Genomic DNA, 106,152 nt, shown 5'->3' on the forward strand with positions numbered 1-106,152 from the left:
CAGCCGGGAGGCCCGTCCCGCCCCCGCCCCGCCACCCCCTTGTCAGTGGGCGGTGTCGAGCCGCAACTCCCCCGGCTCCGCGAGCCTGGTGTGCCGGAGCACCGTCCGCCCGGGTCCGACCGCCGCGGCCACGATCGAGAGCGTCGCGAAGTGCCCCTCCGGCTCGACCGTGTCCCGGAGGATCGCGTCCCGGTCGTCCGGTGCCAGCGCGGTGGACCTGGCGAGCACCCCGAACCACGGCGCCCACCCGTCGTCCGGCGTGGTGCGCAGTTCGTCGGCCGGTTCGGCGGCCGGCGGCCCGGTCGGAGCGGGCACCGCACGGAAGGCGTCGAGCCACCGCCCGATCCGGGGTGCGGCCGGATCGTCCGGCTCCCCGTGCGTGACCATGTGCACGCCCGGTCCGAGCGCCGTCGTCCGGACGGCGGTGCCGTCCCAGGTGACGACCTCGGCGCCGTCGGCGGTGGCGCGGACCAGGTTGAACGCGCGGCTCGTCGGCAGGACACCGTCCGCGGCCGGGACGACCTCGTCGACGACCGCGTCCAGCGGCAGGGTCCCCCGGGTGGTCCAGGTGCCGTCGACGCCCGGGGTCGACTCCCACCGGTTGAGCACCACGGCCAGGCCGTTGCGGTCCGACGCGGCCAGCCACGCGCCTCCCGCCTGTTGGTCCCGGACGCCGACGACGCCGGTGTCACGGTCCGGCCACCACGCGGCCGGCGGGTCCCACGGCCGGTCCGGGGACTCGTCCCGGAGCGCCAGGACGGTCACGGGCCACGCCGCGCCGGGATCGACACGGACGACGACGGTGCACATGGGGCCGATCCTGCCACCCGCACTCCGGGAACCGACCCGGCGGCCTGCGGAGCCGCCCGGGTAGCGTGAGCGCTGTGAACGACGCAGCCACGCAGCCCGCCCGTCCCCGCACCGTCGTCGTCGGCATCACCGGCGGGATCGCCGCCTACAAGGCCGTCGGCGTCGTCCGGGACCTGGTCAAGCGCGGCCACGACGTGCACGTCGTCCCCACCGAGGGCGCGCTGCGGTTCGTCGGCCTGCCCACCCTGGAGGCCCTCAGCCGCAACCCCGTCTCGACCAGCGTCTGGGACGACGTCGCCGAGGTCCGACACGTCGCGCTCGGCCGTCGCGCCGACCTCGTCGTGATCGCGCCCGCCACCGCCGACAGCCTGGCCAAGATGGCCGCCGGGCTCGCCGGCGACCTGCTCGGCACCACCCTGCTGGCCACCGAAGCCCCTGTCGTCGTCGCCCCCGCCATGCACCCGCAGATGTGGGAGCACCCCGCGACCCGGGCGAACCTCGCCACCCTCCGGGCCCGCGGCGTGCACGTCGTCGGGCCGGTCGTCGGCGCGCTCACCGGGGACGACGCCGGCATCGGTCGGATGTCCGAGCCGGAGGACATCGTCGTCGCGGCACTCGCGATGCTCGAGGCCGCCGAAGCGCCGGACCGCACCGGCTCGCTCGACGCCGTGCCGAGCCTCCACACCGACGCCCGGGGCGAGCAGGGCGACCTGGCCGGCGTCCGTGTCGTGGTCAGCGCCGGTGGCACCCGCGAGCCCCTCGACCCGGTCCGCTTCGTCGGCAACCGGTCGAGCGGCCGGCAAGGGGTGGCGCTCGCCGCCGAGGCCGCCCGCCGAGGTGCCGACGTCACCCTCGTCGCCGCGAACACCGATCCCGGCCTCACCGAGGGGTTGCCGGTCCGCATCGTCCGGGTCGGGTCCGCGCAGGAGCTCGCCGCCGCCATGCACGCCGAAGCACCGGATGCGGACGTCCTGGTGATGACCGCGGCGGTCGCCGATTACCGACCGGCCGAGGTGCTCGAGTCGAAGCTCAAGAAGGAGCAGCAGGGCGACCGGATGACCCTCGAGCTTGTGAAGAACCCCGACGTCCTCGCCGAACTCGTCGCCGCACGCCGGGTCGGGCAGGTGATCGTGGGCTTCGCGGCGGAGACCGAACCCGACCGCGAGGCGCGCCTCGAACTCGGCCGTGCCAAGATCGCCCGGAAGCCGGCCGACCTGCTCGTCGTGAACCACGTCGGGTGGTCGCACGGGTTCGAGCGCGAGGAGAACGCCATCGAGGTGCTCGTCCCCGGCGGCGCGGTCGTCCGCGAGACCTCGGGCACGAAGGCCGAGGTGGCCACGGCGGTGCTCGACCTGGTCGCGACCGCGCTGACCTGAGCGCACCCGCGCTCCCCTGGACCGGACCTGGGCGTGGACGGTGTGCGGTCGGGCACGATGGGGCGATGCGACGCCGGACCGAACGCGCACGACGTGCCAGGAGGACCGCCGGTGTCCTCGCCCTCCTCCTGGGCGGCGCCGGGGTGACCCACTTCCTCCGTCCCCGAGGCTACGACCGGATCGTCCCGGAGGCCCTGCCGCCCCGGACCACGACGCTCGTCTCGGGTCTCGCCGAGCTCGGCATCGCCGCCGGTCTCCTCGTCCCCGCGACCCGGCGACGCGCGGGCTGGGCGGCGGCCGCCCTCTTCCTCGCGGTGTTCCCCGCCAACCTGAAGATGGCGAGCGACCTGCTCGAGCACCCACGGGCCTCCCGGGCGGCACGCCTGATCGCGGTCCTCCGGCTACCGCTGCAGGCGCCGCTCGTCGCGTCGGCGGTCCGCGTCGCCCGGCACGCCCCACGCCGATGACCGACGACGGCCAGGAGCCGCCGGCCGGCCTCGGGGCCGGCGACGCAGATCCGCGCACCCGTGCCGCGGTCGCGCTCCGACACCGGGCGGTGACGGTGCACGCCTGGGACGACATCGTCTTCGCGCACTGGCGGTGCGAGCCGGAGACACTGGCCCGCCTCGTCCCCCGGGGCACGCGGCCGGACATCGTGGACGGCAGCGCCTGGGTGGGCCTCGTCTCGTACGTCTTCCGCGAGACGCAGGTGCCGCCGTTCCCGCCGTCGACCCGCCTGGGCTCGATGACGGAGGTCACGGTCGAGGTCCTCACCGTCGACGACGTCGGCCGACGCGGCATCGCCTACCTGACCGTGGACACCCCGAACGTGCCCGCGATCGTCGCCGCGCACGCACTGCTCGGCGTCCCCTACACGTTCGCCTGGGCGCGCTCCCGTCGCCGTGGCGAGACCCTCGGCCACCGGTCGGTCCGCCACCCGGACCGGGTCCGGCACCCGATCCGCGCGGTCCGCCAGGCCCGTCGGACGGGAGGCACGACCGGCCCAGGCCACGCCGCCTCGGTCCGCGTCGTGGCCGGCGAGGTCGACCGCTCGGCGCTGGCGGCGGACCTCACGACCCGCGCCGGCATCCACGCGCGGCTGCTCGCTCAGACGCTGTACTGGCAGCGGCAGCACGCGCCCCTCACGGTGCGGTCGGCCCGACTGGAGCGCCTGGAGGGTGACCTCCCCGATGCGGTGGGGCTGCCCGGACTGTTCGACCGCGAGCCCGACTCGCTCCTCGTGGTGGACGGCACCACGGTCCGGTACGCGTGGGGGGACGTGGTCCGGTGAACGACGCAGCACGTGACCCGTACGGTCTCGACCGGTTCGTGGCCGCGCAGCAGGGAGTCCACGACACCGCCCTGGCCGAACTCGCGGCCGGGCGGAAGCGCTCCCACTGGATGTGGTTCGTCATGCCGCAGGTCGCCGGGCTCGGACGGAGTGCGACCGCGCAGCGGTACGCGGTGTCCGGACTGGCCGAGGCGCGCGCGTACCTGGCGCACCCGGTGCTCGGACCGCGACTGCGCACGGTCGCGGCGACCGTGCTCGACGCGCCCGCGACCTCGGCCGAGGAGCTGTTCGGCGGGATCGACGCGCTGAAGGCCCGCTCGTCGATGACGCTCTTCGCCCGGGCGGCCGACGACCCGACGCTGTTCACCGCCGTGCTCGACCGGTGGTTCGACGGGGCCGAGGACCCGGAGACGCTCCGCCTGCTCGGGCTCTGACCCCACGGGGCGTCGGAGCGCACGGGCCGCTGGGCCCACCGGCTCCGAGCGCGCTCGGCCCGGCAACCGTCCGGTACCACATCAGGTACGGTGAGCGGGCACCCGTCCTGAACCCGGAAGGCCTCCCATGCCGGTCCCCAGCAGCGCCCCGACCGAGCACAAGCTGCTCCGCGACACCGTCCGCCAGAAGATCCACGAGGCGATCATGGACGGCACGCTCGAGCCCGGGGAACGCCTGAACGACGACGAGCTCATCGCCTGGCTCGGGGTCTCGCGGACACCCATCCGCGAGGCACTCAGCCAACTCGCTCGTGCCGGACTCATCGAGATGGCACCGAACCGGTACACGCGGGTGACGACCCCGGACCCGGCCGAGGTGATCGAGGCCATGCAGACCCTCGGCGTGCTCTTCGGGGGCGTCGTCCGTCTGGCGGTCCCCCGACTCGGCACCGCGACACGCAAGCGGATCCTCGGCGCGCTCGACAAGACCATCTCCGAGCTCGAGGCGCACGACGTCCCGGCCGTGAACCGCGACGCGCTCGGGGTGTTCGCCCTGTACGTCGCCGAGTGCGGCAACGAGAACCTGCGGCGGGTCTGCCAGGACACGATGGACGGCCTGGCGTTCCGACTGCGCCTGCCGAACCTGGACGAGCTCCTCGACTGGGACCAGATGACCGCGGACTTCCGACGCCTGCGGGCGGCAACCGCGGACGGCGACAACGTCGCGGCGGAACTGGCGACGGAGGCGATCCACCTGCTCCCGGGAGCGAAGCGATGACCCGGACCCGCGGGATGTCCTGAGCGTCCGTACAGGATCTGATCGCCGTCGGTCGGTCGCGGCGGGCGGGCGGCGTGCCGGGCATCGGGCGCCGTCGGCCGAGACCACAGCCGTGTCCCCCGTTCGACGCGTGTTCCCCGACCGCTACGATCGTGCTCACCACCCGAACGACACCCGCGGAGCGACCATGACCGACCTCGACCCGGACCGCACCGAGGTCGCCGCACGCCTCGCCGCGGCCGTCGGCCGGATCAACCGGCGGGCACGCACCGACTCGGCCTCGCTCGGCTACGGCATCGTCTCGGCCCTGGCGTCGATCGTGCAGCACGGCCCCCTGCGCCCCGGCGACCTGTCGCGGATCGAGGTCGTCACCAAGCCCACGATGACCCGGATCCTCACCGAGCTCGAACAGCGCGGGTTCATCGTCCGGGACCCGGACCCCCGTGACGGTCGGGCCTTCATGGTGAGCGCGACCCGGGCGGGCATGGACGCCGTGGACGCGGCCCGGTCGCAGCGCACCGGCATCGTCGCCGGGCTCATCGCCGAGCTGTCCCCCGATGACGTCGGCTCCATCGCGAAGGCACTCGACGCCCTCGAGCGGGTCGCGCAGAGCCCGACGAGCCAGGCCAGCCCCGCACGCTGATCGCCACCGGCCCGTTACTGAACCGTTACCGGACGGTGGACCGACCGTTCGGGGAGTGGACACGGACCGGGCGCCCAGGATCGCGGGTCATCGTTGCCGCTTCGCCCCCGCGAGTGACGTGATCGTCACCGCCCGGAGGCGGAACGGACGGGCCCCACATCACCGTCCGGTCCTCCCCCGGCTCGCGGGTCCAAGCGACGACGCGCTGACAGCAGGTCCCCCACCCTCCTGCCCTTCCGGAGCCCTCATCGTCCCGCCGACGGTCGACGGGCACCGGTGACCGGCGTGCGCACCGCCCGTGCGCACGCCACGCCTCGACGCCCGCACGGACCCGCACCACGAGCCGGCCGACACCCGGAAACGATGACGAGAACCACTCCCCGCACGAGCACCCCGGCTCCCGGCACCCGCCGCGCAGCCCTCGACACCCCGTCCCGCCGGATGCGCCGGACCCTCCGTCGGCACGGCGTCCTGATCGCCGGCAGCGCGGCGGTCGTCGCGATCGCCGGCGGCGCCCTCACCATCACGCAGCCCGCACTCGGCGAGGCGCTCGGTGTCCCGAGCGCCACCGCGACGCCCCACCTGTCCGGCACCGACCTCGACCGGGCCCAGGCCGCCGCCACGATCTCGACGGCACGCACGGTCGTCCGGGACGCGAACGACGGAACCGACACCTCCCGGCTCGAACGCCGGATCGCCTCGCTGTCCGACTACACCTCGCTCTCCGGCTCGGCGCTGACCGAACGGATCGCGTCGACCGTCGACACCACGCAGGACGTCGCCCAGGCGAGCGCCGACCAGGACCACGCCGACGCACAGGCCGCCGCCGCACGAGAGGCGGCCGCGAAGCGTGCCGCGGACGCGGCAGCAGCGGCGGAGGCCGCTGCCGAGCGGGCCGCGGCGGAGCGAGCAGCCGCCGAGGCCCAGGCTCGGGTGAACACCCCCGCCGGCGCCCGGGCCGCAGCCGCCGCGCTGGCGTCGTCGCAGTACGGCTGGGGATCCGACCAGTTCCAGTGCCTCGACAGCCTGTGGACCAAGGAGTCCGGTTGGGACTACCGCGCGGTCAACGCGAACGGTGGCGCGACCGGCATCCCGCAGGCACTCCCCGGCTCGAAGATGGCCTCGATCGCGGCGGACTGGCAGACGAACGCCGCCACCCAGGTCGCGTGGGGCCTGCAGTACATCGAGGGCTCCTACGGCACCCCGTGCAGTGCGTGGTCGCACTCGCAGGCGGTCAACTGGTACTGAGCCGGACCGGGTGCCGATGGGTCCGAGCGTCGACGAGATCCGTCCGGTGTCGCTGCGGCTGCACGGTCCCCTCCTCCTGCTGACGGCGCAGATCGGCCTGCGTGTCGAGCTGCCAGGTGCAGAGTGGGGCCGCCGTACGGCAGGGTGGACCCATGCCCGTCGTCACCGCCGTCTGCCGCGTCGAACAGCTGCACCGCGACTCCGGCACGATCGGCATCACCGCCATCGACAAACGCCCGGTCGACGGGCCGGTCCGCGTCCGCCCGCTCGGGCTGTACGCGGACGTGCAGGCGGACCGCAAGCACCACGGTGGCGAGGACCAGGCCGTCTACGTGTACGCCGACGAGGACGCCGCGTACTTCGCCGAACAGCTGGACCGGCCGATCCCGCCCGGGCTGTTCGGCGAGAACCTCCGGACGACGGGTATCGACGTCACCGGCCTGGTCATCGGGGAGCGCCTGCGCATCGGCGACACCCTGGAACTCGAGGTCACGATCCCGCGGACCCCCTGCGGCACCTTCGCGCGCCGGATGCAGGTCGACAGGTGGGTCAAGCGCTTCGCCGAAGAGGGCCGTCCCGGCGCGTACTTCCGGGTCCGGCGCTCCGGTGTGGTCGCCGCGGGCAACGCGGTGACGGTGCTGGACCGCCCCGAGCACGGGGTCACGATCGGGCAGATGTCCGCCGGACTCACGGCGGAGCAGGCCACGGCGGTGCTCGCCTCGGGCGGCGGACTGGCGCCGAAGGTCGTCCGGGAGGCCCAGCTCGCCCTCCGGCGCGCAGCCGTCTGACCGCGGGCTCCGCGCTGACCCGGCGGGTTCCGCGCCGGCCCGGCAGTCCGGCGCTGGCCCCACGGGTTCCGCGCCGGCCCGCGGGTTCCGCGCTGGCCCGGCAGTCCGGCGCGCGTCAGGCCTGTCCGGCGCCACGGCCCGGGTCGTACGGGCGACGGGCACGCGGCAGGCCGGCGACGACGAGGTCCCAGGCGTTCGCGACGAGGTCCTCGACCATCTGCTCGTCGATCCCCTCCCCCGGCGACAGCGTGATCCAGTGCCGCTTGTCCATGTGCCACCCAGGAGTGATCTCCGGGTGGTCCCGCACCAGCGCGGCGCCGTGGGGTGGGGCGCACTTGAGGTTCACGATCGCCACACCGCGGAGCTCCGCGTTCATCGCGAACATCTTGTCCACGACCTTGTAGACGTCGGTCCCCTCGCCGAACGGCTGCGTCTCGGTCACGGCCGGCAGCGCCATCGCGGTCCGCGCGACGATCGTGTGCAGGGTGGTCCCGTCCATCGCACCAGGATGCCCGTTCCTGCCTCGTTGTGGGGGTGAAGTTCCCTCAATGATCGGCAGTACCCTCGTCGTGCCGCACGTACCCGACGGTCGGCGAACGCACCTCCAGGAGGAACCCGTGACGACCATTCGAACCCTCGGCATCGCTGCCGTCGCCCTCGCCCTCACCGTCGGCGGCGTCGCCGGCACCGCGACGAGCGCCTCCGCCGCGCCGAAGGCCTACGCCAACTGCACCGCCGTCAACAAGGTGTACTCGGGCGGGATCGCCAAGAAGTCCGTCACCCAGAACAAGGTGACCTCCGGCGGCAAGACCTCGTACCGCGCACTCAAGGGCACCGTGAAGAAGGACGACGCCCTCTACAACGCGAACAAGAAGATGGACCGCGACGCCGACGGGATCGCCTGCGAGAAGAGCTGACCCGGCAGTCCCCGGACGCCCGGGAGCTCGGCCTCAGAGCTCCGGTACGCCCTCGTGCCCGGACCGCGGACGTGCGGTGCCGGCGATCCCGGTCACGACCGAGTTCGCCGGCACGTCCTTCGTGACGACGGTCCCCGCGCCGATGACGGCGTCGTCACCGACCGTGATCCCGCCGATCAGCGCGGAGCCGGCACCCAGGACGACCCGATCGCCCACCGTCGGGTGCCGCTTGGAGTCCGGCCCCGGGCCTCCACCCCGACCGCCCAGGGTCACACCGTGGAACACGAGGACGTCGTCGCCGACCACCGCCGTCTCGCCGATGACGACACCGAAGCCGTGGTCGATGAAGAACCGGCGACCGATGCGGGCCCCGGGGTGGATCTCGATGCCCGTGAGGGTCCGCGCGACCTGCGCGAGGATCCGCGCCGCCGTCCGCGACCCGGGCAGGCCCTGCGCGATCCAGAGCCGGTGCGTGACCCGGTACGCCCAGATCGCGTGCAGCCCCGAGTAGACGATCGCGTTCTCGAGGTCCCCGCGCGCGGCGGGGTCACCGCGGCGTGCGGCGGCGAGGTCCTCCCGGACCGTCCGCAGCACGCCGCGGCGTGGAGCCGTCGTCACGCAGAGAGCCCCTCGAAGAGCACCGTCGAGAGGTAGCGCTCCCCCGTGTCGCAGACGATCGCGACGATGCGCTTGCCGGCGTTCTCCGGCCGCGCCGCGACCTGCAGGGCTGCGTGGATGATGGCACCCGAGGAGATGCCGGAGAGGATGCCCTCCTCCGTGGCCAGCGCGCGGGCGACCCGCAGGGCGTCGTCGAGCTCGACGTCGATGACCTCGTCGATCACGGAACGGTCGAGGACCTCGGGGATGAAGTTCGCCCCGATGCCGGCGATCTTGTGCGGACCGGCCGTGCCCTTGGTCAGGAGGGGCGAGTCGGCCGGTTCGACGGCGATGACCTGCACACCGGGGACGCGCTCCTTGAGGACCTGCCCGACGCCGGTGATGGTGCCACCGGTCCCGACACCCGCGACGAACACGTCGACGTGCTCCTCGGTGTCGCGGAGGATCTCCTGCGCCGTGGTCCGACGGTGGATCGCCGCGTTCGCGGTCGTCTCGAACTGGTGGGCGAGGATCGCGCCCGGGGTCTCGTCGACGATCTGACCGGCGCGTTCCACGGCGCCCTTCATGCCCTCGGAGCCCGGGGTCAGGACGATCTCCGCTCCGTACGCACGCATGACGGCCCGGCGCTCGACGCTCATGGTCTCGGGCATCGTGATGACGACCTTGTACCCGCGGGCTGCACCCACGAGGGCGAGGGCGATGCCGGTGTTGCCCGACGAACCCTCGACGATCGTGCCGCCGGGCTCCAGGTCACCGGACTCCTCGGCCGCGTCGATGATCGCGACGCCGAGACGGTCCTTGACGCTGGCGCCCGGGTTGTAGAACTCGAGCTTGGCGAGGACCTCGGCCCCGCCCTCCTGGGGCAGTCGGTTCAGCCGCACGAGCGGGGTGTTGCCGAAGGCCTGGGAGATGTTGTCGTAGATGGTGCCGGTCATGCGTTGCGTCCTCACGTCGGTCCCAGGGCCTCCATCCCAGGAGGCTCGGTGTGCGGCCTGATCTTAGCGAGCCGGCCCGGGGCACATCCCTGGTGTGACGTGCTGCGCGCGCGACGACGGGGCACCAGTTCGGGGGTGCGCCGGGAACCGCCGGTCAGCGGACGTGGGCGGTGCGTGCGAACCGGTCGTCGGTGGCCTCGAGCACGCGGAGCACGTTGCCGCCCGCCAGCGCCCGCAGATCACCGTCGCCCCAGCCGCGGCGGCGGAGCTCCTCGGCGAGCACCGGGTACCGCGAGACGTCGCGCAGGTCCGACGGCAGCACCGGCGTGCCGTCGTAGTCCCCGCCGAGGCCGATGTGTGCCGCACCCGCGACGCTGCGGGCGTGCTCGACGTGGTCCGCGACGTCGGAGACCGTGACGAGGGGCGGCTCGCCGGCGGCGCCGGACTCTTCCCAGTCGGCCCAGGCCCGGGAGACGAACTTCGGCACGAAGGTGAGCATCACCACGCCGCCGTTGTCGGCCAAGCGCGCGAGCACGTCGTCCGGCACGTTCCGGGGGTGGTCGTCGATCGCCACCGTCGACGAGTGGCTGAACACGACCGGCCGGGTGGCCACGTCGAGGGTGTCCCGCATCGTGGTGGGTGCGGTGTGGGACAGGTCGACGAGCATGCCGATCCGTTCCATCTCGGCGACGACCTCGCGCCCGCGGTCGGTCAGGCCTCCGTGCGCCCGGGCACCGGTGGCCGAATCGGCCCACGGGGTGTCGTCATTGTGCGTCAGCGTCATGTACCGGACGCCGAGCCGTGCGAAGTCGCGGAGGACGGCCAGGTCGTCACCGATCGAGTGCCCGCCCTCGGCGCCGAGCAGCGAGGCGATCCGGCCCGAGGCGATCGCCGCCCGCACCTCGGCGGCGGTCCGCGCGAGCGCCAGGTCGTCCGGGTAGCGCTCGATCATGCGATGGGCGAGGTCGATCTGCTGCAGCGTCGTCCGGACCGGGTCGGGCTCCTCGACCGGGACGAACACCGACCAGAACTGGCCGACGACCCCACCGGCACGGAGCTTCGGCAGGTCGGTGTGCAGCGATTCGGTCTCGGAGTCGATGCCCTCGACGCCGGACCCGTGCGTCTCGCGACGCTCCCACGGCAGGTCGTTGTGGCCGTCGATGACGGGGAAGGGGAGGGCGTCGAGGTCCATCCCCCGACCGTACCGGGCGAGGTCTGCCGGACGCGGTCTGCCGGACGGGGTCTGCCGGACGGGGCCTGCCGGGCGGGGTCTGCTCGGCTGCCGGCGTCAGATGCTGCCGGTGAGGGCCTGCAGGCCGAGGCTCGACAGCGACACCACGATCCAGAGCGACCCACCGAGGACCAGCGGCCGGAACCCGGCGCGGCGGAACCCGGCGATGTCGGTGGACAGGCCGATCGCGCTCAGGGCGACGGTGATGAGGAACGCGGCGACCATGGCGATCGCCGGGTGCGCAGGCCCCGGGATCACCCCGGTGGAGTTCACGGCGGCCACCAGCACGAAGCCGATGAGGAACCACGGCACGAGACGGAACACGCGGCGCGGTGACCACCTCGGTCGAGCGGGTGCGACGGCGGGGTCGATCCCGGTCCCGTCCAGCGCCACGTCCCCCGCTGTCGTCGCCGACCGCTCGGCCCGGCGCCCGACGAGCCACGCGAGGCCGAGGACCACCGGGATGATCATGAGCGTCCGGACCAGTTTCACGACGACCGCGAAGTCCGCCGCCCCCGAGCCGTAGGTGCTCGCTGCGGCGACGACCGAGGAGGTGTCGTTCACCGCCGTCCCCGCGAACAGCCCGAACGCGTGCTGGCTCATGCCCAGGGCGTGCCCGACCACGGGGAAGACGACGACCGCGGCCACGTTGAACAGGAAGATCGTCGACACGGCGTACGCGACCTCGATCGACACCGCCCCGATCACCGGGGTGACGGCAGCGATCGCCGACGCCCCGCAGATGCCCGTCCCGACGCCGATCAGGGTCCGGAGGTTGCCGACCACACCGAGCGCCCGACCGATCCCCCACGCTGCGACCAGGCAGATGACGAGGGTGCCGAGCATCACCGGCAGCGACTGCACCCCGACCCGGGCGACCTGCACGAGCGACAGCTGCGCGCCGAGCAGGACGACCGCGGACTGCAGCACGGTCTTGCTCGCGGTCGTGATCCCCGGCCGGAACACCTGACCCGGACGTCGCACCGTCCCGAGGACCGCGCCGATCACCACCCCGCTGACCGGCGCTCCGACGACCGGCAGGAACCGCCCGATCACGGTCGCGACCACGGCGATGCCGGTGGCGAGCGCGAGGCCGGGGACGAGCCTCCCGGCACGGTCGAGCGGAGTCGGGGCGGCATCGGTCACGTGACCATCCTGCCGCCCGTGCGCCAGGATCGAGGGGTGAGCGCTGCTTTCCGGATCGTGACCGACCTGCCTGTGCCACCCGAGCAGGCGTTCGCGCTGTCCCTGGACATCGGCGCGCACCTGCGGTCGATGGCCGCGTCCGGTGAGCAGGCCGTCGCCGGACGCACCGACGGGCTGATCGGGATCGGCGAGAGCGTGACCTGGCGTGCCCGCCACTTCGGGGTCGTCTGGCGGATGACGAACGAGATCACCGCCCTGGAGGCTCCCCACACGTTCGTCGACGAACAGGTGCGCGGACCGTTCGCCCGGTTCCGGCACCGGCACCGGTTCGAGGCGACGCCCACCGGGACCCGCATGGTGGACGAGATCACCTTCCGGGCACCGTTCGGTGCGCTCGGGCGGATCGCCGAGGGGCTGGTGTTGCGGCGGTACCTGGTGCGGTTGATCCGGGAGCGGAACCGGTCGCTCGCCGCCGAGCTCCGCGCCGCCGGCACCGTCGGAGGTCCGGGTGACGTCGATCAGGAGCCGGCGAGTTCGCCGAGCGTGTCGTAGGCGTTCGCCACCGCTTCCACCCGGGTGCGACCGGAGGGGCCGGAGGCCTCGTACACGTCGTTCGTGATCGCCGCGACGACCGCGAACAGCGCCGCCAGCGAGTCGAACGCCGAGGGCGAGTCGACGGGGCAGAGCACCGCGGTGGTCGCGGGCGCCGCGATGACGGCGGCGGTCGGGTCCCCGATGACGACGACGTCCGCCCCGGTCCCGACGCAGTGTCGGACGAGACGGTCGACCCCCGCGGCGTGCCGCCGGACCGTGACGATGACCACGAGGTCGCGGCGGTCGAGGTCGGCCACCTCCTCCCCCAGGCGCTGTCCCGGCGACGGCCCGACGCGGACGTCGGGACGGACCTGCGCGAGCTGCGCACGGAGCTGCAGCGCGATCGGGTACGCGCCGCGCTCGCCGAAGACCAGGACCCGCCGTGCGCGGACGATCCGTCGGGAGAGGCGCGGACGGTCGGCACGGGCGAGGGAGGCGAATGCCGCGTCGAGGTTCCGCGCCTCCACCGCACGCTGGTCGACGTGGGCGGCGTCCTCCGCCGCCCAGGGCAGGCCGGTCCCCCGCGCCGACATGAGGTTCTGGCGGACCTCGGCGGCGTCCTGGAACCCCAGCGACCGCACGAGCCGCGAGACCGTCGCCTTCGAGGTGCCGGACTCGGCGGCCAACTGCGCCGAGGTGCCGACCAGCAGGAGCTCGGGGTCGTGGCGGATCATCGCGGCGACCCGGCGTTCGGCCGGTGAGAGGCGCTCCCAGACCGTATCGATGCGTCCGCGGACGTCGGGGACGCTCATGCCTCCACCGCCGTCGTCGCAGGCGGGCGGGTGTCGCTCGACCGGGCGAGGTGCTCGATCGCTCCGACGAGCGCGTCGAGTCCGAGCGCGACGTCGGCGGCGGAGACGAACTCGTCCGGGTGGTGACTGATGCCGTCCGGGTTGCGCAGGAACAGCATCGCAACGTCGGTGACCCGGCCGAGGGACATCGCGTCGTGCCCCGCGCGTGAGAACAGCTCGAGCGGTTCCGGCTCACCGGTGCTGACGATGCCCGCACGGACGGCGTCCATCAGGTGCGGGGCGCAGAAGACCGCCGGTGCCCGGTGCACCTCGGTCGGCGTGACGTCCACGCCGCGCCGCGCCCCGATCTCACGGAACGCCTCGGCGATCTCGTCCCAGACACGGTCACGTCCGTCGTCGAACTCGCCGCGGAGGTCGACCGCGAACGTCGCGAGGCCGGGCACGACGTTGACCGCCCCGGGTTCGACGGCCATCGTGCCGACGGTGCCGATGTGCTGCTCCGTGCGACAGATCCGCTCGACCGCCAGGGCCGCCTCGGCAGCGGCGAGCAGGGCGTCGTGGCGGCGCTCGTACGGGGTGCCGCCGGCGTGACGCGCTTCGCCGACCGCCCGCACGGTGAACCGGCGAGCGCTCGCGATGCTGGTGACGACGCCGAGTGCCTGTTCGGCGTGCTCGAGGTACGGCCCCTGCTCGATGTGCGCTTCGAGGTACCCGACGAGCGAGGCGGGGTCGACCGCAGCCTGCCCGACCTGGGCCGGGTCCAGCCCGAACGACTCGAAGGCGGCACGGAGGGTGGTGCCGTCCCCGTCACGGAGGTCCCACCACGAGTCGTCCCACACGCCGGCGACCGCGGAGGACCCGAGCAGGGCCTTGCCGAACCGGGTGCCCTCCTCGTCGGAGAACGCGATGACCTCGAGCGCGAACGGCAGCTCGGCACGAGCCTGCTGCAGGCGCGCGGCGACCTCGATCGCCATGAGGACACCGACGACCCCGTCGTACCGGCCGGCGTCGACCACCGTGTCCAGGTGCGACCCGAGCAGCAGGACGGGTACGTCCGGCCCGGCTCGACCGGTCCGCCCGTGGAGGTTGCCCGCGGCGTCCTGCCAGGTGTCGAGCCCGGCGTCTTGCATCCAGTTGTCGACGACGGCGTTCGCGCGGGCGTGTTCGGGCGACAGGTACACCCGGGTGATGTGCCCCGCGGTCTCGCTGATCGCGGCGAGTTCGTCGCAGCGGGTGACGATCCGGTCGGCGGCAGCGCGAGCCGGAGCGCTGGCGACGGGGACCTGGACGGCCGCGCTCACGCGCGTACCCCGTCGCCGAGCTCGTCGTCGAGTTCAGCGTCGAGCTCGGCGTCGGGTTCCGCACCGTGACCGGCGTAGACGTCGAGCGCCGCGTCGACGCCACCGCCCTGCGGCACGGATTTCCCGCCGCGACGGAGGGACTGCTCGAGGGCGGCCAGGGTCGTCACGACGGCGTCCTTCCGTGCGTTGTAGCCCATCGTCCCGATGCGCCACACCCGTCCGTGCAGCGGGCCGAACGACGTGCCGATCTCGATGCCGTGGTCCTCGAGCATCGCGGAGCGGACCGCGTCCCCCTGGACCTCGTCGGGGATCTCCACCGCGACGACGTTGTGCATCTTGTGGCCGACGTCCCCGAACACCGTGAGACCGAGGCCTCGGACACCCTCGAGCATCGCGCGGCCGGCGCGGGCGTGCCGTTCGACCACGGCGTCGCGGCCTTCCTCGAGCAGGATCCGGGCGCACTCGTTCGCCGCGTAGAGCATCGAGGCCGCTTCGGTGTGGTGGTTGAGGCGCCGGGGCCCCCAGTAGTCGATGATCATCGCGAGGTCGAGGTAGTTCGACTGGATCGGGTGGTCGGACACCTCGTCGCCGGGCTCGCGGATGCCGGCCTCGACGCTCCGACGCCCGTCGAGCACCGCGACCGCTCGCGGTGAGAGCGACAGCGGTGCGCTACCGGAGGGGCCGCCGAGGCACTTCTGCAGTCCGGCGCTGACGGCGTCGATGCCCCAGGCGTCCACCTCGAGCGGGTTCCCACCGACGGAGGCGGTGACGTCCGTGTAGAACAGCACGCCGTGCCGTTCGCAGATCGCGCCGAGTTCGTCGAGCGGCTGGTTCATCGTCGTCGAGGTGTCGCCCTGCACGACGGCCAGGAGCTTCGGTCGGACCCGGATGATCGCGTCCTCGATCACCGAGGCCGGGAACACCTGGCCCCACTCGGTCTCGATCGTGTGCACCGTCGCTCCGGCGCGTCCGGCGATCTCGGCGAGGAGGTGCCCGAACCGGCCGAACACCGGGACCAGGACGCTGTCGCCGGGGGCGAGCAGTGAGACGAGGGCGGCTTCGATGCCGGCACGGGAGGTGCCGTCGACGAGGACGGTGGCCTCGTTCGCGGTGCCGAACACCCGGCGGTAGAGCTCCTGCGTCTGGTTCATCGTCTCGGTCATCCACGGGTCGTACTGCCCGACCAGCGGGGTCGAGAGTGCGCGGAGGACGCGGGGGTCGGCGTCGATCGGGCCGGGGCCCATCAGGAGACGTGCGGGCGGGTTCACGGGGTGCATGGTTGATCCTTCCGTTCCACGGTTGAGAGTAGTGGAACGCGCGTTACGAACGTGTTGCGGATGAAGAGGACAGGTCGATCGCGAGGTCGACCAGCGCGAGGTCGGCACCGGTCGGTCCGACGAGGCAGACCCCGACGGGAGCGTCCGCGAGGTGCAGCGCCGGCATGCTGACCGCGGGCAGGCCGCCGACCCCGGCGACGGACGTCATGCGGAGTGTGGCCCGACGGGTGACGAGCACGGCTGCGGTGTCGGCCGTGCGGCTCGGCGCGGGTCCGGGCACCGTGGGGAGGGCCAGGACACCGTCGTCGATCACCCGTCGGACCGCGGTCCGGAGTTCGACGAGGCGGACTCGCGCTGCCGATTCCTGCTCCGCCGTGACGGCCGCCGCGGCCGCGAACCGCTCGGCGACGTCGGCTCCGAGTGCCCCCGGGTGCGCAGCGACCCAGTCACCGTGGTTCCGGTGTGCCTCGGCGGCCTGGACGATCCGCAGCGTCTCGGCGAGGTCGTCCAGGTCGGGCAGCTCGACCGACCGCACCGGGCGACCGGTCCGCTCGACCCACGCCAGGAACGCGCTCCGGGTGCCGGGTTCGGCGGCGTCGAGCAACGCGTCGCTCAGGAGCAGCGGAGCCGTCCGGATCGCGCCGGCGTCGGCACCGCGCAGCTGCGCAGCGGTGTCACCGAGTGCGATGCCGACGACCTGCCGGAGCAGCTCGGGGTCACGTGTCAGCCAGCCCACCGTGTCGAAGGTCTGCGCGAGGGGCAGCACGCCGCTCCGCGATACGGTGCCGTGGGTCGTCCGGAGCCCCCAGAGCCCCTGGTACGACGCGGGCACGCGGATGCTGCCTGCCGTGTCCGTGCCCAGACCGAGGTCCGCCTGCCCGAGCGCGACCGCCGAAGCCGAACCGGAGGTCGACCCGCCACCGATCCGCTGTGGTGCCGCACCGTTCGGCGTCGTCCCGGAGTGGGCGTTCCGGCCGGCGAGCGCGTAGGCGAACTCGTCGCTCCGGGCGATGCCGGTCAGCTCGGCTCCGGCGTCGAGGAGCATCGCGACCGCGGGGGCGTGCTCGTGCTCGACGGCGGCTGCGGCCTGCCACGTCGGGTTGCCCGCGCCGATGACCTGCCCGCGGACGGCGAAGAGGTCCTTCACCGCCACCCGGACTCCGGCGAGGGGACCGGGGCGAGCACCAGGACCGGGACCAGCACCAGGACCGAGGTCAGCACCAGGACCGAGGCCGGCGTCGGCACCACCGCCGGGGACGAGCGGGTCGCCGAGCACGCGCCAGACGGACCGGTCGAACGCCGGCGCGCGTCCGGTGACGTGCGCCGTGCGGATCAGCCAAGCGCCGTCGGTCCGGCACCAGAGCTGGGTCTGCAGGCCGCGCCCGCCGTCGACGAACTGCGATTCGCCCACGACCAGCACGGCGTCCGGGCCGAGGACCTGCACGTCCACGCCGACCAGTTCCCGGCGGGCGACACCGCCGCGGGACGAGCGGAACGCGCTGATCTGCCCGTGCCCGCGCAGCAGGCCGGCGCCGTCGCCGCGCAGGGTGCCCGGGCCGGGTTCGAACAGCGCGTCGAGCACGGCGGTGTCGTCCCGCATCAGGGCCGACTCGTACTCGTGGAACGCCGACTCGAGGCCGGCGGGCCACGTCCCCGTCAGCCGCACGGCACCACCGCGTCGAAGTCCGCCTTGCGGATGGTCGCGTGTGCTCCGCAGACGAGGTCGACGACCTGCGAGATGCGGAAGTCGGTCGCGGCGCTGAGGTACGCGTACGCCAGGTGCTCGTCGACGCCCCACCGTGCCCGGAGCAGGGTGATCGCCGCCCGGACGCATCGGCGTACGGCTTCGTCCAGTTCGGCGTCCATGCCCGTCGGCACGAGGAACTCGGTCGTCTCGGCGATCGGACCGACCAGGGCACCGAAGCGCCGGAGCGCAGTGGCACGCGGGACCACGTCGAGGCGCAGGGTCAGGCGGAGCGAGGCCTCCATCGCGGTGAGGGCGACCTCGCCGTCGCCCTGGGCGAAGTGCGGATCGCCGACGTACACACCGGCTCCCGGCACCTGCACGGGCAGGTGCAGCGTCGCGCCGGCGGTCAGCAGGGCGATGTCGATGTTCCCGCCGTGGGCCCCCGGCGGGACGGAGTGCGGCCGGACGTCGCTGTCGACGGTGATCCCGACGATGCCGGGGAACGGTCGGAGCGGGAAGGTCACCACGCGGGGGCCGCCCGCCACCACCGGCAACCGGCCGTGGTCGACGCCGTCGCGGGTGACGACGTCGGCGAACACCGAGACGGGGCCGTCACCGCGCGGGAGCTCCCCGGGGAGCGCACCGCGTCCGTGCCGGTTCGAGATCACCCCGTACGGCACCCGAGGCACCGCCGCGAGGATCGCCACCGACACCACGTCGCCGGGTTCGGCTCCGGTGACGGCGATCGGTCGGGACACCACGTGCGGACCGTCGGCGGCGTTCCGGTCGAGATCCCGCACGATGTCGATCGCGTCCTGGAGCACGGCATCCGGTTCGACGCCGTGCCCACCGAAGAACGCCACCGGGTCGGACCCCTGGTCGGACAACAGCCCTTCGTGGCTGACGGTGTCGATCGTCACGACCGTGCCCGGGGCGACCGCGCGGACGGGGGCGTCGTCGCGGCTCGGCAGCTGCCCCCACAGGACATCGTCGGGTGTCGACCCGACGTGCACGTCGGCGGCGGTGCGTGTCTCAGCCACGGTCCACCAGCTCCCCGGCGACCACGTCCACCGTCGTGACGCCGTCGGTGGTGCCGGTGACACGCCGCCCGCGGAGCCACGTCTGGGTGACCCGGCCGCGGACCTGGAGCCCGTCGAACGCGGACACCGGGTTCCGGTGTGCCAGGGCGTCGACGTCGATCGTGGACTCGGCGTCCGGGTCGAACACGGCGAAGTGTGCAAGCGCACCCGGCACGATCCGGCCACGGTCGGTGAACCCGGCGAGCGCCGCCGGTCCGGTGGTCACGGCGGGCAGGACCGCCTCGAGGGGCAGCCCCCGGCGGGCGGCCTCGGTCCACAGCGCTCGGAAGCCCACCTGCAGGCCGGCGATGCCGCCCCAGGCGAGGCCCCAGTCGTCGACCTTGAGGTCGGCGGTCGAGGGCGAGTGGTCCGAGACCACCATGTCGATGGTGCCGTCGAGGAGGCCGGCCCACAGTGCGTCCCGGTTGGCGTCGTCGCGGATCGGCGGGCAGCACTTGTAGGCCGTGGCACCGTCCGGGATCGAGCCGGACTCGAAGGCCAGGTAGTGCGGGCAGGTCTCGACGGTGATCCGCACGCCGTCGTCCTTCGCCGCGCGGATCATCGGGAGCGCGCCGGCGTCGGAGAGGTGGAGGACGTGCACCCGGGCACCGGTCTCCCGCGCACCGTCGATCACGCGGGCGATCGCGGACCGTTCCGCCTGGACGGGTCGGGTGTCGAGGAAGTCCTGGTAGCGCGGGCCGAGGGCGTCGTGCTCGACGAGGTGGTCCGGGTCCTCGGCGTGGACGATGAGGAGCGCGTCGAGGGCGGCGACCTCGGCGATCGCGGCCCGGAGCTGCCTCGGGTCGAGGTGCGGGAACTCGTCGACCCCGGACGGGGCGGTGAAGCACTTGAAGCCGAAGACCCCGGCGTCGTGCAGGCCGGCGAGGGTGCCGGCGTTGTCCGGGACCGCTCCGCCCCAGAACCCGACGTCGACCGCGACGCGTCCGGCGGCGCTGGCCCGCTTGACCTGCAGCGCGGGGACGTCCACGGTGGCCGGGATCGAGTTGAGCGGCATGTCGATGACGGTGGTCACCCCGCCGAGGGCGGCTGCGCGGGTGGCGGACGCGAAGCCCTCCCACTCGGTGCGCCCGGGCTCGTTCACGTGGACGTGGGTGTCGACGAGCCCGGGCAACAGGACGTGGGCGTCGGGGACGGTCTCGTCGTGGTGCCCGACGACGTCGGTGTCGAGCGGCTCGACGGACGCCACACGCCCGTCGCGGACGACGATGGCGGCGGGTCGGAAAGCGCCGTCGACCCACGTTCGGCGGGCACGGAGCACGAGGTCGGCGGGCGTGACGGCGTCCGCCACCGCGGCGGTCTGGAGGCTCGTCATGCGTCCGCTCCGACCATCGCGCGGGCGCCGTCGAGCTCGAAGGACGCGAGCGCCCCGGTGAACCGTTTGGGCGGCGGCGGCGCGTACTCGCCGTGCTTGCCGGTGGTCAGCCCGAGTCGGACGAGCGTCTCGGCGAGGAGGGTCGTGGCGCTGACGCCGTCGACGACCGGGGCCCCGATCTCCTCGGACACCGACGCGCAGAACTCCGCCATCCCCGCACAGCCGAGCACCACGGCGTCGGCGCCGTTCGCGATCACCCGACGGCATTCGTCGACCACGAGCTGCCGGGCGCCGGAGGACGGGTCGTCGAGCTGCAGCACGGGCACCTCGCACGCCCGGACCTCGGTCAGCAGGGACGCACAGCCGTAGCGGTCGGCGAGCTCGCGTGCACGGCCGGTCGTCCGCTCGAGCGTGGTCACGACGCCGAAGCGCCGACCGAGCATCGCGGCGGTCCGGAACGCCCCTTCGGCGATGCCGATCACCGGGCCGCGGGCGATCTCGCGCGCCGCGTCGATGCCCGGGTCCCCGAAGCACGCGACGACGGTGGCGTCCACCCCGTCGCGCTCCCCGGCGAGCACCTGTTCGAGGAGCCCCGGCACGGCCAGCGCTTCCTCGTAGTGGCTCTCGATCGAGGCCGGACCCATGCTGGGCTGGACGGCTTCGATGACCGTTCCCGGTCCGGCGACAGCGGCTGCGGCACGGCCGATGGCCGCCGTCATCGAGACGGTGGTGTTGGGGTTGACGACGCGGATGCGCATCGTGGGTCCTTCCGGTGGAGCGGGTGGAGCGTGGGTGGTGACGATCCTCGCGGGCTGGTGGCGGGCCTCCCGGCTGTCCACAGGGGCACCTGCCGGAGTCGGTGCGGCGGTGCCCCTGTGCAGGGAGGGTCCCCCGGTCAGGCGCGACCGAGGGCGGTCAGGCGCGGCCGAGGGCGGCGCCGTCGTCGACCGTCGGGTCGTCGGCGTCGAGGAGCGGCATGGCGGGCGACCGACGCTCGAGCGCCCAGAAGACGACGAGGCCGAGGCCGCAGCCGATGAACCAGCTGTAGCTGCTCAACCACGGGACGACCCCGAGGGCCGGCGGGAGCACAGCGCTGGCGACGGACACCGCACCGGTCGTGACGAGCGTCCAGATGGCGTTCGGGTTGAACCCCTTCCGGTACCAGTACCGGCCGGCCGGGTCCTTGGAGTACATGTCGTCCACGGCGACCCGCTGCTTGCCGACGATGTAGTAGCCCGCGATCAGGATGCCGAAGAGCGGGCCGATCAGCGCCCCGAGGACGCCGAGCGTGTAGAGGATCGCCTGGTCGTTGCCGTACCAGTTCCACGGGGTGAGCAGCACGGACCCGACCGCGGCGATCATGCCGCCCATCCGCCAGCTGATCCGGCGGGGTGCGACGTTGGAGAAGTCGAACGCGGGGCTGATGAAGTTCGCGACGATGTTGATGCCGACCGTCGCGGTCACGAAGGTGAGTCCGCCGAGCAGGATCGCGAACGGGGCGCCGATGGCCTGCACGGTCTCGATCGGGTCGGTGATGAGCTTGCCGAACACCGGGACGGTCGCACTGGCGCACAGCACGGTGAGGATCGAGAAGAACAGGAAGTTGACCGGCAGGCCGAGCATGTTGCCGCGCTTGACGGCCGCGAAGGACCTGCCGTACCGCGAGAAGTCGCCGAAGTTGAGCATCGGGCCGGAGAAGTAGCTGACGACCAGGGCGATCGCGGACAGCATCACCGGGATGCTCGCACCGAAGGACATCGGCGCACCGACCGAGAGCGTCAGTGAGATGTTGCCGATGCCGGCGGTCGCGACGAGGTACACGGCGAGCGCGATCATCACGACGTACACCGCGGGACCCGCCCAGTCGATGAACTTCCGGATCGCGTCCATGCCCATCCAGAACAGGGCGCCCTGGGCGACCCAGAGGACTGCGTAGGAGATCCAGCCGAGCGCGTTCAACCCGAGGAACGACGGCTCCAGGAGGGCGGCTGCGCCGGGGATGAACTTGAGGAACACGATGTTGAGCGACTGGGCGGCCAGGAAGGTCTGCACGCCGTACCAGGCCATCGCGATGAGTCCGCGGATGATCGCGGGGACGTTCGCACCGAGGACCCCGAAGACCGCGCGGTTGATCACCGGGTACGGCACGCCGGTGCGCTGCGACGGCTTCGCGACGAGGTTCGCGAAGACCTGCACGATCAGGATGCCGACGACCAGGGCGACGAGCACCTGCCAGCTGGCGATCCCGAGCGCGAAGAGCGAGCCGGCGGTGACGTACCCGCCGACGGAGTGCACGTCCGACATCCAGAACGCGAAGACGTTGTAGCTGGTCCAGGTCTGCTTCCGCAGCGGCGCGAGGTCCTCGTTCGTGAGGGCCGGGTCGTACCCGGGCTTGATCAGGCCGGCGCCCGCAGGGGCGGTCGGCGTGAGGGGGGCGTGGGGCGCTGCGACGGGTGTCGCGACTTCTGTTGCCATGACGTCCTCCGGAGTGGGAGAGGGTGAGGTCGGCGTCTGCCTGGGCACGAAGCTACGGACCTCGGTCGCGCCGCCCGTTTCCCCTGTGTGACGACCGTGTGACATCACACCCGCCTTGGAACGATCGTTCCGAAATGGCGGGAGGGTTCGGCGCAGGACACCGGTGTTCGTCCGTCGCCGACGGGAGGCGCTCGGCAGGATCACGAGGCAGGTCGCGATCTCCGCCTCCAGGGGGAGGCGGCCGGCTCCGGCGTCCCCGTACGGTGGGCGGCGATGATCGAAGTACAGCACCTCTCCAAGCGCTACGGACCCAAACTCGCGGTCGACGACGTCTCGTTCGTCGTGCACCCCGGCAGCGTCACCGGCTTCCTCGGCCCGAACGGCGCCGGCAAGTCGACCACCATGCGCATGATCATGGGGCTCGACGAGCCGACCTCCGGTACGGCGACGGTGAACGGCCGCCCGTACCAGAGCTACCGCGACCCGCTCCGGCAGGTCGGCGCACTGCTCGAGGCGAAGGCGGTGCACTCCGGTCGGAGCGCGTACAACCACCTCCTCGCGCTCGCCGCGACGCACGGCATCCCGAAGCGGCGGGTGCACGAGGTCATGGACATGACCGGCATCGAGTCCGTCGCCCGCAAGCGGGTCGGCGGCTTCTCGCTCGGCATGGGGCAGCGGCTCGGCATCGCCGCAGCGCTGCTCGGCGACCCGCAGACCCTGATCCTCGACGAGCCCGTGAACGGCCTGGACCCCGACGGGGTCCTCTGGGTCCGACAGCTCGCCCGTCGGATGGCCGGAGAGGGCCGGACCGTGTTCCTCTCCAGCCACCTGATGAGCGAGATGGCCCAGACCGCCGACCGCGTGGTCGTGCTCGGTCGCGGCAAGGTGCTCGCCGACGCCCCGATCGCCGAGTTCGTCGCCGGTGCCGGTGACCACGCGGGCAACGTGAGCCTGGCGCGTGTCGTCGTCCGCACCCCGATGCCGGACCAGTTGTTCACCGCCATCGGCCCGAACGCGACGGTCACCCCGCGCGAGGACGGCTCGTTCCTCGTCGTCGGGCCGGACGCACCGACCGTCGGCGACATCGCCGCCCGAGCCGGCGTCGTCCTGCACGAGCTCACCCCGACCGGCGCGAGCCTGGAAGAGGCCTACATGGCACTCACCCGCGACGACGTCGAGTACCGATCGGAGGGAGCCCGATGAGCGCCCCGCAGAAGACCGACCAGCCGACGACCCAGCAGCACCGCCACCGGGGGGACCTGTCCTCGCGTGACGTGCACCTCGGCTACACCCGACTCGTCCGCAGCGAGTGGATCAAGTTCCGGAGCATCCGGTCGACGTTCTGGTGCTACGCCGTCATCGCCGTCCTGACCCTCGGCCTGGCCGTCCTGCTCGGGTCCGCCTTCGAACCGGGACGGACCGAGCAGAGCACCGTCGGCGCGAACGCCATGATCGTCAGCATCAACACGATCAGCGTCTACCTGACCGCCCTGGTCGTCGGCGTGCTCGGTGTGCTCATCATCACCGGCGAGTACGCCACCGGACAGATCCGGTCGACCTTCACCGCCGACCCCGGTCGGCTCGGCGCCCTGGTCGCGAAGGCGACCGTCCTCGCGGTCACCACCTTCGTCGTCAGCGCGGTGGCGAACTGGATCGGCGTCGGGATCTCGACGGCCCTGCAGGTCGGCAAGGGACTCGAACCCGACCTGGCCGATCCGTCCGTCTGGATGCCGATCCTCGGTGCGTCGGTGGACGTCACCCTGCTGGCACTGCTCGCCTTCGGCATCGGCCTGCTCGTCCGTTCGAGCGCGGGCGGCATCGCGATCACGCTCGGCATCCTGCTGGTCCTGCCCGTGGTCATCAGCCTCGTCGCCGGGCTGGCGAACCTCGACTGGCTGAACGACGTGACCCAGTTCCTGCCCGACGCGGCCGGTGCCCACCTGTACCAGTTCGACTCGGGTGCCCCCGCGCCGAAGGGCATCACGCTCAACGGCTGGAGCGGTGCCGGTGTGCTCCTGGCCGAGGTCGTCGTCGTGAACGCCCTGGCGATGACCGTGGCCAAGCGCCGCGACGTCTGACCCGGACGACACCGGCAGCAGCACCAGCAGCACGGGAGGCCCGTGGCGACTCCGCCACGGGCCTCCCGTGTCCCTGCCCCCGGGCACGATCACACCGGTCCGGCACGGGTCACACCGGTCCGGCAGCGGTCACACCGGTCCGGCACCGTCACACCGGCCCGGTCGGCACCTGTCCCGCCCGGAGCATCGCGCGCTCCAGCAACTCGACGTCGATCCCCACGTGCTGCCGTGCGATGCGCCCGGCGTCCGCCACCCGTCCCGCACAGACTGCGTCGACCAGTTCCTCGTGGTCCCGCAGCGCCCGGGCCTCCATCGCCGCCATCCCGTCGACGGTCCCCCAGAGGTGCGCCGGTGCCGCGATCGAGATCTGCGACTCGAGCGACGCGAGCGTGCTGCGGAGCACCTCGTTCTGCGCTGCGTCGATGATGCTGCGGTGCAGGACCGCGTCGGCCTGCTGCTTGGCGAACCCCGAGGTCGCGGTGCGGAAGGCCTCGAGTCGTTCCCGGAGTCCGGCTGCCTGGTCCGCGGTGATCCGTTCGGCGGCGGCTGCGGCGAGCGCACCGTGCAGGATCGCGATCGCGTCGGCCGTGTCCTGGATCCCCGCCCACCGTGCCAGGAGCGTGCGCCCCACCGAGTCCGAGGCGGCACCGGCCTCCTGGTCGCGGACGAAGGTCCCGCCGCCCCGGCCGCGTCGGGTCTCGAGCAACCCGCGGTCGACGAGCCGGGCGAGCGCGCCGCGGACCGTGACGCGGGCGACCCCGAGCAGGCCGGCGAGTTCGCGTTCGGGTGGCAGCCGGGAGCCGGGGAGGTACTCGCCGACGGCGACCGCGGTCACGAGCCGGTCCTCGACCTCGTCGACCCGGGTCTCCGTCGCGCGATCGGTCACCGGCACCCCTTCCGCCCTCCACCCTGACCCCGGTCGCCCGGGTGTCCTGTTACGGCCACGTTAAACGAGCGGAAAAGGTCTTGCCTGGGACCTTTCGACGGGCCATGCTCACCCCATGTCCCGCATCACCGAGAGCACGATGCCGTTCCAGGACGGCGAGACCTGGTACCGGATCACCGAACCCGACCGCCCCGTCCGGGGTGCGCTGCCCCTCGTCGTGCTGCACGGCGGCCCGGGGATGGCCCACGACTACCTGCGGAACCTCGAGGCCTTCGCCGACGAGACGGGTCGGACGGTGGTGCACCACGACCAGTTCGGTTGCGGCCGGAGCAGCCACCGCCCCGACGCCCCCGCCGACCTCTGGCAGCCGCAGCTCTTCGTCGACGAGTACCTCGCGCTCGTCGCACACCTGGACCTCGGCGAGCACCACCTCCTCGGCCAGTCCTGGGGCGGCATGCTCGGAGCCGAGATCGCCGTCCGACGACCGGGCGGCATCGCGAGCCTGTCGATCTGCAACTCCCCCGCTTCCATGCAGCTGTGGGTCGACGGGGCGGCGGAACTCCGTGCGCAGCTGCCCGACGACGTGCAGGACGCCCTCACCCGGCACGAGGCCGCGGGCACCGTCGAGGACCCGGAGTACCTCGCCGCCACGCAGGTCTTCTACGAGCGCCACGTCTGCCGAGTGGTCCCGATGCCCGCGGACTTCGTGGCCTCCGAGGAGCAGATGGAAGCGGAGCCGACCGTATACCACACGATGAACGGGCCGAACGAGTTCCACGTCATCGGCTCGCTGCGGGACTGGTCCGTCATCGACCGCCTCGACCAGGTGGACGTCCCGACCCTCGTCGTCGCCGGTGAGCACGACGAAGCGACCCCCGCCACCTGGCAGCCGTTCGTGCAGCACATCACGGACGCACGCCAGCACGTCTTCCCCGGCGCCAGCCACTGCACCCACCTGGAGCAGCCGCAGGAGTTCCGTCGCGTCATCGGCGCCTTCCTGGCCGAGCACGACGTCCAGCCCACCGGCTGACCCGCCCGTCCCTGCACCGTCCCTCCTCCCCGAAACGGAACCCGACATGTCGCAGCAGCACAGCGAGCTCTCCGCACAGCAGCAGCTCGAGGCCTACGGCTACAAGCAGGAGCTCAAACGCTCCGTCTCCACCACCGACCTGCTCGTCTACGGGCTCGTCTTCATGGTGCCGATCGCCCCGTGGGCCATCTTCGGCACCGTCTACAACGCGTCGTCCGGCATGGTGCCGCTCGTCTACCTGGTCGGCCTCGTCGCGATGATCTTCACCGCCCTGGCGTACGCCCAGATGGCGAAGTCGATCCCCCTGGCCGGCAGCGTCTTCTCGTACGTCGGCCGCGGAATCCACCCGACGGCGGGCTTCTTCGCCGGCTGGGCGATCCTGCTCGACTACCTGCTCGTCCCGACGCTGCTCTACGTGTTCGCGGCCGAGAGCATGGTCGGCATCTTCCCGGGCACCCCGCGGTGGCTGTGGGCGCTCGTCTTCGTGGCGATCAACACCGTCATCAACCTGGCCGGGGTGTCGTCCCTGAAGCTGGCGAACCGCATCTTCCTGCTCATCGAGCTCGTGTTCGTGGTCGTCTTCGTCGTCATCGCGATCGTCGCCCTGACCGGTGGCACGGTTCCGGGAGCGTCCTTCAGCACCGACCAGGTGTTCGACCCGGCGAAGGTGTCGGCGCCACTGATCGCCTCCGCGCTGTCGATCGCGGTGCTGAGCTTCCTGGGCTTCGACGGCATCTCCACGCTGTCCGAGGAGTCCACCGGCCGCCGCGGCGGTGCCGGTCTCGCGATGATCCTGGCGCTCGTCATCGTCGCGTTCTTGTTCGTCGTGCAGACGTGGCTCGCCAGCGCCCTGGCCGCCGGCCGTGACTCCTTCTCGGACAGCGAGGCAGGCAACGCGTTCTTCACGATCGTCGAGCAGGCGTCGTCGAGCGGGTGGGCGACGGCGTTCTTCGCGGTCAACGTCCTGGCCGTCGGCATCGCGAACGCCATGGCCGCGCAGGCTGCGACGAGCCGCCTGCTGTTCTCGATGAGCCGTGACCGGCAGCTGCCCGCCTTCCTGCACAAGCTCAACGGCCGTCAGGTCCCGCAGAACGCGATCCTCGTCGTCTCGGTGCTGTCCGCGATCCTGGTGCTGTTCTTCGTCGGGCAGATCGACACGATCTCGTCGCTGGTGAACTTCGGTGCCCTGTTCGGCTTCATGCTCCTGCACGTGTCGGTGTTCGTGCACCACATCGTGAAGGGGAAGTCGCGCAACTGGCTGCTGCACCTGGTCGTGCCGCTGATCGGGTTCCTGATCATCGGGTACGTGCTGCTCAACGCGGCCGTGGAGGCGAAGGTCGGCGGCATCGTCTGGCTCATCGTCGGCGCTGGCGTCTTCCTGTACTACCGCTCCACCGGCCGTTCCACCGAGGTCGGTTCCGAGGAGCCGGGCACGCTGGGTGAAGGCGACCCCACCGGCGCGCCCGCCAGCAGCACGACCGCCAGCCCGATCTCGACCGACGAGGACCACCGATGACCGCCGACCACCACCTGCCGAACACGCTCGGCCGTCCCGGGTACTCCGCCGACCGGGAGCCCGTGCTGACGATCGCCCCCGGCACCGGCGAGACGATCGGCTTCGAGACGACCGACGCCGTCTACGCCGAACTCGACGAGCACCACGACATGGCCCAGCTGCAGGCACCGATCAACCCGGTGACGGGTCCGGTGTACGTCGAGGGCGCTGAACCGGGCGACACCCTCGCGGTGACGATCCACGACATCGAGCTGACCACGCACGGCTGGTCGGTCTCGCTGCCGGGGTCCGGAGCGCTGCAGCACGTGATGGGCGACCGGGTGTTCACCCGCCGCTGCCCGATCGAGGACGGCGTCGTACGGGTCTCGGACCGGCACGCCTTCCCGGTCCGGCCGATGATCGGCTGCATCGGCACCGCACCGGCGGAGGGCGAGAACTCCACGATCATGCCCGCGTACGCCGAGGGCGGGAACATGGACGTCACCGAGGCCCGCCCCGGCTCGACGGTGTACCTGCCGGTCCGGGTGCCGGGCGCGCTGCTGTCGATCGGCGACATCCACGCGATCATGGCCGAGGGCGAATCGTCCTTCGTCGCGATCGAGGCGCAGGGCACCGCCGTCGTATCGGTCGACCTGGTCAAGGGCGGCCCCGCGCTCCGCGCGCCACGCATCGAGACCGACGACGAGTGGCTCTTCGTCGGGCTCGGCGAGCCGGTGCAGGAGAGCATCCGCCGCGGGTACGAGGACGCCTTCGCGTTCCTCGTCGACGAGCACGGCTGGACCCCGGACGACGCCTACGCGGTGCTCAGCGCCGTGGGCGACTCGAAGCTCGGCGGTCCGACAGGGTCCGGCGCTCCGGACCCGCTGCACCCGTTCGACGCGGTCGGCGCCGTCACGCTGCACCGGGTGCCGAAGGCGGTGCTGACCGCCGGGGACTGACCCGGCGCCGTGCCGGACGGGAGGCCCGGATCACGTGACCGACGTCGGTCACGTGGTCCGGGCCTCCCGTCCGTCGGCGCGCTCTCGCACCCATGTCCCACCCCACCGCCGCGCGTGACGTGATGTCGCAACTCGCCGCGCGCAGATCGTCCGGGCGCCGAGATGCTGGCATCTCGACCCGCGAGATGCCAGCGTCTCGGCGTCTGGGTGGTGACCGCCGCGCGCGCTGCACCCGCGTCAGGACACGTGTGCCCCGAGCAGGGTCCCGGCGCCGTAGGTGGCAGCGAGTGCGAGTGCTCCCCCGAGCACGACGCGGACGGTCGCCCGACCGCGGGGTGCACCACCGAGGGTCGCGCCGGTGGTGCCGGTGACGGCGAGCGCGATGAGGACGGCGACGACGGTGACGAGGATCTGGCTCGACGCCGGCGCGAGCAGCATCGCGAGGAACGGCAGGGCGGCACCGACGGTGAAGGTCGCGGCGGAGACCCAGGCGGCGCGCCAGGGGCTGACGACCTCGTCCTCGGCGTCGCGGAGGGCGGCGGCGGCGCGGCGGTCCCGGACCTCGGGCCGCACGAGTTCGGCGGCGACGGTCTCGGCGACGTCCGGGGAGACCCCGAGCCCGCGGTAGTGCGCGGCGATGGTGGCCTGGTCCTCGGACTCGGCCTCGAGCTGTGCCTGGTGTGCGGCCTGCCCGGTGCGCTGGGCGTCACGGGCGCCGCTGACGGACACGTACTCGCCGAGCGCCATCGACACGGCGCCACCGACGAGGGCAGCCGTGCCCGCGGCCAGGACCGGTCCGGCGGCCGCGCCGGTCCCGGCGACACCGACGAGGACGGCGGCGACGGACACGATGCCGTCGTTGGCGCCGAGGACCCCGGCGCGCAACCAGTTCAGGCGGGCGGCGCTCGTGGCGTCGTCGTGCCCGGTGGCGGGGAGCGCGAGGTCAGCAGCGGTCGACATGAGGAAAGGAAAGCACTTGTCAGCTGATCGCACCAGCAAGGGAAGGCTGCCCTGACCGGGCATTTCGTGGTGAGGCAAGCCTTCCCTCAGCGCGGCCTGCGCATGAGGAGCACGATGGATGACGCCACGACCGAGTCTCACCGAGGAGGACCATGTCCGCCGTGTCCGCCCCCACCGATCCCGTCCGCTACGTCGCCATCGGGGACAGCTTCTCCGAGGGTGTCGGCGACGACGGGGACGTCCCGTTCCCCGGTTGGGCGGGGCGCCTGGCGGTCGGCCTGGCGGACCACCTGTCCGGGCCGGTCTCGTACGCCAACCTGGCGATCCGCGGTCGTCTGCTCGCGGGGGTCCTCGACGGGCAGCTGGACGCCGCCCTCGCCCTCGACCCGGCACCGACGCTCATCACCTTCTGCGGCGGCGGCAACGACATGCTCCGCCCCGGCTACGACGTCGACGCGCTGCTCGGACGCCTGGCCGAGGCCGCGGACGTCGTCGCCGCCCGCGGGATCCGGCTCGCACTGCTCAGCCCCGCCGACCCGAGTGCACGGCTACCCCTCGGACGGCTCATCAACGCCCGCGGTGACGCCTGGGCCGAGGCGCTGACCGGGTTCAGTCGCGAGCGCGGGCTGCCGTTCGTCGACGTCTCACGCGACGCGCACCTCGGCCGCGCCGAGTTCTGGTCCGAGGACCGCCTGCACATGAACCCGCTCGGACACCAGCGGGTCGCCGACCTGGCACTGCACGCGATCGCCGACGGTCCGGAGGCCGCGGTCCCGCGCGTGCCGGACCGGACGAAGACGTCGGTGGGCGAGGAGCTCCGGTACTACCGCGACCACGTCGTCCCGTGGGTCCGGCGTCGAGTGACGGGTCGGTCCTCCGGGGACGGTCGGGTCGCCGGGCAGGGCGACTGGGCGCCGGTCGTGCCGTCCCGGCCGGGAGGCGCGGGTCAGACCACGTAGGTCCGCGTCGGTCGGCCGCTCAGCGCGTGCGGGAACGGCTCGCCCACCGGCCGGAACCCCGCACTGCGGTAGAGGCGGAGGGCGGGGGCGTTGTCCTCGAGCGCGTGCAGCATGCAGTGCTCGTGTCCGGCGGCGCGGGCTTCCTGCACCGCGGCGACGAGGAGCGCGCGGCCGAGACCGCCGCCCTGCGCCGACGGATCGACAGCGAGCAGGCTCAGGTACGCGGCGTCCGACGGGCTCGCTCCCCCACCGCTGCCCGGTGTCGTGACGAGGGCGAAACCACGGACCGCGCCGTCTGCCCCCGGCGCGACCACGAAGGCGACGCGTCCGGCGGCGAACTTCTCCGCCGCTCGTGCCCGGACTGCCGGGTCCTCGGGGCGACCGTCACGTGCGGCGACCGCCGCGGCCCAGAGGTCGATGCAGGCAGCATCGAACTCCCGAGACCCCGGCTCGGCGACCCGCACGGCTGCCGTCGACTCCATCACCCGCCCACCCTACGACCGGGCCCCTGCGTGGCCTCGCCGGTCGGCGGGGCGCCGGCCGGACCTCCGCTGGTCAGTCCGTCATGCCGACGCGGGCTCCCGCACCCGGAACGACGCTCCGCGGTGCTCCTCCGGCAGCCGGTCCCCGCGCCCGGACAGCTTGTTCCGCAGCGACCCCTCGCGGTACCCCTCGGGGTAGGCACCGCGGGCCCGGAGCTCCGGGATGACGAACTCGATGACGTCCTCCCACGTGCCCGGCGTCACCGCGTACGCCAGGTTGAACCCGTCGACGTCGGTCTGCTCCTGGATGTCGACGAGCCGCTGCGCGATCGTCGCCCCGCTGCCGACCTCGACCGGGCCCAGGCCGCCGATCGCCGTCTGCCGCGCGATGTCGCGGACCGTCCAGGTGGTGCCGTCCTCACCCGTAGCGGCGGACAGGTTCGCGGCGGCCGACTGGATGGCGTTGGACTCGATGTTGCCGAGCGGTTCGTCCAGGTCGTACTGCGACAGGTCGACACCCATCCAGCCGGAGTTGAGCACGAGCGCGCCCTCCTCGGACGCGTACGACAGGTAGTCGCGGTACTTCGCCTGCGCGAGCTCGTCGGTCTCGTCGGTGATCACGGTGAGCAGCGTGTAGACCTTGGCGGCGTACCGGTCGCGACCAGCAGCCTCCAGGGCGTCCCGGATCTTGCCGACGGTCACCGCGAGCTGCGGCAGGGTGGGCGCCCCGACGAAGACGGCCTCGGCGTTCTCGGCCGCGAAGCGGATGCCGCGCGGTGACGCACCGGCCTGGTAGATGACGGGTGAGCGCTGCACGGAGGGCTCCGACAGGTGGATGCCCGGCACGTCGAAGTGCTTGCCGTGGTGTTCGATCGGGTGCACCTTCGCCGGGTCGGTGAAGACGCCGGTCTCGCGGTCCTCGATGACGGCGTCGTCCTCCCACGAGCCCTCCCACAGCTTGTAGAGGACCTCGAGGTACTCGTCGGCGACGTCGTACCGGTCGTCGTGGCTGAGCTGGTCGGTCTGCCCCATGTTGCGGGCGGCGCTCGGCAGGTACCCGGTGACGACGTTCCAGCCGACGCGGCCCTTCGTCAGGTGGTCGAGTGTCGAGATGCGTCGGGCGAACGGGTAGGGGTGCTCGTAGGCGGTGCCGGCGGTGATCCCGAATCCGAGGTGCTCGGTGACGGCGGCCATCGCCGACACGAGCAGGATCGGGTCGTTCACCGGTACCTGCGACCCGGTGCGGAGCGCCGCTTCGTTCGTGCCGCCGTACACGTCGTACGTGCCCAGGACGTCGGCGATGAAGATGCCGTCGAACGCACCGCGCTCGAGCGTCTTCGCCAGGTCGGTCCAGTAGGACAGGTCGTTGTAGTGCCGGGAACGGTCGCGCGGGTGGCGCCACAGTCCGGAGGACTGGTGGGCGACGCAGTTCATGTCGAACGCGTTGAAGCGGATCTGCCGGGGCTCGCGGTTCGTGGTCACGACGCGACCGTACGACGGGCACCGGGGGTGCGTCACGGACCGTGACGCCCCGTGACGCCGGCGTCCGCCGCCCCGCGCTCGGTGCGCTGCGCGCTGGGCCGACGACCGCGTCAGGCCTTGTCGTGCAGCGTCACGTGGTAGCCGTCCGGGTCGGCGAAGGTGAACGTCCGACCGAACGGCCCGTCGATCGGCGCGGCGACGATGCGGTGGCCGTCGGCCTGCAGCGCGTCGTGCATCGCCTGGACCTCGGTGCCGTGCAGCCAGAGCGCGACGCCGACGCCGGGCTGGTCCGCCGCGGCGAGGTCGGTTCCGGGGACGATGTCCCGCAGCGCGAAGGCGACCGGTGTCGTGGTGAAGACCACGGCGTGCGGGGGGCCAGCGGGCGAGCGGACCAGGCCGAGGTACCGCTCGTAGAACGCCTGCGAGGCGTCGAGGTCGCGGACCTGCAGGGAGACGAAGTCGGGGCCGGTGACGGGCATGAGGGTGCTCCTTCTGTTGATGTCAGGCTTCTGACATGGACGAGCGTATGTCAGACTACTGACATGAGTCAAGACGGACACGGCGTCGACCTGCCGACCTCGATCGGGTACCTCCTCAAGGAGACCGCGAGCGCGCTCCGTGCGTCGATGGAGGCCGTCCTCAGGCCGCTCGGCATGACCGTGACGCACTACGCCTGCCTGGAACTGCTCGCCCAGCGGCCGGGCTCGTCGAACTCCGAACTGGCCCGCGGCACGTTCGTGACCCGGCAGTCGATGAACGTCCTCCTGCGGACACTGGAGCGGGACGGCGTCGTCACGAGGCCCACGGAGGCCCGTGCCGGCAGGGTCATGCCGGCACGACTGACCGATCGTGGGCGGCGGGACCTGGCCGCGGCGACCGCTGCCGTCCGCTCCGTCGAGGACCGGATGCTCGGCGACCTCGACGAGGACGACCGTGCAGCCGCCAGGCGACTCCTGCGGAGCATGGTCCGGTCGCTCCGCAGCGATGGAGCCGACCGGCAGCCCGACCCGGCCGACGCGGCCGACTGACCGGCGTCGTCAGTCGGGCGCGTCAGGTCTGGTCGAGGAACGCGCGCACCACCCCGGCGGCGTCCGGGTGGTCCTGCGGCCGGTGGCCGTGGCCGACGAGTGTCACGTGGCGGGCACCGACGATCCGGGAGGCGATGGCCTCGTACTCGTCGTTCCACCCGCCAGTGACCACCAGCGTGGGCACGCCGATGCAGCCCGGAGTGTCCAACGTCCACGGTCCGGGCAACCGACGCTGCCGCTCGGCAGCGAGCAAGTCGCCCGCTCGCGTCGGCGACGCGATCGTGCGTCGGGAGACGGCCGCGGTGAAGGCGACGGCGAACTCCGCAGGCGGCAGTTTCGCCGCGCGGTCGAGCACCGGTTGCACGCGGCGGACGTGGTCCTCGACGGCCGGGTTCCCCCGCGCCAGGGCGTAGGCGCCGGGTTCGAACAGCACGAGCGCCCGGACCACGTCCGGCCGACGGACCGCGGCACGCATGGCGACCGGGGCGCCGAAGGAATGCGCCGCGATGGCAGCTCCGGTGCCGCACGCTTCGAGTAGGCGATGCTCCCACCGGTCCTGGTCGAACCAGACCGGCTCTGTGGAGTCGTAGCCGGGCATCACGGCGAACCGCGCACCCGGAAGGCCCCCGACGGCCGACCAGGCACGGTCCGTGCTCCGGTTCGAGGCGTGGAGGAACACGATCCCTGCGCCCGTCACCTCACCCGCCATGGGCTGCATGGTAGCGGTGCGGATGCCGTGATCGAGGAACACGGCGACGGGAGGCACGGTACCCGCTGGCACCGTGCCTCCCGTCCGGTGGGCTGGCGTCGCCGCTTCCGCGATCCGCGGCGCGGGACCGCGCCTCAGCGCGCGACTCAGCGCGCCGCGACCGCCTGCTGCGCCGCCGTCTCGGCGGCGACCCAGGCGAGCATCCCGCACTTGACGCGCATGACGAACTTCGAGACCCCGTGGAACGCGACGAGGTCCTCGAGCACGTCCTCGTCCGGCTCGCCGGCGCCGCGAGAGCGCATCATCGTGCGGAACTCCTCGGTCAGCGCCAACAGTTCCGGAACGGTCCGCCCGACGGCCATGTCGGTCAGCACGGATGCGGATGCCATCGAGATCGAGCAGCCGTCCCCCTGCCAGGCGACCTCCGCGATGCGGTCGGTGCCGGGCTCCAGACGCAGCCGCACGGTGATCTCGTCCCCGCACGTCGGGTTCCGTTCGAAGTGCTCGGCGTCGGCGTGCTCGAGCGGGCCGTCGCCGTGCCGCGCCTTGGCGTGGTCCAGGATGACCTGCTGGTACAGGCTGTCGAGGCTGCTCACGAGGCGTCCTCGGCGTCGGCACCGAAGTACCCGCGGATCTCGCTGACGGCGGTGACGAAGCGGTCGACGTCCTGCTCGGTCGTGTACACGTACGTGCTCGCCCGGCTCGTGGCGGTCAGGCCGAGCCGGCGGTGCAGCGGCTGGGCGCAGTGGTGGCCCGAGCGGACGGCGATGCCCTGCGCGTCGAGGTACTGCGACACGTCGTGCGCGTGCACCCCGTCGACGACGAACGAGGCCAGGCCGCTGCGCGCGACCCCGGCGGGCGGCCCGACGACGGTGATGCCCGGCACCGCGGTGAGCCCGGTGATCATCCGCTGCGCCAGGTGCTCCTCGTGCGCCTGCACCCGCTGCATGCCGATCCGTTCCAGGTACCGGACGGCCTCGGCGAGCGCCACGGCCTGGGACACCGGCTGGGTGCCGGCCTCGAAACGCTCGGGAGCCGGCATGAAGTCGGTGTGCTCCATCGTCACGGTGGTGATCATCGACCCGCCGGTGCGGAACGGCGGCAGTGCGTCGAGCAGCACCTGGTGCCCCCAGAGGACGCCGATGCCGTTCGGCCCGAGCATCTTGTGCCCGGAGAACGCGGCGAAGTCGACGTCCAACGCCCGGACGTCGAGCGGTCGGTGCGGAGCGGACTGGCAGGCGTCGAGCACGACGAGGGCGCCGACCGCGTGGGCTGCGGCGACGACCGCGTCAACCGGGGCGATCATGCCCGTCACGTTCGAGACGTGGGCGATGGCGACGACACGGGTGCGCTCGGTGATGTGCGCGACGGCGTCCTCGGCGCTCCAGCAGCCGGCGTCGTCGACGGGCACCCAGCGGAGCGTCGCGCCGGTCGCCAGGGCGAGCTCCTGCCACGGCACGAGGTTGGCGTGGTGCTCGGCCTCGGTTACCAGGATCTCGTCACCCGCGCCGATCCGGAACCGGTCGGCCTCGGGGCCACCGCGGCCCGCACTGGCGTTCCGGATGCCGTACGCGACGAGGTTGAGGGCGTCGGTGGCGTTCGCCGTCCAGACCACCTCGGACGGGGTCGTCGCACCGATGAAGTGGGCGACGGTGGCGCGGGCGTCCTCGTAGGCGTCCGTGCTCAGCGCCGCGAGGGTGTGCGCGCCGCGGTGCACGGCGGCGTTGTCGTGCTCCAGGAAGCGTCGTTCGGCGTCGAGGACCTGCACGGGCCGCTCGGCGGTCGCCCCGGAGTCCAGGTAGGCCAGCGGCTGCCCGTTCACCGCCTGTTGCAGGATCGGGAAGTCGGCCCGGATGCGGGCGACCTCGTCCTCGGTGAGCGGTTCGACGGAGTCGTCCGTCGGCGCTGGTGCAACGATCGTCACGGTGCTGGCCCTCCTGTGCGTCTCGCGGGAGACAACCCGTCAATCGTGGTCGTTCTTCCCGGTGCAGTCCAGTCGGGCCAGCGCCGCGCCGGGCTACTCGTTGCCGACGCGCTTGTCCGCCTCGTCGCGGGCCTTGTCGATCTTGTCGTCGTACTTGCCGCCGGTCGCCTTCTTCACGGCGTCAGCGACGCCGTCGAACACCTTGTCGCTGACGCCCTCGGCCTTCTCGCTCTTGAGCGCGTCCTGGACCTTGCCGTCCCGCAGGAAGGACTGGGCCTTCTTCGTGATGTCGTCGAATCCCGCCATGACCGGCTCCTCACTTCGCCGCGGTGCCTGGTGCTCCGCGTCCTGGCGCCGATGCTAACCACGGCACGACCCGTCGGTCCGGCTCGTCCACCGGATGCCCAGCAGCGTCCCCGCGAGGGCCGACGGCCGGGTCGTCAGGCCATCTGGGCGCTGCGGCGGCGGGCCAGCACGTACCCGACGGCGACCGACCCGCTGACGGCCAGGAGGGACGGGATGAGGATGTCGGTCCCCTGCTGCGTGAACTCGACGACGAGCACGAGGGCCGTGAACGGTGCGCGCATCGTCGTCGCCAGGAACGCGGCCGCCCCGATGAACGCGAACGAGGCGACGCTGCCGCCGTCCACCGGCCAGAGCAGCAGCCAGGCGGCGCCGAGGAACCCGCCGAGTGCCGACCCGATCGCGATCGACGGCGTCAGGGTGCCACCGACCGCGCCGGCGCCGATCGTCGCGGCCGTGGTGACGGTCTTCAGCAGACCGAGCACCAGCAGCGCCAGGAGTGGTGCCATGCCGAGCAGGGTCGGGCCGTCGAGGTCGGCGTTCATGGCCGCGATGCCGAGGGCCCGGCCGTTGCCCATCACCTCGGGGAACGGCACCGCGACCAGGCCGACGAGTGCGAAGACGACCGGCAGCACCACGAGGAGCTTCCACCCGGTCGGGGCGATGCCCTGCAGCCGGTTCGTGGTCTTGACGAACCCGACCCCGGCGAACCCGAGCAGCGGTCCGACGACGACCGCCCAGACGAGCAGCGAGGGCGAGAGGTGCATCGCGGGCACGTGGTAGAGCACCTCGTCCGGGATCACCAGCCGCGCGACGAACGCCGCCACCGCACTCGTCACGAACGCGGGCAGCGCGGTGGCGAGGGTGAGCTCGCCGAGCAGGACCTCCACCGCGAACAGCGCCCCACCGAGCGGGACGTCGTACACCGCCGCCAGGCCGGCCGCCGCTCCGCAGGCCACGAGCACCTTGGTCTCTCGCCGGCTCAGACCGGCCCGGACCGTGAGCAGCTGGGCGGCCCAGGCGCCGATCTCCCGCGGTGCGACCTCTTTGCCGATCGAGGCGCCGAGCCCCACCGCCAGGATCTGCACGCCCGCGTTGCCGAGCGTCACGAGCGACGGCATCCGTCTGCCGGCGACCGCCGCGGGCACACCGACGACGGGTCGTCCCCAGCGTCGGATCGCCCACCACGCGATCGCGGTCAGGACCCCGGCGGCCAGGACCGCCAGGAACCGGTTCAGGCCCGACGGTGCATCGGCGGCCTCGTGGTGGCCGGCGAAGGGGTACCCGAACGCGACGAACTGGATGAGCTGGAGCGCGAGCCACACGGCGATCCCCGCGGCCCCGCCGGCGACCCCGACGAGTCCGGTGACCACGGCGAGCTTCAGCACCCAGGCCGGGCTGGCGTGACCGTTGTGTGGCATGTCGGCAAGCGTAGTGGGAGCGCTCCGCCGGGACGGCCGGGAGGCTCGGCTCGCCCCGCGGTCCGGTCCCGACCCGCGGATGGTGATTCGGGCCTCCCGGTCCGCCGGCGGCGCCCTGCGGACTGACGCGCTGTCGCGGTCAGAACCAGCGTTTGACCTTGAACACCGCGTACAGGACCGCCGCGAACAGGACCATCGCGAGGATCGACAGCGGGTAGCCCCACGTCCACGACAACTCGGGCATGTGGGTGAAGTTCATGCCGTAGATCGCCGCGATGAGCGTCGGAGCGAACAGGATCGCCGCCCAGCCGGAGATGCGCTTGGTGTCGTCGTTCTGCTTCTGCGCGGCCAGGGTCGAGTCGACGGTCAGCGCGTTCTGCAGCAGCTGCCGGAAGGTGTCCAAGCGCTCGACGACCCGGATGACGTGGTCCAGCACGTCACGGAACCGGCGCTGCAGCTCGACCGGCAGGTGGTACTTCTCGGCGCCGCGGTGCAGGTCCTCGATCATCCGGATGAGCGGGCGCGCTGCCCGCTGGAAGTCGACGACCTCGCCGAACAGCTCGTAGACGCGGCGGGACACCCCGGCGCTGCCCGAGAACAGCTGGCCTTCGATCTGGTTGATGTCCTCCTCGAGACCGTCGATGACCGGGCGGTAGTCGTCGACGATCGAGTCCATCAGCGCCCAGAGCTGCGCCTGTGACCCGGCGGTGACCAGGCCCGGCTTGCCGCTCATCCGCTGCAGGGCGCGCGGCACGGTCCTCGGCCCGCGCGGGTCTGCCTTCACGACGGCCAGGAAGAAGTCCTCACCGACGAAGGCGTGCACCTCGCCGAACTCGACCTCTTCCTCGGCGTCCCGGTACACCGCGGGCTTGAGCACCGCGAAGAGGGTCGAACCGTACCGCTCGAGCTTCGGCCGCTGGTGCCCCTCGGCGGAGTCCTCGACGGCCAGCTCGTGCAGCCCGAGGGCCACCGCGACGTCCCCGAGCTCGACGGCGTCGGGCCGGTCGAGCACGATGCACGCCGAGGCGCCGTGTTCCTCGATCATCCGGAAGCTGTCGTCGAGCGTGCCGCTCGCCGTCGGGGCGATGCGGTCCACGTACACGGTGTTCAACTCGACGCTCACGGCACCACCGTACGCACCCTGGGCAACGGGTGGGCGAACGGCAGCGGGACGGCGTAGCGTCCGGATCCTCAGCATGCTGACGAAAGGACGACCATGCGGTGGATGCGGAAGATCGTGATCGCGGTGAGCGCTGTCGTCGCCGTGGTGGGCTCGTTCATCGGGTCCGGTGCGGCCGGGGGCACCCCGATCGCGGAGGCGGCGGACGGGGCACTCTCGGCTTCCGCCACCGCGATCGCACCGGGAGGACCGGCGTTCGGGATCTGGAGCGTCGTCTACGTGGGACTCATCGCCTTCGCCGTGTGGCAGTTCCTCGCCCGCACCGCCGACCGCGCCCGCCACGACCGGCTCGCCGTCCCCGCGACACTGTCCCTGCTGCTCAACGCGGCATGGATCCTGTCCGTGCAGTTCGGGTACCTGTGGCTCAGCGAACCGATCATCGTCGCGCTCCTCGGCGTGCTCGCCTGGGCCTTCGTGGTGTTGCGGCGCACGACGCCGTCCGGCCGGGTCGAGGCGATCGTCACCGACGGCACGTTCGGGCTCTACCTCGGCTGGGTGTGCGTGGCGACGGCGGCGAACACGGCCGCGGTCCTGTCGGCAGCGGGCTTCCGCGGTCTCGGCCTCGGTCAGGACGTCTGGGGTGTCGTCGTCGCGGCGGTCGCTGGGCTCGTCGGCGTCCTCGTGGCCGTCACCGGACGTGGGCGCATCTCGCCGACGCTCGCGCTCGGCTGGGGGCTCGCGTGGGTCGCGGTCGCCCGACTGGACGGGCCCCTGGTCTCGGTGCCGACCGCGGTCACGGCCGTCGGCGCCACCGTGGTGGTCGTCGTCGTGACGCTCGTCGCGCGTGCCCGCGCCGGCTGGGCTGCGCGCCCGGCCGCGCTGCGCACCGCGTAGCCCCCGGCGCGGCCCGGCCCGGCGGCCCGGCCCGGCCTGGCCCGGCCTGGCCCGGTCCGGCGGCCCGGCCCGGCCTGGCCCGGCGCGGCGCGGCCCGGCGCGGCGCGGCCCGGCCCGGCGCGGCCCGGCCCGGCGCGGCGCGGCCCGGCGCAGCCCGGCCCGGCGTAGACGCGAAAGCGACAGATCGGCGCGAGAGATCGGCGCCGATCTGTCGCTTTCGCGTCCCTGACCGGCAGGGCCGACTGGAGGCGCGGCCCACCCCGCCCCGCTGGCGGGCTCCGGTGGGCTCAGCGTGCGGCGGCCACCAGCCCGTGCGCAGCGGCGACGGCTTCGTTCGTCACCCGGCCCGCGTGCACGTTGAGCCCGAGCGCGAGGGCGGGGTCGGACTCGAGCGCGCGCTCCCACCCCTGGTCCGCGATCGCCACCGCGTAGGGCAGCGTCGCGTTCGTCAGCGAGATCGTGCTGGTGCGGGGCACCGCGCCCGGCATGTTCGCCACGCAGTAGTAGACGGCGTCGTGCACCGCGAACGTCGGGTCGTCGTGGGTGGTCGGCCGCGAGCCCTCGAAGCAGCCGCCCTGGTCGATGGCGATGTCGACCAGGACCGACCCAGGTCGCATGTCGGCGACCATCGCGTCGGTCACGAGCTTCGGCGCTGAGGCCCCCGGGATCAGCACCGACCCGATGACCAGGTCGGCGTCCGCCACGGCCGCGGCGATCGCGAGCGGGCTCGATCGGAGGGTCGTCACCCGTCCGTCGAAGCGCGCGTCGAGGGCACGGAGGCGCGGCAGGCTGATGTCGAAGACCGTCACCTCGGCGCCCATCCCGAGGGCGATCGTCGCGGCGTGCTCACCGGCGACGCCGCCGCCGATCACCACGACACGGCCCTTCGGTGTCCCCGGGACGCCGCCGAGGAGCAGGCCACGTCCGCCGTTCGCGCGCATCAGGTGGTGCGCACCGACCTGCGCGGCGAGCCGGCCGGCGATCTCGGACATCGGCGAGAGCAGCGGCAGGGAGCGGTCTGGCAGCTGCACGGTCTCGTAGGCGATCGCGGTCGCGCCGGACTCGACGAGCGCCGTGGTCAACGGGCGGTCGGCTGCCAGGTGCAGGTAGGTGAAGAGCACCTGGCCCTCGCGGATCAGCGGGTACTCGGCGGCGACGGGCTCCTTGACCTTCAGGATCATCTCCGCCTGGTCCCAGACCCGACGGGTGTCGGGCACCACGGTGGCGCCGGCGCCGCTGTACTCGTCGTCACCGAAGGCGGATCCCGTCCCTGCTCCGGCCTGCACGAGCACCTCGTGTCCGTGCATCGTCAGCTCGGCGACCCCGGCGGGGGTGACGGCGACGCGGAACTCGTTGTTCTTGATCTCGGTGGGGATGCCGATGCGCATGACGGACTCCTTCGTGGGCAGTTGCTCGGTCCCACCATTCAGCCGCGTGTTCGTCGCGGATGCGGTCAGGCCGAACGATCGCCCGTATCGGAGGAGTTCGGTGTCATGGTGTTCGGCGGGGCAGCACTCCGGAGCGCTCCCACCGAATGCTGCTCAGCGACGCAGTCGCGAGCGCAGCGCGTCGCTCGGTAGTTCGCCGAAGCGGGACCGGAACGCCGCCGAGAACCGGCCGAGGTGCCCGAAGCCCCATCCACGGGCGATGTCGGCCACCGAGGTCTCGTCCCGCTCGGCTCGCCGCAGGTCGTCGCGCGCACCGTCGAGTCGCACGGACCGGAGCAGTTCACCCGGGGTCTGGTCGAGGTGACGGCGGAGCGACTGCTGCAGACCGCGCGGACTGAGACCGGCGGCCGCGGCGATCTCGGGCGTCCCGATCGGCTCGCGGGCGTGGGCGTGCACGTAGTCGAGAGCACGACGGAGGCGCTGGTGCTCCGGCCCGGTGCCGGAGACCGCGGCGCGCCAGCTGCTGCGACGCGGGAACGCGCGGACGGCGGCGGTCGCGAAGGCCTCCGCGATGTCCCGGCGGGCGATGGCGGACAGCTCGGTGTCGACCTGCAGCCACGTCGAGGAGTGCCGGCGGACGGTCTCCTGCCAGACGCGCAGGCCGTCCTGGTCCGGGCGCTCGAGCGGTTCGAACGCGAAGGTCTCGTCGCCGACCAGGTCGGTCAGGAACTTCCGGTCCAGGTGCACCAGGTTCAGGCCGATGTCACGGTGGTGCAGGTCGTAGGTCTCCGACGGCAGGACCATCGGCACCCCCTGCACCAGGTCGACGGAGCGTCCGTTGAACGTGATGGTGCTGCTGCCGCTGCGGAGCCACGCGACGATGACGTCGTCGGACTGGCTCTGGCTGCGCAGGTCGACGCCGAACCGGGAGGTCCGGAGCGACATCCGCTCGTCGGTGACACCGGCGAAGTCCCACAGCGTGTCCGGACGGGTACGGCGGATCACCGGCGCCTTCAGGTCGTAGTCGGACGTGAAGAACGCCATCGCCTGGTCGATGTCGGTCCCCGCCAGCCGGCGGTAGGAACGCGTGTCCTGCCGCGGGACCGCTCGTGGCCGCTCGGCGCCACCGGATCGGCGGGCGACGGACGGACCGGCTTCGGGAGAGAGCACCATGCTCCGACCGTAGATCAGGCCACCGACATCCTGACCGGCCCACCCACCCCAGAAGCGGGGTCAGGGCCCGCGGACGCGGCCGTCCCCGCCGACCCGGACACCCGTCAGTTCTGCAGGATCGCCTGCCCCACGCTCTCGTCGAGGATGAGGTCCGTGACGAGCCCCGCCGCCAGCGCTCCGCGCAACGACGCGGCCTTGCCGCGCCCGGCGACCACGCAGATCCGCCGCGGTGCGCGCTTGATCGTGTCGAGGTCGGGGGCACCGGCCCGGGCGTTCACCCCGATGTCCTTCCACGACCCGTCCGCCCGGTAGAACACCGTGGAGACGTCGCCCACGACCTGCGCGGTGACGAGCTCGTCCTGGTCGGCCGGGTCCAGGTACCCGCCGGAGTACACGTGCGACGGCACCGGTGCCTGCGGGGCGCCGACACCGAACACGACGACGTCCATCCGTTCGTGCAGGTCGAGCACGCGGCGGATCGAGCGTTCCCGGAAGAGCGCGGCCTTGGTGGCGGGGTCGTCGAAGAACGCGGGCACCGGGAACTGCTGCACGAGGGCGCCGTACGCCTCACCGAACCGGCGGAGGATCTCCGAGGCGTAGACGATGCCGGTCGTGCGGGTGTTCGCCGCACCGTTCACCTGCACGATCGTGGAGCCGTGGGTCGTCTTCGGCACGAGGTACCGGCTGACGGCGCTGACGGTCGAGCCCCACGAGATGCCGATCACCATGTTCGACTCGATGTACTGCGTGAGGATCCGCGCGGCGGACAGCGCGACCCGTTCCAGCCGGTCCACGTCGCTCGTGTGGTCCGGCACCGGGACGACGTGCGCGTGCACCCCGAAGCGCGCGCGGATGCTGCGGCTGAGCGCGGCGGCCTGGTCGAGTGGCGAGCGGATCTGGATGTCGACCAGTCCGGTGTCCCGCGCGTACTTCAGCAGTCGGGACACCGACGAGCGGGACGTGCCGAGCTCGTCGGCGATGGCGTCCATCGTCAGGTCCTGCAGGTAGTAGAGGTGCGCGGCCCGCAGGGCCTGCTGGGTGCGCACGGGCTGGGCGGCATCGCTCATGGGACCGAGCATGCACGGACGTGCACGACCTCTGCAACCCCGTCCGTGCCTCCAGTCCGCGCTGACGCGGCACCGAGAGGAGGCGCGACAACCGTTCTGCACGTCCGTGCACGGAGGTTGCCCAAGCGTTCCGACGAGCGCACGATCGATGGAGTACCAACGGAATCGACCCCAGAAAGCGATGCGAACGACCATGTCGAAGAAGACGCAGCCCAGGAACACGGTCACCGCCCTCACCGGACGCCCGAACGCACAGGTCCTCATCGTCGGGGGCGGGATCAACGGCATCGCCACCTTCCGCGACCTCGCCCTGCAGGGTGTCGACGTCGCCATCGTCGAGCGCAGCGACTACGGCTCCGGCGCCTCCGCAGCATCGAGCCACATGATCCACGGCGGCATCCGCTACCTGGAGAACGGCGAGTTCCGCCTGGTGCGCGAGAGCGTGCAGGAGCGCAACGGCCTGATCCGCATCGCCCCGCACTACGTCAAACCGCTGCAGACGACCATGCCGGTCTTCTCCACCTTCTCCGGCATCATGAACGCCCCGCTGCGCATGCTCACGCACAAGCAGCGCTCCACCAAGGAGCGCGGCGCGATGCTGATCAAGATCGGCATGACGATCTACGACTCCTTCTCGCGTGACGGCGGCTCCGTCCCGAAGCACGTCTTCCGCACCAAGAAGGCCGCCCTCGAGGACATGCCCGCGCTGAACCGCGACCTGAAGTACACCGGCACCTACTACGACGCCTCCGTGCACGAGCCGGAGCGCCTGGCGCTCGACGTCCTCAAGGACGGTCTGGCCGCCGGTACCGGTACCGGTGCCGACGCGACCGCCCGTGCGACGAACTACGTCGAGGCGGTCGGCGCCCGCGACGGCGGCGTCCTGCTCCGCGACCGCGAGACCGGCGAGGAGTTCGTGTTCACCGCGGACGTCGTCGTGAACGCGTCCGGCCCCTGGACCGACCTGACCAACGAGGCGTTCGGCGGCGGCACGAAGTACATGGGCGGCACGAAGGGCTCCCACATCGTCGTCGACAACCCCGAGCTGCTCGAGGCGACGAAGGGCCGCGAACTGTTCTTCGAGAACAACGACGGCCGCATCGTCCTCATCTACCCGCTCAAGGGCCGGGTCCTCATCGGCACGACCGACATCGACGCCGACCCGTCGCAGCCGGTCGTCACGACCGACGAGGAGATCGACTACTTCTTCGGGCTCGTGAAGCACGTGTTCCCGCAGATCGAGGTCACGCGGGACCACATCGTCTACAGCTACTCGGGCATCCGGCCGCTCCCCCGTCACGAGGACACCGCCCCCGGCTTCGTGTCCCGCGACTACCGGATCGTCGACACCGCGATCGCCGGACTGCCGGACACCACCGTGCTGTCGCTCGTGGGCGGCAAGTGGACGACCTTCCGTGCCCTCGCCGCACACCTGTCGACCGACGTCACGACGAAGCTCGGCATCACCCGCAAGGTCGACACGACCGGCATGCCGATCGGCGGTGGCAAGGACTTCCCCACCACCGACGGGCAGCGAGCCCTGTGGATCAAGTCGCACCGCGACGGCCTCGCATCCGAGACCGTCGACCGTCTGCTCGACCGCTACGGCACCCGTGCCGCCGAGGTCGTCGACGCGCTGGTCACCGGTCCGGTCGAGCCGCTCGAGTCCGACGCAACGCTCACCCGCGCCGAGGTCCGGTACTTCGCCGAGCGCGAGCAGGCCGTGCACCTGGTCGACGTGGTGCTGCGCCGCACGAACCTCGCGTTCGTTGGTGGCGTCACGATCGACCTGCTCGACGAGCTCGCCGACGTCATGGCCGAGACGCTCGGCTGGACGGCGGAGGACCGTGCCGACGAGGTCCAGCGCACCCTGGACGTGCTGCGCGAGTCGCACCGCGTCATCGTGCCGCTGACGTCGGCGTCGCAGCTCGCCTGACCCCTCCGCAACACGCAACGTGGGCGGCTCCACGCAACGACCTCCCGTTGCGTGGAGCCGCCCACGTTGCGTTGTGCGGGGACCCGGACGGGAGGCCCGGACCGGCCCCGTCAGAACCGCTCGCCGGTCGGGTCCTGCGCGCTCAGGTCCGCCAGATCGTCGCCGCCGATCGGCTCGCCCGCCCAGTCCACGAGGCGCCACCCGTCCGTCGTCGAGCCCTCGAGCTCGACGACGCCGGTGTTCTCCAGGTGCCGGTTCCGGCCGAGGTCGTTCGGGACGTTCTGCGCCGTCACCGCGGCCCAGATCCGGATCGCGGCACCGTGGCTGAACGCCGCCGCGACCTCGGCGCCGGTCTCCTCGATCCGCCGGACGGCGTCGTCGTAGCGGCCGAAGAAGGCGTGGCCGTCCTCGGCGCCGGGCATCCGCTCGTCGAGGTCCCCCGCGGCCCAGGCGTACGCCGCGGCGAGGTAGCTCTGCACCGACACGGTGTCGCGCTTGCCCTGCAGCTCGCCGGCCTCGATCTCACGGAGGCCCGGCAGCACCACGGGCTCCAGGTCGAGCGCACGCGCGAGCGGTGCGGCGGTGATCTGCGTCCGGACCATGGTCGAGGTGAAGAGCCGCTCGATCCCCCGGTCACCGAGGGCTGCGGGCAGCGCGTCCGCCTGCTCCTGCCCGAGGTCGGTCAGGCCGGGCCCGGGGACTTCGGCATCGAGCAGGCCGGTCACGTTGGCGGGGGTCTGTCCGTGGCGGACGAGCAGCAGTCGCATGGCCTCACCCTACGGACCGCCCTGCCGGGTCCGGAGACTGCTACGGTCTGGCCGTGGCGATCGAACCGGACACGAAGAACTGGACCTGGGTCATCGAGTCGGCCTGCCCGGACTGCGGCTTCGACGGCGGCACGACGACGATCCGCGACGTGCCGGAACTCATCGACGCGAACACCGCGGGGTGGCCGGAGCGGTTGCGCCGCGACGACGTCCGGCAGCGCCCGGACGACGCGACCTGGTCACCGCTCGAGTACGGCGCACACGTCCGCGACGTGCACCGGAAGATGACCGAGCGCCTCGAGCTGATGCTCGCCGAGGACGACCCGCTCTTCCCGAACTGGGACCAGGACGCCACCGCCGTCGCCGAGCGCTACGGCGAGCAGGACCCTGCGGCGGTCACCGAGGAGTTGACGGCCGCCGCCCGTCGGGCCGCCCGAGCGTTCGCCGCCGTCCGTGACGACCAGCTCGACCGCACCGGACGTCGTTCCGACGGCAGCGGCTTCACGGTCGCGACCCTCGCGGTCTACTACGCGCACGACCCGGTCCACCACCTGTGGGACGTGCGGCACGCGCGCTGAGTGATCCGGGCCTCCCGGCCGACCAGGACCACTGACGGACCGGACCACTGACGGACGGGGCCGCCGACGGACCGGGCCGCCGACGGTTCAGGCCAGCGCGTCGAGCAGCGCCCTGGCCGTCGCCGCGTCCGTGACCAGCTCGTTGACCAGACGGCCGCGCACGGCGCTGATGATGCTCGGCACCTTGACCGCACCGACGGCGACGCCGACCGCGTGGGGCACGGCGGCGAGCACCTCGCGAGAGGTCCGCACCATCCGGTCGCTGCCGGGGAACTCGATGGGCTCACCGTCCGGGCCGGTGAAGTTGAGGCAGACGTCGCCGGTCGCCCGGTCGAACACGTCGTCGTCGACCGGCAGCCCGCGGGCCATCGCGTCGCGCGTCACGACCGGCGCGCCGATCCCCAGGATCGCGCCCTTCGCTCGGCTCCACAGCCCGACGACGTGCTGGAACGCGGGGTCCTCGTCCAGGGAGGCCCGGAGTGCCTCCGACGGCAGGGCCTGCGCGAACAGGAACGTCGGGATCGCACCGGACCGCTCCGCGGCCGCGCGGGTGATCTCGTTCGTCTGGAACCACTGGTTCGGGTCGGCCTGACCGCCGACGGTCGGGACGAGCTGCACGCCCGGCATCGCCGGCATCGCTCCGTGCGCGATCGCGTGCACGGTGCTGCCGGACGACATCAGCACGGCGTCGCCCGGGGCCAGGCGCATCCCCTCGACGGCGGCGGCGACCGGTTCGGCGAGGTCCACGCCCAGGGTCGCGGTGTGCGTGACGGCGGCGAGGTGCACGGCCTGGAGCCCGAGCACCACCTGCAGTCGCTCGGCCAGGGCGACGGTCTCGTCCTGGAACGGGTCGACGACCTCGATCCGGACCAGGCCGGCACGGCGGGCCTCGGACAGGAGCCGACTCACCGTGGGACGGGACACCCCGAGACGGGTGGCGATCTCGTTCTGCGTGGCGTCCTCGAGGTAGTACATCCGCGCGGCCTGGTAGACCGTGTCGAGCGGGAACCGGGACCGCTGGCCCTCGGGTGCGGGCGTCGCCGACCCGGGCCGGTCGGGGCTGACCGGAGCGGGAACGGACGGGGCCGATGCGGACGGGGTTCTGTCGGACATCGAGCGCGGGCCTCCCGGGTGCGGTGCCGTCGGGCGTGCGGACGGCACCGCGATCGTAACGCCGACCGCGTCACCGGATCGTGAAACCACCGTCGACCCGGAGGTCCGCACCGTTCACCATCGCTGCGGACTCGCCCGCGAGGAAGAGCACGGCCGACGCGACCTCGGCCGGGGTGGCGAACCGCCCGGTCGGGATCTCGTCCTGGTGGCGCAGGCCCGCGTCGTTCGCCCACGCCGAGCGCCCGAGCGCGGTGAGCACGACGGTCGGCGACACCGTGTTGACCGTCACGCCCCGACCTCCCCATTCGAGCGCGAGCACCCGGGTGAGGCCGAGGACACCGGCCTTCGACGCGCAGTACGCGGCGTGCCCGTCGAGCCCGACGTGCGCAGCCTGCGACGCGATGTTCACGATGCGCCCGTACCCGGCGTCGAGCATGTGCCGCCCCACCGCCTGCGCCACCCGGTGCGTGCCGGTGAGGTTGACGTCGAGCGTCCGCGTCCAGGCGTCGGCGCCCAGGTCCTCGGCCGCTCCGAGGGCCACGATGCCCGCACTGTTGACGAGGACGTCGACACGGCCGGTGGCGGCCGTCACGGTCGCGACCGCGGCGTCCACCGAAGCCTGGTCGGTCACGTCGCAGGCCGTACCGAGGTGCCCGGTACCGACGAGGTCGGCCGCGACGGCGGCAGCAGCCTCCGCGCGGACGTCGACGACGGCGACCCGGGCGCCGCGCTCGGCGAGCGCGTGGGCGATGGCCTCGCCGATGCCGGAGGCGCCACCGGTGACCACCGCCACCCGGCCGGCGAAGGCATTGGTGTGGTCGACGCTGACCGGACCGGAGCGGAGGGCCGCTGCGATGTCGACTGCAGGGTCGTGGTTCGAAGAGTGGGACATGAGTGGGTAACATACCCGATGTCACATAGTCCTGCGATCGAGAGCGAACATGTCAACGTCGACGAAACCCCTCCTCCCTCGCGCGCGTCCGGCCGGCCCGGGCGCGCTCGACCGCCTGGGGATCCCCCGTCCCCTGGCCGCAGGTCTCCTCGGGGTCCTCGTCACCATGACCGGCGTCGGCGTCGAGTCGAACTTCGTCACGCCGCACCTGGTCACCGTCCTCGGCAGCCCCGAGACGACGGTCGCGACCATCGTCACCGCTGCGAGCCTCGCCACCCTGGTCGGCAGCTACCTGTCCGGAGCACTGTCCGACCTCGTCGGGCCCCGCCGCGTGATCGCCCTGGGCATGGTCGTCTGGGTCGTCTTCGAGCTGCTGTTCCTCGGCGGGCTGCAGCTGGGCAGCGTCCCGATCACCGCCGTCGCGTACACCCTCCGCGGGTTCGGACACCCGCTCTTCGCCTTCGCGTTCCTCGTCTGGGTGAACGTGACCGCGCCGACGGAACGGCGTGGCGCGGCGGTCGGCTGGTTCTACGTCGCGTTCACCGGCGGCCTGCCCACCCTCGGCTCCCTGGTCGCCCTGGGCGCCATCCCGGTCCTCGGCGGTGGCGTCGTCGGGGAGACCGGCGCGATGACCGCGTCGATCGTCCTCGTCGTGGCGGGTTGGGCACTCGCCCACTTCGGCGTCCACCTGCCGAGCGAGCGGATCGCGCCGCGGGAGGAGCGCGCGGGCCGGGTCCTCACGAGCGGCCTCCGGCTCACCGTCACCCGACCCCAGGTGCTCATGGGCTTCCTCGTCCGGCTCATCAACACCGCGCCCGAGTTCGGCATGTTCGTCGTCCTGCCCGTCGTCATCGCCGAGGACCGGGGTTGGGGCCAGGGGCGTTGGCTGCTGATGACCGTCTGCGTCTACGCGACGAACGTCCTGGTGAACGCCTTCTTCGGCTGGGTCGGAGACCGCATCGGGTGGGTCCGTACCGTGCGGTGGTTCGGTGTCGTCGGCTCCGCGATCGGCCTGCTCGCCTGGTGGTACGTCCCACAGCTCGTCCCCGCCGGCTCCGACTGGGGCTACGTCCTCGCCGTCGTCGCGGGGTGTTCATTCGGCTGCTCGCTCGCCGGTTTCGTCCCGATGGGCGCCATCATGCCGGCGCTCGCACCGCGGTACCGGGGCGCCGCGATGGCGATGTACACCACCGCTGCCGGGGGCGCCGCGTTCCTCGGTACCGGGGTCGTCGCCGCGGTCTTCGCGCTCGGCGGTGACGGCGCCGCGGTCACGTGGACCTTCGTCGGGCTCTACGCCTGCGCCTTCGTCATGGTCGGCCGACTCCGCGTGCCGCCGGCCCCGACGACCGATGCGCAGCCCTGAGACAGATGACCGCAATGCCACCCACCCACAAGTCCCTGAGGAGGACCACACCATGACCACGATCTGCGACGACCCCGAGGACTTCGCCGAGGACCAACTCAGGGGCTGGCTCGCCCTGTACGCCGACCGGGTGCGCGGCGTCACCGGCGGGGTGGTGACCCTGCCGACCGCCGACGCGTCACCGCAGGTCGCGGTCGTCGTGGGCGGAGGCTCGGGGCACTACCCGGCGTTCAGCGGGCTGGTCGGACCCGGGCTCGCGACCGGTGCCGTCGTCGGCAACGTGTTCACCTCGCCGTCGGCCGCGCAGGTCTACTCGGTCGCGAGGGCCGCCGACCAGGGCCGCGGGGTCGTGCTGTCCTTCGGCAACTACGCCGGAGACACGATGAACTTCGGGCTCGCTGCGGAGCGGCTCCGTGCGGCCGGCATCGACACCCGGATCGTCGTCGTCACCGACGACGTCGCCTCGGCCGACGAGGCCGACCGTCGCCGCGGCATCGCGGGCGACTTCGCGGTGTTCAAGGCGATGGGTGCCGCCGCGGCCGAGGGTGCGTCCCTCGACGAGGTCGAGCGGATCGGTCGACACGCGAACGGACGGACCCGCACCATCGGGGTCGCCTTCTCCGGGTGCACCCTGCCGGGTTCGGAGGGGCCGCTCTTCACCGTGCCGGCCGGACACCTCGGACTCGGGCTCGGCATCCACGGCGAGCCGGGCATCCGGGACGTCCCGTTGCTCCCGGCACGAGCCCTGGCCGAGTTGCTCGTCGAGCGTCTGCTGGCGGAGTCCCCGCTCGACGCAGCGGTGCGTGACTCGACGGCGCCCCGTCGGGTCGCAGCCGTCCTGAACGGCCTGGGGGACACGAAGTACGAGGAGCTGTTCCTGCTGTGGGGCCGGATCGCTCCGCTCTTGACGGCCGCGGGGGTCGAGGTCGTCGAACCCGAGGTCGGTGAACTCGTGACGAGCCTGGACATGGGCGGCTGCTCCCTCACCCTGCAGTGGCTCGACGACGAACTCGAGCGCCTCTGGCGAGCCGATGCCCACACGCCGGCGTACCGCAAGTCCGCCGCACCGGTCGCGGCACTGGTCCCGGCGGAGGTCGCGACCGAGGCGGCGACCACCGCGTCCGTCGTCCCGGACGCGACCCCGGCCTCCCGTCGAGCGGGCGAGGCAGCACGCGCCGCGGTCCGGGCGATGGACGGACTGCTCCGCGAGCAGGAACACGAACTGGGTCGCATCGACGCGGTGGCCGGTGACGGGGACCACGGACGCGGGATGGTGAAGGGCGCCGGCGCCGCTCGCCGGGCAGTCGAGGGCATCGACGGGTCCGCCGGGGTCGGCTTCCTGCTCGGACGCGCGGGAGAGGCCTGGGCGGCCGAGGCCGGCGGGACGTCCGGCGTCCTGTGGGGTGCGGCGCTCGAAGCGTTCGGCGCGTCGATCGGAGACGACGCCGACGAGGTCACCCCGCCGATGGTGGTCGCCGCCGCGGCGGCGTTCGCGGAGGCGATCGTCCAGCTCGGGCGGGCGCAGCGCGGGGACAAGACGCTCCTCGACGCGCTGTTGCCGTTCGTCGACGCACTCGCCGAGGCGGTCACGACCGGTCGGCCGCTCCCCGAGGCCTGGGCCACCGCCGCCGAGGTCGCCGTCCGGCAGGCAGAGGCGACCGCGGCGCTGACTCCGCGGGTCGGCCGGGCACGCCCGCTCGCCGAGAAGAGCCTCGGGACGCCGGACGCCGGCGCCGTCTCGATGGGGATGCTCCTCACCCGGATCGGCGAGGTCCTGGCCGGCCGTGACGAGCAGCCCGACACCACCGGCAGCACCACCACCACGAACAGAGGAGTGCACGCATGACGTTCCGCATCGCGATCGGGTCCGACGACGCCGGTTTCACCCTGAAGGAGGTGCTGCGCGCCGACCTCGCCGCCGACCCGCGCGTCGCCGAGCTCACCGATGTCGGGGTCGACGCCGACGGCCACACCGCGTACCCCCACGTCGCCGTGGAGGCGGCCCGTCTCGTCGCCGCGGGCCATGCCGACCGGGCCCTGCTGGTCTGCGGCACGGGTCTCGGCGTGGCGATCAGCGCGAACAAGGTGCCGGGCATCCGAGCCGTCACCGCACACGACCCGTTCAGCGTCGAGCGCTCGGTGCTGTCCAACGACGCCCAGGTGCTCTGCCTCGGGCAACGTGTGATCGGGTCCGAACTCGCCCGACGCCTGGTCCGGGAGTGGCTCGGGTACACGTTCGACCCCACCTCGGCGAGCGCCGGGAAGGTCGACGCGATCCGGTCCTACGAGCGCGCGGACGACTGAGACCACGGATGCTGTGCTCCGGCCGCAGGGGTGGCCGGAGCACAGCGTTCTGTCGGCTGTCGGACGTACGGTGCTGCCGACTCCGATGCTCCACCGAGGTCTGCCGTTCCACCGAGGGGATCGACCCATGAAGAAGTCCGTCTGGCTGCCAGCCCTGATCGCACCCGTCGTCGTGGCCGGTGCCGTCGCCGCTCCCGTCATCGCGCAGGCCGCGTCCACCCCGATCGCCGGCGACGACCCGACCGCGGCTGCCGTCATCGCCAGCATCGCGAAGTCGTCCGACGCGCAGTACTCGGGCAAGCTCGCACAGACGAGCGACCTGGGACTGCCGGAACTCCCCGCCGGTGCCGGCGGTTCCTCGCTCGAGGGCGATGCCTCGGATGCCCTCAGCCTGCTCACGGCATCGCACACCGCCCGCGTCTACGTCGACGGACCGAGCAAGCAGCGCGTGCAGGTCACCGAGCAGCTCGCCGAGCAGGACCTGATCCGCAACGGCAGCACCGTGTGGACGTGGGACTCGAAGGAGCGCGCGGCGACGAAGACCACGCTGCCCAGCCGGGCGGCCGAGTCCCCCGCCAGCGGCACGGCCACTCCGTCGGACCTCGCCGAGCAGGCCATCGACGCGATCACGCCGACCACGACCGTCTCGAAGCCCGTTGCGACCTCGGTCGCGGGGCACGATGCCTGGTTGGTCACCCTCACTCCGAAGTCCTCGGACACCCTGGTCGGTTCGGTGCAGCTCGCGGTCGACCAGCAGACCGGGCTCCCGCTCCGCGCGACCGTCACGGCCACCGGCGCGGACGACCCGGCGTTCCAGGTCGGGTTCACCAGTCTCGAGTACGGAGCACCGGCAGCGCGTCTGTTCGACTTCACCCCGCCGACCGGTGCCGACGTCGATTCGAAGGACCTGTCCGACGCCCGCCCGCGCTCGGGTGCGCGCCACCACGGGTCTGACGGAGCCAACCGTCCGACCGTCTCCGGCAGCGGCTGGGACACCGTCGTCGCGCTGCCCGCGGGGAGTGCCGACCAGGCCGGCCTCGGATCGGACGCGTCGGGGCTCCTCGACCAGCTGACGACCGCGGTGGCCGGCGGTCGAGCCGTCCAGACCTCGCTCGTGTCGGTCTACCTGACCGACGACGGCCGGGTCCTGGCTGGCGCGGTGCCGGTCACGGCCCTGGTCGCCGCGGCGAAGTGACGACGGGTACGGACGCAACCGCGGCGCCGCAGACCGGCACGGCAGCGGCGGGATCGGAGACCACCACCGACCTCGCGATCCGCACCGACGGACTCCAGAAGGTGTTCCACAAGCAGCGCGCGGTGGACGGCATCGACCTGGCCGTCCCCCGCGGCTCGGTCTTCGGGTTCCTCGGGCCGAACGGCTCCGGCAAGACCACCACGATCCGGATGCTCCTCGGGCTCTCCAGCGCGACCGGTGGCTCGATCGAGGTGCTCGGCGAGTCGATGCCCGCGGCGCTCCGCTCGGTGCTCCCCCGCGTCGGTGCGCTCGTCGAGGGTCCGGCCTTCTACCCCTACCTGTCGGGCCGCGCGAACCTGTCCCGGTTCGACGCCGCCGACTCGACCTCGGACCCGCGGAGCCGCAAGGACCGGGTCGCGCACGCACTGGACCGCGTCGGCCTGACTCATGCCGCCGACAAGAAGGCGCACGCGTACTCCCTCGGCATGAAGCAGCGCCTGGGTCTGGCGAACGCCCTGCTCACCCCCCGCGAACTCCTGGTCCTCGACGAGCCGACGAACGGCCTCGACCCGCAGGGCACCCGCGAGGTCCGCAACCTCATCCGCTCCCTGGCAGACGACGGCACCACGGTGTTCGTGTCGAGCCACCTGCTCGCGGAGATCGAGCAGGTCTGCACGCACGCCGCCGTGATGCGGACCGGGCAGCTCGTCGCGCAGGGCACGCTCGACGACCTCCGCTCCGCCGGTGCCCGCACCGTCACGGTCCGCACCCCGGACGTCGGACAGGCAGCGGTCGTCCTGGGGCGCCTCGGTCTGGCACCGCGACGGGACGGCGGATCGGACGTCCTCGTCGCCGACCTGGTCGCCGACGTCGAACCCGAGACCATCACCGCCGAGCTCGTCCGCGCCGACGTCCGGGTCCGGGGCATCGCTGTCGGTGGCGGGACGCTCGAGGACCTGTTCGTCGCGCTCACCGGAGAGGGATTCGATGTCGCCGGCTGACCCCACCCCCACGACCACGGCTCCGTCACGGCCGACCCCGTCACCGTCCGTCCCGACGTCGACCCGCCGCAACCGTCCGTTCGCCCTGCTCGGCTCGGAGCTCGCGCTGGTGTTCCGACGCCGACGCACCTGGGCCATGCTCGGCGCTCTCGCGCTCGTGCCGATCCTCATCGCCGTCGCGGTGCGGCTGGCCACCGACGGCGACAGCGGGGGCCCGGCGTTCCTCGGCGACATCACGAACAACGGCCTGTTCGTCGCCTTCACCGCGCTGACCGTGTCGATCCCGCTGTTCCTGCCGCTCACCGTCGGCGTCGTCGCGGGCGACACCGTGGCGGGTGAGGCGAGCCACGGCACCCTGCGGTACCTGCTCGTCGCGCCGACCGGCCGGGTGCGCTTCATCCTGGTGAAGACCGCCGGCGCGATCGCGTTCTGCCTCGCCGCGACCCTGCTCGTCGTGCTCGTCGGTGCGGCGATCGGAGCGGTGCTGTTCCCGATCGGTCCGGTGACGCTGCTGTCCGGCACGCAGGTCGGCGGCTGGTCGTACGCCGCGCGAGCCCTGCTCCTCGCGCTCTACGTCACCCTGTCGATGCTCGGACTGGTCGCGATCGGGCTGTTCGCCTCGACGCTGACGAACGTGCCGGTCGGGGCGATGGCGGCGACCGTGGTGCTGGCCGGCGTCTCGCAGGTGCTCGACCAGCTGCCGCAGCTGGACTGGCTGCACCCGTACCTGTTCTCGCACCTGTGGCTCGGGTTCGGCGACCTGCTCCGCGACCCGATCTCGTTCGACTCGTTCGGCAGCAACGCGCTGCTGCAGCTCGGCTACCTGGTCGTGTTCGGCGCGCTGGCGTACGGCCGCTTCGCCAGCAAGGACATCCTCAGCTAGGCGCCCGAGGACGTCGGCAACCGAGGACGGAGGCGACCGAGGACGCCCTCCGCTCCACGGCAAGGGCGTCCTCGATCGGCACGTCAGCTGGTCGAGACCGCGCCTTCGGCCCCGCGGGACGCCGGCGAGCCGCTCTCGAGCGTGCCGTCGGCCTTCTCCTCGGCGTACCGGTCGCGCAGATCGCGGGCCTTCTCGGACCGGTACCAGTCCTGTCGGGCTCCGGTCTCGACCGGCTGCATGCCGACGACGACCTTGCCGCGGGAGTGCATCTCGGCCAGGTCCTCGTACGCGTCCACGATGTACTCGAACGGGTAGAAGCCCGAGATGAGGATCTGCACGCGGCGGTCCTCGACGGCCTTCACCAGGAACAGGATGAGCTCCTTCGCCTCCGGGTCGGACGCGGGGGCCCGGAGGAACCGCAGCTCGGCGTCGCGCCGGGCCTCGGACGAGACGAAGCGCTTCTCGTCCACGCCCAGGCGGAGGGCCAGTTCGTGCGCGGCGTCGTCACCGTGGTTGTCGATGAACGCGGTGACGGGTCGGCCGTTCGCGATCTCGGCGATCCGGGCCTCCTCACCGTCCCCGTAGGCGACGGGCAGGATGCCGATCTGGCGGAGGTAGTCGTGGTTGCGCGGGCTGCCGAGTCCGATCACGGTCGCGCCGGCATCGCGGGCGAGCTGGCACTGGATGTGGCCGACACCACCGGCGGCGGCGCTGATGACGACGGTGTCGTCCGGGCCCAGGCGGAGCTTCCGAACCACGTCGACGGCGGTGCAGCCCGCCAGGTAGAGCCCGCCGGCGACCTCCCACCCGACGTGCGTGGGCTTGATGACGACCGCTTCACGGGGCACCACGACCCATGTGGCGTGCGAGCCGCCCTCGGGTGCGTGGCCCATGACCTCGTCGCCGACGCGCAGGTCCTTCACGCCGTCGCCCCGGGCACGGACGATGCCGGCGAGGTCGACGCCCTGTCGCGCGGGGAAGTCGACCTGGACGTGGTCCTGCAACCTGCCCTCGCGGAGGAACCGCTCGATGTGGTTGAGGCCGGCGGCGATGACCTCGACGACGACCTCTCCGGGTCCGGGCTTCGGCCGTTCCTGTGGCACGACCTCGACCACGTCGAAGTCGCCGTACCGCTCGTACTGCACTGCGCTACCGGTTCGCATGAGACCCTCCTCGGGACGTCGTGCGTTCCGTCCTACTCGCCTCAGCCACGGCTCTGTCCGTGGATGTGGGGTACTCGCAGGGACCGGCCCGGTTCCGAGGACCGGCCGTGGGTGGCGGGACGGTCGGGAAGGCGGACGGGACGGCCGGGAGGCGCGGGGCGGGGCTGCCACGTGCCTCCCGGCCGTCAGGTGGTTCGTCCGGACCTGCCGGTCACGACGGGCCGAACGCCTCCGCGATCCGGGTCGCGGCGTCCGCGTCGAGGTGCAGGGCCTGCTGGTCCGCGTCGGCGCGGGGCAGGCGGACGGGCGTCGACCAGAGCGAGCCGTCGGCTGCCAGGTCGACCACGAGCGCGCCGGTGCCGATGAGCGCGGTCTCCTGCTCGTACGGTCCGGCGACGTCGTTGTCGTTCGCGACACCCGGCGCCACGAGCACCGGTACCCCGCCGACCGACCCGGCGAAGTGGTGGTGGTAGTGACCGCCGAGCACGACGCGGACGTCGGTCCCGCGCAGCACGTCGGCGAGGTCCTGCGGGTTCCGGAGCTTCAGGGCGTCGTGCAGCGCGGTCGGCGCGGGCAGTGGTGGGTGGTGCAGGACGACGACGGAACCGTGGTCGGACGGCTCGGCGAGCACGGTGCGCAGGTGCTCGAGCACCGACGCGTCGAGTTCGCCGTACCCCGCCCCCGGGACGCTGGTGTCGACGGTGACGACGCGCCGCCCGGCGACGATCGACTGCCCCCGCACCGGCACCGACGGGTCGTGGTACTCCATGGTGTGCATGAGCGGCTGTCCGCCCTCGCCGAGGACGTGGCCGTCGACCAGGACCTGCCGGAAGCCGGCGCGCTGGTCGTGGTTGCCGGGCACGGTGACGAACGCGGCACCGTGCCGTTCGGCCCAGCTGCCCACCGTCTGCCGGACCGTCTCGTAGGACCGGGGCGAGCCGTCCTCGGACACGTCGCCGGAGATCACCACCAGGCCGACGCCCGGAACGGTGTCCAGGTGCTCGAGCAGCGCGCGGAGCGCCGCGGTCGTGTCGACCGTGCCCTGGTGCAGGGCGCCGTCGCCCGTCAGGTGCGTGTCCGACAGGTGCAGGATGCGGAGTGTTCCGGGTGCGGGAGGCTGCATGTCGCACACCGTAGCCGGGCCGTGCACCAGCGGACCGTCGGCAGGGTTACCGTTGTCCGGTGATCGACCTGCGCTCCGACACCGTCACCCGTCCGACCCCGGCGATGCGCCGCGCGATGGCGGAGGCCGAGGTCGGCGACGACGTGTTCGGCGAGGACCCGGAGACCACCCTGCTCGAGCAGGAGGTCGCGGAGCTCCTCGGGCACGAGGCCGGCTTGTTCACCCCGTCCGGCTCGATGGCGAACCAGCTCGGTCTACGACTGCTCGTCGGTCCGGGTGAGGAACTGCTCGCCGACGTCCAGGCCCACGTCGTCCGCGCCGAACTCGGGGCGGCGGCGGTGTTCTCCGGCATCACGACCCGGACCTGGGCGTCGGAGCGGGGCCGGTTGGTCGCCGAGTCCGTGCAGGAGATCGCCGAACCCAACGCGGGCGCCTACTCGGTGTCGACCACGGCGATCGCGGTCGAGAACACCCACAACTTCGGCGGCGGCACCGTCCAGCCGCAGCTCGAGGTGCGTGCCGTGCAGGACTTCGGTCGTGCGCACGGCATCGGGCTGCACCTGGACGGCGCCCGGCTGTGGAACGCCCACGTCGCGTCGGGCACCTCGTTCCGGGAGCTCGCCAGCGGCTTCGACACCGTGTCGGTCTGCATGTCGAAGGGTCTCGGCGCGCCGGTCGGGTCGGTGCTCGTCAGCTCGGCCGAACGGATCGCGGCAGCCCGGATCTGGCGGAAGCGCTACGGCGGGGGCATGCGGCAGACCGGCATCCTGGCCGCCGGTGCCCGGTACGCCCTGCACGAGCACGTCGACCGGTTGGCCGAGGACCACGCGAACGCCCGGACGATCGCGGCAGCGCTCGACGTCGACCCGGGGACGGTGGACACGAACATCGTCTTCGCCGAGGTGTCCGACCCGGCGGCCTTCGTCGCGGCTGCTGCGGCGGCCGGTGTCCGGGTGATGCAGCTCGGGCGGACGACGGTGCGGATCGTGACACACCTCGACGTGTCGGCCGAGGACGCCGAGCAGGCGGCCCGGGTGCTGGCCGCACTCCCCCGCTGAGGCGCGACCGGCGTACCGATCGCGTCAGCGACGCCGGAGACCGGTCCGTCAGACGGCCTCGGTAGGGTCGGCACGTCGGAAGGGGTCCACCGTGGCCGGAGCAGGCATCAGCGTCCGCGACTTCGTCATGCGCTTCGGTGACCGCAACGTCGTCGACGGGTTGACGTTCGACATCGCCCCCGGTGAGACGTTCGGCCTCCTCGGCAGCAACGGCTCCGGCAAGACCACGACGATCCGTGCGCTCCTCGGCATCACCGCCCCGACCGCCGGCACCCTGACGATCGACGGCGAACCCTACCGGCCCGCGACGGGCGGGATCGGGTACCTGCCGGAGGAGCGCGGGCTCTACCGGAAGGAGACGGTCATCGACGTCATGACGTACTTCGCGGCCCTCCGCGGCATGCCCCGCGGCCCGGCGACCCGGTGGGCGACGGACTACCTGGAGCGCGTCGGTCTGGCGGACAAGGCGAAGGTGCGCATCGACAAGCTCTCCGGCGGGCAGCAGCAGAAGGTGCAGCTCGGCATCACGATCATGGACCGGCCGCGGCTGCTGATCCTCGACGAGCCGACGAAGGGCCTGGACCCGGTGAACCGCCGGCTGCTCCTGGACCTGGTCGACGAGCGGAAGGCCGACGGCGCGACGGTCGTCCTCGTCACCCACCACATGGACGAGGTCGAGCGGCTCTGCGACCGGATCCTGCTCCTCAAGGACGGGGTGGCCGCCGCGTACGGGACGATCCCCGAGGTGCAGGACGCCTTCGGCGGTGCCGTCGCGAAGGTCGCCCTCAGCGGGCCGGTCCCGCGGTCCGACCGCTACCGGCTCGCCCGCCACGAGGGCCACGTCGCGTACCTGGTGCCCACCGCGGCGGCGGCGGCCGACGGGTCGGACATCCTCGCCGAACTCGTGGCCGCCGACGTCCACGTGACCGGTTTCGAGATGCGCCGGATCCCGCTCGACGAGATCTTCGTGCAGCTGTACGGGCACGACGCCGACGCGGACGCCGCTCGGGCCGAGACCGCGTCCGCCGCTCGCCCGGCCGTCGCGGTCGGAGCAGCGCGATGAACCGCCTGGGCACGGTCGTCCGGTTCGAGTTCGTCCGCGCGGTGAAGAAGCCGGCGTTCTGGATCGGCACCCTCGCCCTCCCGCTCGTCGTCGTCGTCGTGTCGCTGCTCGTCGGCGTCGGGCAGGCCGCCGGCACGGACTCCGCGATCTCCAGCGGCTCCGCCGCCCGGACGCCGTTCCACTACGTCGACCGGTCCGGGCTGGTGTCCGAGACGGTCGCCGCGAAGTGGGGCGGGTCCCCCTCCACCGACCCCGCGGCAGACCGGGCGGCCGTCCGCGCCGGACACCTCGACGCGTTCATCGAGTTCCCGGTGGCACCGTCGAACACGCCCGTCACCGTGCTCGGAGCGGACCGTGGGCTGTTCGCCAACACCGGGTACTCGGCCCTGGCGGAGCGGGTGCTCGAGCAGAGCGTCGCCGCGCAGGTCGATGACCCCGAGGCCGTGCACATCCTCCGGTCACCACCGGACGCGACGGTCACCACCTACGCCGACGGGCGGGTCGCGCCGGGTTGGCTGTCGATCGTGCCGCCGCTGCTCTACGTGGCGGCCTTCTTCGGACTGGTGATCCTGCTCGCCGCCCGCATGGTCACCGTCGTGGTCGAGGAGAAGGAGAACCGGATCTCCGAGATGATCCTGACCACCGTCACGGCCGGCACGCTGATCCGCGGCAAGGTCATCGCGATGCTGCTCGTGGGACTCGTGCAGGTCGGCGTGTTCCTGGTGCCCGGGCTGCTGTCGCTGGCGGTCGTGCTGCCGTTGATCGCCGGTCGGGTCGGCACCGTCGCACTGGACCCCTGGCGGATGCTCGCGGGGGCGCTGCTGCTCGTCGGCGGGGTGCTGCTGGCGTCGGCGCTGTTCGTGGCGGTCGGGGCGTCGGTGCCGACGATCAAGGACGCGTCGACGCTGCAGTCGGCGGCGCTGTTCGCGGTGATCATCCCGCTCTACGCGGCGTTCTTCGTGATGACGACGCCCTCGTCGCCCGTCGCCGCGTTCTTCACGTACTTCCCCACGTTCACGCCGGTGACGGCCATGGTGCGGAACGCCGTGGGGTCCCTGTCGGTCGTCGAGACGATCGCGTGCATCGTCGAGGTGTTCGTCGTCGCGGGGGTGCTGCTCTGGTTCGCGGAGTACCTGTTCCGCCATTCGGTCGCCCAGTACGGGTCGAAGGTCAGCCTGAAGCAGATCGCGGGCTGGCGGCGGACCCGCGCACGCTGACGCCCGTCTCCGTGAGACGCCCCCGGGCATCCCGTCAGCCGACCGTGACCGGCGCGGCGGAGGGCTTCCGGCCCTGTGCCATCCAGACGAAGAACCCGGCCAGGGTGAAGGCACCGTAGACGACGTACATCAGGCCCGAGGCGTAGTACCCGGCGGAGAACAGCAGCGGTACGCCGACCAGGTCGACCGCGACCCAGATGAGCCAGAACTCGACCCAGCCCTTCGCCATGCCGTAGGTGGCCAGGAGTGATCCGACGAAGATCCACGCGTCGCTCCACACCGGCTCGTACGAGCCGAGGGCGCGGAACACCGGGGTCAGGACCGCGGTGCCGCCGACCAGCGCGACGACGAGCAGTGCGCGGGACCGCCAGGAGGCCCACTTCGGCTCGAGCACGGTGGTCGCCTCGTCCGCGCGGTGCGTCCAGCGGTACCAGCCGTAGACACTGACCAGGATGAACATGACCTGGCGCCCGGCCTGACCGAGCAGGTTGACGGGGTTCGGGGTGTCGAAGAGCGCGCCCATGAAGACGGTGAAGAGGAGCGCGTTGCCCGCGATGCCGACCGGCCAGGCCCACACCTTGCGGCGCATCCCGCCCAGGGCGCTGAGCAGCCCGAAGACGTTGCCGATCACCTCGCGCCAGAGCACCGTCTGGTCGCCGATGACGAGCTGCGCGTCGAACAACCACCGCACGATGCCCATGTGACCTCCTCGATCCGACTCGATGCAACTGCACAGACCTCGTCGGCATTCCGGCACAGGCCTCGTCGGCATCCCGGCACAGGCTCGGGCTCGCCGTCGGGAGCGCTGTGTGGACCACGTCCACCGTCCCGCTCAGCAGGCGGAGACGGCCTCCCTCGCCGGATGGCCGGCCTCGGCGAGCGCCGCCTGCGCGTCCCGGAAGGACGAGTACGGCACGTGCACGCCGCGGACGTCCCGGTAGTCGGTGAGTCCTGGTCCCGCCCAGTAGACGACACCGTCGTCCCCGACCGCGGCCAGGGCATGACGGATCGCCTGCGCCGGGTCCGGCAATTCGACGACCCGTGTCGCTCCCCGGACCCCGTGCGCACCGCGGAGGATCGCGGCCCGGATGCCGTCCGGGTCCTCGAACCGCGGGTGGTGGTCGGCGACCACGACGACTTCCGCCAGCGACGCTGCCACCGTGCCCATGGCCTCCCGTTTGCTCGGGTCACGGTCGCCGTCGGCACCGAGGACGATGCCGACCGGCCCGGTTGCGAACGCCCGGATCGCCTCCAGGCTCTTCGCGAAGGCGTCCGGGGTGTGGGCGAAGTCGACGAAGACCCGCGGTCCGGTCGGGCTCGACGCGTCGGCCATCCGGCCCGGGACGACGACGTCGAGCGATCCGCCGGCTGCCGCCACCAGGTCCGCTGCCGGGATGCCCGCAGCCCGGAGCATCGCGACGGCGAGTCCGACGTTCGCCGCCATGTGCCGGCCGAGCAGCGGGACCTCGGTCGTCATGCTGACGTCCGGGCCGTCGATCCGGAACCGTGTGCCGTCCGCGTGCTGGTCGAGCACCGTCACGTGCCAGTCCGCGACCGTGCGGGGTTCGCTGGTGATCGTCTCGACCGGGATCCCGGCCTCGGCGACGACCGCGCGACCGGCGGCGGAGTCGAGCGAGACGACACCGCGGGTGGCGCGGTCCGGCTGGAACAGCCGCAGCTTCGCGCGGAGGTACTCGTCCATGTCGGCGTAGTCGTCGAGGTGGTCGTGGCTGAGGTTCGTGAACCCGGCGACGTCGAAGTGCACGCCGTCGACACGGTGCCGCGAGAGCCCCTGGGCGCTGACCTCGATCGCGGCGCCGTCGACGGAACGCTCCCGGGCCCGCGCGAGGAAGGCGTGCAGCTCGGTGGCCTCGGGGGTGGTCAGACGGCTCGCCACGACCTGGTCCGCGATGCGACGCTCGGCGGTGGACGTCATCGCCGTCGTCCACCCGAGCCGCCGCATGAGGGCGTCGAGGACGGAGACGGTCGAGGTCTTGCCGTTCGTACCGGTGACGCCGAGCACCGGGAAACCGAGGTCCGCGGTGCCGGACACCGTCCGGGCGACCACTCCGAGGACGGCTCGCGGGTCGTGGACGACCACGGTCGGCAGACCGGATCGGGTCGCCTCCCTGGCCCCGGCCTCGTCGGTCAGCACCGCGACCGCGCCGCTCGCGCGGGCTGCGCCGACGTGACGGACGCCGTGCCCGAGCCGACCGGGCACCGCGACGAAGAGCCACCCGGGTCGGAGGTCCTCGGTGGCGACGGCTGCCCCGGTGACGTGCACGTCCGCGAGCACCGACGGCAGCGGACGGGCCCCGGCCGCCGCAGCGACGTCGGCGAGCCGGATCGGCTGCGGGCGGACGGGATCGAAGGCGTGCGACACGGGGTCCTCCTCGTCGGGCTCCACGGCCGTCGGGACGGCGGTGGTCGGGTCGACGAGCATCGGGTCCGACGGACGTCGCGTGCGGATCGTCAGGGTGTCGATCCACCGGGCGACGACGTCGGCTGTCGCAGCGCGGCCGTGACCCGGAGGACCAGTCAACGCGCTGCGCACCGAGCGGCACCACAGGCACCCGTACCCCGGTGGTGCGCGGGTGGCGGTGGGTCGATCCGGCGCCGGTCGCGGTCTAGGCTCTGGCGGGTGACGGACGGTCGGGTGGACGGGGTGCAGCGCGCACGCTCCCTGCTCGACGACGCGACGGCGCGACTGGCGGCAGCGGGCGCGCGGGACGAGGCGCTCGGGGAGTACGTCGAACCGAAGCCGGTGCTCGGCATCCGACGGGACCCCACCATCCGCTCCCTCGGGCGGGTCTGGCGGGTCGGTGCGCTGCTGCTCGGGTCCTCACCCGAGACCGCCGGCCAGGTCTGGGCGACGGGATCGATCACGCGTGTGACCGAGGCCGGGCGGTCCCAGTTCGTCTCCGTCTCCGCCGAGGTCCGTCGCGCGTACCGGGCGGCTGCGGCGAAGGGGCACTTCGCGCCCGGGGACACCGTGAACCACAGTGTGACGCCGATCCCGCTCGACGCCACGCTCGTCGGTGCGGACACGACGCTGTTCGTGCGGGACGACGAGCCCCGTGTGCGGTGGTCCGCGACCGCCGGCACCGACGTGCCACTGGCCGACTACCTCGCCGACCGGGTCGGCCTGCTCGTGGACCCGCCGCCCGGTGCGACGGACTGACTGGAGGGACGGTGCAGGGCCGCTCCGTCCCTCCAGTCCTGCTCGCTCGCTCGCTCGCTCGCTACGGGACGATCACCGCGCGCCCGCGGATGGTGCTCGCGGCGAGGTCCTCGTACGCCTTGGGCCCGTCGTCGAGGGAGTACGTCTGCACCTCGACGTCGACCTTGCCGGCACGGGCGAGGTCGAGCACTTCGATGAGCTCGCTCCGCGATCCCCAGTACGGCACGCGGACAGCCGCGTCGTAGGCGATCGATCCGAAGCCGAACGAGGCGGTGCCGCCACCGATCCCGACGATCGTGACGTCCGAGTCGAGTCCCGCGACCGCGATGGCCGTCGCGATCGTCGGGTCGGCGCCGACGAAGTCGAACACCGCGTTCGCACCGAGGCCGCCGGTGATCTCACGGATCTTCCCGGCCGCGGACGCGTCGCTGATCAGCGTGACGTCCGCGCCGACGTGCTTCGCGAGCTCGAGCTTGTCCTCGTTGACGTCGAGCACGATCACGGTCGCGCCGGACAGTGCCTTGAGGATCTGGATGCCGACGTGGCCGAGCCCGCCGGAGCCGATGACGACCGCGTACGTGCCCGCACCGAGTTTCGGCAGGGACCGCTTGATGGCGTGGTACGGCGTGAGTCCCGCATCGGTCAGTGACACGTTCTGCACGGGGTCGAGGTCGCCGAGCGGCACGAGGTGCCGCGGGTCGTCGACGATCATGTACTCCGCCATCGAGCCCTGGTTGCCGAGGCCGGGCGGACGGATGCCGAGGGCGTCCGCGTTCGTGCAGTAGTTCTCGCGTCCCGTCGAGCAGTTGTGGCAGTAGCCGCAACCCCACGGTCCGTAGACCGCGACTGCGTCGCCCACCTGCAGGGCCGTGTCGACACCCTCGCCGAGCTCGTGGACGACACCGGCGCCCTCGTGGCCGAGGGTGAGCGGCAGTGGGTAGTGCTGGTCGCGGTAGGCCTCTTCGGGCAGGCTCATCACGTAGTCGTCCGAGTGGCAGACACCGGCGGCAGTGACCTTGAGCAGCACCTGCCCAGGGCCGGGGGTGGGGATCGGGATGTCGACGACCACCGGCGGCTTGCCGACCTCGACGTATCGCAGTGCCTTCATGTGGGGACCTCCTCCGCGGGAGCGCGTGGCCTCCGTTGGCCGACACGTGTCGCTCGACGCGCGGGTCCCATGCTGCTCCGCCCCGGTGCCTGACGCTCGCAGGTGCACTGCTCCGGGGCGTGCCCGCCATCACACGGGTCCCCCGGGGTGTGGATGCGGCATGCCCACTGTCCCCGACCGGCTCCCCGGTAGGGTCGGATCGTGGCTCTGATCAACGACGAATCCACCGACCGCTACGACCTCCGCGAGTTCCGCCCGCAGACCGACGACCAGGGGGCGCCGGACGCCACCACCCGCGCCTGGATGGACGCCGTGGGCGTCGGTTTCCACGAGCCTCCGGAGTCCGACGAGGGTGCCGCCCGGATGGCGTCGCACTTCGTCGCCGACCAGGAGACGTTCCTCGGCGTGTACGTCAACCGGCCCGTCGCCGGGTCCGTCGACGAGACCTGGCCCGCCGGCACGTTCACGTGGTTCCCGAAGGACCTCAGCTGGGGCGACGGGACCGCGATCCGGACCCAGGCCGTGTCCGCCGTGACGGTCCGCCCGACCGAACGTCGCCGCGGGATCCTCCGCCGGATGATGACGCGCGCGCTCGAGCGCGGGGTCGAGGAGGGCTACGCCGTCGCCTCGCTCACCGCCTCCGAGGGCACCATCTACCGCCGCTTCGGATTCGGCTGCGCCATCCGCGAGCGCGCCGTGCACGTCCGCCGTGCCCGGGCGCTGCCGTTCCTCGCCCCGACCACCGGCACGGTCGTCATGGTCACCACGCAGTGGCTGGCGGACGGCATCGGCCAAGACGTCTTCGCCCGCTTCCATGCCCGCACGCCCGGCTCGATGGTGCGCAACACCGGCACCTGGCCGATCGTGTTCGGGGAGCTCGGTCCCGACGGCCAGAAGGCGAAGGACGTCCGCGCCGCCGTGCACCGACCCGACGACTCCGACGAGGTCGACGGCTACGTCACCTGGCGCGTCGTCGAGGGCAGGACCGGCGAGGACACCCGCATCGAGATCGTCGACCTGGTGTACACGACCGACGCCGCGTACCTGTCGCTGTGGGAGTTCCTGCTCTCCATCGACCTCAACGACGTCGTCGTCTACAAGCGGTCCCGGATGGACGATCCGATCGTCGCCGCGCTGGCGGACGCTCGCTCCTACGACGTCGACCACGAGGAGGACCACGTCTGGCTGCGCGTCCTCGACGTCGCCGCGGTGCTGCAGTCCCGCCCGTACGCGGCCGACGGCTCGCTCACCATCGCGGTCACCGACTCGCTCGGCCACGCCTCCGGCACGTACCGGCTCGACGTCCGGGAGGCCCGTGGCACCGTCACGCGCCTGGCATCCGACGCGGACGTGGCCGGCTCCGACATCGCGCTCGACGTCGCCGACCTCGGCGCGCTGTTGATCGGGTCGGTCTCACCGGTGACGCTCGCGGCGGCGGGGCTGCTGCGTGCGATGGACCCGGCGGCGCCGGTGCTCCTCCGCGCGATGCTCACGCCGCCCCGGACCCCGCACGGCATCACGTACTTCTGACGCGGGCGGCGGCTGCGCGGCCGGTCGGCCGCGGCCGGCCGGCGTGGCCGGCGAGGCGTCGCGTGGCGTCGCGTGGCGTCGCACAACAGCATCCGGCCCGAACCACGGGATCTCGTGGTTCGGGCCGGTTCCTGTTGTGCGGGTCCGGCCTGCGCCACGGGCGGGCAGCGCAGGACGGGAGGCTCGCCCTACGTCCGGCGGCGCACCCGCGGGTCGACGACCGCGTAGACCAGGTCGACGACGACGTTCGCGGTGACCACCAGGAACGCCGAGAACACCGTGAAGCCGACGACGACCTGCAGGTCCAGAGTGTGCACCGCGTCGATGAGCAACGCCCCGAGCCCCTGCATCGAGAACACCTTCTCGGTGATGACCGCGCCGCCGAGCAGGGTCCCGAGGTCCAGGCCGAACAGCGTCACCACGGGCAGGATCGCCGTCCGCAGCCCGTGCCGCACGACGACCTGGCGCTCACGGAGACCCTTGGCGCGGGCGGTCCGGACGAAGTCCTGCCCCATCGCCTCGAGCATCTCGCCGCGGGTCAGCCGGGCGTAGATCGCGGCACTGATGAAGGCGAGCACGCACCACGGCAGCACCAGGTGCGTCAGCCAGCCGACCGGGTCCTCCGTCAGCGGTACGTACCCGCTCGTCGGCAGGATCCCGAGCACGAACCCGAACAGCAGGATCGACAGCAGCCCGATCAGGTACGCCGGCGAGGACACCCCTGCTACCGCGACGGTCATCACGGTGCGGTCGAGGGCGGAACCCGGGCGGAGCGCCGAGGCGGTCCCGCCGAGCACCCCGACGACCAGCCAGAGGAGCGCCGCACCGATCGCGATCGACGCCGTCACCGGCAGCCGGTCGACGATGAGCGTGGTGACGCTCTCGTGCAGCTGGAACGAGTACCCGAAGCAGGGCGCGGCGCACTGCACGGCCGAGACGCCGCTGCCGAACGACCGACCGGTGAAGATCCCGCCGAGGTAGGCCGTGAACTGCAGGATCCACGGCTTGTCGGTGCCGAGGAACGCCTGCACCTGCGCCAGCCGGTCGGGGGTGCAGGGCTTGTCGCAGATCGCGCGCGCCGGGTTCGTCGGCAGGAGCATGAACAGGGCGTAGGTGATCGCGGCGACGACGAGCAGCACGACGACGGCGCCGAGCACCCGGAACAGCACGAAGCGGAACGCGGTCATCGGGTGCCTCCTCGCGGGTCGAGTGCGTCGCGGAGGGCGTCGCCGAGCACGTTGAACGCCAGGGTGACGAGGAACAGGGCGGCTCCCGGGAAGACGAGGTACATCGGGTCGGTCTGCACCCATCCGACGGCGTCGCCGATGCTCCGCCCCCAGGACGGCGTCGGCGGGGTGACGCCGACGGCCAGGAACGACAGTGCCGCCTCGGCACCGATCATCGACGGGATCGAGATGGTGGCGTAGACGGTGATCGTCGCGGCCAGGTTCGGCAGGAGCTGGGTCCGGATGACGTGCCAGCGGCCTGCCCCCATCGCCGTCGAGGCGACGACGTAGTTCCGCTCGCGGAGGGACAGGGTCTGCCCGCGGATCACGCGCGCGACCGCCGGCCATCCGAAGAACCCGATGACGAGCACGACCAGCACGGGCTTCGGGAACGAGGTCGGCACGATCGCGGTCAGGGCGATCATGAACACCAGCGACGGGAAGCCGAACATCACGTCGACGACCCGGCTGAGCACCCGGTCGTACCAACCGCCGAAGAAGCCGGTGGTGACGCCGACGAGCACGCCGATGACGAGCGACACCACGGTCGCGGCGAGCCCGATGCCGAGCGACGTCCGCGCGCCGTAGGTGACGATCGCGAAGAGGTCCCGACCGGTCAGCGGTTCGACGCCGAACCAGTGCTGCGCACTCATCCCACCGAGGGGACCGCGGGGTGCGCCGAAGTCGTTGAGGGCGTCGACGTGGTAGCCGTACGGGTCCTGCCCACTGATCCGGGCGATGAGCGGTGCGGCGAGGGCGACCACGACGAAGACGGCGATGACGACCGCGGAGACCACGGCCCACCGGTCACGACGGATGCGGCCGACGACGGCACGGAAGCCGGTGCCGGAGCCCGGAGCCGGGCGGACCGGACGATCGACGACGTTCGCGGTCATGCGACCACCCCTTCCCATCCGCGCCAGGCGCGGCGGCGTTCCGCCTGCCGGGCGGGGTCGGCGACCGGTGCGGCGGCGAGCAGCATGCGGGTGTAGTCCTCCTGCGGGTCGTCGAGGACGGCCTGGGTCGTACCGTGTTCGACGATCCGCCCGTGGTGCAGCACGGCCACACGGTCGGCGAGCTGTCGGACGACGGCCAGGTCGTGGCTGACCAGCAGGCACCCGAACCCGAATTCGTCCTGCAGGTCTCGGAGCAGGTCGAGCACCGCTGCCTGCACGGTCACGTCGAGCGCCGAGGTCGGTTCGTCGGCGATGAGCAGGGCCGGCCGGAGCGCCAGGGCCCGTGCCACGGCGACGCGCTGTCGCTGCCCGCCGGAGAGCTGGTGCGGGAACCGCTCGGCCCACGACGGGTCGAGCTGCACGGCCTGGAGCAGTTCCCGGACGCGTGCGGGTCGGTCGGCGCTCGGCTCGTGCACCAGGAGCGGCTCGGCGATGCTCCACCCGATGCTCTGCCGGGGGTTCAGCGACGAGGCCGGGTCCTGGAACACGATGCCGACGCGCTTCCGGATCTCGCGGAGACGACGGCCGCGGGCGGTGCGGAGGTCCTGCCCGTCGACGTCCACCGTCCCCTCGACCACCGGGACGAGGCCGGCCAGAGCACGACCGATCGTGGTCTTGCCGGAGCCCGACTCCCCCACGAGGCCCAGGGTCTCGCCGGCGTGCAGCTCCAGGTCGATGCCCGACACGGTGGGCTCGCCGCGGCGCGAGTACCGCACGCCGACGTCGCGCAGGCGCGCGACCACCGGCCGGGAGGCGCGCCCCGCGTCGTCCGCGAGGCTCGCGCTGGGCGCCGTGGCGCGGTCCGCCGGACGCGAGCCCGGTCGCTCAGTGCGAGTCTCGGCGGAGGCGCCGTCCGGGGTGGAGGCGGGACGCGCCTCCAGAGCGGGGACGGCGGCGAGGAGCGCACGCGTGTACTCGGCCTGCGGGTGCGCGAACAGCTCGACGACCGGGCCGTGCTCGACGGGGTCGCCACGGCGCATCACGAGCACCTCGTCGGCGACGTCGGCCACCACACCCATGTCGTGCGTGATGAGCAGCACCGCGAGCCCGCGGTCACGGCAGAGGGTCCGGAGCAGGTCGAGGATCCCCGCCTGCACGGTGACGTCGAGCGCTGTGGTCGGCTCATCCGCGATGAGCGCGACCGGGTCACCGGCCAGTGCCATCGCGATCATCGCGCGCTGCAGCTGCCCGCCGGACAACTCGTGCGGGAAGGCCTTCCGGATCCGCGCCGGGTCGTCGAGGCCGGCGGACCGGAGGAGCTCGTCCACCCTCGCGGACACCCCTGCGCGGTCGAGGGACGTCGGGTGCGCCCGGACCGCTTCGGCGATCTGGGTCCCGATCGACAGCACCGGGGTGAAGGAGTTCATCGGTTCCTGGAACACCACGCCGATGCCGGCACCGCGGACCTGGCGGAGTTCCTCGACGGGTGCACCGACGAGCTCCTCGCCGCGGAACCGGGCGCTGCCCTCGACACGCGCCTGCGGTGGCAGGAGTCCGAGCACGCTCATGGCACCCACGGACTTGCCGGAACCGGACTCCCCGACGAGCGCGAGCACCCGTCCGGGCGTCAGGTCGAAGGAGACGTCACGGACGACGGGCTCCGCGTCGCCGAACGCGACGCGGAGCCCACGGACTTCCAGGATGGGACCGGTCACCGCTTGAGCGAGACCTTGAGGTAGTTCGGGTACGCCGGGAAGTCGGCGATCTGGAAGTTCTGGACGTCCGAGCCGGCCAGGAACGACTGCTTGGCGTACATCAGTGGCACGACCGGGGCGTCGGCCATGATCGTCTTGTCCGCCTTCGCCCAGGTCTTCTGCGCGTCGTCCTGGTCGACCGTCGCACTGGCCTTCGCGATGAGCGCGTCGACCTCCGGGTTGCTGTACTTCGAGACGTTGTAGCCACCGCCACCGATCTGCGACGAGTCGTAGAGCGGCTGCAGGTTGGCGTTCGCGCTCGGGAAGTCGGGCTGCCAGCTCGACAGCGACAGGTCGAAGTCGGTGCCGTTCGTGGTGGCCTGCGTGAACGAGTCGTAGTCGAGCGGCTTCAGCGTGACCGTGATGCCGGCGCGCTTGAGTCCGGCCTGCAGGGCCTGTGCCTGGGCGAGGAACGTCGGGTCGTTCTGCGTGACGAGCGTCAGCTTGAGGTCCGAGACACCGGCCTGTTCGAGCAGGGACTTCGCCTTGTCGACGTCACCCGTGGCGCTCGTCTTGTAGAGGTCGTAGTCCTGACGTCCGGCGATGCCCGGCGTGATCAGTGTCGAGGCGTACGTGCCGGCGAGGGCACCGCCCGCGGCGATCCGGAACGACTTGCGGTCGACCGCGTACTGCAGGGCCTGACGGACCTTGAGGTCCTTGAGTTCGCCCCGCTGCGTGTTGATCGCCATGTAGCTGATCGGCCCGGCCTTCGACGTGGCGAGGCGGTCCTGCGCGGACGGGTTGCTCCGGACCTGGTTGAGCTCGGCGGCACCGAGGTAGATCGCACCGAAGGAGCTCTTCGCGTCACCGTTGTCGGCGATCAGCGTCTGCGTGACCGTGGACGGGTCCTGGCTCTCCTTGAAGACGATCTTCGAGGGGCCGGCGGTGCGGACCTCGTCGGTCTTCGCGGACCAGGCCTCGTTGCGGACCAGGGTGACCTGCGAGCCCTGCTGGTTCGACTGCACCTGGTACGGGCCGGACGCGACCGGCTTGAGGTCGTACGCACCGGTGTCGGTGCCCTCGCCCTCGGGGACCGGGGTGAACGCCGGCATCGACGCGAGCCACGGCCAGTCGCCGTACGCGTCGTTGAGCTTGAAGACGATGGTCTTGTCGTTCGGGGTCTCGATGCTGTCGAGGCTCTTGCCCTCGAACGGCCCCCGGTAGTCGCTGCCACCGACCAGGAGCGACTTGTGGTAGCTGAGACCACCGGACAGGGTCGGCGCGAACGAGCGCTCGATCCCCCACTTGATGTCCTTCGTCGTGATCGGCGTGCTGTCCTGGAACTCGACGCCGTCCTTCAGCGTGTACGTCCAGGTCTTGCCGCCGTCGCTCGCGACGCCGGTGTTCGTGGCGAGGTCCGGGACGACCTTCGCGGTCTTGCCCGGCTCGACGTCCCACGTGGTGAGGCGACGGGCGACGAGGCCCATCGAGGTGATGCCGAGGCTCTGGCTCGTCGCGGGGTCGAGGTGGAACGCGGTCTGCGACGTGAGGATGTTGAGCGTGCCGCCCTTGTCCGTCCCGCCGCTCGCGTCGTCGGAGGCGTTGCCGCCCGAGCAGCCCGTGAGGACCAGGGCCGCTGCGGCGGCGACAGCCGCGGTGATGGTCAGGCGCTTCGGACGTCTCATGACGACGGGTCTCCTTGTTCGGGGGTGCCGGGTGGGCGGCGTCCATCCTGGCACCGCGCCCGGATCCGTTCCGAATCCCGCGCGTGCGGGACGACGCACGACGAAACACTCCAAGTCGTCGGCGTCGTCCGCCATTCCCGAACGGTGGTCGCGATCTGGGGACCGTGCGGTCTCCAGAGACGGCTCAGCGGTCGAAGAAGTCGCCGATCCCGGGCCACTGGAAGCCCTCGCCGAGGTTCCCGACCTGTTCGCCGAGACCGCCGAGCGCCTGCTCCCCCTGTGCGGCCACGCCCTCGACGCTGCCGCCGAGGTCGCCGAGCCCGCCGCCCACCGTGTCGCCGAGGCCGGCCGCGACGCCCTCGAAGTCCACGCCGAGGTCCGCCGCCTGCGCGAGCACCGGTCCGGCGGCCGCGCTGAGGACCGCACCGCCGGCGACCGCGACCGCGAGACCGCCGACCGCCAGGGCACCGCCACCGATCGCGGCGCCGCCGAGCACCTTGCGCATCGTCCCGGGACGGCTCGTCTCACCCCGGGTCGCGGTGCGGGCGAGACCTGCCGCGGAGGCATCGGTCCCCTGGTCGTGCTGCGGCAGTTCCGCGTTGAGTCGCTGCAGGACCTGCTGCCGCTGCTCCGGGGTGAGTCGGGCGAACGCGTCGTGGTGCGCCTGCTCGAGGCGCTCGGGGTCGGCGGTCTTCAGCAGGTAGTCGTACTTCGCGATCGCGACCCGGTCGGCCTCGTTCGCGTGGGCGCGACCCTGCCCTGCGCCCGGCTGTTGCGGCGCGGATCGCTGCTGTTGGCCGTACGGCTGCTGCTGGCCAGAGCGCGGGTGGTCAGACTGCTGGTGCTGCTGGCCCCCGCGGTCGTCGCCCGTCAGCTTCTCCGCCGCGGTGCGCACCAGCCCCCGCCAGTCCGTCCCGCCGGGTCGGCCGGGCTGCCGGTACTGCTGCACACCCCCGGGCTGCTGCCCGCTGCCGGGCTGCTGGCCGGAGCGCTTCTGGAGCTGCTTGTCGATGACCTTCGAGGCCATGCCGAGGATGCGGTTCAGGTTCGCCATACCTGACCTTTGCGTCCTCACATGTACGGTCCCGGCGACGACCCGGTGGACCAGCGGTGCAGTCCCCCGACATCCCCTGTGAGGACCGCCGCGGTCCCACTCGTGACCCTCCTCACTCCGCGTCGACGTCTTCCGGCGCCGCCCGTCCGACACTGCCGACCTCGTCCCGGTACGTTCGCCGCAACGGCGCGGTGAGTTGCCAGGCGAACACGCCGCAGAGCCCGACGGTGCCGAGCAGGACGAGTGCGAGGAACGGTACGAGATGCGATCCGATGACATCCATGCGTTGCACCCTCCGAACCGTGATGACACTGGAATACGTGTATCACGCCGGTGAGCTCGTCGTCGAGCGCGCGACCGCCGGACCGCGCTCAGAGCGAACGAGTGAAGCCCGGGACTGGCCTGACGCTCCTCGTGTCCGCCGGCGATGACACCAGGAGGTCTCTCCGGGGTCAGGCGAGCACACGCTCCAGGAACGGGTTGCGGAACCGCCCCTCCGGGTCGAGGTCCCGCGCCAGCGCTGCGAACGCGCCGAGCTGCGGGTAGACCTGGTGCAGCCGCTCAGCGCTCGCCGCCGTGACCTTGCCCCAGTGCGGCCGGGGACCGAACGGCGCGAGGGCGTTCTCGATGAGGGGCAGCGCGACCGCGACGTCCTCGGTCTGGCGGCGGAACGTGAAGTGGAACGCGACCGAGTCCCGTCCGGAGCTCGGCGCGAGCCAGGCGTCGTCGGCGGCGATGCGGCGGATCTCGGAGACGAACAGCACGGGCGCGATGGCGTCCCCGATGCGCCGGAGGGCCTGGATCGCGGGCACGGCATCGCTCGCGGCGATCATGTACTCGGCCTGGATCTCCTCGCCCGCGGACGGCGTGAACGAGGACCGGAAGTGCGGCAGTCGCTCGTGCCAGGGTCCGGGCACGCCGCCCTGTTCGGTGACGCCCGCGGTCTCGCTGCCGGGCACGGGGTGGATCGGCTCGACGCCGGCGACGGCACCGAGGGCGGCGAGGTCGATGACGGCGTCGTCACGGTCCTCGCGCCGCTTGGTCCAGATCTGCCGGATGCCGTCATCGGTGTACCCGGTGAACATGCTGACGCTGTAGCCGGCCGACATGATCGACTCGAACTGCGCGTCGACGACGTCCCAGCCGACGCCGGTGTGCACGGTCTGCGCGACGCGGTAGGTCGGCTCGATGGCCAGGTGCACCGCGACGACGACCCCGAGTGCGCCGAGGGCGACCCGGTGCGCGTCGAGCCGGGGGTCGTCAGCACCGACGACCTCGACGTCGCCGGAGGCCCGGACGATCTCGAGTCCGACGACGGACTGGGCGAGCGACGCGTTGCCGACGCCGGAACCGTGGGTGCCCGTCGCGACGGCGCCGGCGACGGAGATGTGCGGCAGGGACGCGAGGTTCGCGAGGGCCCAGCCACGGGCCTCCAGGCCGACGGCGACCTGCGCGTGCGTGAGACCGGCGGCGACGCGGGCTACGCGCCGGTCCGCGTCCACGTCGAGTTCGGGCGGGAGGCCCGTGAGCGTCACCTGCACCGCGTCGGTGTCGGCGATGGTGTTGAACGAGTGCCGTGACCCGAGCGCCGTCAGGCGCGGGGTCGAGGCGACCAGCCGCTGGAGTTCGTCCACGCTCGTCGGTTCCGCCAGGCGGCTCGCCGAGTAGGTGACGTTCCCCGCCCAGTTGGTGCGGGTGTGGGCTGCAGTGGTGGTGTCGTCGTCGATCACGTCGCTCATCGTAGGCCTCCCGACCGACTCAGAAGCCCCGGTCGAGCCGGTGCCAGGTCTGCTGCGTGCGGACCTCGTCGCGGAAGCCGCGCAGCGTGGTGTGCTCGTCGATGACCAGGAACTCGGTGCCGATCATGGTGGCGAGGTCCTCGATCACCTGGATCCCGACGGCCGTCGTCATCACCGTGTGGTGTGCGGCACCGGCGGTGAGCCAGGCTTCGGCGGACACGGGGAACGACGGCTGCGGCTCCCAGACGGCCCGGCCGACGGGCAGGTTCGGCAGCGCCTCGGTCGGCGGGACGACCTGGACGACGTTGGCGGTGAGGCGGAAGCCGTCGCGGGTGTCGCTCAGTGCGGCGACGACCGCGGGGCCGGCGTCGGCGGTGAAGACCAGGCGCACCGGGTCGTCCTTGCCGCCGATGCCGAGCGGGTGGATCTCCAGCGTCGGGGTCGACGAGGTCAGGGTCGGCGAGACCTCGAGCATGTGGGCACCGAGGATCTTCTCCGCGCCCGGCGTCAGGTCGTACGTGTAGTCCTCCATGAGCGAGGCGCCACCGGGGAGTCCGGCGCCGGCGACGTTCATCGCGCGGACGAGGACGGCGGTCTTCCAGTCGCCCTCGGCACCGAAGCCGTAGCCGTCCGCCATCAGCCGCTGGACCGCCAGGCCGGGCAGTTGCTTGAGCGTGCCCAGGTCCTCGAAGTTCGTGGTGAAGGCGGCGGACCCGTTCTCGGCGAGCAGGGCGCGGAGGCCGAGCTCGATCGCGGCGCCGTCGCGGAGGGACTGGCGTCGCGCACCGTCGGCCCGGAGCTCCGGCACCAGGTCGTAGGCGCTGTCGTACTGCGCGACGAGCGCGTCGACGGCGGCGGTGTCCGCGGTCGCGGTCTCGACGGCCGCGACGAGGTCGTTGACGCCCCAGGTGTTGACCTGCACGCCGAGCTCGATCTCGGCCTCGGTCTTGTCGCCCTCGGTGACGGCGACGTAGCGCATGTTGTCGCCGAAGCGCGTGAGCTTGAGTTCCCGGATCGCGGCGGCACCGGCGGCGGCACGGGTCCAGTCGGACACCCGCTGCTGCACGCGCGGGTCGGACACGTGGCCGACGGCGGTGGCGTGGCGGACACCCATCCGTGCCAGGGCGTACCCGAACTCACGGTCGCCGTGCGCGGCCTGGTTGAGGTTCATGAAGTCGAAGTCGATGTCCGCCCACGGCAGTGCGACGTTCGCCTGCGTGTGCAGGTGCAGCAAGGGCTTCGTCAGCGCGTTGAGGCCGCCGATCCACATCTTGGCGGGACTGAACGTGTGCATCCACGTCGTCACGCCGATGACCCTGTCGTCGGCGCTGGCCTCGATGAGGGCGCGGCGGATGCCGTCGGCGTCCTTGAGGACGGGCTTCCAGACGAGCGTCACCGGCAGCGCTCCCGCGAGCGCCTCGTGCACGGCGCGACTCTGCTCCTCGACCTGGCGGAGGGTCTCCTCGCCGTAGAGGCCCTGCGAGCCGGTGAGGAACCAGACCTCGTAGCCGTCGAGTGTGGCCTGGGGGTCGACGTTGTCCTGCGTCATCGCATGGCTCCTTCGGGGTTCTGTCCGTAGACGTTCTGGTATCGGTCGAACAGGCGGTCGACGTCCTCGGGGGCGATCGGGACGAGCTCGCCGCCCTGCTTCGCGATGTGCACGGTGCGGGCGACGTCCTCGCACATGACCGCGGCCTTGACCGCGTCCTTCGCGTCCTTGCCGATCGTGAAGACGCCGTGGTTCTGCATGAGCACCGCACGGGAGCGGTGTCCGGACAGGGTCTCCACGATGCCGCGGCCGATGGTGTCGTCGCCGATGATCGCGAACGGGCCGACCGGGATCGGTCCGCCGAACTCGTCCGCCATCGCGGTGATCACGCACGGGATCTCCTCCGCGCGGGCTGCCCACGCGGTGGCGTACGTCGAGTGGGTGTGCACGACGCCGTTCACCTCGGGCATGTTCCGGTACACGAAGGCATGCGCGGCCGTGTCGGAGGACGGGCCGTGCTCGTTGCCCCAGCCCTCGGCCGGCACGCCGTCGAGGGTGCAGACGACCTGGTTCTCCGGCGTCAGGTCCTCGCTGACGACGCCGCTCGGCTTGATGACGAACAGGTCGGTGCCGGGCACGCGCTCGGAGACGTTGCCGCCGGTCCAGATGACCAGGCCGTAGCGGACGAGTTCGCCGTGCAGTCGGGCCACGCGCTCACGCGCTGCGGCGACGGCCGCTCGGGTGGTGTCGTCGGTCATCAGTTCACGTCCTGTTCCTGCTGGTGTTCGGTCGGGAGGCCCGGGCCGGGTGCCGTCGTCGACTCGCCGCTCGACGTGGCCGCGTCGCGGGCGCCGGGGACCGCGGCGGCGATCGCCTGGATCGGCAGCGCCGCGCGGAAACGGTCGAGGTACACGGTGAACCCGTCGACGTCGCGCTGGTCCGGGTCGACCACGTTCGAGTCCGCCGTCCCGAACACGGTCGTGTCGAGGTACTCGGCGAGCGAGGCGTCGGCGGCGTGCTCGAGGTAGGCGGCGAGGACGGCGATGCCCCACGCCCCACCCTCGCTGGCGGTCGCCTCGAGGGCCACGGGCACGCGGAGTGCGGCGGCGAGCTGGCGCTGCGGCAGCCCGGGCGTCCGGAAGAGCCCGCCGTGCGCGGTCATCCGGTCGACGGCGACGCCCTCGCCGTGCAGGACCTCCATGCCGATGGCGAGCGTGGCGAAGGCGCCCATGAGTTCGGCGCGGACGAGGTTGCCGAGCGTGAAGCGGGCGTCGGGGGCGCGGAGGAGCAGCGGTCGGCCGTCCTCGACACCGGTGACCGGTTCGCCGGCCAGGTAGTTGACCGCGAGCAGGCCGCCGGCGTCCGGGTCGGCGGTGGCGGCCTCGTCGAGCAGCGTGCGGAACACGGAGTCGGCGTCGGCCGGGCTGCCGGCGGCCTCGGCGAAGCGGCCGAACACGCGGGCCCAGCTGCCGATCTCGCTGGCGCCGTTGTTGCAGTGCACCATCGCGACGGCGTCGCCGGCGGGGGTGGTGACGACGTCGAGCTCCTCGTGCGGGGTGCCGAGCGGCCGCTCGAGCACGACCATCGCGAAGATGCTCGTGCCGACGCTGACGTTGCCGGTGCGTTGGGCGACCGCGTTCGTGGCGACCATGCCCGTGCCGGCGTCACCCTCGGGCGGGCAGAGCGGTGCACCCGGCTGCAGTGTGCCGGTGGGATCGAGCCAGGCGGCGCCCGCCGGGGTCAGGGTGCCGGCGTCCTGGCCGGCGACACGGACCTCGGGCAGGAGTGCGCGGAGGTCGGGGACGCCGATCAGGTCCTGCGCGGTGCTGAGCATCCGGGCGTCGTAGTCGCCGGTGGCGGGGTCGATCGGGAACATGCCCGATGCGTCGCCGACCCCGAGGACGTCCTGCCCGGTGAGCTGGCGGTGCACGTACCCGGCGAGCGTCGTGATGCCCGTGGTCTGCGCGACGTGCTGCTCGTCGTCGAGGACGGCCTGGTACAGGTGCGCGATCGACCAACGGAGCGGGATGTTGAAGCCGAGGGCGTCGCTCAGCGCAGCCGCAGCGGGGCCGGTCGAGGTGTTCCGCCAGGTGCGGAACGGCACGAGCAGCTCACCGTCGGCGTCGAACGGCAGGTAGCCGTGCATCATCGCCGAGACGCCGACCGCGCGGAACGTCGTCGGCACCGAGCCGTGCTGCTCCTGCAGGTCGGAGACGAGTGCGGCGTACGCGGCGCGGACGCCGGTCTCGACGGCTGCCAACGGGTACGTCCAGCGGCCGTCGACGAACTCGTTCTCCCACTCGTGGGAGCCCGCGGCGATGACCGTCAGGTCCTCGCCCACCAGACACGCCTTGATCCGGGTCGACCCGAGTTCGATGCCGAGGGTCGTGCGGCCGTCCGCGATCTCGCGGGTCCGGTCGTCGCTCATGGTGGGCCTCCTGCTCTCGCCGTCGAGTGAGCGCTCACACCGTAGCGCGTGAGCGCTCACCCGACAACTCGTCCGGCCGTGTCGCGGCGGGAGCGACCCAGGTCAGGCGACGGGCAGGAACACCCGCATCGTGGACGGCCCGCGGTTGCCCCACGTCGCGTACGGCACGAGCCGGACCGTCTCCGGCTCGGTCTCCTGCACGTCGGGGTCGCCGTACGGCAGCGGCCCGACACGGTGCACCGTGCGCTGGCGCACCCGCATGCGCACGGCGTCCGGTCCGTCGTCGAGCGGGTCCGACCCGGGCTGCACCACGACGTCGCCGACGTCCCGACCGAGGTCCGTGGACTCCAGGGCGTACACGAGCGGGCCGCGCTCGACCGCGACCGTGCCGCGGACCGCGTCGATCCGCGGGTCTGGCACCGTGAGCCGAGCGGCGACCGGCACCGTGAGCGTCACACGGTCTCCGACTGCGAACGTCCGCACGACGGTGACGGTGTCCTCCCCGTGGACGAACCGGGTGCCGTCAACCGACCGGACGCCGTCGACCGACCGGGTGCCGTCGGGGGTCTCGAGGACGGCCTCCGACGCCCAGGACGGCACCCGGAGGCGCAGCGCCACCGGGGTCCCGCTCGCCGCGGTCGCCTCGACCGAGACCGTGCCCGCGGCCGGCCACCCCGAGCGCACCCGGAACGCGGCCGTGGCGCCGCCCGGCAGGGTGGTCTCGACGTCGTAGTCGCCGTACTGGTGCAGCTGCAGGCCGTCGTCGGTCATCGTCGCGAAGACCGACTCGACGCTGGCCAGCGTCCGGGCCAGGTTCGTCGGGCAGCACGAGACCTCGAACCAGGGCGCCCGGAGGCTCGACAGTGCCCGCGCGCTGAGGTCGTCCTCCGGCGGGACCGCACCCTCGACCCGCTGGTGCATGGTGTTGGCGTAGAAGAACGCCCGTCCGTCCTGGCGCGGTGCGACCATCACCGCGTTGTACAGGGTCCGCTCGATCAGGTCCGCGTACTTCGACTCCCCCGTCTCGAGCAGCAGGCGCCAGGACACCATGTTCGACGCGATCGCCGCGCAGGTCTCGCCGTACTCGCGGTCCGGCGGCAGCTCGAAGTCGGCGCCGAACGACTCGTCCTGGTGGTGCGACCCCATCGCCCCGGTCAGGTAGGTGCGGGTCGCCACGGTGTTCGCCCACTGCCGTTCGACGGCCGCGACGAGTTCTGCGTCGCCGGTCTCCACGGCGACGTCGACCGCGCCGGCCGCCAGGTACATCGCCCGGACGGCGTGCCCGCGCCAGACGCCCGCCTCCCGGACCGGCAGGTCGTCCTGGAAGTACTCCGGTCCGAACGCGATCGGGCCGAGCAGCCCGTTCCCCCGGCGGTCGACGAACAACTGCGCCAGCCGGACGTACCGGTGGTCGCCGGTCGCCCGACCCAGCTCGACGAGCGCCGGTTCGATCTCCGGGTGGCCGCACACCGCCTCCCGTCCGCCGTCCCCGAACACCTCGACCAGGTGGTCGGCGACGCGGACCGCCACGTCGACCAGGCGGCCGCTGCCGGCGGTGCGCAGTCGCGCGACGGCGGCCTGGATGAGGTGCCCCATGCAGTAGAGCTCGTGGCCCCATTCGAGGTCGGACCAGCGCGGACGCTGCCAGGGGCGACCGAACGCGGTGTGCAGGTAGCCGTCGTCGTCCTGTGCGGCGGCGACCCGGTCGACGAGCCGCTCGTACCGCTCGGTGAGCTCCGGGTCCCCGGTGCGTCCGAGCTCCCACGCCATCGCCTCGAGCAGCTTGTAGACCTCGGAGTCGACGAACTCGATGCCGGCGTGCGTGAACTCGACGCCGGTCGCGGCACCGTCGAAGTTGCCGACCCAGCCGATCCGCTCGATCCAGTCCTCGCAGTGCCGCAGGACGACGCTCCCGTTGCGCTCCTGCCACTCGCCCCAGTAGCCGCCGGTGAGCCGCAGCGCACCGTGCGGCAGCGGGCGGAGCCGGGAGGTCGAGGGCGATACCGGGCCGGTCGAGGGAGACGTCGTCGTCATGGCGAGAGGCTACGCCGGGCGGCGCTGAGCCCTGCCGAGCAGGGCGACTACGCCGAGCGGCGCACCACCAGCTCGGGCTGCAGGAGCGCGTCGTCGTGCAGCCCGCCCTCGAGCAGCGCCCGCGCCGAGGCGAGGACCCGCTCCCCCATCGCCTGGAAGTCCTGCCGCACGGTGGTGAGCGGCGGTGTGAAGTGCGCGGCCTCCGGCACGTCGTCGAACCCGATGACGGCGATGTCGTCCGGCACGCGGAGTCCTTCTTCCGCGAAGGCGTGCAGGACGCCGAGCGCCATCTGGTCGTTGCCCGCGAACACGGCGTCGACCGTCGCGGCGTCCATCGCGCGGCCGGCCGCGAACCCGCTGGCCGGCGTCCAGTCCCCCTCGTACACGACCGGCGTCAAGCCCCGGGCGCGCATGGTCCGCTCGTAGGTCGCACGGCGGACCTCGGCCTCCTGCGAGACCGTCGGCCCGGCGATGTGCACGATCCGACGGTGGCCGAGGTCGAACAGGTGCTGCAACGCCAGGGTCGCACCGGCCGCCTGGTCGATGGCGACCGCGGAGATCGTCGCCCCGCCGCTCCCGGGCACGACCAGATCGGTCGGCAGGGCGTCCCGTTGCACCGCGTTCGCGACGACGACGGGCACCGTGACCGGCAGCGTCAGCGACGCGAGGGCGTCGAGCACCCGGTTGTCGGCGGCGACGAGGACCACGGCGGCGACGTCCTGCGCCAGCAGCGTGGACAGCGCCTCGGACAGGTCGAGGGGCTTCGGGTCGTCCGGCAGCGTCGAGAGCAGCACGTGGTACCCCGCGGTCCGGGCAGCACGCTCGAAACCGATCGCGGTGCTCGACGGTCCGTAGAGCGCATCGCCCGCGCTGACCAGGCCGAGGGCGCGGCTCCGTCCGCCGGCGAGTGCCCGCGCAGCAGCCCGGGGTCGGTACCCGAGGGCGGTGACGGCGTCGGTGACCTTCGTCCGGAACTGCTCCCGGACAGTGGGGTCCCCGTTGATCACACGGGAGACGGTCTGGTGGGAGACGCCCGCACGCTCGGCGACGTCGAAGATCGTCGGGGCCTTGCGTCCCCTGCCGTTCGGCGTCGCGGTCGTCGTCATCCGGTCACCGTACCGCGACACCAGTTCGGGGACGCGACATCCCGATCTGGTCTCGACGAGTTGACACGACCCCACGGAGACCACATGATGTGAGCGCTCACTTGGAGCATCACATCCCCAGCGGGACACAGCAGCCCCGCACCTGAACGCGTCGATGCCGACGCGAGAGGAACAGAGGTACTTCGATGAAGAAGCGCAGGATCGTCGCGGGCGTCGCAGCCCTCGGCCTCGCTCTCTCCCTGGCCGCTTGCTCCGGCGGCGGTCGCTCGGCGACCGGCGACGCCGGCGGCAGCACCGACAACAAGGGCGCCCTCGTCGGCGTCGCGATGCCCACCAAGGTGTCCGAGCGCTGGATCAAGGACGGCAACGCCGTCAAGAGCGACCTCGAGAAGGCCGGCTACAAGGTCGACCTCGAGTACGCGGACAACAAGATCCCGCAGCAGGTCCAGCAGGTGAGCAACATGATCACCAAGGGTGCGAAGGTCCTCATCGTCGCTTCGATCGACGGCGGCTCGCTCTCCGACCAGCTCGACGCCGCAGCCAAGGCCGGCATCAAGGTGATCTCCTACGACCGCCTGCTCACGGGCAACAAGAACGTCGACTACTACGTCTCGTTCGACAACTACAAGGTGGGCGTCGACCAGGCGAACTCGCTCCTCACCGGTCTCGGCCTCCTCGACGAGGACGGCAAGAAGACCGACGAGAAGGGTCCGTTCAACATCGAGGTCTTCGCCGGCTCGCCCGACGACAACAACGCCACGTTCTTCTTCAACGGCGCGATGGACACCCTCAAGCCCTACCTCGAGGACGGCACGCTGAAGATCGGCTCCGGCCAGGACGGCTTCACCCAGGCCGCGACGCAGCAGTGGGACCCGGCGAAGGCCCAGTCCCGCATGCAGAACCTGGTCGCCAAGTCCTACTCCGGCGGCACCAAGCTCGACGGCGTCCTCTCGCCCTACGACGGCATGTCGATCGGCATCATCTCGGCCCTGCAGGGCGCCGGCTTCGGTTCCGGCGACCGCCCGCTCCCGACCATCACCGGTCAGGACGCCGAGGCCGCCTCGGTGAAGTCGATCGTCGACGGTCAGCAGTACTCGACCATCTACAAGGACACGCGTCAGCTGGCCGAGAAGTCGGCGAGCATGGCCGAGGACCTGCTGTCGGGCAAGAAGCCCGAGGTCAACGACACCAAGACCTACGACAACAAGGTCAAGGTCGTCCCGACGTACCTGTTCCAGCCGACGGTCGTCACGAAGGACAACTACGAGAAGGTCCTGATCGACTCGGGCTACTACACCGAGGCCGACCTCAAGTAGTCGCAACCCCCTGACGGACCGGGAGGCGCGGTGCACGCCCGCACCGCGCCTCCCGTCCTGTCTCCCCTCCACTCGCGCGCCGTCCCGGCGCCCCAACGGAAGGCGGTCCCGTGGCGGACACCATCCTCGAGATGCGCGACATCACCAAGACGTTCCCCGGCGTCAAGGCCCTGCAGAACGTCTCGCTCCAGGTCGAACGGGGCCAGGTCCACGCGATCTGCGGTGAGAACGGCGCGGGCAAGTCCACGCTCATGAAGGTCCTGTCGGGCGTCTACCCGACCGGCACCTTCGACGGCGAGATCCTGCTCGACGGCGAACCGGTCCGCTTCTCGAACATCAACGACTCCGAGGCAGCCGGCGTCGTCATCATCCACCAGGAGCTCGCACTGAGCCCCTACCTGTCGATCGCCGAGAACATCTTCCTCGGCAACGAGCGCTCCAAGGGCGGCTTCATCGACTGGAACAAGACGAACCTCGAAGCCGCCAAGCTCCTGCAGCGCGTCGGTCTCAAGGACAACCCGATCACGAAGATCGTGGACATCGGCGTCGGCAAGCAGCAGCTCGTCGAGATCGCGAAGGCACTGTCGAAGAAGGTGAAGCTCCTCATCCTCGACGAGCCCACCGCAGCGTTGAACGACGACGACTCCGCGCACCTGCTCGAGCTCATCCGCTCGCTGCAGGACGAGGGCATGACGGCGATCATCATCAGCCACAAGCTCAACGAGATCAAGGCGATCGCCGACAAGGTCACGATCATCCGCGACGGGCAGACCATCGAGACGCTCGACATGCACGCGGGCGAGGTCTCCGAGGACCGCATCATCCGCGGCATGGTCGGCCGCGACCTCTCCACGCGCTACCCGGAGCACGAGTCGAAGATCGGCGAAGAGCTCCTGCGCATCGAGGACTGGACCGTCCACCACCCGCTGGACGCCTCCCGCGAGATCATCCACCAGGCGAACCTCAACGTCCGTGCCGGTGAGATCGTCGGCATCGCCGGCCTGATGGGCGCCGGACGTACCGAGCTCGCGATGAGCGTCTTCGGGCACTCGTACGGCACCGGGATCAGCGGCACCGTCTACAAGCGCGGGACGCCGATCAAGACGAACACGGTCACCGCCGCCATCGACAACGGCCTGGCCTACGCGACCGAGGACCGGAAGCGCTACGGCCTCAACCTCATCGACGACATCAAGCGGAACGTCTCCGGCTCGGCGCTCGGCAAGCTCGCCAACTGGGGCTTCGTCAACGGTTCCGAGGAGACCACGATCGCGAGCAAGTTCCTCAAGGACCTGAACATCAAGGCCCCGACGGTCAACGCGATCACCGGCAAGCTCTCCGGCGGCAACCAGCAGAAGGTCGTCCTGTCGAAGTGGATGTACTCCGACCCGGACGTGCTCATCCTCGACGAACCGACCCGAGGCATCGACGTCGGCGCGAAGTACGAGATCTACACGATCATCAACGCGCTCGCCGACCAGGGGAAGGGGATCATCGTGATCTCGTCCGAACTCCCCGAGCTGCTCGGCATCTGCGACCGCATCTACACGCTCTCCGAGGGCACCATCACCGCCGACGTCCCGCGCGCCGAGGCGTCGCCGGAAGTCCTCATGCAGTACATGACCCAGGAACGGGAGACCCCAGTCAATGAACGCGCTTAAGTCCGCCGCCAGCTACCTCACCGGGCAGCTCCGACAGATCGGCCTGTTCATCGCGCTGATCGTCATCGTCATCTTCTTCCAGGTGACGACGAACGGCATCACGCTGGCCCCGATCAACGTCTCGAACCTGATCGTCCAGAACAGCTACATCCTGATCCTCGCGATCGGCATGGTGATGGTGATCATCGCCGGCCACATCGACCTCTCCGTCGGTTCGGTCGTCGCGTTCACCGGCGCCATGGCCGGCGTCATGATCACCCAGTGGGGCATCCCCTGGCCGATCGCCGTCGTCCTCTGCCTGGTCCTCGGCGCGCTCGTCGGTGCGTGGCAGGGCTTCTGGATCGCCTACTTCGGGATCCCGGCGTTCATCGTGACCCTGGCGGGCATGCTCGCCTTCCGCGGTGCCGCCCAGATCGCCCTGCAGAACCAGCAGATCTCGCCGTTCCCGGACGGCTTCCGCTCGCTCGGCTCCGGCTTCCTGCCCTCCTTCGGCACCTCGGGCTACGAGCCGCTGACGATGGTCCTGGGGCTCGCCGCCGCGGCGATCCTCGTGATCACCGGGTTCCGCGGTCGTGCGACCCGTCGCAAGTACCAGCTCGAGGACGAGCCCTTCGCCTGGTTCATCACCAAGATGGTGTTCACCGTCGCGCTGGTCATCTTCATCGCGCTGCTGCTCGCCAGCTACAACGGCACCCCGATCGTCCTCGTGATCCTCGGCGTCCTGGTCATCGTGTACTCGATGGTCATGCGCAGCGCGGTCTTCGGTCGACACATCTACGCGATCGGCGGCAACCCGCTCGCCGCGCAGCTGTCCGGCGTCAAGACGAAGCGCGTCACGTTCCTGCTCTTCGTCAACATGGGTGTCATCTCGGCCCTGGCCGGCGTGGTCTTCACGGGGCAGCTCAACCTGGCCTCCCCGAGCGCGGGCAACGGCTTCGAGCTCGACGCCATCGCGGCCGTGTTCATCGGTGGCGCTGCGGTCACCGGCGGCATCGGCACGGTGCCGGGTGCGATCGTCGGTGGTCTCATCATCGGTCTGCTCAACAACGGCATGTCGATCCTCGGTGTCGGGTCCGAGTTCCAGCAGCTCATCAAGGGTCTGGTGCTCCTGGCCGCCGTCGCGTTCGACGTCTTCAACAAGCGCCGCGCGGCCAGCAGCCGCAAGTAGGACGGGGTCGGTCGTACGACCGGTCCCCGAAAGCGACAGATCTCCGTCGGAACTCGGCGGAGATCTGTCGCTTTTGCGTTGCGTTGCGGTCGCGGGCTGCGGGCTGCGGTCGCGGGCTGCGTCAGCGGGACAGGACGGCCCAACCGGCGGCCGGGAGGCGCAGCGCCCCGTCGCGCAGTTCCCCCGCGCCCGCCTCGACCCGCGTCGCGTCGGCTGCGGGCAGGACCACCGGTTCGGGCGAGAGGTTCAGGGCGGTGACCACGGCCTCCCGGTCGGTCGCCGTGCGGAGGACGAGCGCCGTGTTGTCCAGGTGGACCACGTCGGTGTGCGCGCGGTGCAGCCACGGGTGCCGACGGCGGAGTGCGACGAGCGCCTGGTGGGCGTGCAGCACGTCGGCCGCCGTGCCGGTGACCTCCGTCGGACCGGCGGGGAAGGCGGGCCGCACGGCGTCGTCACCGCCTTCGCGTTCCTCCTTGACCCCGGCCCAGGCGAACTCGTCGCCCGCGTAGACCGACGGGGTGCCGGCCACCGTGAACAGCACCGCGATCGCGTGTCCGACGAACCCCTCCCCCACGGCCGAGGCGATCCGCGTCACGTCGTGGTTGCCGACGAACGTGCTCGGGGCGAACGTCGCGAGCAGCTCGTCGTGCCGTTCGATCGCGTGCGCCAGCTCGTAGCAGTTGCGATCCGCGATGCCGTGCCAGATGCCCTGCCAGAGCTCGTACTGGGTGGTGGAGTCCATCGTCGACGCGCGGACGATCGCGGCGGTGTCGCCGTGGATGACCTCGCCGGAGAACCACGCCTCGGGGAAGTGCTCCCGCACGCGCGGCAGCACGCGCGCCCAGAACGCCGGCGGGACCGCGTAAGCGGCATCGAGCCGCCACCCGTCGATACCGCGCTCGAGCCAGTGCATCATGACCTGGACGACCAGGTCCTCGGTCGCCGACGAGGAGTGGTCGAGCGCCACCAGGATGTCGTGCCCCTCGAACGAACCGACCGGCACCGGCTGCCCGGGCTGCCAGCCGTCCCAGTCGACGGCGAACAGCGGAGCGGTCTCGGCATCCGGGCCCTGCTCGGCGAGTGCCCGGAAGGCCGGGTGCTTGCGCCCGACGTGGTTGAAGACGCCGTCGAGCAGGACCCGGATGCCGCGTTCTCGAGCTGCGGCCACCAGACGGTCGAAGTCGGCGTCGTCGCCCAGGCGCGGGTCGATCCGGAAGTGGTCGACGGTGTCGTAGCCGTGCGTCGAGCTCGCGAACACCGGCCCGAGCAGCAGCCCGTTGAGCCCGAGGTCGACGACGTGGTCGAGCCAGGCTTCCAGGCGCCCCAGGCGGTGCTCGACGGGGCGGTGCTCGACAGCGTTGTCGGGGCTGCTGCTCGGGCGGATCTCCGCGCCGACGAAGCCGAGCGGGTAGACGTGCCACCACATCACGTGCTCGACCCAGGCGGGCTCCCCTGTCCTGGTCGTCGGCTCCGGGCTGCGGTCGGCGTCGTGGTCCATCCCTGCATGCTGCCAGCCGGCCCTGGTCGGAACCGCCGATCGGGGTACCGCCAGCCTGGATGCGCGTCGGTGGCGCGGACGATCATGGGCCCATGGGACGAGCGATCCGCACCGAGGACGACGCACGCCGGCTCGACGCCGCGCACGCCGAACGCACCTGCGCATCCTGCGGCCGGCGGATGCCCGGATCGGCGGATCCGGACACGAAGTGGTGCTCCGACGCGTGCCGCCGGCACAAGCTGGACGACACCGACCGGACGCTCGAGCGCACCATCGACGAGCTGCTCGACGCCCGGGCCGCCACGTCGAGCATCTGCCCGTCGGACGCCGCGCGGGCGATCGGCGGCGAGGACTGGCGTGACCTGATGGAACCGGCGCGCCGAGCCGCTCGACGCATGGTCGCCCGCGGCGAGGTCGAGATCACCCAGGGCGGGAACGTCATCGACCCGTCCACCGCCAAGGGCCCGATCCGGATCCGTCGCCCGCGCTGAGCGACCTGTCTGGACCACCGCTCGGGATCGTCGGGGTGCAGCACGATCGACCCTGCCGTGAGCCCGACCGACGCCATCGTGGATCGGTCAGCGGCTCGGGTCGGTCTTCTGCCGCATCGTGACGATGAGGCGTTCGAGCGCGAGCACGAGACGACTCGTCTGCTCGCGGGTCACGCGAGCAGACGAGTACTGGAAGTTCGTCTTCTCGTCGGTCAGACGTTTGAGTTGGTTGCCTGGCTGTCGGTCAGGTGAGCAAGCCGTGTCGAGCAGGCGCCGGGCCTGCGCGTGGTCCTCGCCGACGTGGTGCTGCCCGAGGACGGCCCCGCAGATCGCGTCGGCCGCCGCGATCCCGCCGAGGACGGCATTCGAACCGGCGGCCTTCCAGTCGGCATGCGAAGTCGAGCCGGCACAGAGAACCGCTACCTCGTAGTACGCCTCAGCCTCGTCTCGTCGCATCCGGACTGCTGTCGCATCCATCACGCGCGTCCGGAGGGGCATCAGACGAGCGATCGGATGTCGGACCCGTACACGGTGTGCGCGTCGGCGCGCCACGAGCCCACGAGTGGGTCCCCTTCGGCGGCGAACCGTTCGAGGTCAGCACGAGTGACGTCGAAGACCTGGCAGTCGTTGCCGGTCCAGCGCTGCACGAGATCGCCGAGACGGACGACCACATCGACGTTCGTCTCCGCAGCGAACACCACGAGCAGGTCGACGTCCGATTCGTCGGTGGCCGTTCCCCGGGCGAGCGATCCGAAGATCGACACGGACAACACGTCGACTTCGCTCCCCGCGATGAAGTCGTGGATACGGCGCTCCAGTTCCGTTCGCGCGCCGAGCACGAGCTCGACTGCTGGCCACAGCAGGTGCTCGCGGTTGACCTGGTAGGCGGAGTGCTGCAGACCGCGCTCCACACGCACGAGTCCGGAGTGCTCGAGTTTGTCGAGTGCACGCTTGATGCCGGTGTGCTGTGCCGCCCCAGCGACCCTGGCGACCTGGCGTCCGGTCATGGCCGCATCAGTCCGAGCGAGGACGCGGAGTGCGTCGGCCTGCGTGGGGCCGACGAGCGTGGCGAGGGGAGCGGCGAGTTGCATTCGACGAGTGTACCGCAGATCGGTACACGTGTACACAGACCGTGTACACGTCAGAAGGCATACCGGATCCGGCAGGACGGCAGGTTGTCCGACACGAGCTGTCGGAAGCGCTCGATGTGCTGCGCTTTCATCGCTGCGCGGTACCGGATGTTGACGGCACCGTTCTGGGAGAGCTTCTGCTCCTGCAACTCGGGCCGCCACAGCAGGTCCTCGGCCTTCGGGTGCCAGCCCAGGTTCACCTCGTGCAGCTGCTCGTTGTGGGTGAGGAAGATGACCTCGGCTGCGAGCTGCGCCTTCGCGGCCGGGGACAGCACGTCGTCGACCTCCCGCAGCATCGCGGCCCAGTCCGCTTCCCACGTCGGGGTGAGGATCACGGGCGAGAAGTTCAGGTGCACTTCGTACCCGGCCGCGACGAAGTCGTTGACCGCCGCGATCCGTTCGGCGATCGGCGAGGTGCGGATGTCGGTCACCTTCGCCGTCTCGTGCGGCATGAGCGAGAACCGGATCCGGGTGCGGCCCATCGGGTCCCAGTCGAGCAGGTCGCGGTTGACGTACTTCGTGGCGAACGACGCCTTCGCCGTCGGCGTCATCCGGAAGAGATCGCAGAGGTCGCGCACGTTGTCGCTGAGCATCGCGTCGACCGAGCAGTCGCTGTTCTCGCCGATGTCGTAGACCCATGCGTCCGGGTCGCACTGGTTCGGTTGGGTCTTCGGACCCTGCTTGTGGATGTTCCGGGCGAGGTGCTTCGTGATCTGCTCGATGTTCGCGAAGACGGTGATCGGGTTGCTGTAGCCCTTGCGTCGGGGGACGTAACAGTACGCGCACGCCATCGCACAGCCGTTCGCGGTCGAGGGAGCGATGAAGTCCGCGGAGCGACCGTTCGGGCGGGTGACGATCGACTTCTTGACGCCGAGCACGAGCGCCTCGGTCTTGATCCGGACCCACCGGGCGACGTTGCGCTCGTCGCCGTGCACCTCGGGGATCTGCCAGTGCGACGCGACCGGGACGATCTCGGCGTCCGGCCATCGCCCGACGATCTCCTGCCCGCGCGGCAGTTCGAGCGCGGCGTCCTCGGCGTAGATACGCGTGACGTCGAGCAGGGGGCGCACACGGGAGTAGGTCATCGCACTCCGTTCTACCCGGGGCCACCGACACCTCGAACGTCGCTCGGGCAGACTCGGAGCATGACCGCCGGTGTGGAGGACGACCACTTCTTCGTCGTGAGCGGTCGGCGGTGGCGGCGGACGGACCCGGCGCTCCCCGAGGACCTGGCAGCGCGGCTCCGCTCGCACCTGGGCCGCGGCCGGAACGGGGTGAAGCTGGCGAAGCGGGCCGGGGACGAGGACGCCGTCGCCCGGGCCCGACACCGGAACGGCCTCGCCAAGCACGGGCTCGGCGAGCGCGGGCCTGAGTGGTGGACCCGACCGGTGCCCGAGCGGATCGCGCAGGCCGAGCAGGCCCTCGCGGACCTCGACCGGCTCGACGAGTCGCCGTGACCGACGACGAGGTCATCCGTGCCCCCGCATGGGAGCGCAGCGCGAACACCGCCGCACTCGGTCCGCTGCAGATCGTGGTCGGTGCGGTCCTGGTCGGGGTCGCCTTCGTCCCGGAAGCATCGGCTCGGGTGTTCGTCGCGATCCTCGGCGTGGTCATGGTGGGCTTCGGGGCCTGGACGACCGCTCGTGCTCGACGGGTCGCGGTCCGCCTGGGCGACCAGGAGCTCCGCTACGACGGGTACGTCTTCAGCTGGTCGGTGCCCCGCGCGCAGATCACGACCGTGCTCGACGACGGGTACGTCGAATGGGTGGACGACACCGGGCACCAGCGTCGACGACAGATCGGGCTCCTGACGAAGGCGTACGAGGACGACGGCACGAAGTCTGCCCCGTACTGGATCTGGCGCCGCGAAGGACTCCTCCGCGTCCGTGAGTGGGCCGGTGCTCGGGCGTTCTGACCCGACACCCGTCAGCCGAACGGCGGACGACACGCGAACGGTTCCCCACCTTCCGGATGAGGCGCGAGGGATCCTCGCGGCCGTAGGCTCGTCGCGGCGACGACGCCGAGGAACGAGGGGGACCATGAACGACATCGTCACGCACACGGGCGCGCTGGTGGGGCTGCGCACCGGCACGAGCACGGCCGGCGGACCGGCTGGCGCCCGGGTCGGCGTCCTGCTGGAACTCTGCTCCGAGGACAGCGCCGGGGTCCGCCGTCCGTGGGAGCTCCTGGTCACACCCGCCCAGGCCGCCGCACTCGTCGAGGCCGAGCGGACCGAACCCGGGGTGCTCGTCCGCTTCGCCGGCGAACGACTGGGCGACCGCAGCGGTGTCCCGGTCGTGCGCGTCGGCCGGATCGCGGTGCTCGTGCCCGAACCGACCTGCTGACCGACATCGGCTGACCACGACGTGACGAACGGCCCCGGGTGCCCCGGGGCCGTTCGCGGTGCAGGCGGGTCAGGCCTCGGTGTGCCCGAGCGCCGGCTCGACGCACATGCAGACGGTCCGGGACGCCGATGCGTGCACCTCGAAGACGACGACCTCGTTCCGTCCGGCGCGGAGCACGGGTCCGGGGACGGCGAGCGTCGCCTGTGGGCCTCGTGACCAGTACCGGCCGAGACAGAACCCGTTGACCCAGGCGACGCCCTTCCGGAACCCGTCGAGCGCGAGGTAGCGGTCGAGGTCCGCGCCGCTCTCGGCAAGGTCGAACGACCCCATGGCGAACGCTGGACCGGCCAGGGTCTCCCCCGCCGACGTCACCGCGGCCCGCAGGACGTCGAGCGCGTCCTCCGGCACCGGGTCGAGTGCCAGGGGCGAGACGGTCCAGCGGGACAGGACGTCGTCGTCGATCCGGACCGCTCCGATCAGTCCCTTCGGCTCACCGATGCGTGGCCCGTAGTCGACGCGTCCCTGGTCCTCGACGAGCAGTTCCAGGAGGCCCGTCACCGGTGGCAGGGCGATGGCACGGTCGTGGTGCTCCCGCTCCAGGACGCCGACGGTCCGACCGTCGACGCGGACGAGGACACGGTCGCGGACCTCCTCGGCGACGGTCAGCACGCCACCCTCGGGCAGGTCGACCTCCGTCCGGTACAGGACGAAACCGGAGGCGGCGCCCAACTCGTCGAACGTCGGCGGCGTCTCGTGCGTGGTCCAGGACGCGATGGTCGGCAGCAGACCGGCGAGCGGGAGGACGCGGTCCAGGCGGACGGCGACGTCCGAGGCGGGGGTGGGGCGTGCCTCCAGGCCGGCGACGACGTCCGTCGTGAGCCGACCGGACCCGCCGGGCTGCATCGACGCGGGCAGGTCGGGGACCGGAGCGTGACGGGCGATGACCTGCCGGAAGGCGTGGAACTTCTCGGTGGGGCGACCGGCCTCGTCGAGCGGGGCGTCGTAGTCGTACGACGTCGCGATCGGCCGGTACACGCCCTTGTCGTTCGCGCCGTTGGTGAACCCGAAGTTCGTGCCGCCGTGGAACATGTAGACGTTCACCGAGCCGCCGGCGGCGAGCAGGTCGTCCAGGTCCGACGCCGAGGCAGCGGCCGAGGTGGTGTGGTGGTGCTCACCCCAGCTGTCGAACCAGCCGTCCCAGAACTCGGAGCACATCAGCGGACCGGTCGGCTGCGCCTGGCGGAGGCGTGCGAGGCGTTCCGTGGAGCGGGAGCCGAACGAGCCGGTCTTGTGCAGCGACGGCAGCGACCCGTCCTCGAGCATCGAGCCCATCGGCTGGTCGACGCTCGTGAACGGCACGATGAGCCCGATGTCGCGGTGCATGCGCTCGAGCTTCTCGAGGTAGACGGGGTCGGACCCGTACGCGCCGTACTCGTTCTCCACCTGCACGAGCACGATCGGCCCGCCGGCGTCGATCTGCCGCGGAACCAGGATCGGGGCGAGGGCGTCGAGGTAGCGGCCGACGGCGGCGAGGAACTGCGGTTCGTCCCGGCGGATCCCGACCGTGCGGTCGGTGAACAGCCAGAACGGCAGGCCGCCGTTCGTCCACTCGGCGCAGATGTAGGGGCCGGGCCTGACGATGGCGTGCATGCCCTCGGCGGCGACGAGGTCCAGGAACCGGCCGAGGTCGAGCCCCCCGGTGAAGTCGAAGGTGCCGGGGGTGGCCTCGTGCGCGTTCCACGCGACGTAGGTCTCGACGGTGTTCAGACCCATGAGCTTGGCCTTGCGGATCCGGTCGGCCCACAGGTCGGGGTGGACGCGGAAGTAGTGGATCGCACCGGAGAGCACCCGGTGCGGCTGCCCGTCGAGCAGGAAGTCGGTGTCGCCGATGGCGAAGCGCATGTCACGTCTTTCTGGTGGGAACACGTCGGGTGGCGACGCGTCTCGTGGGAACGCGGCCGTGCGGAGAACCCGCACGGCCGCGTCGATGTGGTGGGGCTACTTGGTCGAGACCGTGAAGCCCTGGTCCTTGCCGTACTTGGCGAGGGCGTCCTGCCAGGCGGACAGACCCGACTCGAGTGACGTGCCCTTCTCGTACGACTGCCCGACGGTGTCGGCGTAGACGCTGTTCGCGTACACCTGGTACGGCAGGTAGGTGAAGTCGTTGTCCGACGCCTTGGACGCGTCGACGAGCACCTTGTTGATCTGCTGGCCACCGAAGTAGTCCGGCTTCTCGTCGAGGAACGCGGACGACTCGAGGTCGGCGGTGGTGGACGGGAAGCCGCCGGACTCCATGAAGACCTTGGTCGAGGCCTTCGACGAGTTCAGCCACTTGAGGAAGCCGGCGGCGAGGGCCGGGTTCTTCGACTGCTTCATGACGACCTCGGCGCTGCCGCCGTTGTTCGCGGTGGCCGCGGTGCCGCCGTCGTAGGTCGGCATCGGGGCAACGCGCCAGTCACCCTTCGCGTCGGCGACGCTGGCCTCGAGGTTGCCGGGCATCCAGGCGCCGGTGATCAGCGTGGCGATCTGACCGTTGCCGAGCTGCTTGTACCAGTCATCGGTCCAGCCGACGGTCTTGGACAGGAGCTTCTGCTCGACGAGCTCGTCCCAGGTCTTGGTCCACTTCTTGGTGCCCTCGTCCTGCAGGTTGATCGTCACCTTGTCACCGTCGGTCGTGAACGGGGTGCCGCCGGCCTGGGCGATCATGCTCGTGGTGAAGCCCGCGTCGCCGGAGTCGGCCGCCAGGTACTTCTCGGGGTCGGCCTGGTGCAGCTTCTTGGCGGCTGCCACGTACTCGTCCCACGTCTTCGGCACCTCGATGCCGTACTCGTCGAAGACCTTCTTGTTGTAGAACATGGCCATGGGGCCGGAGTCCTGGGGCAGCCCGTAGACCTTGCCGTCCATCGAGACCGAGTTCCAGGTGCTCGCCGCGAACTTGCTCTCCAGGTCGCCGAAGCCGTAGTCGGACAGGTTGAGCAGCGACTCGGAGAGGGCGAACTGCGGGAGCGCGTAGTACTCGACCTGGGCGACGTCGGGGGCACCCGAGCCGGCCTTCACGGTGTTCTGCAGCTTCGTGTACTGGTCGGCGCCGGTCCCGGCGTTGACGAGCTTGACCTTCACCTTCGGGTAGGCCTTCTCGAACGCCGCGACCTGGTCCTTCGCGGAGGGGGTCCACGACCAGTAGGTCAGGGTGCCGCCCTGGTCGAGGGCCTTGTCGATGTCCGAGGCCGAGCCGCCGGAGCCGGAGCCGCCGGACGCGCAGGCGGCGAGGGCCATCGCGGCGGTGACGCCGATGGCGAGGGCGCTGAGCCCGCGCCGGAGACGCTTCTGCATGGTGGTGCCTTTCACTTCATCGTGAAGAAGGTGCTTCTTCGTGGAGGAGGGACTGCTCGGTGCCGGTGCGGTCCTTGCAGGGCCGCGCCGTGCCTCCCGGCCGGGGTCCGGTGCTGCTGACCGGGGCCGGAGGGCGGGATCAGGCCTTGACGGACCCGGCCGCGAGGCCGGACTGCCAGAAGCGCTGGAGGAAGAGGAACGCCACCACGATCGGGATGATCGTGAGGAGCGAGCCGGTGACGACGAGGTTGTAGATCGGCTGCGCACCGGAGCCGGTGGCCTGCGCGTTCCACTGGTTCAGGCCGACGGTCAGCGGGTACCACTTCGGGTCGCTCAGCATGATGAGCGGCAGGAAGTAGTTGTTCCAGGTGGCGACGACCGCGAACAGCAGGACGGTGACGACACCGGGTGCCAGGAGCTTCAGCGCGATGGTGAAGAAGATCCGGAACTCGCCGGCACCGTCCATGCGGGCGGCCTCGATGAGTTCGGTGGGGATCGCCTCGACCGCGTAGGTCCAGATCAGGTACATGCCGAACGGGCTGATCAGCGAGGGCAGGATGATCGCCCACGGGGTGTTCGTCAGGCCCACCTGCGAGAAGAGCAGGAAGGTCGGGACGGCCAGGGCGGTGCCCGGGACGGCGATCGCGCCGAGGACGATGGCGAAGACCGCGCGACGGCCGGGGAACTGGAACTTGGCCATGCCGTAGCCGGCGACCGTCGCGAGCAGGGTCGCTCCCCCGGCACCGACCACCACGTAGAGCAGCGTGTTGCCGAGCCACTGGACGAAGATGCCGTCGTTGTAGGTCAGCGTGTCGACGATGTTCTGCCACAGGTTGAAGTCCCCGCCGAACCACAGGCCGAAGGTGGAGAGCAGTGACGCCTGTGTCTTCGTGCTGTTCACCAGCAGGTAGAACAGCGGCGCGAACGAGTAGACGACGAACACGACCATGACCGCGGTCAGCAGACCGGAGCGCTTCACCTTGCGTCCGTCGACGGGCTGCGCCGCCTTCCGGGAGGCTCGGGTGCGGCGCTCGCGCGGGTCACCTTGCGTCGTGGTCGCCTCGGTGACGGTGAGGGGGGCGGGACCCTGCAGGGTGCTCATCGGTTCTCCTGTCGGGTGCCGCGGACCTGCACGACGTAGGCGATGACGGCGGTGATGACGCCCATGACGATCGCGACGGTGGCGGAGTAGTTGAACTGCTGGCCGCTGAAGGACAGCGAGTAGGCGTACATGTTCGGCGTGAAGGCGCTGCCGATGACGTTCGGGGCGAGGGTCTTCAGCAGGTTCGGCTCGTTGAAGAGCTGGAAGCTGCCGATGATCGAGAAGATCGTGGCGATGACCATCGGGCCGCGGAGGGCCGGGAGCTTGATCGAGAAGACGGTGCGCATCGGGCCGGCGCCGTCGAGCTCGGCGGCCTCGTACAGGTCGGCGGGGACCGTGCGGAGAGCGGCGTAGAAGATCAGCATGTTGTAGCCGAGGAACTCCCACGTGACCACGTTGCCGATGCTCGTGAGGACCCACGACGAACTGAACGGCTGCAGCAGGTCGATGCCGAGGGCGTCGTTCGCCGCTCCGGTCAGGCCGAACTGGTTGCCGTAGATGAAGCCCCAGATCAGGGCTGCGACGACCCCGGGGACGGCGTAGGGCAGGAACACCGCGATGCGGAAGAACCCGGTGCCCCAGAGGCGGGCGCTGTCGAGGGCCAGGGCGGCGACGAGGGCGAGGCCCAGCATGATCGGCACCTGCACGACCAGGAAGATCGCGACCCGTCCGAAGCCGGACCAGAACTTGGCGTCCTGGAAGAGCTGGACGTAGTTGGCGAACCAGACGAACTGGTTGCCGCCGATGAGCTGGTCGCGGAACAGGCTGAGCCAGAGGGCGTAGCCGATCGGGACGATGAGCATCAGGACGAGGACGGCGACGAACGGGCCGACGAAGAGCCAGCCGGTCATCCGCCCCCGGGGCTTCCCACGGCGACGCGGTGCGGGCGTGGTGCCCGTACGTCGCGGCGCGGCCTCGGGGCTCCGCGCGGTGAGCGTGCTCATGTGACTCCTTCGTCGTGTCCTGACTGACGTCGACGGGTCTCCCAGCGCCGGTGGTCGTGCTGCGACCGGCCCTGATGTTGACGTCAACATCGAACGCTGGCGACCATAGCATGGCAACGTCAACATGCACTAGCGTTCGCAGGAGTGGCCGTGCGCAGGCGCCGACCCGAACCGTTCCGAGGAAGGCAGCGCGTGACCATCTCGACGACCACGGACGCTGCGGCTTCCGCCCGCCGCGCCCCGTCGCTCGCCGCCGTGGCCGAGGCTGCCGGTGTCTCGATGCAGACCGTCTCCCGCGTCGCCCGCGGCTTCGACAACGTCAGCCCCGAGACCCGCACCCGCGTCCAGCAGGCGATGGCCGAGCTCGGCTACCGCCCCAACCGTGCCGCTCGGGCCCTGCGCTCCGGACGGTTCCGGACCATCGGCGTGATCATGTTCACCCTTGCGTCCTACGGCAACATGCGCACGCTCGAGGCCATCGCCGACGCCGCCGGGGTCGCCGACTTCACCATCACGCTGCTGCCGATGGCATCGCGGACCGAGGAGGGCGTCCGCTCCGCGTTCTCCCGCCTGCACGAACAGGCCGTCGACGGCGTGGTCATCATCATCGAGTCCCACGTGATCGACACCGCCGAGGTCGAACTGCCCGACGGCGTCCCGATGGTCGTCGTGGACTCCACCGGCACGACCGACCACCCGGCGATCGACACCGACCAGGCCGACGGCGCCCGACTGGCGACCCAGCACCTGCTCGACCTCGGACACGACACGGTCTGGCACGTGGCCGGCCCCGCGTCGTCGTACTCGGCGGCGAGGCGACAGGCCGCGTGGAGTGCCACGCTCACCGCAGCCGGACGGACGGTCCCACCCGTGCTCGAGGGTGACTGGAGCACGTCGTCCGGCTACCGGGCCGGCCTCGAGATCGCCCGTCGCCCCGAGATCACCGCGGTGTTCGCGGCGAACGACCAGACCGCGCTCGGGGTCCTGCGCGCCTGCCACGAGGTCGGCCGCGCCGTCCCGTCCACGCTCAGCGTCGTCGGCTTCGACGACTCCCCCGAGTCGGACTCGTTCTGGCCGCCGCTCACCACCGTGCACCAGTCCTTCGACGAGGTCGGGCGCCGCGCGGTCGCCACCCTCCTGCGCCAGATCGAGGGCGGTGCCGCCACGTCGGCGACCGACCTGGTGCCGGTGCGGCTCGTCGTGCGCGCGAGCACGGCCGCGCCGGCGCGGTAGCGGCGCGGCGCGGGGCGCGCGCGGCGGGGGCGGGGCGGGGCGGCGGCGCGCCTCCCGGCCAGCCCCGTTTCGTGCTCAGCGACAGGCCACGCGGCAACCAGCCCGAAATGTGTCGCCCAGCGCGAAGCGCGCCCGCCGCGCGGACCGCGGCCAGGCCGCGCCGCGCCCCGCGCAGGCCGAGCGGCGTGCGCCCAGCCGAGCCTCGCCGGACGGGAGGCACGGAGCGGGCCCGGCAGGTGCCTCCCGGCCAGCCGCGTTTCGCGCCCAGCGACAGGCCGCGCGGCGGCCAGCCCGAAACGTGTCGCCCAGCGCGAAGCGCGCCCGCCGTGTGAACCGCGGACAGGCCGCGCCCCGCGCAGGCCGAGCGGCGTGCGCCCAGATGAGCCTCACCGGACGGGAGGAACGGGGCACGCCCGACACGCACCTCCCGGCCAGCCGCGTTTCGCGCCCAGCGACAGGCCGCGCGGCGGCCAACCCGAATCGTGTCGCCCAGCGCGAAGCGCGCCCGCCGTGTGGACCGTGGACGGCGCCTCCGCGACCGACACGCGCCTCCCGGCCAGCCGCGTTTCGCGCGCAGCGACAGGCCGCGCGGCGGCCAGCCCGAAATGTGTCGCCCAGCGCGAAACGCACCCGCCGCGCCGGTCCCCGCCGCGCCGGTCCCCGCCGCGCCGGTCCCGCCGGACACGCAAGACGCGCCGGCCCCGGCCCCGCCGGACACGAGAAGGACGCCGGGCCCCCGAAGGGACCCGGCGTCCTCTGCTCACTCGACGCTCGCCGCTCGCAGCGCGCGCCGAGGCGTCTACCCGATCGAGAGCGCCGTCCAGGAGACCGGCGGCAGCTCGATCGTGATCGTGTCACCCTCGCGGCGGACGGACTCGTTGGTCCGCAGGCCGACGCGGGAGGTGTTCGACAGGTCGTTCACGGCGTGCAGGTCATCGTCCCAGATGCCCTCCGCGTGCACCTCACCGTCGACGTCGAGCCCGGCCAGGTCGATGGTGACCGTCGTGCTCTCGGTCTGGTGGCGGTTGACGAGGAACACCGCTGCGCGGCCGTCCTCGACCGTGGCGGCCGAGTCGACGACCGGGACGGTGCCGTGCTTGCCACCGTCGACGGTGTCACCCGAGGCGACGACGTTGAGCGAGGTGCCGTGGGCCAGGCGCGAGGTGACCGAGAACGGGAAGAACGTGGTCTGGCGCCAGGCCTCGCCACCGGGCTCGGTCATGATCGGGCCGATCACGTTGACGAGCTGTGCGATCGACGCCGACGCGACACGGTCGGCGTGCCGCAGGAGCGAGATGAGCAGCCCACCGAGGACGACGGCGTCGGCGACGGTGTAGACGTCCTCCAGGAGGCGCGGGGCGACCGGCCAGTCCTCGAGCGTGAACGTCTTCGCCATCGCCTCCCACTTCGTGATCGACCACACGTTCCACTCGTCGAACGAGATGTCGATCCGCTTGTCGGAGCCCTTGTGGGCCTGGACGTGGTCCGCGGCGGTCGTCACCGTCTTGATGAAGTGGTCCATGTTGGCGCCGGAGGCGAGGAACGAGGTGAGGTCCTGGTCCTCCTCGTAGTAGGCGTGCGCGGAGATGTAGTCGACGTCCTCGTACGCGTGCTCGAGGACGGTGCGCTCCCACTCGCCGAACGTCGGCATCGACGCTCCGGAGGACCCGCAGGCGACGAGCTCGAGGTCGGGCTGGATCTGCCGCATCGCCTTGGCGGTCATCGCGGCGAGCTTGCCGTAGTCCTCGGCGTTCTTGTGGCCGAGCTGCCACGGGCCGTCCATCTCGTTGCCGAGGCACCACATGGTGATGCCGAAGGGCTCCTCGCGGCCGTTGGCCTTGCGCTCCTCGGAGCGGGCGGTGCCACCCGGGATGTTCGCGTACTCGAGCAGCTCGATCGCCTCGGCGGCCCCGCGGGTGCCGAGGTTCACGGCGAGCATGAGCTCCGAGCCCACCGAGTCGAGCCACTGCTGGAACTCGTGCAGGCCGACCTCGTTCGTCTCGGTCGAGTGCCACGCCAGGTCGAGTCGGCGGGGACGCTGCTCGACCGGTCCGACGCCGTCCTCCCACTTGTAGCCGGAGACGAAGTTGCCGCCGGGGTAGCGGATGGTCGTGACGCCGAGCTCCTTGACGAGTTCGATGACGTCCTTGCGGAAGCCGTGCTCGTCGGCCGACTCGTGCGCGGGTTCGTGGATGCCGTCGTAGACGTGGCGGCCGAGGTGTTCGACGAAGCCCCCGAACAGTCGGCGTCGCACGGGGCCCACCGTGAACGCGGAGTCGAGGACGAGGTGTGTGCGGGGCATGGATCTCCTTCGATCAGGCTGTGCGTCGAGCACGGGTGTTCCGCGTTGTCACGGAAGTGAGCGCTCACCTACGGGAAACGGTATCGGGTGTCGACACGGGACGGAAGGGCTGGCGCGCAGGTCGGCGCGGCGCTAACGTGAGCGCTCACGGGGCACCGACGCCCCGCGATCGGGACGTCCTTCCTCCCCGGATGACGTCCCGCTTCGGCCCGTCCCGATGGAGTGATGCCATGCCGAACCGATCCGTCCCACCCCTCCGCGGGTCAACGTTCACCCGCAGGAGCCTGCTCGCCGCCGGAGCGGCGGCCGCCACGGTCCTCCCCCTCGCCGCGTGCTCGAGCCCGCTCTCGGCCGGTCTCGCCGGCAGTGCCCTCAACCCCGAGACCCTGGTCTTCTGGAACCTCTTCGGCGGTGGCGACGGTGTCCGCATGCAGGCGATGGAGGACGGCTACGCCAAGCAGCACGGCGGCTCGTCCGCCCTGCAGGCGACCACGTTCGCCTGGGGCAACCCGTACTACTCGAAGCTGACACTCGCGACCGTCGGGAACAAGCCGCCGGACGTCGCGATCGCCCACCTGACCCGGGCGAAGCCGCTCTGGGACGGCGACCTGCTGGACCCGATCACGGCAGAGGACCTGGCCGGCGTGGGACTGAAGGCCAGCGACTTCAACCAGAAGGCCTGGGCCGCGCAGAAGACCGACGGCGCCAACATCGCGATCCCGCTCGACACGCACCCGTTCGTGCTGTTCTACAACGTCGACGTCTGCCAGAAGGCGGGGCTGCTCGACAGCAACGGCGAGCTGAAGAGCCTCGACGGCATGGACGCGTTCGAGAGCGCGCTGGCGGCCGTGTCGAAGGTCACCGGCGGCACCGCGCTCAACGTCGCCAACGTCGTCCCCGAGACCGCGACCCCGTGGCGGTTCTTCTGGACGATGTACAACCAGATCGACGGCGCGACGCCGTTCATCAGCGACGGCGGCGGGAAGCTCACCGTCAACGAGGACGCCTACAACGAGGTCACCAGCCGCACGCAGAAGTGGGTGAAGCAGGGCTGGATGAACAAGGCCCTGGACTACGCCACCGCACAGTCGCTGATGTTCGACGGCAAGGCCGGCTTCTTCATGCAGGGCGAGTGGGAGATCAGCACCGCCCAGTCGATCAAGGGGCTGAAGTTCGGCATGGCGCCGATCCCGACGCTCTACGACAAGCCCGCCACCCAGGCCGACTCGCACACGTTCATCCTGCCGAAGAAGGACCGCTCCCCGGCGCAGAAGAAGGCCGCCATGCTGTTCATCAAGCAGATGCTCGAGCAGAGCCTGACCTGGGCCGAGGGCGGGCACGTCCCGGCCTACATGCCCACGTTCGACAGCACCCAGTACAAGGACCTCAAGCCGCAGTCGAACTACGCCGCCGCCGCCGAGACCGCGGTCTTCGACGACGCCGCCTGGTACGGCGGGTCGGGCTCCACCTTCGAGGGCACGGTCGGCGCACAGCTCGCACTCGTCCAGCAGGGCAGCTCGAGTCCCGCGCAGGCACTCAGCGCGATCAAGAGCCAGCTGGCCACCTACCTGAACACCCCGAGCCCGCTGTGACCGGGCACGCGACCACCGGCCACCTGCACACCACGAACGACGTGAACACCGCGCGAAAGGCACGATGACGTGACCACAGCACCAGTTCTCGACCGGCCGACGGACGCGACCCTCGCGCCGCGGCCGCGCCGCTCCTACCGGACCAGCCTCACCCGCGGGCAGGGCCGCAGCGGGTGGCTCTTCCTCGCCCCCTTCGGCCTGTTCTACGTGGCCTTCCTGCTCGGCCCGACGATCTGGATGATCGTCACGAGCTTCTTCAACACCTCGACCGTCCGCACCGGCCTCGGCAGCTTCGCCGGGTTCGCGAACTACGCCGAGATGCTCGGACGCTCCGACTTCTGGTCCTCGCTCTGGCACACGCTGCAGTTCACGCTGTACACGACACCGCCGCTGGTGATCCTGGCGTTCGTCTTCGCGGTGCTGACGAACCGGATGAACAAGGGCCAGTGGTTCTTCCGCCTGGCGTTCTTCCTGCCGTTCATCCTGCCGTCCGCGACGATTTCGCTGATCTGGGTGTTCATCTTCACGCCGGCCACCGGCCTGTTCGCGACGATCCAGTCCGCGATCGGCCTGACCCCGGGTTCCGGCATGCTGTCCAGCCCGAACACGGCGATGATCGGCGTCGCCATCGCCACGGTCTGGTGGACGCTCGGCTTCAACTTCGTGCTGTACCTGGCCGGCCTGCAGGAGATCCCCCGCGAGCTGTACGAGGCCGCCGCCGTCGACGGTGCCTCGAACTGGCAGCAGATCAAGTCGATCACCCTGCCGCTGCTCGGTCGCACGACGACGCTCGTCATCCTGCTGCAGATCATCGCGAGCCTGAAGATCTTCGACCAGGTCTACCTGATGACGAACGGCGGGCCGGGCATCTCGACCCAGGTCTCGCTGCAGCTCATCACCGGTGTCGGGTTCACCGACAACCGGCTCGGCGCCGCCTCGGCTGCGTCGGTCCTGCTGTTCATCGTGATCGTCGCCATCGCGGTCATCCGGCAGCTCGTCGAGCGCGCTGCCGCCAAGCGTGAGATCGGAGCCTGACATGACCGCCACCGAGAGCATCACCACCGGCCGCGCCAAGCTCCGCACCGGCGTCTCCTCGGCCGCTCCGACGAGCGCCGCGAAGATCGGCGTCAGCGGCCGCGGCTTCACGATCGCGTCGGCCGTCGTCCTGACGGTGTTCGCCATCATCTGGCTCATCCCGAGCCTGTTCGCGCTGAAGACCTCGCTGTCCGACAACGGCGTGGCCGCGCTCGGCGCGAAGTCGATCCTGTCGAACTGGAACCCGACGCTGCACTCCTACGCGTCACTGTTCCAGTCCGGCGACATCTGGAACTGGTACCTGGCCAGCGGCATCACGAGCGTCGTCACCGCGGTGCTCACGGTGATCTTCGCGTCGATGGCGGCCTTCGCGCTGTCCCGGCTCGTGTTCCGCGGTCGGAACATCGCGTTCCTGCTCATCATCCTGGGCATCATGATCCCGACGCAGGTCCTGATCATCCCGATCTTCCAGGAGCTCAACGCGGTCAACCTGCTCAACACCTACTGGTCGGTGATCTTCCCGCAGGTGCCCGCCGTGATCGCGGTGTTCATCTTCAAGCAGTTCTTCGACGGCATCCCGAAGGAGTTGGAAGAAGCTGCCCGCATCGACGGTGCCGGCATCTGGAAGATCTACTGGTCGGTCATCCTGCCGCTGTCGCGTCCGGTGATCGCCGCGGTGACGATCCTGACCTTCGTCGGGGTGTGGAACAACCTGCTGCTGCCGCTGTTCGTGCTGTCGAACCCGGACCTCATGACGATCCCCGTCGGGCTCGCCACGGTCCAGGGCAGCTTCGGTCAGCGCTACGCGGACATCCAGGCGGGTGCGATCCTGGCGGCGCTGCCGCTGATCATCCTGTACCTGGTCTTCCAGCGGCAGATCGTCGAGGGTGTCACCGGCTCAGGCCTGAAGGGCTGAGGTCCGGTCCGGACGACGCGTCCGGACCACGTGACGGACGGGAGGCTCCCCACCAGCTGGTGGGGAGCCTCCCGTCCGTCGTGGGTGCGGTCCACGCCTGGCGGAACCGGTTCCGTCAGCCGGCGAGCGGCTCGAGCCGTGACCGGAGGAGGCAGAACTCGTTGCCCTCCGGGTCCTGCAGCACGTGCCAGGACTCGTCGCCGGTCTGTCCGACGTCCGCCGGTCGCGCGCCGAGGGCCAGGAGCCGCTCGAGCTCGGCGTCCTGGTCGCGGTCGACCGGGTTGACGTCGAGGTGCAGGCGAAGCGGCTGCGTCTTCGCGTGCGGCACCCGGGACAGGATGATGGTCGGTGTCGCGCCGCCGAAACCGGAGGCGGGGCCGATCTCGATGCCGTCCTCGTCCTTGCCGAGTTCGACGTAGTCGAGGACGGCGCACCAGAAGCGGGACAGTGCCTCGGGGTCGGCGCAGTTGAGGACCAGTTCGCTCAGTCGGCAGCTCATGGCGCGAGGATACGCGCGAGGCGCCCGGTGGTCCGCCAACGGGGTCAGGGCGTCGGGGTGACCGACCACTTCCCGTTCGTGGCGATCGCGAGGATGCCCGGCAGATCGGCCTCGAAGGTCTCGGAGAACGCCTCCGTGTTGCCGTAGATCCGGGTGGCGTCCGAGGTCGTGAAGACCCGGAGGCCGAACCGGTCGTCCGCGTCGGCCGGCGTGTAGTCGACCTGCACGTGTCCGACGTCGTCCGAGAAGAACAGCACGGCGGGACCGGTTCCGGACTGTGGGCCGGACACCGTCGCCAGGTCGTTCCAGCTGCGCAGGGTGAGCGACCACGGGCCGTCGGCCTCGATGATGAGCATCTGCTGCTCCGGGTCGTTCTTCAGGACGCTGGTCACGAACGACGCCTTGAGGGGTGCCCGAGCGGAGCCGAACGGTGACATCCGCCCGGGTGCGGTGATGGTCGCGGTACCGGTGCACCCCGAGCAGTCCAGGTCGGCGACGACGCCGAAGTCCCCGCGGACCCGGAACGCGATGTCCGACGGGCCGGTGCCGGAGACGGTCGCGGGAGCACCCTCGGCGACGTCACCCGCGTCGAGGGTGACACCGGTGAGTTCGGCGACCGGCGGACGTCGGACAGACCGGCGACGAGTCCTGGCACGTGCTGCAGGACCCGGAGGGCAACGAGTTCTGCCT

General features: G+C 71.7%; 100 protein-coding genes and 1 pseudogene. 43 read left to right on the forward strand and 58 right to left on the reverse strand.

The window, feature by feature from the left end:
- Positions 1 to 42: 42 nt before the first annotated feature.
- Entirely contained in the window at positions 43 to 810 is a 768-nt protein-coding gene (locus DEJ24_RS12805; protein WP_111078948.1) for an NRDE family protein, read from the reverse strand.
- A 74-nt stretch (positions 811 to 884) separates the two neighbouring features.
- On the opposite strand from DEJ24_RS12805, the gene coaBC reads away from it, so the two are divergent.
- The 8 genes from coaBC (at position 885) to DEJ24_RS12845 (ending at position 7,368) form a co-directional block, all read left to right on the forward strand.
- Positions 885 to 2,186: a bifunctional phosphopantothenoylcysteine decarboxylase/phosphopantothenate--cysteine ligase CoaBC gene (coaBC, locus tag DEJ24_RS12810; RefSeq protein ID WP_111078949.1), complete on the forward strand. Its 1,302-nt coding sequence runs from the start codon at positions 885 to 887 to the stop codon at positions 2,184 to 2,186.
- A 65-nt stretch (positions 2,187 to 2,251) separates the two neighbouring features.
- Positions 2,252 to 2,653 carry a hypothetical protein gene (locus DEJ24_RS12815; protein WP_111078950.1) on the forward strand — a complete coding sequence of 134 codons (402 nt, stop codon included), beginning with the start codon at positions 2,252 to 2,254 and terminating at the stop codon, positions 2,651 to 2,653.
- Positions 2,650 to 3,477: a DUF2071 domain-containing protein gene (locus DEJ24_RS12820; protein WP_111078951.1), complete on the forward strand. Its 828-nt coding sequence runs from the start codon at positions 2,650 to 2,652 to the stop codon at positions 3,475 to 3,477. The genes DEJ24_RS12815 and DEJ24_RS12820 overlap by 4 nt, the downstream gene beginning before the upstream one ends.
- Complete coding sequence (locus tag DEJ24_RS12825; RefSeq protein WP_111078952.1) at positions 3,474 to 3,911, forward strand: DUF1810 domain-containing protein; 438 nt, start codon at positions 3,474 to 3,476, stop codon at positions 3,909 to 3,911. The genes DEJ24_RS12820 and DEJ24_RS12825 overlap by 4 nt, the downstream gene beginning before the upstream one ends.
- A 127-nt stretch (positions 3,912 to 4,038) precedes the next feature.
- Entirely contained in the window at positions 4,039 to 4,689 is a 651-nt protein-coding gene (locus DEJ24_RS12830) for a GntR family transcriptional regulator (protein WP_111078953.1), read from the forward strand.
- A 187-nt stretch (positions 4,690 to 4,876) separates the two neighbouring features.
- A complete protein-coding gene (locus DEJ24_RS12835; protein ID WP_111079028.1) occupies positions 4,877 to 5,332 on the forward strand; it encodes a MarR family winged helix-turn-helix transcriptional regulator in 456 nt (151 codons plus the stop codon).
- A gap of 363 nt (positions 5,333 to 5,695) precedes the next feature.
- Positions 5,696 to 6,580: a phospholipase gene (locus DEJ24_RS16955; protein ID WP_181436606.1), complete on the forward strand. Its 885-nt coding sequence runs from the start codon at positions 5,696 to 5,698 to the stop codon at positions 6,578 to 6,580.
- 152 nt (positions 6,581 to 6,732) lie between these two features.
- Positions 6,733 to 7,368, forward strand: a complete 636-nt coding sequence (locus tag DEJ24_RS12845) for an MOSC domain-containing protein (RefSeq protein WP_111078954.1) — start codon at positions 6,733 to 6,735, stop codon at positions 7,366 to 7,368.
- A gap of 115 nt (positions 7,369 to 7,483) precedes the next feature.
- Here the strand turns inward: DEJ24_RS12845 and DEJ24_RS12850 are convergent, their stop codons facing one another.
- The gene (locus DEJ24_RS12850; RefSeq protein ID WP_111078955.1) at positions 7,484 to 7,867 is read right to left on the reverse strand and encodes an MmcQ/YjbR family DNA-binding protein; all 384 of its coding nucleotides are present in this window, start codon (positions 7,865 to 7,867) and stop codon (positions 7,484 to 7,486) included.
- Positions 7,868 to 7,985: 118 nt separating this feature from the next.
- Here DEJ24_RS12850 and DEJ24_RS12855 point away from each other — a divergent pair, with 118 nt between their 5' ends.
- Entirely contained in the window at positions 7,986 to 8,285 is a 300-nt protein-coding gene (locus DEJ24_RS12855) for an excalibur calcium-binding domain-containing protein (RefSeq protein ID WP_258374814.1), read from the forward strand.
- A gap of 33 nt (positions 8,286 to 8,318) precedes the next feature.
- Here DEJ24_RS12855 and epsC read toward each other — a convergent pair whose 3' ends face one another.
- From epsC to DEJ24_RS12875, 4 genes are all read right to left on the reverse strand, one after another.
- Positions 8,319 to 8,903 carry a serine O-acetyltransferase EpsC gene (gene epsC, locus DEJ24_RS12860; RefSeq protein WP_258374815.1) on the reverse strand — a complete coding sequence of 195 codons (585 nt, stop codon included), beginning with the start codon at positions 8,901 to 8,903 and terminating at the stop codon, positions 8,319 to 8,321.
- Positions 8,900 to 9,838 carry a cysteine synthase A gene (cysK, locus tag DEJ24_RS12865; protein WP_111078957.1) on the reverse strand — a complete coding sequence of 313 codons (939 nt, stop codon included), beginning with the start codon at positions 9,836 to 9,838 and terminating at the stop codon, positions 8,900 to 8,902. The genes epsC and cysK overlap by 4 nt, the downstream gene beginning before the upstream one ends.
- 154 nt (positions 9,839 to 9,992) lie before the next feature.
- Positions 9,993 to 11,030, reverse strand: a complete 1,038-nt coding sequence (locus DEJ24_RS12870) for a dipeptidase (RefSeq protein ID WP_111078958.1) — start codon at positions 11,028 to 11,030, stop codon at positions 9,993 to 9,995.
- A 96-nt stretch (positions 11,031 to 11,126) separates the two neighbouring features.
- Positions 11,127 to 12,215, reverse strand: coding sequence for a YeiH family protein (locus DEJ24_RS12875; protein WP_111078959.1), 1,089 nt, complete (start codon positions 12,213 to 12,215; stop codon positions 11,127 to 11,129).
- A gap of 36 nt (positions 12,216 to 12,251) precedes the next feature.
- Here DEJ24_RS12875 and DEJ24_RS12880 point away from each other — a divergent pair, with 36 nt between their 5' ends.
- Entirely contained in the window at positions 12,252 to 12,767 is a 516-nt protein-coding gene (locus tag DEJ24_RS12880; RefSeq protein WP_111078960.1) for an SRPBCC family protein, read from the forward strand.
- Here DEJ24_RS12880 and DEJ24_RS12885 read toward each other — a convergent pair.
- From DEJ24_RS12885 to DEJ24_RS12920, 8 genes are all read right to left on the reverse strand, one after another.
- Positions 12,734 to 13,561, reverse strand: coding sequence for a MurR/RpiR family transcriptional regulator (locus DEJ24_RS12885; protein WP_111078961.1), 828 nt, complete (start codon positions 13,559 to 13,561; stop codon positions 12,734 to 12,736). The genes DEJ24_RS12880 and DEJ24_RS12885 overlap by 34 nt on opposite strands.
- The gene (locus tag DEJ24_RS12890; RefSeq protein WP_111078962.1) at positions 13,558 to 14,862 is read right to left on the reverse strand and encodes an allantoate amidohydrolase; all 1,305 of its coding nucleotides are present in this window, start codon (positions 14,860 to 14,862) and stop codon (positions 13,558 to 13,560) included. Before DEJ24_RS12890 ends, DEJ24_RS12885 begins: the two co-directional genes overlap by 4 nt.
- Entirely contained in the window at positions 14,859 to 16,139 is a 1,281-nt protein-coding gene (locus DEJ24_RS12895) for an alanine--glyoxylate aminotransferase family protein (RefSeq protein WP_111078963.1), read from the reverse strand. The genes DEJ24_RS12890 and DEJ24_RS12895 overlap by 4 nt, the downstream gene beginning before the upstream one ends.
- Positions 16,140 to 16,182: 43 nt before the next feature.
- Positions 16,183 to 17,805: an AtzH-like domain-containing protein gene (locus DEJ24_RS12900; protein WP_181436613.1), complete on the reverse strand. Its 1,623-nt coding sequence runs from the start codon at positions 17,803 to 17,805 to the stop codon at positions 16,183 to 16,185.
- Positions 17,796 to 18,866 carry an acetamidase/formamidase family protein gene (locus DEJ24_RS12905; protein ID WP_181436607.1) on the reverse strand — a complete coding sequence of 357 codons (1,071 nt, stop codon included), beginning with the start codon at positions 18,864 to 18,866 and terminating at the stop codon, positions 17,796 to 17,798. Before DEJ24_RS12905 ends, DEJ24_RS12900 begins: the two co-directional genes overlap by 10 nt.
- Positions 18,859 to 20,238, reverse strand: coding sequence for an allantoinase AllB (allB, locus tag DEJ24_RS12910; RefSeq protein ID WP_111078966.1), 1,380 nt, complete (start codon positions 20,236 to 20,238; stop codon positions 18,859 to 18,861). The genes DEJ24_RS12905 and allB overlap by 8 nt, the downstream gene beginning before the upstream one ends.
- Entirely contained in the window at positions 20,235 to 20,996 is a 762-nt protein-coding gene (locus DEJ24_RS12915) for an aspartate/glutamate racemase family protein (RefSeq protein ID WP_111078967.1), read from the reverse strand. The genes allB and DEJ24_RS12915 overlap by 4 nt, the downstream gene beginning before the upstream one ends.
- A 157-nt stretch (positions 20,997 to 21,153) precedes the next feature.
- Positions 21,154 to 22,713 carry an NCS1 family nucleobase:cation symporter-1 gene (locus DEJ24_RS12920; protein ID WP_111078968.1) on the reverse strand — a complete coding sequence of 520 codons (1,560 nt, stop codon included), beginning with the start codon at positions 22,711 to 22,713 and terminating at the stop codon, positions 21,154 to 21,156.
- Between the two features lie 273 nt (positions 22,714 to 22,986).
- Here DEJ24_RS12920 and DEJ24_RS12925 point away from each other — a divergent pair, with 273 nt between their 5' ends.
- On the forward strand, positions 22,987 to 23,916 hold the full coding sequence (locus tag DEJ24_RS12925) for an ABC transporter ATP-binding protein (RefSeq protein WP_111078969.1): 930 nt from the start codon (positions 22,987 to 22,989) through the stop codon (positions 23,914 to 23,916).
- On the forward strand, positions 23,913 to 24,791 hold the full coding sequence (locus DEJ24_RS12930) for an ABC transporter permease subunit (protein ID WP_111078970.1): 879 nt from the start codon (positions 23,913 to 23,915) through the stop codon (positions 24,789 to 24,791). The genes DEJ24_RS12925 and DEJ24_RS12930 overlap by 4 nt, the downstream gene beginning before the upstream one ends.
- Positions 24,792 to 24,939: 148 nt before the next feature.
- Here DEJ24_RS12930 and DEJ24_RS12935 read toward each other — a convergent pair whose 3' ends face one another.
- Positions 24,940 to 25,677 carry a FadR/GntR family transcriptional regulator gene (locus tag DEJ24_RS12935; RefSeq protein ID WP_111079030.1) on the reverse strand — a complete coding sequence of 246 codons (738 nt, stop codon included), beginning with the start codon at positions 25,675 to 25,677 and terminating at the stop codon, positions 24,940 to 24,942.
- 115 nt (positions 25,678 to 25,792) lie between these two features.
- On the opposite strand from DEJ24_RS12935, the gene DEJ24_RS12940 reads away from it, so the two are divergent.
- Genes DEJ24_RS12940 through DEJ24_RS12950 form a run of 3 tightly spaced genes read left to right on the forward strand, consistent with a single transcriptional unit; the run spans position 25,793 to position 29,161 of the window.
- Complete coding sequence (locus tag DEJ24_RS12940) at positions 25,793 to 26,707, forward strand: proline iminopeptidase-family hydrolase (RefSeq protein ID WP_111078971.1); 915 nt, start codon at positions 25,793 to 25,795, stop codon at positions 26,705 to 26,707.
- Positions 26,708 to 26,753: 46 nt separating this feature from the next.
- Positions 26,754 to 28,223, forward strand: coding sequence for an APC family permease (locus DEJ24_RS12945; RefSeq protein ID WP_258368665.1), 1,470 nt, complete (start codon positions 26,754 to 26,756; stop codon positions 28,221 to 28,223).
- Complete coding sequence (locus DEJ24_RS12950) at positions 28,220 to 29,161, forward strand: acetamidase/formamidase family protein (RefSeq protein ID WP_111078972.1); 942 nt, start codon at positions 28,220 to 28,222, stop codon at positions 29,159 to 29,161. Before DEJ24_RS12945 ends, DEJ24_RS12950 begins: the two co-directional genes overlap by 4 nt.
- A 237-nt stretch (positions 29,162 to 29,398) precedes the next feature.
- On the opposite strand, the gene DEJ24_RS12955 is transcribed toward DEJ24_RS12950, so the two are convergent.
- Entirely contained in the window at positions 29,399 to 30,121 is a 723-nt protein-coding gene (locus DEJ24_RS12955) for a VIT1/CCC1 transporter family protein (RefSeq protein ID WP_111078973.1), read from the reverse strand.
- Between the two features lie 152 nt (positions 30,122 to 30,273).
- Here DEJ24_RS12955 and DEJ24_RS12960 point away from each other — a divergent pair, with 152 nt between their 5' ends.
- A complete protein-coding gene (locus tag DEJ24_RS12960; protein WP_111078974.1) occupies positions 30,274 to 31,080 on the forward strand; it encodes an SGNH/GDSL hydrolase family protein in 807 nt (268 codons plus the stop codon).
- Here the strand turns inward: DEJ24_RS12960 and DEJ24_RS12965 are convergent.
- The 3 genes from DEJ24_RS12965 to DEJ24_RS12975 form a co-directional block, all read right to left on the reverse strand.
- A complete protein-coding gene (locus DEJ24_RS12965) occupies positions 31,068 to 31,562 on the reverse strand; it encodes an N-acetyltransferase (protein ID WP_111078975.1) in 495 nt (164 codons plus the stop codon). The two genes, DEJ24_RS12960 and DEJ24_RS12965, sit on opposite strands and share 13 nt — an antisense overlap.
- Before the next feature lie 81 nt (positions 31,563 to 31,643).
- Entirely contained in the window at positions 31,644 to 33,044 is a 1,401-nt protein-coding gene (locus DEJ24_RS12970; RefSeq protein WP_258366530.1) for an LLM class flavin-dependent oxidoreductase, read from the reverse strand.
- A gap of 110 nt (positions 33,045 to 33,154) precedes the next feature.
- Positions 33,155 to 33,523, reverse strand: coding sequence for a VOC family protein (locus DEJ24_RS12975; protein ID WP_111045247.1), 369 nt, complete (start codon positions 33,521 to 33,523; stop codon positions 33,155 to 33,157).
- A gap of 63 nt (positions 33,524 to 33,586) precedes the next feature.
- On the opposite strand from DEJ24_RS12975, the gene DEJ24_RS12980 reads away from it, so the two are divergent.
- Positions 33,587 to 34,072, forward strand: a complete 486-nt coding sequence (locus DEJ24_RS12980; RefSeq protein ID WP_111078976.1) for a MarR family winged helix-turn-helix transcriptional regulator — start codon at positions 33,587 to 33,589, stop codon at positions 34,070 to 34,072.
- A gap of 22 nt (positions 34,073 to 34,094) precedes the next feature.
- Here the strand turns inward: DEJ24_RS12980 and DEJ24_RS12985 are convergent, their stop codons facing one another.
- The 6 genes from DEJ24_RS12985 to DEJ24_RS13010 all read right to left on the reverse strand — a co-directional run bounded on the left by DEJ24_RS12985 (position 34,095) and on the right by DEJ24_RS13010 (position 39,552).
- Complete coding sequence (locus tag DEJ24_RS12985; protein WP_111078977.1) at positions 34,095 to 34,781, reverse strand: alpha/beta fold hydrolase; 687 nt, start codon at positions 34,779 to 34,781, stop codon at positions 34,095 to 34,097.
- Positions 34,782 to 34,927: 146 nt separating this feature from the next.
- Positions 34,928 to 35,377, reverse strand: a complete 450-nt coding sequence (sufU, locus tag DEJ24_RS12990; RefSeq protein WP_111078978.1) for a Fe-S cluster assembly sulfur transfer protein SufU — start codon at positions 35,375 to 35,377, stop codon at positions 34,928 to 34,930.
- Positions 35,374 to 36,705: a SufS family cysteine desulfurase gene (locus tag DEJ24_RS12995; RefSeq protein WP_111078979.1), complete on the reverse strand. Its 1,332-nt coding sequence runs from the start codon at positions 36,703 to 36,705 to the stop codon at positions 35,374 to 35,376. The genes sufU and DEJ24_RS12995 overlap by 4 nt, the downstream gene beginning before the upstream one ends.
- A gap of 93 nt (positions 36,706 to 36,798) precedes the next feature.
- Complete coding sequence (locus DEJ24_RS13000) at positions 36,799 to 37,011, reverse strand: antitoxin (RefSeq protein WP_110902524.1); 213 nt, start codon at positions 37,009 to 37,011, stop codon at positions 36,799 to 36,801.
- A gap of 134 nt (positions 37,012 to 37,145) precedes the next feature.
- Positions 37,146 to 38,429: a chloride channel protein gene (locus DEJ24_RS13005; RefSeq protein WP_111078980.1), complete on the reverse strand. Its 1,284-nt coding sequence runs from the start codon at positions 38,427 to 38,429 to the stop codon at positions 37,146 to 37,148.
- A 139-nt stretch (positions 38,430 to 38,568) separates the two neighbouring features.
- Positions 38,569 to 39,552 (reverse strand): magnesium and cobalt transport protein CorA, encoded by a 984-nt coding sequence (locus tag DEJ24_RS13010; RefSeq protein ID WP_258374816.1) that lies wholly within the window; start codon positions 39,550 to 39,552, stop codon positions 38,569 to 38,571.
- 102 nt (positions 39,553 to 39,654) lie between these two features.
- Here DEJ24_RS13010 and DEJ24_RS13015 point away from each other — a divergent pair, with 102 nt between their 5' ends.
- Positions 39,655 to 40,443, forward strand: coding sequence for a tryptophan-rich sensory protein (locus DEJ24_RS13015; RefSeq protein WP_111079031.1), 789 nt, complete (start codon positions 39,655 to 39,657; stop codon positions 40,441 to 40,443).
- A 287-nt stretch (positions 40,444 to 40,730) separates the two neighbouring features.
- On the opposite strand, the gene ald is transcribed toward DEJ24_RS13015, so the two are convergent.
- From ald to DEJ24_RS13030, 3 genes are all read right to left on the reverse strand, one after another.
- Positions 40,731 to 41,831, reverse strand: coding sequence for an alanine dehydrogenase (gene ald, locus DEJ24_RS13020; RefSeq protein WP_111078982.1), 1,101 nt, complete (start codon positions 41,829 to 41,831; stop codon positions 40,731 to 40,733).
- A gap of 153 nt (positions 41,832 to 41,984) precedes the next feature.
- Entirely contained in the window at positions 41,985 to 43,004 is a 1,020-nt protein-coding gene (locus tag DEJ24_RS17325) for a helix-turn-helix domain-containing protein (protein ID WP_111078983.1), read from the reverse strand.
- A gap of 104 nt (positions 43,005 to 43,108) precedes the next feature.
- Positions 43,109 to 44,071: a sugar-binding transcriptional regulator gene (locus tag DEJ24_RS13030; protein WP_111079032.1), complete on the reverse strand. Its 963-nt coding sequence runs from the start codon at positions 44,069 to 44,071 to the stop codon at positions 43,109 to 43,111.
- A 193-nt stretch (positions 44,072 to 44,264) separates the two neighbouring features.
- Here DEJ24_RS13030 and DEJ24_RS13035 point away from each other — a divergent pair, with 193 nt between their 5' ends.
- On the forward strand, positions 44,265 to 46,007 hold the full coding sequence (locus tag DEJ24_RS13035) for a glycerol-3-phosphate dehydrogenase/oxidase (protein ID WP_181436612.1): 1,743 nt from the start codon (positions 44,265 to 44,267) through the stop codon (positions 46,005 to 46,007).
- A 110-nt stretch (positions 46,008 to 46,117) separates the two neighbouring features.
- Here the strand turns inward: DEJ24_RS13035 and DEJ24_RS13040 are convergent, their stop codons facing one another.
- Positions 46,118 to 46,774 carry a histidine phosphatase family protein gene (locus DEJ24_RS13040; RefSeq protein WP_111078985.1) on the reverse strand — a complete coding sequence of 219 codons (657 nt, stop codon included), beginning with the start codon at positions 46,772 to 46,774 and terminating at the stop codon, positions 46,118 to 46,120.
- 53 nt (positions 46,775 to 46,827) lie between these two features.
- On the opposite strand from DEJ24_RS13040, the gene DEJ24_RS13045 reads away from it, so the two are divergent.
- Entirely contained in the window at positions 46,828 to 47,352 is a 525-nt protein-coding gene (locus DEJ24_RS13045) for a DinB family protein (RefSeq protein WP_111078986.1), read from the forward strand.
- 87 nt (positions 47,353 to 47,439) lie between these two features.
- Here DEJ24_RS13045 and DEJ24_RS13050 read toward each other — a convergent pair whose 3' ends face one another.
- Entirely contained in the window at positions 47,440 to 48,465 is a 1,026-nt protein-coding gene (locus tag DEJ24_RS13050) for a sugar-binding transcriptional regulator (RefSeq protein ID WP_111078987.1), read from the reverse strand.
- Between the two features lie 70 nt (positions 48,466 to 48,535).
- Positions 48,536 to 49,357 (reverse strand): GolD/DthD family dehydrogenase, encoded by an 822-nt coding sequence (locus DEJ24_RS13055; protein ID WP_111078988.1) that lies wholly within the window; start codon positions 49,355 to 49,357, stop codon positions 48,536 to 48,538.
- Between the two features lie 49 nt (positions 49,358 to 49,406).
- On the opposite strand from DEJ24_RS13055, the gene DEJ24_RS13060 reads away from it, so the two are divergent.
- The 6 genes from DEJ24_RS13060 to DEJ24_RS13085 all read left to right on the forward strand — a co-directional run bounded on the left by DEJ24_RS13060 (position 49,407) and on the right by DEJ24_RS13085 (position 56,103).
- Positions 49,407 to 50,720: an RbtT/DalT/CsbX family MFS transporter gene (locus tag DEJ24_RS13060; RefSeq protein ID WP_111078989.1), complete on the forward strand. Its 1,314-nt coding sequence runs from the start codon at positions 49,407 to 49,409 to the stop codon at positions 50,718 to 50,720.
- A 52-nt stretch (positions 50,721 to 50,772) separates the two neighbouring features.
- Positions 50,773 to 52,566 carry a dihydroxyacetone kinase family protein gene (locus DEJ24_RS13065; protein WP_111078990.1) on the forward strand — a complete coding sequence of 598 codons (1,794 nt, stop codon included), beginning with the start codon at positions 50,773 to 50,775 and terminating at the stop codon, positions 52,564 to 52,566.
- Positions 52,563 to 53,024, forward strand: a complete 462-nt coding sequence (locus DEJ24_RS13070; RefSeq protein ID WP_111078991.1) for a ribose-5-phosphate isomerase — start codon at positions 52,563 to 52,565, stop codon at positions 53,022 to 53,024. The genes DEJ24_RS13065 and DEJ24_RS13070 overlap by 4 nt, the downstream gene beginning before the upstream one ends.
- Positions 53,025 to 53,151: 127 nt before the next feature.
- A complete protein-coding gene (locus DEJ24_RS13075) occupies positions 53,152 to 54,219 on the forward strand; it encodes an outer membrane lipoprotein carrier protein LolA (RefSeq protein ID WP_181436609.1) in 1,068 nt (355 codons plus the stop codon).
- Entirely contained in the window at positions 54,216 to 55,220 is a 1,005-nt protein-coding gene (locus DEJ24_RS13080; protein ID WP_111078993.1) for an ABC transporter ATP-binding protein, read from the forward strand. Before DEJ24_RS13075 ends, DEJ24_RS13080 begins: the two co-directional genes overlap by 4 nt.
- A complete protein-coding gene (locus DEJ24_RS13085; RefSeq protein ID WP_258374817.1) occupies positions 55,207 to 56,103 on the forward strand; it encodes an ABC transporter permease in 897 nt (298 codons plus the stop codon). Before DEJ24_RS13080 ends, DEJ24_RS13085 begins: the two co-directional genes overlap by 14 nt.
- Before the next feature lie 83 nt (positions 56,104 to 56,186).
- On the opposite strand, the gene DEJ24_RS13090 is transcribed toward DEJ24_RS13085, so the two are convergent.
- Positions 56,187 to 57,266 carry an NADP-dependent oxidoreductase gene (locus DEJ24_RS13090; protein ID WP_111078994.1) on the reverse strand — a complete coding sequence of 360 codons (1,080 nt, stop codon included), beginning with the start codon at positions 57,264 to 57,266 and terminating at the stop codon, positions 56,187 to 56,189.
- Between the two features lie 211 nt (positions 57,267 to 57,477).
- Positions 57,478 to 58,389 carry a metallophosphoesterase gene (locus DEJ24_RS13095; RefSeq protein ID WP_111078995.1) on the reverse strand — a complete coding sequence of 304 codons (912 nt, stop codon included), beginning with the start codon at positions 58,387 to 58,389 and terminating at the stop codon, positions 57,478 to 57,480.
- Positions 58,390 to 58,448: 59 nt separating this feature from the next.
- On the opposite strand from DEJ24_RS13095, the gene DEJ24_RS13100 reads away from it, so the two are divergent.
- The 3 genes from DEJ24_RS13100 (at position 58,449) to DEJ24_RS13110 (ending at position 61,727) form a co-directional block, all read left to right on the forward strand.
- Positions 58,449 to 59,447, forward strand: a complete 999-nt coding sequence (locus DEJ24_RS13100; protein ID WP_111078996.1) for a low specificity L-threonine aldolase — start codon at positions 58,449 to 58,451, stop codon at positions 59,445 to 59,447.
- Between the two features lie 91 nt (positions 59,448 to 59,538).
- Complete coding sequence (locus DEJ24_RS13105) at positions 59,539 to 60,510, forward strand: ABC transporter ATP-binding protein (RefSeq protein ID WP_258374665.1); 972 nt, start codon at positions 59,539 to 59,541, stop codon at positions 60,508 to 60,510.
- Entirely contained in the window at positions 60,507 to 61,727 is a 1,221-nt protein-coding gene (locus DEJ24_RS13110) for an ABC transporter permease (protein WP_111078997.1), read from the forward strand. Before DEJ24_RS13105 ends, DEJ24_RS13110 begins: the two co-directional genes overlap by 4 nt.
- A 34-nt stretch (positions 61,728 to 61,761) precedes the next feature.
- Here DEJ24_RS13110 and pnuC read toward each other — a convergent pair whose 3' ends face one another.
- On the reverse strand, positions 61,762 to 62,427 hold the full coding sequence (gene pnuC / locus DEJ24_RS13115) for a nicotinamide riboside transporter PnuC (protein ID WP_110904371.1): 666 nt from the start codon (positions 62,425 to 62,427) through the stop codon (positions 61,762 to 61,764).
- 132 nt (positions 62,428 to 62,559) lie between these two features.
- On the reverse strand, positions 62,560 to 64,269 hold the full coding sequence (locus DEJ24_RS13120) for a Mur ligase family protein (RefSeq protein ID WP_258374819.1): 1,710 nt from the start codon (positions 64,267 to 64,269) through the stop codon (positions 62,560 to 62,562).
- Between the two features lie 99 nt (positions 64,270 to 64,368).
- On the opposite strand from DEJ24_RS13120, the gene DEJ24_RS13125 reads away from it, so the two are divergent.
- The gene (locus tag DEJ24_RS13125) at positions 64,369 to 64,908 is read left to right on the forward strand and encodes a hypothetical protein (protein ID WP_111078998.1); all 540 of its coding nucleotides are present in this window, start codon (positions 64,369 to 64,371) and stop codon (positions 64,906 to 64,908) included.
- Positions 64,909 to 64,969: 61 nt separating this feature from the next.
- Here the strand turns inward: DEJ24_RS13125 and DEJ24_RS13130 are convergent, their stop codons facing one another.
- Positions 64,970 to 66,016 carry an NAD(P)-dependent alcohol dehydrogenase gene (locus tag DEJ24_RS13130; protein WP_111078999.1) on the reverse strand — a complete coding sequence of 349 codons (1,047 nt, stop codon included), beginning with the start codon at positions 66,014 to 66,016 and terminating at the stop codon, positions 64,970 to 64,972.
- Between the two features lie 201 nt (positions 66,017 to 66,217).
- On the opposite strand from DEJ24_RS13130, the gene DEJ24_RS13135 reads away from it, so the two are divergent.
- Positions 66,218 to 67,546 (forward strand): GNAT family N-acetyltransferase, encoded by a 1,329-nt coding sequence (locus DEJ24_RS13135; RefSeq protein WP_111079000.1) that lies wholly within the window; start codon positions 66,218 to 66,220, stop codon positions 67,544 to 67,546.
- Positions 67,547 to 67,734: 188 nt separating this feature from the next.
- Here the strand turns inward: DEJ24_RS13135 and DEJ24_RS13140 are convergent, their stop codons facing one another.
- The 12 genes from DEJ24_RS13140 to DEJ24_RS13190 all read right to left on the reverse strand — a co-directional run bounded on the left by DEJ24_RS13140 (position 67,735) and on the right by DEJ24_RS13190 (position 82,897).
- The gene (locus DEJ24_RS13140) at positions 67,735 to 68,733 is read right to left on the reverse strand and encodes an ABC transporter permease (protein WP_111079001.1); all 999 of its coding nucleotides are present in this window, start codon (positions 68,731 to 68,733) and stop codon (positions 67,735 to 67,737) included.
- Positions 68,730 to 69,668, reverse strand: a complete 939-nt coding sequence (locus tag DEJ24_RS13145) for an ABC transporter permease (RefSeq protein WP_111079002.1) — start codon at positions 69,666 to 69,668, stop codon at positions 68,730 to 68,732. Before DEJ24_RS13145 ends, DEJ24_RS13140 begins: the two co-directional genes overlap by 4 nt.
- The gene (locus DEJ24_RS13150) at positions 69,665 to 71,383 is read right to left on the reverse strand and encodes an ABC transporter ATP-binding protein (protein WP_111079003.1); all 1,719 of its coding nucleotides are present in this window, start codon (positions 71,381 to 71,383) and stop codon (positions 69,665 to 69,667) included. The genes DEJ24_RS13145 and DEJ24_RS13150 overlap by 4 nt, the downstream gene beginning before the upstream one ends.
- Positions 71,380 to 73,047, reverse strand: coding sequence for an ABC transporter substrate-binding protein (locus DEJ24_RS13155; RefSeq protein WP_111079004.1), 1,668 nt, complete (start codon positions 73,045 to 73,047; stop codon positions 71,380 to 71,382). Before DEJ24_RS13155 ends, DEJ24_RS13150 begins: the two co-directional genes overlap by 4 nt.
- Before the next feature lie 184 nt (positions 73,048 to 73,231).
- Positions 73,232 to 74,101, reverse strand: a complete 870-nt coding sequence (locus DEJ24_RS13160; protein ID WP_111079005.1) for a cation-transporting ATPase — start codon at positions 74,099 to 74,101, stop codon at positions 73,232 to 73,234.
- A 112-nt stretch (positions 74,102 to 74,213) separates the two neighbouring features.
- Entirely contained in the window at positions 74,214 to 74,384 is a 171-nt protein-coding gene (locus DEJ24_RS16960) for a hypothetical protein (protein WP_181432943.1), read from the reverse strand.
- 169 nt (positions 74,385 to 74,553) lie between these two features.
- Positions 74,554 to 75,831, reverse strand: a complete 1,278-nt coding sequence (locus DEJ24_RS13165) for a D-arabinono-1,4-lactone oxidase (protein ID WP_258374820.1) — start codon at positions 75,829 to 75,831, stop codon at positions 74,554 to 74,556.
- 28 nt (positions 75,832 to 75,859) lie between these two features.
- Positions 75,860 to 77,389, reverse strand: coding sequence for an L-arabinose isomerase (araA, locus tag DEJ24_RS13170; protein ID WP_111079007.1), 1,530 nt, complete (start codon positions 77,387 to 77,389; stop codon positions 75,860 to 75,862).
- Positions 77,386 to 78,087 carry an L-ribulose-5-phosphate 4-epimerase gene (locus DEJ24_RS13175; RefSeq protein WP_111079008.1) on the reverse strand — a complete coding sequence of 234 codons (702 nt, stop codon included), beginning with the start codon at positions 78,085 to 78,087 and terminating at the stop codon, positions 77,386 to 77,388. Before DEJ24_RS13175 ends, araA begins: the two co-directional genes overlap by 4 nt.
- Positions 78,087 to 79,757 carry a xylulokinase gene (locus DEJ24_RS13180; RefSeq protein WP_111079009.1) on the reverse strand — a complete coding sequence of 557 codons (1,671 nt, stop codon included), beginning with the start codon at positions 79,755 to 79,757 and terminating at the stop codon, positions 78,087 to 78,089. Before DEJ24_RS13180 ends, DEJ24_RS13175 begins: the two co-directional genes overlap by 1 nt.
- Before the next feature lie 102 nt (positions 79,758 to 79,859).
- A complete protein-coding gene (locus DEJ24_RS13185; protein ID WP_111079010.1) occupies positions 79,860 to 81,791 on the reverse strand; it encodes a glycoside hydrolase family 127 protein in 1,932 nt (643 codons plus the stop codon).
- Between the two features lie 47 nt (positions 81,792 to 81,838).
- Positions 81,839 to 82,897 (reverse strand): substrate-binding domain-containing protein, encoded by a 1,059-nt coding sequence (locus tag DEJ24_RS13190; RefSeq protein ID WP_111079036.1) that lies wholly within the window; start codon positions 82,895 to 82,897, stop codon positions 81,839 to 81,841.
- A gap of 185 nt (positions 82,898 to 83,082) precedes the next feature.
- Between DEJ24_RS13190 and chvE the strand changes: the two genes are divergently transcribed.
- From chvE to mmsB, 3 genes are all read left to right on the forward strand, one after another.
- Entirely contained in the window at positions 83,083 to 84,213 is a 1,131-nt protein-coding gene (gene chvE, locus DEJ24_RS13195) for a multiple monosaccharide ABC transporter substrate-binding protein (RefSeq protein WP_111079011.1), read from the forward strand.
- A 110-nt stretch (positions 84,214 to 84,323) separates the two neighbouring features.
- Positions 84,324 to 85,874, forward strand: coding sequence for a multiple monosaccharide ABC transporter ATP-binding protein (mmsA, locus tag DEJ24_RS13200; RefSeq protein ID WP_111079012.1), 1,551 nt, complete (start codon positions 84,324 to 84,326; stop codon positions 85,872 to 85,874).
- Entirely contained in the window at positions 85,861 to 87,042 is a 1,182-nt protein-coding gene (gene mmsB / locus DEJ24_RS13205; RefSeq protein WP_111044058.1) for a multiple monosaccharide ABC transporter permease, read from the forward strand. The genes mmsA and mmsB overlap by 14 nt, the downstream gene beginning before the upstream one ends.
- 121 nt (positions 87,043 to 87,163) lie before the next feature.
- Here mmsB and DEJ24_RS13210 read toward each other — a convergent pair whose 3' ends face one another.
- Positions 87,164 to 88,540: an alpha-amylase family glycosyl hydrolase gene (locus tag DEJ24_RS13210; protein ID WP_111079013.1), complete on the reverse strand. Its 1,377-nt coding sequence runs from the start codon at positions 88,538 to 88,540 to the stop codon at positions 87,164 to 87,166.
- Between the two features lie 92 nt (positions 88,541 to 88,632).
- Between DEJ24_RS13210 and DEJ24_RS13215 the strand changes: the two genes are divergently transcribed.
- Positions 88,633 to 89,031 carry a DUF3253 domain-containing protein gene (locus DEJ24_RS13215; protein ID WP_111079014.1) on the forward strand — a complete coding sequence of 133 codons (399 nt, stop codon included), beginning with the start codon at positions 88,633 to 88,635 and terminating at the stop codon, positions 89,029 to 89,031.
- 87 nt (positions 89,032 to 89,118) lie between these two features.
- Here the strand turns inward: DEJ24_RS13215 and DEJ24_RS13220 are convergent, their stop codons facing one another.
- The 3 genes from DEJ24_RS13220 to DEJ24_RS13230 are packed head-to-tail and all read right to left on the reverse strand — an operon-like array spanning position 89,119 to position 91,246.
- Entirely contained in the window at positions 89,119 to 89,487 is a 369-nt protein-coding gene (locus DEJ24_RS13220) for a hypothetical protein (protein ID WP_111079015.1), read from the reverse strand.
- Between the two features lie 41 nt (positions 89,488 to 89,528).
- The gene (locus DEJ24_RS13225) at positions 89,529 to 90,122 is read right to left on the reverse strand and encodes a nucleotidyltransferase domain-containing protein (protein WP_111079016.1); all 594 of its coding nucleotides are present in this window, start codon (positions 90,120 to 90,122) and stop codon (positions 89,529 to 89,531) included.
- Between the two features lie 50 nt (positions 90,123 to 90,172).
- Positions 90,173 to 91,246 carry a spore photoproduct lyase family protein gene (locus DEJ24_RS13230; RefSeq protein WP_111079017.1) on the reverse strand — a complete coding sequence of 358 codons (1,074 nt, stop codon included), beginning with the start codon at positions 91,244 to 91,246 and terminating at the stop codon, positions 90,173 to 90,175.
- 60 nt (positions 91,247 to 91,306) lie between these two features.
- Here DEJ24_RS13230 and DEJ24_RS13235 point away from each other — a divergent pair, with 60 nt between their 5' ends.
- The 3 genes from DEJ24_RS13235 to DEJ24_RS13245 all read left to right on the forward strand — a co-directional run bounded on the left by DEJ24_RS13235 (position 91,307) and on the right by DEJ24_RS13245 (position 92,506).
- Positions 91,307 to 91,618 (forward strand): biopolymer transporter Tol, encoded by a 312-nt coding sequence (locus tag DEJ24_RS13235; protein WP_111079018.1) that lies wholly within the window; start codon positions 91,307 to 91,309, stop codon positions 91,616 to 91,618.
- On the forward strand, positions 91,615 to 92,076 hold the full coding sequence (locus tag DEJ24_RS13240; protein ID WP_111079019.1) for a hypothetical protein: 462 nt from the start codon (positions 91,615 to 91,617) through the stop codon (positions 92,074 to 92,076). The genes DEJ24_RS13235 and DEJ24_RS13240 overlap by 4 nt, the downstream gene beginning before the upstream one ends.
- Before the next feature lie 124 nt (positions 92,077 to 92,200).
- Positions 92,201 to 92,506, forward strand: coding sequence for a hypothetical protein (locus tag DEJ24_RS13245; RefSeq protein ID WP_111079020.1), 306 nt, complete (start codon positions 92,201 to 92,203; stop codon positions 92,504 to 92,506).
- 69 nt (positions 92,507 to 92,575) lie between these two features.
- Here the strand turns inward: DEJ24_RS13245 and DEJ24_RS13250 are convergent, their stop codons facing one another.
- The 4 genes from DEJ24_RS13250 to DEJ24_RS13265 all read right to left on the reverse strand — a co-directional run bounded on the left by DEJ24_RS13250 (position 92,576) and on the right by DEJ24_RS13265 (position 97,885).
- The gene (locus tag DEJ24_RS13250; RefSeq protein WP_111079021.1) at positions 92,576 to 94,408 is read right to left on the reverse strand and encodes a beta-galactosidase family protein; all 1,833 of its coding nucleotides are present in this window, start codon (positions 94,406 to 94,408) and stop codon (positions 92,576 to 92,578) included.
- A 96-nt stretch (positions 94,409 to 94,504) separates the two neighbouring features.
- Positions 94,505 to 95,839: a sugar ABC transporter substrate-binding protein gene (locus DEJ24_RS13255; protein ID WP_111079022.1), complete on the reverse strand. Its 1,335-nt coding sequence runs from the start codon at positions 95,837 to 95,839 to the stop codon at positions 94,505 to 94,507.
- A gap of 139 nt (positions 95,840 to 95,978) precedes the next feature.
- A complete protein-coding gene (locus DEJ24_RS13260) occupies positions 95,979 to 96,941 on the reverse strand; it encodes a carbohydrate ABC transporter permease (RefSeq protein WP_111079023.1) in 963 nt (320 codons plus the stop codon).
- Positions 96,938 to 97,885, reverse strand: coding sequence for a carbohydrate ABC transporter permease (locus tag DEJ24_RS13265; RefSeq protein ID WP_111044050.1), 948 nt, complete (start codon positions 97,883 to 97,885; stop codon positions 96,938 to 96,940). The genes DEJ24_RS13260 and DEJ24_RS13265 overlap by 4 nt, the downstream gene beginning before the upstream one ends.
- Positions 97,886 to 98,083: 198 nt before the next feature.
- Between DEJ24_RS13265 and DEJ24_RS13270 the strand changes: the two genes are divergently transcribed.
- Positions 98,084 to 99,118: a LacI family DNA-binding transcriptional regulator gene (locus DEJ24_RS13270; RefSeq protein ID WP_375334711.1), complete on the forward strand. Its 1,035-nt coding sequence runs from the start codon at positions 98,084 to 98,086 to the stop codon at positions 99,116 to 99,118.
- Positions 99,119 to 99,917: 799 nt separating this feature from the next.
- On the opposite strand, the gene DEJ24_RS13275 is transcribed toward DEJ24_RS13270, so the two are convergent.
- On the reverse strand, positions 99,918 to 101,420 hold the full coding sequence (locus DEJ24_RS13275; protein ID WP_111079025.1) for an alpha-N-arabinofuranosidase: 1,503 nt from the start codon (positions 101,418 to 101,420) through the stop codon (positions 99,918 to 99,920).
- A 230-nt stretch (positions 101,421 to 101,650) separates the two neighbouring features.
- On the opposite strand from DEJ24_RS13275, the gene DEJ24_RS13280 reads away from it, so the two are divergent.
- The 3 genes from DEJ24_RS13280 (at position 101,651) to DEJ24_RS13290 (ending at position 104,963) form a co-directional block, all read left to right on the forward strand.
- Positions 101,651 to 103,012 carry an extracellular solute-binding protein gene (locus DEJ24_RS13280; RefSeq protein WP_110904338.1) on the forward strand — a complete coding sequence of 454 codons (1,362 nt, stop codon included), beginning with the start codon at positions 101,651 to 101,653 and terminating at the stop codon, positions 103,010 to 103,012.
- Positions 103,013 to 103,081: 69 nt separating this feature from the next.
- A complete protein-coding gene (locus DEJ24_RS13285; protein WP_110904337.1) occupies positions 103,082 to 104,047 on the forward strand; it encodes a carbohydrate ABC transporter permease in 966 nt (321 codons plus the stop codon).
- Position 104,048: 1 nt separating this feature from the next.
- On the forward strand, positions 104,049 to 104,963 hold the full coding sequence (locus DEJ24_RS13290) for a carbohydrate ABC transporter permease (RefSeq protein WP_111079026.1): 915 nt from the start codon (positions 104,049 to 104,051) through the stop codon (positions 104,961 to 104,963).
- Between the two features lie 115 nt (positions 104,964 to 105,078).
- On the opposite strand, the gene DEJ24_RS13295 is transcribed toward DEJ24_RS13290, so the two are convergent.
- Positions 105,079 to 105,462, reverse strand: a complete 384-nt coding sequence (locus DEJ24_RS13295; protein WP_111079027.1) for a VOC family protein — start codon at positions 105,460 to 105,462, stop codon at positions 105,079 to 105,081.
- A gap of 613 nt (positions 105,463 to 106,075) precedes the next feature.
- Between DEJ24_RS13295 and DEJ24_RS17275 the strand changes: the two are divergent.
- Positions 106,076 to 106,152, forward strand: a pseudogene (locus tag DEJ24_RS17275) (VOC family protein); the annotation flags it as partial.

The sequence above is a fragment of the Curtobacterium sp. MCPF17_001 genome (assembly GCF_003234615.1).
Classification (GTDB): Bacteria; Actinomycetota; Actinomycetes; order Actinomycetales; family Microbacteriaceae; genus Curtobacterium.

What these genes read in the sequence shown, in the direction of transcription:
- DEJ24_RS13225 (WP_111079016.1), bottom strand. Translation starts at nt 90,122, where the DNA reads ATGCAACTCGCCGCTCCCCTCGCCACGCTCGTCGGCCCCACGCAGGCC.
- DEJ24_RS13090 (WP_111078994.1), bottom strand. Translation starts at nt 57,266, where the DNA reads ATGCGAACCGGTAGCGCAGTGCAGTACGAGCGGTACGGCGACTTCGAC.
- DEJ24_RS13250 (WP_111079021.1), bottom strand. Translation starts at nt 94,408, where the DNA reads ATGCGCTTCGCCATCGGCGACACCGACTTCCTGCTCGACGGGCAGCCG.
- DEJ24_RS13275 (WP_111079025.1), bottom strand. Translation starts at nt 101,420, where the DNA reads ATGCCCCGCACACACCTCGTCCTCGACTCCGCGTTCACGGTGGGCCCC.
- DEJ24_RS12870 (WP_111078958.1), bottom strand. Translation starts at nt 11,030, where the DNA reads ATGGACCTCGACGCCCTCCCCTTCCCCGTCATCGACGGCCACAACGAC.
- DEJ24_RS13160 (WP_111079005.1), bottom strand. Translation starts at nt 74,101, where the DNA reads ATGGCGAACCTGAACCGCATCCTCGGCATGGCCTCGAAGGTCATCGAC.
- DEJ24_RS13175 (WP_111079008.1), bottom strand. Translation starts at nt 78,087, where the DNA reads ATGACCGACGACACCACCCGAGCGGCCGTCGCCGCAGCGCGTGAGCGC.
- DEJ24_RS12895 (WP_111078963.1), bottom strand. Translation starts at nt 16,139, where the DNA reads ATGCACCCCGTGAACCCGCCCGCACGTCTCCTGATGGGCCCCGGCCCG.
- DEJ24_RS12950 (WP_111078972.1), top strand. Translation starts at nt 28,220, where the DNA reads ATGACCGCCGACCACCACCTGCCGAACACGCTCGGCCGTCCCGGGTAC.
- DEJ24_RS12945 (WP_258368665.1), top strand. Translation starts at nt 26,754, where the DNA reads ATGTCGCAGCAGCACAGCGAGCTCTCCGCACAGCAGCAGCTCGAGGCC.
- DEJ24_RS13220 (WP_111079015.1), bottom strand. Translation starts at nt 89,487, where the DNA reads ATGCGACGAGACGAGGCTGAGGCGTACTACGAGGTAGCGGTTCTCTGT.
- DEJ24_RS13230 (WP_111079017.1), bottom strand. Translation starts at nt 91,246, where the DNA reads ATGACCTACTCCCGTGTGCGCCCCCTGCTCGACGTCACGCGTATCTAC.
- DEJ24_RS13145 (WP_111079002.1), bottom strand. Translation starts at nt 69,668, where the DNA reads ATGACCGCGAACGTCGTCGATCGTCCGGTCCGCCCGGCTCCGGGCTCC.
- DEJ24_RS12980 (WP_111078976.1), top strand. Translation starts at nt 33,587, where the DNA reads ATGAGTCAAGACGGACACGGCGTCGACCTGCCGACCTCGATCGGGTAC.
- DEJ24_RS12940 (WP_111078971.1), top strand. Translation starts at nt 25,793, where the DNA reads ATGTCCCGCATCACCGAGAGCACGATGCCGTTCCAGGACGGCGAGACC.
- DEJ24_RS13095 (WP_111078995.1), bottom strand. Translation starts at nt 58,389, where the DNA reads ATGCAGCCTCCCGCACCCGGAACACTCCGCATCCTGCACCTGTCGGAC.
- araA (WP_111079007.1), bottom strand. Translation starts at nt 77,389, where the DNA reads ATGACGCAGGACAACGTCGACCCCCAGGCCACACTCGACGGCTACGAG.
- DEJ24_RS13015 (WP_111079031.1), top strand. Translation starts at nt 39,655, where the DNA reads ATGCGGAAGATCGTGATCGCGGTGAGCGCTGTCGTCGCCGTGGTGGGC.
- DEJ24_RS12815 (WP_111078950.1), top strand. Translation starts at nt 2,252, where the DNA reads ATGCGACGCCGGACCGAACGCGCACGACGTGCCAGGAGGACCGCCGGT.
- DEJ24_RS12925 (WP_111078969.1), top strand. Translation starts at nt 22,987, where the DNA reads ATGATCGAAGTACAGCACCTCTCCAAGCGCTACGGACCCAAACTCGCG.
- cysK (WP_111078957.1), bottom strand. Translation starts at nt 9,838, where the DNA reads ATGACCGGCACCATCTACGACAACATCTCCCAGGCCTTCGGCAACACC.
- DEJ24_RS13085 (WP_258374817.1), top strand. Translation starts at nt 55,207, where the DNA reads ATGTCGCCGGCTGACCCCACCCCCACGACCACGGCTCCGTCACGGCCG.
- DEJ24_RS13005 (WP_111078980.1), bottom strand. Translation starts at nt 38,429, where the DNA reads ATGCCACACAACGGTCACGCCAGCCCGGCCTGGGTGCTGAAGCTCGCC.
- DEJ24_RS16955 (WP_181436606.1), top strand. Translation starts at nt 5,696, where the DNA reads ATGACGAGAACCACTCCCCGCACGAGCACCCCGGCTCCCGGCACCCGC.
- DEJ24_RS13035 (WP_181436612.1), top strand. Translation starts at nt 44,265, where the DNA reads ATGTCGAAGAAGACGCAGCCCAGGAACACGGTCACCGCCCTCACCGGA.
- DEJ24_RS13210 (WP_111079013.1), bottom strand. Translation starts at nt 88,540, where the DNA reads ATGGACCACGACGCCGACCGCAGCCCGGAGCCGACGACCAGGACAGGG.
- DEJ24_RS13260 (WP_111079023.1), bottom strand. Translation starts at nt 96,941, where the DNA reads ATGAGCACCCTGCAGGGTCCCGCCCCCCTCACCGTCACCGAGGCGACC.
- pnuC (WP_110904371.1), bottom strand. Translation starts at nt 62,427, where the DNA reads ATGGGCATCGTGCGGTGGTTGTTCGACGCGCAGCTCGTCATCGGCGAC.
- DEJ24_RS12850 (WP_111078955.1), bottom strand. Translation starts at nt 7,867, where the DNA reads ATGGACGGGACCACCCTGCACACGATCGTCGCGCGGACCGCGATGGCG.
- DEJ24_RS13215 (WP_111079014.1), top strand. Translation starts at nt 88,633, where the DNA reads ATGGGACGAGCGATCCGCACCGAGGACGACGCACGCCGGCTCGACGCC.
- DEJ24_RS12915 (WP_111078967.1), bottom strand. Translation starts at nt 20,996, where the DNA reads ATGCGCATCCGCGTCGTCAACCCCAACACCACCGTCTCGATGACGGCG.
- DEJ24_RS13055 (WP_111078988.1), bottom strand. Translation starts at nt 49,357, where the DNA reads ATGTCCCACTCTTCGAACCACGACCCTGCAGTCGACATCGCAGCGGCC.
- DEJ24_RS13265 (WP_111044050.1), bottom strand. Translation starts at nt 97,885, where the DNA reads ATGAGCACGCTCACCGCGCGGAGCCCCGAGGCCGCGCCGCGACGTACG.
- DEJ24_RS13255 (WP_111079022.1), bottom strand. Translation starts at nt 95,839, where the DNA reads ATGCAGAAGCGTCTCCGGCGCGGGCTCAGCGCCCTCGCCATCGGCGTC.
- DEJ24_RS13290 (WP_111079026.1), top strand. Translation starts at nt 104,049, where the DNA reads ATGACCGCCACCGAGAGCATCACCACCGGCCGCGCCAAGCTCCGCACC.
- DEJ24_RS13050 (WP_111078987.1), bottom strand. Translation starts at nt 48,465, where the DNA reads ATGTCCGACAGAACCCCGTCCGCATCGGCCCCGTCCGTTCCCGCTCCG.
- DEJ24_RS16960 (WP_181432943.1), bottom strand. Translation starts at nt 74,384, where the DNA reads ATGGATGTCATCGGATCGCATCTCGTACCGTTCCTCGCACTCGTCCTG.
- DEJ24_RS13245 (WP_111079020.1), top strand. Translation starts at nt 92,201, where the DNA reads ATGAACGACATCGTCACGCACACGGGCGCGCTGGTGGGGCTGCGCACC.
- DEJ24_RS13075 (WP_181436609.1), top strand. Translation starts at nt 53,152, where the DNA reads ATGAAGAAGTCCGTCTGGCTGCCAGCCCTGATCGCACCCGTCGTCGTG.
- DEJ24_RS17325 (WP_111078983.1), bottom strand. Translation starts at nt 43,004, where the DNA reads ATGGTGCTCTCTCCCGAAGCCGGTCCGTCCGTCGCCCGCCGATCCGGT.
- DEJ24_RS13110 (WP_111078997.1), top strand. Translation starts at nt 60,507, where the DNA reads ATGAACCGCCTGGGCACGGTCGTCCGGTTCGAGTTCGTCCGCGCGGTG.
- DEJ24_RS13000 (WP_110902524.1), bottom strand. Translation starts at nt 37,011, where the DNA reads ATGGCGGGATTCGACGACATCACGAAGAAGGCCCAGTCCTTCCTGCGG.
- DEJ24_RS12835 (WP_111079028.1), top strand. Translation starts at nt 4,877, where the DNA reads ATGACCGACCTCGACCCGGACCGCACCGAGGTCGCCGCACGCCTCGCC.
- DEJ24_RS13180 (WP_111079009.1), bottom strand. Translation starts at nt 79,757, where the DNA reads ATGAGCGACGACCGGACCCGCGAGATCGCGGACGGCCGCACGACCCTC.
- DEJ24_RS12920 (WP_111078968.1), bottom strand. Translation starts at nt 22,713, where the DNA reads ATGGCAACAGAAGTCGCGACACCCGTCGCAGCGCCCCACGCCCCCCTC.
- DEJ24_RS12805 (WP_111078948.1), bottom strand. Translation starts at nt 810, where the DNA reads ATGTGCACCGTCGTCGTCCGTGTCGATCCCGGCGCGGCGTGGCCCGTG.
- DEJ24_RS12885 (WP_111078961.1), bottom strand. Translation starts at nt 13,561, where the DNA reads ATGAGCGTCCCCGACGTCCGCGGACGCATCGATACGGTCTGGGAGCGC.
- DEJ24_RS12985 (WP_111078977.1), bottom strand. Translation starts at nt 34,781, where the DNA reads ATGGCGGGTGAGGTGACGGGCGCAGGGATCGTGTTCCTCCACGCCTCG.
- mmsB (WP_111044058.1), top strand. Translation starts at nt 85,861, where the DNA reads ATGAACGCGCTTAAGTCCGCCGCCAGCTACCTCACCGGGCAGCTCCGA.
- DEJ24_RS13030 (WP_111079032.1), bottom strand. Translation starts at nt 44,071, where the DNA reads ATGAGCGATGCCGCCCAGCCCGTGCGCACCCAGCAGGCCCTGCGGGCC.
- DEJ24_RS13185 (WP_111079010.1), bottom strand. Translation starts at nt 81,791, where the DNA reads ATGACGACGACGTCTCCCTCGACCGGCCCGGTATCGCCCTCGACCTCC.
- DEJ24_RS13155 (WP_111079004.1), bottom strand. Translation starts at nt 73,047, where the DNA reads ATGAGACGTCCGAAGCGCCTGACCATCACCGCGGCTGTCGCCGCCGCA.
- DEJ24_RS12955 (WP_111078973.1), bottom strand. Translation starts at nt 30,121, where the DNA reads ATGTCGACCGCTGCTGACCTCGCGCTCCCCGCCACCGGGCACGACGAC.
- DEJ24_RS13060 (WP_111078989.1), top strand. Translation starts at nt 49,407, where the DNA reads ATGTCAACGTCGACGAAACCCCTCCTCCCTCGCGCGCGTCCGGCCGGC.
- ald (WP_111078982.1), bottom strand. Translation starts at nt 41,831, where the DNA reads ATGCGCATCGGCATCCCCACCGAGATCAAGAACAACGAGTTCCGCGTC.
- DEJ24_RS13295 (WP_111079027.1), bottom strand. Translation starts at nt 105,462, where the DNA reads ATGAGCTGCCGACTGAGCGAACTGGTCCTCAACTGCGCCGACCCCGAG.
- DEJ24_RS13070 (WP_111078991.1), top strand. Translation starts at nt 52,563, where the DNA reads ATGACGTTCCGCATCGCGATCGGGTCCGACGACGCCGGTTTCACCCTG.
- DEJ24_RS13130 (WP_111078999.1), bottom strand. Translation starts at nt 66,016, where the DNA reads ATGAAGGCACTGCGATACGTCGAGGTCGGCAAGCCGCCGGTGGTCGTC.
- DEJ24_RS12965 (WP_111078975.1), bottom strand. Translation starts at nt 31,562, where the DNA reads ATGGAGTCGACGGCAGCCGTGCGGGTCGCCGAGCCGGGGTCTCGGGAG.
- DEJ24_RS13190 (WP_111079036.1), bottom strand. Translation starts at nt 82,897, where the DNA reads ATGACGACGACCGCGACGCCGAACGGCAGGGGACGCAAGGCCCCGACG.
- DEJ24_RS12830 (WP_111078953.1), top strand. Translation starts at nt 4,039, where the DNA reads ATGCCGGTCCCCAGCAGCGCCCCGACCGAGCACAAGCTGCTCCGCGAC.
- DEJ24_RS13235 (WP_111079018.1), top strand. Translation starts at nt 91,307, where the DNA reads ATGACCGCCGGTGTGGAGGACGACCACTTCTTCGTCGTGAGCGGTCGG.
- DEJ24_RS13280 (WP_110904338.1), top strand. Translation starts at nt 101,651, where the DNA reads ATGCCGAACCGATCCGTCCCACCCCTCCGCGGGTCAACGTTCACCCGC.
- DEJ24_RS12975 (WP_111045247.1), bottom strand. Translation starts at nt 33,523, where the DNA reads ATGCCCGTCACCGGCCCCGACTTCGTCTCCCTGCAGGTCCGCGACCTC.
- DEJ24_RS13140 (WP_111079001.1), bottom strand. Translation starts at nt 68,733, where the DNA reads ATGACCGCGTTCCGCTTCGTGCTGTTCCGGGTGCTCGGCGCCGTCGTC.
- allB (WP_111078966.1), bottom strand. Translation starts at nt 20,238, where the DNA reads ATGACGAGCCTCCAGACCGCCGCGGTGGCGGACGCCGTCACGCCCGCC.
- DEJ24_RS12960 (WP_111078974.1), top strand. Translation starts at nt 30,274, where the DNA reads ATGTCCGCCGTGTCCGCCCCCACCGATCCCGTCCGCTACGTCGCCATC.
- DEJ24_RS13040 (WP_111078985.1), bottom strand. Translation starts at nt 46,774, where the DNA reads ATGCGACTGCTGCTCGTCCGCCACGGACAGACCCCCGCCAACGTGACC.
- DEJ24_RS13065 (WP_111078990.1), top strand. Translation starts at nt 50,773, where the DNA reads ATGACCACGATCTGCGACGACCCCGAGGACTTCGCCGAGGACCAACTC.
- DEJ24_RS12845 (WP_111078954.1), top strand. Translation starts at nt 6,733, where the DNA reads ATGCCCGTCGTCACCGCCGTCTGCCGCGTCGAACAGCTGCACCGCGAC.
- DEJ24_RS12820 (WP_111078951.1), top strand. Translation starts at nt 2,650, where the DNA reads ATGACCGACGACGGCCAGGAGCCGCCGGCCGGCCTCGGGGCCGGCGAC.
- chvE (WP_111079011.1), top strand. Translation starts at nt 83,083, where the DNA reads ATGAAGAAGCGCAGGATCGTCGCGGGCGTCGCAGCCCTCGGCCTCGCT.
- DEJ24_RS12930 (WP_111078970.1), top strand. Translation starts at nt 23,913, where the DNA reads ATGAGCGCCCCGCAGAAGACCGACCAGCCGACGACCCAGCAGCACCGC.